Origin of the sequence: Gilliamella sp. B3022 (assembly GCF_028751545.1) — a bacterium.
Taxonomy (GTDB): Bacteria; Pseudomonadota; Gammaproteobacteria; order Enterobacterales; family Orbaceae; genus Gilliamella.
The window spans coordinates 1,441,786-1,557,128 of record NZ_CP071867.1; the positions used below are offsets into that span (position 1 = coordinate 1,441,786).

Here is a 115,343-nt window from a genome sequence, read left to right on the forward strand (position 1 = left end):
GATAAAATTTATAAGTAATATTTTTAAAACACAAAGGAGTTAATACAATGCAATTTTCTAACTTTCTTAAAGTAGCTGCAGTCGCTTTTCCATTAATGGCAGTTACTGCATGTTCATCAAACAATACCTCTACCAACGAAAGCGGAACTACAAGTATTTCTGCATCACAAAAAGTTTTAGAACAAGTTCGTAAATTACAACAAATGAATATTGTATATTTTGATTTTGATAAATACAACGTTAAACAAGAATATGCAACATTATTAGATACTCATGCAGTTTTCATGCGTGCAAATTCAGGTGTTAAAGTCGTAATCGAAGGTCATGCTGATGAACGCGGTACTCCAGAATATAATATTGCATTAGGTGAACGTCGCGCGAATGCAGTTAAATCATATCTACAAGGTAATGGTGTTTCCGGCGGACAAATGGACATCGTATCTTACGGTAAAGAAAAACCAGCTGTATTAGGGCATGACGAACAAGCTTATTCTAAAAATCGTCGTGCAGTCATAACATATTCTGGTTTCTAATTAGTTTATTTAACGGCTGTTTTATACAGCCGTTTTTTTTCAAGTTTACACCGAGTATAATAATATGCATAAAAAAGCACTGATATTGTTCTTATATCTTCTATTTAACAGTTATGGTTGTGTTGCAGGGAGTTCAGAGTTAGAAAGAACAATTCAAGCACAAGGACAATTACTAGTTGAAAGTCAACAGAAAATTAGTGAATTACAAGCAGATGTTGATACACTTCGTGGTCAATTAGAAGAAACTCAATACCAACTTAATCAGACTATAGAACGTCAAAAAATGATTCTTCAGCAACTGGCTGGTGGTTCAGGATTATCTTCTAATCCTAATTCATTAGGCGATGATATAACTTTACCTACTTCACCTAATAATGATCACCCCCCATCTGATTTATCAAATTGGACAAATTCTGGTAATGATAAAACTGATTATAACTTTATCGTACAATTTGTTAATGATGATAAACAAAATGCTGATTCTATAGTTGCCTTTCAAAAGTTTATAAAAAATTATCCTAAATCAACTTATTTGGCCAATGCTAATTATTGGTTAGGTCAACTTTATTATAAAGAAGGAAAGAAAGATGAAGCTTCATTTTATTATGCTACTGTTGTAAAAAATTATCCATCTTCTTCCAAAGCTGCAGATAGCCTTTATAAAGTAGGAATTATACTATTGGATAAAGATGATAAAAAAAATGCTAAAACTGTTTTTCAACAAGTTATAAGTAAATATTCTAAAGATAAAAAAATTGTTGACCTTGCGAAGCAAAAATTAGCATCACTCAAATAAAATGTATAAATAAACAGCTATTGAGAAAAAATACGAATAAAAGGGTTGCGCTGCTTAGTAATTATAAGTATTATAGCAACCCGAAATCGCTTGTAACGTTAGTTGTTAAGCACAGAGATTTTATTCAATATGGGTTGTTAGCTCAGTCGGTAGAGCAGCGGACTTTTAATCCGTTTGTCGAGCGTTCGAATCGCTCACGACCCACCACTTCCTCTATGTTTTCTTAAAACACTAAAACACTAAAACACTAAAACACTAAAACACTAAAACAGTTCTGACTTGATATACTTAAATTGATAAAAAAATTAACTTTAGTCAACTTTTTTAACGAATATTGGACAATATCTATTGTTGATTTTAAATAGGTTAAGTACAAAAATCGTTTAATTATCAAACTTAGATCCTACCATCTTTATTCATCTTTTCTTAATTCTAAAAAATTATTTTCAATAAAAATATTTATTATTACAAAGGTATTTCCTAATAAATTCATATTACCTATTTTTAATAATATTAAAGTATTTCAATAGGATATAATTGAAAATCTATTTTACAGAGCTGAAAAATAAATTAAGTTTTATGTGCAAATAATAATCATTATTGTTGTTTTAGTATTTCTCACATAATACAACAAATAATAGGAAAAATAATGAAATTAGTTAATCAAGTACTCTTACCTTGCTTATTAAGCTCTAGTGCTTTTATTGTTGACGCTCAAGAAAAAGTTAAAGATGATATTGAAACTATGAAAGTTGTCGCTAAGATTAAGGATAATAATGATCAGAGAATAAAAAAACCATCAATTGCAACTAAAACATTCTTTGATATAAAGGATATTCCTCAAACTATAAACTCATTTTCTCTTCAACAAGAGGAAATATATGGGCAAAATGATCTGAGTATCATAGTAAATAAATTACCTGAAGTAGATGCAACCTATGATATGCGAGATGAAGGTGTCAAAATAGGAGGTTTTTCCGTAAGGCTAATAAATTGAATTATCGAAATCGGTCATAGGATGGCCACTCTTTAAGTCCTCGAATCGGATGAATTTGGCAGCCAATAGAATCACAAAGTTTTTATGTATCTTATAGTAAAAGTTTTTCCCCATACGGAGGTCGAGGTTTAATCACTATTGCGACAGATTCCAAGGCTGTTTATGATGAAAAGCTGCAATATTCTCGTCAATATGAAGTTGGACTCAAAAGTGATTGGATTAATGATAGGCTCTCTTCTCAAATCGCATTTTATAACCTTGAGCTTTATAATATTCGTTATCAACCTGATGCAGTCAACGCTCCTTATAATTGGCAAATTAGAGGTAATGATAGAAGCTAAGGTATAGAATTAAGTGCAATCGGAAAATTGATTAATAATTGGTACATTAATAGTGGTATTGGCTATCAGCAAGCAAAAGTTCATAAAGATAAAAAACACCAGTTAACAAAGGCAAATATTTATCTAATACAGCTAAGCATAGTGGTTATTTGGGTATACGTTTCATACCTCATGAAAATTGGGTTACTGAGCTAGAAATGAACTATAAGGGTTCAATGTTTAATGATGATAACAATCAGATTAAACGGCCTGGTTATGCATCATGGAACGTTGCAATGGGTTATCAAACTCAATCTATTAATTTGACTTTAGCGATAACTAATTTATTAAATAAAGAGTATTGGCGTTCAAGTAGTATGCCCAGTACACCGCGAGCCTTCATACTCACTGCAAGTTATAAATTATGATACTTAATCAATGTTTTTAAGGTTGGAAAGTCGTAACTTCAACTATTTGTGTATTAAAAAAATTTAATGGCATATTAAGACAGTAAAGAGGGAATAGCATTCCCTCTTTTTTCATTATTTTTAAACCTTAGCAGCTAATTCAATAATTTTCATTGTTACTTCAAATGACTTTAAAAATGATGATAAAGGTAAAAACTCAAAACATGAATGAAAGTTATGTGCGCCAGTAAAATAGTTTGGCGTGGTCAGACCTCTTGCTGATAGCGCAGAACCGTCTGTTCCTCCACGCATTGCAATTGTATTTGCTTTAATATTCAATTGCTCAAATGATTGATAAATTAGATCAATTGAACGCTTGTCTTCTCCTAAATAATTAGCTATATTGCTATAAGTATCAGTTATTTGACAGTCAATTTTTGCTCTTGGATATTTACAACTCATAAAACTTATCACCTCTTGGATATAAGTTTTACGTGCTTCGTACTTAGCTAAATCAAAGTCTCGGATGCTTAGTTTTAATGTTGTTGTTCTTTGGTTACCAATAATATCGTTAAACCAGAAATAACCTTCTTTACCTTCAGTATGTTCAGGTGTTTCGAAACTATCAAAACAGTTAATAATATCGTTAGCAATACCAATAGGGTTAATTAAAACATTTTTAGCTGACATGGGATGGGCAGATACGCCTTCAATCTCAATAGTTGCAGATCCTGCATTAAATGTTTCATAAACAACTTCACCTAATTCACAACAGTCAATTGTGTAAGCAAAATCAGGTTTAAAACGATTTAAATCAAGTTTTTTCGCACCGTTTAAACCGACTTCTTCATCTGGTACAAAAGCAACATAAATATCGCCATAGGTACAATTTTGCTTTTGTAATTGATCTAACATCGTCATAATTACAGCAATTGCCGCTTTATTATCTGCACCAAGCACACTTGTACCATCAGTAACAATTAATTCTTCATTAATGTATTTATTCAATTCAGGATGCTCAGTGATTTTAAACCAAATATTTTTATCTTTATTCAACAAAATATCTTCACCAGTAAAGGTGACTCGCTGTGGGTTAATTTTATCTGATAAGGCAACATCAACTGTATCAAGGTGAGCAACGTAACCAATTTTAGGTGCTTTTAAATTATTGCCAGGTAACTTAGCAGTTACAATACTATGCTCATCAAGATGAACTTCTTGTAGATTGAGATCAATTAACTCTTGTTTGAGTAAATTGGCTAATTGTGTTTGCCCTGGCGTAGAAGGAACAAGTGCGCAACCAACCGCACTTTGACTTGGTACACTAACGTAACGTAAAAAACGTTCAACTAATTGTTCTGTAATATTCATATTATTGTAACTCTTTATCGATGACTAATTATTTACTGGTGGATAAACATAACCACTATCAAAGCCGATAGGCAGTCCTAGTAACCAAAATAGCAATAAATTAATTGTTAAGGCAATAAGTAAGCCTGCGGTATATGGGATCATCATTGAACTTAAAGTACCTACTCCAGTATTTTTACAATACTGCTGACAATAGGCAATAATTAAAGGATAGAAAGCAAACATTGGTGTACTAACATTTACTGCCGAACTAATACGATAGGCAGCTTGTGTTAATTCTGGTGAGATACCAACAGACATGAGCATAGGAACAAAAATTGGCGCTAAAATAGCCCATTTTGACGAAGCAGAAGTAATTAAAACATTTAACAGACTTGTTAAAATGATCACGCCAAAAATAGTGACGACCGATGGCAAATGTAAGGCTTTTAAAAATTCAGCCCCACCAATGGCAATCAATGTTCCAATTTGTGAATGTGAGAATATATATAAAAACTGCGCGCAAAAGAATGCAAAAACAATAAAAGAAATAAGGGATTTAGTAATCTTTTCCATTGATTGAACAATATCTCGTGATGATTTAAATGCGCCTGTGATTACTCCATGGATTAAACCAGGAACAGCAAAAAAAACAAATAATAAAGGTACGATGATTTGCATAATAGGTGCTTGATTACTGGTTAAACTACCATCAGATGCACGCAGTAAAGAATTTTCCGGTAACAATAATAATATTAACCCAATAGCAATAATCAAAAAAACACCAGAAGCTATTTTAAAAGCACGATTTTCTAAAGACGTAACAGTGGGTGAATTAGCTAACTTATTAAGTTCAAGATCGTTATTTAGTGGCATAGTTGCTTTTAAGCGAGGTTCAACAATTTTATCCGTTATAAACCAACAAGCAATTAATACAAAGAATGTACCACCAAAACTTAAAAAATAGTTACATAAAACATTAACTTGATAAGATGGATCGATAATTTGTGCCGCACTTTGGGTAAAACCTTGCATAATTGGATCGATGATTGATGGCGTATAACTTGAGCTAAAACCACCTGCTAATCCCGCAAATGAGGCAGCTATCCCTGCTAAAGGATGACGACCTGTTGCATAAAACATCATTGCCGAAACAGGCATTAAAATAACATAAGCAGAGTCAGCCGCAATATGACAAATCATACTGACAAAGATAACAGAGGGTGTAACTAATGTTTTTGGGGTTATAGCCAATAATTTTTTAAGTAATATATTAATATAGCCACTGCTTTCTGCAATCCCTATACCTAATGTGGCAACAATAGTAATGCCTAATGGTGGAAAATTTACAAAATTGGGTACCATTTTAGTAAAAAAATTTACTAAATGATCAGGTGCTAGCATATTAATGACTACTAGTTTTTCTTTAGTTACCGGATTTATAAAATCGAAGCTCAAAAATGAAAGTAATAATGAAGCAACAAAACAGATAATCAAAGCAAAGAAAAAAAGTGTAGTGACGTCGGGGATTTTGTTTCCAATTCGTTCTATAGTGTTTAAAAAGCCACCGGTTCTTATCGGTGACGAGTTTATAGTTTGATTCATAAAAAAAGTATATATGTTGTTCGGACCGACAATTTAGCACATATCAATATGGTAGGTAAACCAAGTATCAGTTAAGTTTTATACTATTTTTTTATCTAATTTAAACACTTCCATCATTACTATAACTTGTTATTTTTAAAATATCTTTGAAATGCATCTTGATCCATGTTTTTTAATATAGCCTTATTAATGCTCTTTTTTCAAATTAACCATTTACCGTTACTGTTACTGTTACTGTTACTGTTACTGTTACTGTTATTAACAATGTAATTGCATAACAATTTTTAGTAATAGATTGAATCATAAAAAAATATAAATATTCAAAATGATTAAACGTAACGCATAAGGAAATATTATAATACAAACAGTGGGAGTATTATCGTTTTCGATATTGATTTAATTAAATATATCTAACAGCACAATCCACAAAAAATTCTTCATGCATATCTAGCTCAAGAAGAGGAGCTTAAAAATTATAAACGTGGTGAAGATTATGTTAATTTTGCACTTGATCGGAATACTATGAAACAGGTAGCGACCTAAATGACGCTTTTCCAATTAATGAATTCTGTATGAATGTGATCAAAATTGACAACTATTTATAACGTATATTACATAAACAAATGTCGGGTAAAAAAGAGTTAATGGATGGGATTTGCTATGCAGTTTATACTGTATCAGACCCTTGATCCGTATTACTTAAAGAGATGGCACTTGAACTAACAGAAGAAAACGACGAGAAAAAAGAATAGAACTTCTTAACTCGGCTTGAAAAACGGGAAATTAATGCTGTTGTTAATCGAAAGAATGCTAGAACTAGAAAACTAGTATGTGTTAATGTTGATTTTTATTCTGGCTTTGTTTATGACATGATTGGTGTACCTAAAGAAGTTTATACATCATTATTTGTGATGTCTCGAATCGCTAAATGGTGTGCGCATCAAATTAAAAAAGTAAATTTTGATGATCGACGTATAATTCGACTTGCCTATAAAAATATTGGTGAACTTATGCACTTTATTTCATTAAAAGATTGTTAAAGTCGTCATCCGTCACGTTGAGACTGACGGTGTGCACAAAAGCTTCTTTTATTAAAAAAAGCATGGTGATTTAAACCAATAGTTTGTAGACTATCACTTATTGTCGGTTTTTGACTCTGTATTATATAAATGAATCTTTTAAAATCTTTAGCTACAGTGAGTTCCATGACTATGGTATCTCGAGTATTAGGTTTCATACGTGATGCCATCATTGCTCGCTTTTTTGGTGCCGGTATGGCTACCGATGCCTTTTTTGTTGCCTTTAAACTACCAAATTTATTGCGGCGTATTTTTGCTGAGGGCGCATTTTCACAAGCTTTTGTGCCGATTTTAGCAGAATATAAGAATCAACAAGGGATTGAGGCAACAAGGACTTTTGTAGCTTATGTTGCTGGTTTATTAACTTTAGTATTAGCCATTATTACCTTAATTGGTGTTATTTGTGCACCTTTTATTATTATGTTAACAGCACCTGGGTTCATGCAAGAGTCTACTGAAAAATTTGAACTTGCTACAACCATGTTACGTATTACCTTCCCATATATTTTTTTCATTTCGCTCGCTTCATTGGTTGGAGCAATATTAAATACTTGGAATCGTTTTTCAGTCCCAGCGTTTGTACCTACCTTACTCAATATTAGCATGATTATGTTTACGCTGTTTCTAACACCTTACTTTAATCCACCAGTATTAGCACTAGCGGTATCGGTTGGTATAGGGGGAATTTTACAATTACTTTATCAACTCCCTTATTTAAAAAAAATTGGTATGTTGGTATTACCAAAAATTAGCTTTAAAGATAGTGGTGTTTGGCGAGTATTAAAACAGATGGCTCCTGCTATTTTAGGGGTATCTGTTGGGCAAATTTCGTTAATTATTAATACGATTTTTGCTTCGTTTCTTATTTCTGGTTCGGTATCGTGGATGTATTATGCCGACCGACTTATGGAGTTTCCTGCTGGAGTGCTAGGGGTTGCCCTTGGTACCATTTTATTACCTTCGTTATCTAGAAGCTTTTCTAAAGGTGATTATAAACAATATTCAGAATTGTTAGATTGGGGATTGCGGCTCTGTTTTCTTTTAGCGTTACCAAGTACTGTCGCTTTAGGTGTCATATCACGCCCACTTATATCAACCTTATTCGAATACGGACAATTTACCTTACATGATGCATTAATGACTCAGAGAGCATTGGTTGCTTACTCTATTGGTTTACTTGGCATGATTTTAATTAAAGTATTAGCACCTGCTTTTTATTCACGGCAAGATATTAAAACTCCCGTCAAAATTGCGATTATTACCTTAATTTTAACGCAACTGATGAACCTTGTTTTTATTGGTCCATTACAGCATGCTGGACTTTCGCTCTCAATTGGTCTTGCAGCTTGTTTTAATGCGGCGTTATTATTCTGGCAATTACAAAAAAAACAACTCTATCAACCACAGCCAGGATGGTATAAATTTTTATCTAAAGTCATTATTGCTGTTATTTTAATGTCCGTTGTTTTATGGTTTGGTGCACAACTATCACCCGATTGGTCAACCGGATCAATGTTAATGCGTATTGGGCGACTATTGATATTAGTTATTTCTGGTATTGTTGTTTATTTTACATCATTGATCGCAATGGGATTTAAGATAAAACATTTTATTAAACGTATTGATTTATAATAGCTAGTAGAGTTAATAAAATTTTGTCAAAAAGTTTCAGGTTAACATAACGTTTCAGTAAAAAATGCAGTTAAATTGGCTAAATTCTATTATAAATATCTAATAGAATTTAGCCAATTATGATGGACCGATATAATCATCGGTCCAGAGACTTACGGAATTAATCTACTAAACTTTTTTTAAAATTGGTATATTACAAAATTCAATTAAGTATATAGGTTTAAATAATTTTTATTATCCTTACAAGAATGAACGATAAGGCAGTTCTGGTTCATCGGTAAAGATATCTCTGAATCCTCGATAATGTTGATAATGCATTTTATGTTGATCTGTAGGATACGTATATTTCCCTCCAACTTGCCAGAAAAATGGTTTAAATTGATATTCAAGACGATCTTTTTTCATTTCCCAAAGAACTTCAATTTCACGAGGATCACTTTGGAAATTTGACCAAATATCATGATGGAATGGAATTACCACTTTAGTATTAAGAGACTCAGCCGCACGCAAAATGTCTGATGAAGTCATTTTATCGGTAACACCACGAGGGTTTTCGCCATAAGAAAGTAATGCCACATCAATTTTATAATTATTACCATGTTTAGCATAATAGTTAGAGTAATGTGAATCTCCTGAATGGTAAAGTGATCCTCCTGATGTTTCAAATAAATAATTAACTGCACGATCGTTCATACCGTCTAAAATCGATTTGTCGGTAGAAGATACCCCTTTTGGTAAAGTAACGAGGGACGTTCTGTCAAAAGAATCTAGCACACGAATTGTAATATCACCTACTTCAATTGTTTCACCAACTTTAGCAACGATACAACGATCCTCAGGTACCCCCCAACTTTTCCATAACTCAACGCAAGCTTTTGGACCAATAAATTTCACTTTTGAAGAGCAGTTTTGAATTACAGCCGCAGCAACATTAACATCAATATGATCGGCATGATCATGGGTTGCCATTACTGCATCAATTTCTTTAATTGCAAATGGATCTAACACAAATGGGCTGGTTCTTAAATTAGGTTGCAATTCACGAACGCCACCCATACGCATCATTTGATGCTGTTTGTTCATTAATGGGTTAGCATGTGTTTTTTTTCCTGTACCACACCAAAAATCGACAGAGATATTAGTATTACCTGCTGATTTTAACCAAATTCCGGTACAAGCTAGCCACCACATGGTGAAAGTATTTGGTTTCACAACGGTGTTTTCGATCTCTTCATTTAACCATGTTCCCCATTCAGGAAAAGTGCTTAAAATCCAATAATCTCGGGTAATTTCATTTACTTTACTCATTCTATGTTCCTTTTTTATTTAATAGTTAAACTAATATCACTTCAACTCCTTGCTTTTTGATGCATTCAATTACCTCCTTATTTGCTTGCACCCCTGTAATCAAAATATCAATTTTATTTATTGGGCAAAAAAGCATGCCGGAGTTAGCTTTGGTATCGATCTTTGAGCTATCAACCACTACAACTAATTTTTCTGCTTTTTCTAATATCTGTTGTTCAGCAACAGCGCTTAAAATTTCGCTTTTATAAAGTCCTGTTGATGTTAATGTTTTTCCGCTTGTAAACATCCATTTTGCGGCATAAGAATCGGTAATACTTGCAATAGGATTAAGTATGATATTTTGTGTTTTATTATATAACCCACCCATAATAATTACGTTTTCATGGTCATGTTCAATCAAATAACATGCTAAAGGAAAATAATTAGTGATGATGGATACATTTTTTCCACAAAGTTCTCGTCCCAATAAAAATGCTGTTGAGCCACAATTAATGACTATATTTTCATCACAGACGCATAACTTAGCCGCACGAATCGCAATCCGAGCCTTTTCGTGATAGTGATCAGTATTGTTATTATCTATTGGAGCCCATATGGGTTTTTGTTCTTCAAGACGAATAATGCCGTTACGTACTTTTTTGACACGACCATCCTGATCTAATTTAGTGATATCTCTTCTAGCGGTAGCGGGTGATATACAAAAATGGCTGATTAATTCGGTCACTTTTAATTCACCTTTTTCGTTAACCAATGCGACGATTTCATTATGTCGCGTTAATTCATTCATTAAAATTCCTCATTTAAATTGAGCATTTTTGATTATTTTGATAATAATTTTCATTATTAAAATTGTCAATTATCTTATTGTTTTTATTCGTCATGTTTTATTTAATATATTGATAATTATAGGTATATGTTGAAGCTGTTGCAGTTTTTTTTCATTATTGTGTGAAGTCGATCACAGATATGATTTTGGATTCCATAGAAAAGTGATCTCCATCAAAATAATCACAAATAATCATTGTGTGATTTATTTTGATTATAGAATATAACATGCGTTAATCAAGTAATCTTAATTTGTTTAACAAAGTATAGGGTTAATTTAGCTCAAAGATTCACACCACAGTGAATAACTATATAAAAAGGGCATTAGGATAAGTTTTATTACTGCTTTGAAAGCACGATATAAACTTCAAATTTTAAAAGAGCCCATAACCAATGAGAGGGGCATATGGAAGTAATCTATAACATATTTTATATTTTTTATAGTCAAGTCATGACCAAGGCACCTTTGTTACTCGGCTTGGTAACAATGTTAGGTTATTGTCTTTTACGCAAAGATATCACCACAATTTTGAAAGGAACAATCAAGACCATTGTTGGTTTTATGTTGTTACAAGTTGGTTCTAATGTACTGGTTTCAACATTTAAGCCGGTGATTGCCAAATTGGCGGAGTATCATGGTATTAAGGGATCTATCATTGATACTTACGCTTCAATGGTTGCTGTTGAAAATGGTATGGGTGATCACTACTCATGGGTCGGTTATGCTGTCTTACTCGCATTGGCTATTAATATCCTTTTGGTCATTTTTCGTCGTATCACGGGAATTCGCACCATCATGCTAACAGGGCATATCATGTTCCAACAAGTAGGATTAATTACCCTGTTTTATTTTCTATTTGGTTATGGTATGTGGGAAACAATAATTTATTCTGCCATTATTACCGCATTATATTGGGGAATTTTTTCGAATATGATGTTTAAACCTACAGAAGCCGTTACTGGAGGTGCAGGTTTTTCGATTGGTCATCAACAACAATTAGGTTCTTGGATTGCAGTTAAATTAGCACCTAAATTAGGCAATAAAAATGACTCAGTTGATAATCTGAAATTACCTAACTGGTTACATATTTTTCATGATAGCATCGCCGCAACAGCAATAGTGATGACGTTCTTTTTTGGCATTATTCTTCTTTCATTTGGTTTAGACAATTTGCAAACCATGGCAGGTTCAACTCATTGGACAATCTACATTCTAGAAACGGGTCTCAAGTTCGCTGTCGCTATACAAATCATAGTAGGTGGGGTCAGAATGTTTGTAGCTGAATTGTCGGAAGCGTTTAAAGGTATTTCTGAAAAATTAATTCCTAATGCGGTATTAGCCATTGATTGTGCTGCCATTTATGCTTTTTCACCGAATGCTATGGTATTTGGCTTTATTTGGGGGGCATTAGGGCAGTTTTTAGCAATTGGTTTGTTACTTATATTTAAATCCCCCATTATGATTATTCCTGGTTTTATACCAATGTTCTTCTCTAATGCAACTATTGGGGTATTTGCTAATCACTTTGGTGGTTGGAAAGCCATTATGAAAATTTGTTTTGTAATGGGAATGATTGAGGTATTTGGTTCAGCTTGGGTAATTCATCTCTTTGCAAAAAATGGCACTCCAATTGACTCTTGGATGGGGATGGCTGATTGGGCGATATTATTCCCACCTATTTTACAGGGTTTATCTTTCTCTCACTTATTTATTTATCTAATTATCGCTCTGGCTTTAGTGTATATGTTCTTTACCGCTAAACAATTACGCCAAGATGAAGCAAATACAAAAATGGAACCAGAACAAAATAATATTCATCAAGATATTAATGAAAATGTTGTTGAAAAAATGGATGAAGTGGCAATAAGCGAAGGTCGAGCAGTACGAATCCTTGCTGTATGTGGTAGCGGCCAAGGATCTTCAATGATGATGAAAATGAAAATAGCTAATTATTTAGATAAAAAAGGCATTGCCAATGTCATGGATTCTTGCGCGGTGACAGATTACAAGTCACGGTTACCTAATGTAGACATTATTGTGGCATCGAAACATTTAATTAACGAAATTGAAGTTAATGAAGGGCAACATGCTTTGGGGGTCCAAAACATGTTAAATCCGCATACATTTGGTGAAGAACTTATTGAACTTATTAGAAAAGTGCTTGCTCAATAATGAATTGATTAAATAAGGAGTACAACAATGGCATTGAAAGAATCATTAATTGAAAATAACTCTATTTTACTAAAAGCGGATGCATCAACTTGGCAAGAGGCGATCAAATTAGGCACCGATATGCTCGTTGCTTCCAAAGCGATCAACCCTTCTTATTATAATGCAATTATTAGCTGCGTAAAAAAAATGGGACCTTACATTATTATTGCACCAAATTTTGCTATGCCTCATGCCAGACCGGAAGATGGGGTAAATCGAACTGCTTTTGCTTTAGTAACATTAAATACGCCAGTCTACTTTGAAGGTGAAGATCAACCTGTTGATGTATTAGTTACCCTAGCGGGAAGCACCTCAGATGAGCATATGCAAGGTTTAATGGAAGTCACTCAAATACTAGATGATGAAGACAGTCCAACAGGTATCGATCTGGATAAATTGAGAGCATGTAACAGCAAAGAAGATGTTTATGCTGTTATTGATAACGCTTTATTGGGAGACTAATTTTATGTATCAAACATTAAAAGAAAGAGTATTGCAGGCTAACTTAACCTTGCCTAAATACCATTTAGTTACTTTTACTTGGGGGAATGTTTCAGAGATCGACCGAGCCAAAGATGTTATTGCTATTAAACCATCAGGCGTCGATTACAACAACATGAAAATTGATGATATTGTTGTGGTGTCATTAACAGGTGAAATTGTTGAAGGTAAATTAAATCCGTCTAGTGATACCGCAACCCATATAGAACTTTATAAAGCTTTTGAAAATATTGGCGGTATTGTTCATACACACTCTCGCTATGCAACTGTATGGGCTCAAGCAGAATTAGATGTTCCAGCTTTGGGTACAACACATGCTGACTATTTTTATGGTGATGTGCCTTGTACTCGTCGTTTAACTGATAGTGAAATCAGTACCGATTACGAAAAAAACACCGGTCTAGTTATTATTGAAGAATTTAAACGAAGAGACATTGATCCTATGGCGATGCCAGCAGCTGTTATTTCTGGACACGCTCCATTTTGTTGGGGAAAAAATGCATCTGATGCCGTACATAATGCCGTGGTGCTTGAAGAGGTAGCCATGATGGCACTATCAACAAGGCAACTTAATAAAACAATCAAAATTCAACAAACTTTATCGGATAAACACTATTTTCGTAAGCATGGATCACATGCTTACTATGGTCAAAAATAGTATTTATAAGAGGACGAATAAAATGACTAAACCAAAATTACAAATTGCATTAGATCAAACAGAATTACAAACAGCTTTAGCGGTAGCCAAGAACGTAGCTGGATTTGTAGATATTATTGAAGTTGGAACCATCCTTGCATTCGGATCAGGTATTAATGGTGTGAAAATCTTAAGGGAAAAGTATCCCAATCATATTCTAGTTTGTGATTTGAAAACCACTGATGGAGGTGCCATTTTAGCAAAAATGGCGTTTTCAGCGGGCGCCGACTGGTTAACAGTTTCAGCTGCTGCTCATATTGCAACAATTGAAGCTTGTAAAAAAGTGGCTGATGAGTTTGGCCGTGAAATTCAAATCGAACTTTATGGACATTGGACTTTCGATGATGCAAAAGCATGGAGAAAATTGGGGATCAAACAGGCAATTTATCATCGTTCTCGTGATGCTGAATTAGCGGGTATTGGTTGGGGTAAAGAAGATTTAACTAAAATGCGACAGCTTTCTGATCTAGATTTAGAACTATCAATAACTGGCGGCATTGTACCTGAAGATATTCATCTATTTGCAGGTATTAAAACTAAAGCTTTTATCGCTGGACGAGCTTTAGCCAACGAAAATGGTCAAAAAACTGCTCAAGACTTAAGAGAGCAGATTGCTAAGTTTTGGTAAGTAGTGACCTAACAGTCACGAAATGGACCGTTAAGTTTTACCTTAATAATATCGGATCTAAATTATGTCAAATAATACAATGAATATAACCAGACAAACTCCATGTATGGGTATTTATGAAAAAGCACTACCGAATACACTTTCTTGGCAGCAAAAAATGTTAGAGGCAAAATCTTTACATTTCGATTTTATAGAACTTTCTATTGATGAATCCGATGAGCGTCAATCTAGGCTTGATTGGTCCGATGAGGAAATCTATGCATTGCGTCATCTTTGTGAAGATAATGGTGTTTTTTTTCATTCAATATGTCTTAGTGCACATCGTAAATATCCATTTGGTTCTGATGATAAAACGATCAGAGAGAAAGCTAAAAGTATAATGTGTAAGGCAATTACTCTTGCTTATAAACTTGGTGTTAGAGTTATCCAACTTGCTGGATATGATGTTTATTATGAGCAAGCTAACTTACAAACACATCAACGCTTTGTTGCAGGTATGCAATGGTGCGCAAAACAGGCAGAAAAAGCTGGTGTGATGTTAGCTGTTGAAATTATGGATACTAGCTATCTAAATTCACTTAGTAAGTTTGAAATTTTAAAAGCTGAGATAAATTCACCTTATTTTATGGCCTATCCTGATGTGGGAAATATATCCGGTTGGAATTATGATGTTAGCACTGAATTATTATTAAGCCGTAATCATATTGTGCAAATTCATTTAAAAGATACCTATAAAGTAAAACCCAATTATCCAGGTCAATTTAGAGATTTGGTGATCGGTGAAGGTGAGGTCGATTTTTCTGCGGTTTTTAGCACACTTAAATCTATTGATTATTGTGCGCCATTAGTGATTGAAATGTGGGCGAAAGATAATCAGTGGAAACAAAATATTCTTACAGCACAACAACATTTAAAATCGATTGCTGGTCAATCCGATTTTCCACTCTTTAACGTATAGATTGAAGACATAAAAAATACATTTCTATTTTACAATTTGCTTCATCATTCTTTAAGTGATGAAGCATTAATCCTATTTTATATAATAATTCACCGAAAATCAGCACTTCTTATTAAGGTTATTGACTCAAAAATATAAAGTTTTATAATAATTATCAATAATATAAGATCTAATGATTGTTGTCGATTAAAAAGCTTTTGGTATTAGCATGAGCATATTTTAAACACAATATGGCTTTATAATGACACGATAAAACATTGTTGTTGACCTTAATTTTTTTGTTGTTATCAAAATTTTTAAAAAAGAGAATTTACTGATCTTGAGTATCAAAATGGAAAAATTAGCTTTTTTTAAGCTACCTTTTATTTTTATTGCACTATTTTTTTTCTGTAGTGCTTTTAGTTTCAATATTAGATTTGGTATTACCTTTATATCGACCTTTCATGATTATGAGTTTTTATGGGGTATATTATATAAACTTGCACCATATCAATTACTACGTACAATTCCAGAGTGTTTGTTATTATTTGGTATTTCAACTATCAGTTTGCATCGAGTCAATGTTCATCAAGTGACTTCTAAAAATATTACTCTGTTAATGTTTAATGTCATTATTGTTTGTATGATAGGCTATTTAATTAATGCCATAGCCGAAGCTATTTTTGATAATATTTTGATAAATATGATTAATATGGCTTCATGGTTATTTATTTTAGTTTTATGCATTATCCCCTATAGCCTATGTTACCTATTTTCTGGATTATTTACCTATTATTATATCAAAGTATTAAATCATCATTTTGACAAAGGTAAACAGATTTTCGAACTGACTATAATTAATAGTACTAAAATTCATTTTACTTTGTTTTTAGTATTTTTCTTTTTTATTTTAATTGCTTTTCCTTCTTTTATTTTAGATGTCTTAGTACATAACAGTTACTATTTTATTTCAGTTTGGGAACATATTTTTTTGCCAATTTGTTGTTATTTATTTAGCTTATTAGTTGTCATTTTGGTTAGTAAAAATATGTTCACACAAATGTTTGTTGTGTTACAAACCGATAGAATAATCAAGTGCGCAATTTCCTTAAACCTTATTATCTTTATTTTAAATTTTGTTTTATGGAAAGTTGCAAATTGGTTAATTTATTATGTGTCATTACAAAATACAAACCTAACATCCATAGTAATCATATTGTTGGGTGCGATATCATTCACTTTATCGTGCTTATTTATTCGAAAATTAACGAAGTATTACTTTCATCCATCATTTAAATATCAGATTAATTTATAGTATGGGCTGTATCATTTGTTGTTTTAAGAATGTATATATTTCTTGTTGCGATTTTAATGTTCTAATGTTTTGTAACATCTCTGATGCTTCTACATAATGGTACTTTAAATAAGTAAGCCACTGTTTAATACGGGCAGAATGATAAAGCGGTTTAACATCATCGATGGATGAATTTGCATAACGGATTAAAATTTCCAATACTTGTGACCAACTTAATGCTGGTTGTTGGTTGCGGATCATATTGGCTAGATTGGGGATAGCTAAAATTCCACGACCCAACATAATGTCATGGGTTTGACTTTGAGCAATGCATTTTTGCGCATCTTCAATAGAAAAAATTTCACCATTGGCAATTACAGGAATTGTTAGGTTTTGTTTGATTTTTGCTATTGTTTGCCAATCAATTTTATCCGCTTTATATCCATCCTCTTTAGTTCTACCATGAATGGAAATCTCATTAGCTCCAGCACTTTCAATTGCATTGGCTATTTCATCGCAATGTGATTTATTAGACCAACCTAAGCGAATTTTAACTGATAATATGTCCGAGGGGTTTATGGCTTGTCGAACTTGACTAACGATATTAAAAATTTGTTCAGGATATTGTAATAAATAAGCCCCTCCTTGACTGCCCACGACGGTTTTAGCCGGACAACCAAAATTAATATCAATGCCAAATGAACCCAGTTCAATTGCTTTTACTGCATTTTCTGCCATCCACTGTGGTGAATGGCCAAGAATTTGTACTCGAATAGGGGTACCAGATGCAGTTTTGCCACCATTATGGAGTTCAGGACAAAGGCGATAAAAGGTGCGGTTGGATAATTGATGATGAGTGACTCGTACAAATTCTGTTACACAATAATCAAATTGATTGATCTCAGTTAAAATTTGTCTCACTTGATAATCAAGTACCCCTTCCATTGGAGCTAAAATAATACGGTTATTTTGTTTCATTTTTCTGATTGGTCAGTTCTGTGATTACCGCAAACAGGACAATTTTCCTGCTTAGATAACGTAAATTGATTAAATTGCATATTCATTGTATCAACCATCAATAATCGACCCGATAATGGATGACCATAATGAGTCAGGACTTTTATTGCTTCTATGGCTTGCATTGATCCAAACATACCAACTAAAGGTGCCATTACACCCGTTTCAACACAAGTTAGCTGTTCATTCCCAAATAGACGACTTAAACAGTGATAACATGGTTCATTAGGTTGATAAGTAAATACACTTAACAAACCTTCCATTCGTATTGCTGCGCCTGAAACTAATGGTTTTTTTTCTTGAAAACAACAGCGATTAATCTGTTCACGGGTAACTAAATTATCCGTACAATCAATAATAATATTATGCTGCTTAATGAGTGAAATGAGATCGCGGTCATCAAGCTGTTGATTAACGGTGTTAATTTGTATATTAGGATTTATATTGACTAAAGCGTACTTAGCCACATCAACTTTGTTTTGATTAATTGATTTATAGGTATATAAAATTTGTCGATTTAAATTTGAAGCGGATATGGTATCAAAATCATTTAAAGTTAACTTACCAATACCTGAGGCAGCTAAATACAAAGAAGTTGAACAACCTAATCCTCCTAATCCAATAATTAATACTGAACTATTTTTTAAAATTTGCTGCTTCTCAATGTCAAAACCATGCAAAGTTATTTGTCTGTCATAACGAAATAATTCTTGATCGGTAAGTGTTAACATATGATGTGATTATTGTTGTTAATAATAAAGTAAGTAGTATAACAAAAAACTTGGCACAAGATTGAGCCAAGTTTTAAACTTTATTTGTCAAAACCAGATAGGAATTTTAAATACTCCTCTTTTGTCATAAGTGGTTTGTAGTTTGTTATGAGTGTTTGAGCGGGTTTGGCATCATCGTAAAGTAAGTCGATAATCGTACAAGCCATCATTTGTGCAGGTCGTATATAAGCCATCTGTTCATCATATACAGTATAATCTTTACCATGTAAAATTCCTCTAACCGAACCAATCCAAGGGTGACTTACTGGCATAATATGCGATAGATCGCCAGTATCTGTACTTCCAGTCATATGCGGTGCGATTGAAACGTTTTCTTCACCAATTAAATTTTCAGCGTTTTGCTTCAATAGATTATTAAGTGTTGGGTTATTATGTAATGGTAAATAACCTGGTAAATCTTTAATTTCGCAAGTTGCACCAACTGCCATAGCTCCAGCTTTCAATGCTTGATTTATTCTTTCATTGGCATCAATCATAGCAGGGACATTGCCTGCTCGTACGTAGCTTTCCATTCTAACATCGCTTGGTACAACATTCACTAAATCACCGCCTTGGGTAATGATTGGATGGAATCGAATGTAATCTTTTTCTTGAAATGTTTCACGAATTGCGTGAACACCCATCATTCCCATCATTGCAGCATTTAAAGCATTCACTCCTGCATGTGGGGCTGCTGCGGCATGGGCTGCTTCACCTTTATATTTAATTAACTTGCCGATAAAACCATTGCTTGTCGTTGAGATTTCAATAAAACCATCTTGGCGTTCATTCGGTATGCTCGTTAAGTGTATCTGTAATGCCATATCTATATCATCAAAATCACCACGTGAAATCAATTCTGGTTTACCGCCAATGTATTTGATTTTCCCCTCTTCAATCAATCGATTTCGATAGGTAATTTCAACATATTCTTCTGCTGGGACTGCAAATGGTACTACATCACCAGCTAAAAATTGCATAGCCCCTGAGTCTATTAGCCCCATAGTGACAGCCATCATATTAGCGATTTGTGCATTATGACCACAACAGTGAGCTGCTCCAGACGTTTCATCCGCAGCAGGGTGGTCGGCACAAATAATTGCATCAAGTTCTCCAATAATTGCGATACTATATTGGCTTCCTTTACCACCTTTAAGACGACCTTTAACACCAGTGAGTGCTAATTTATTTTTAAAAGGTACACCTAATTTTTCAAAAGCGTCTTCTACTTTTTTAGCGGTTTTGTATTCTTTATAACCAAGCTCTGGTTCAGACCAAATCGCTTCAGCAATCGACTTGATGTCTGCTTTGCGATTTGCAATTGCATCACAAACTTTTTTCTTTAGTTCTTCTTTTGTCATAAATAAAATCCTTATCCAAATTAGATCACGCCTTCCCAATGCAAAGTGATTTGAGCGATTAAGGCTGCAAAAATAAATGTACCAGAAAACACAGCTAAAGATACGGGAATAATTCGCCAAGAAATATTTTTAAATAACGCAAGATCTTTACCTATAGCGAGTCCAGCATAAGCTAGTACTGGCGTACAGATAGCAAGTAATGAAACGTGATCTGTCATTGCAACAACTTTTTCATGATATGGAAATATTGGTGAAGAAACCGTAGCTGCAACAACCGATACCCATAAAATTATTGGAAATTTTTTTAATCCGGGTAACTTACTTAGTAAAAATCCTAAAATAGAAATGACAACTAAAATAGACAATGCTTCAAGTGATAGCATAAAATCAATTTTATATCCCACAGTATTGCCAGCTGCCATAATAATCGCCACTAAAATAAGTACAAAAATTGTTTCTAAAATCTTCATTATCGGATCCTTATTTATTGTGTCGAATACGGTCTAAAGTGTTATACATGAATGAAGCGAAAGGCAAAGAAAAGAGTGTATAAATATAAATACCAACAATACCAGACATTAAATTTGCTGTGGTTGCATAAGCATTAATGTTTTCTGATAAATCTGGATATAGATCACTTATCGGAGCAAGTGATGCAGCCATCATGCTTCCACTACCTACGCCCGCTCCCATGGCTAAAGCATAAGGATGAAGAATATCCAAGTGAGCTATTAGGCTGGCAAGAATACTCATCCAAATTGCACCATAAAGTGTGCCGCATACATACATAGACATTACACCGCGACCCTCGGGAGAGTCTAAACCATATTTATCTGCTACAATGGCTATATTCGGCTCACGAGCAACGGAATAGGTCGCCCCAACAGCTTCTCTTTTCATACCTAATAGCATTGCTAACGGTAACCCAAGTAAAATTGTTCCGGCAAAATGTCCTAATTCCTGAAAAATAAGAGCTAATTTTGCATCCTCTAAAATCATATCAATTTTCGGACCTACCGCTACACCAAGTTTTGCAATGAGTAACATTAATGTAACCATCATAACGATACTTGCATTGTGCATATTTTTATGGGTTAATATATTTAGCTTTGGTAGGCTAATTATTCCGCCAAAGATCATTGCATATAATATTGGATAAACGGCGATAATCCATATTGATTGTTTACCGATTAGTTCGCAACTAATGACTACTAACAGTGCAATTATATGCAATTTATAGTCTCGTAAAACTTCCATTCCTACTCCTCTTTTATATTGTTATCTGTTTTTATATTAATGTTGCTCCTAAGGCATTTTGAAAGTGTTTCAAAGCCCATTGATGACCAATAGGATCAAAGCTTGCGACAGCATTTTGATGTATAACTATTTTATACCCTAAGTTATAGGCATCTACGGCTGTATGTAAAATGCAAATATCCGTACAAACACCAATTAGATGGATTTCGGTGATATGTCTTTCTCGCAAACGTAAATCAAGATCTGTACCACAAAATGCTGAATAGTGACGTTTATTGATCCAATAAATATTGGTTGAATTTTGATGTCTTTGATAAAGTTGGTGCAAACGACCGAATAATTGTTGTCCAACCGTTCCAATCATATTATGAGGTGGAAAAAGTGCATTTTCAGGATGGTATTCATCGGTCGGGTCATGGGCATCAATTGCAAAAACGATTAATTGATTATTTTTAATAAATGAATCCGTTATGTTTAACAATTCTGATTCAATTTGTTGACCAGCAGAGCCTGTAGTTAATGCGCCATCATCGGCAATGAAATCATTTGTGTAGTCAATTGAAATTAAAGCTTTCATATCAAATTAATAATATTTAAATAATACTTAAGCTTATTAATAATTATTTGATATTACAAGTTAATAAATTAAACATTTTTTAATGTATAACAACATAAGTCGCGTTTAAATTTATTATCTTATTGAATTTAAATAATATTAATAAAATACGTATAAAGTAAAATTATTATGATAAATTAAGTATAAATAAAATAAATAGTGATTATTTTAAAACAGAGTCTTTATACCCTGATAAATTGCTCTATAATAATTATTATTTTAGACAATTGTACACAGGATATATTTAATGAGAACAATTTATTGCGGACAATTAAACGCAAATTATGTTAATCAAGAAGTTACACTATGTGGATGGGTTAATAAACGTCGTGACTTAGGCGGTATGATTTTTATTGATATGCGTGATCGTGAAGGAATTGTACAAGTTTTTTTTGATCCTGATTATCCACAAGCATATCAATTAGCTGGTGAGTTACGCAATGAATTTTGTATTCAAATTAAAGGAAAGGTCAGAGCGAGACCTCAAGGTCAAATTAATAAAGATATGGCAACTGGCGAGGTTGAAATTTTAGCAACCGAACTTACTATTTTTAATCGTAGTGATGTATTACCTCTGGATTTTAACCAAAATAACAGTGAGGAACAGCGTTTAAAATATCGATATATAGATTTACGCCGACCTGAAATGAGCACCATCTTTAAAACCCGTGCACAAATTACCGCCTTTGTTCGTTCATTTATGAATGAGAATGGTTTTTTAGATATTGAAACACCCATGTTAACCAAGGCTACGCCAGAAGGTGCTCGCGACTATTTGGTACCGAGCCGAATTCACAAAGGTGAATTTTATGCATTACCACAATCACCACAATTATTTAAGCAATTGCTTATGATGTCTGGGTTTGACCGTTATTATCAAATTGTTAAATGTTTTCGTGATGAAGATTTACGAGCCGATCGTCAACCAGAATTTACACAGATAGATGTTGAAACTTCGTTTATGACAGCCGAACAAGTACGTGAAATTATGGAAAAAATGATACGCGAACTTTGGTTGCATGTTAAAAATGTTGATTTAGGCAAATTCCCGATTATGACTTTTGACGAAGCAATGCGTCGTTATGGTAGTGATAAACCAGATTTACGTAATCCACTTGAAATCATTGATGTGGCCGATTTGATTAAAGATATCGATTTTAAAGTATTTTCAACACCAGCAAATGATCCTAAAGGAAGAGTGGCTTTATTATGTGTTCCAAATGGCGCCCAATTAACACGTAAGCAGTTAGACGAATATACGCAGTTTATTTCTGTTTATGGTGCCAAAGGTATGGCTTGGATTAAAGTTAATGAACGCAGTAAAGGTTTAGAAGGCGTACAAAGTCCGGTCTCTAAATTCTTTAGTGAATCGCAAATGGAAGCGTTACTAAACCGTGCCAATGCGAAAGATGGTGATATTTTGTTATTTGGTGCTGATAGTTATAAAGTTGTTAGTGATGCTTTAGGTGCATTACGTTTGAAAGTTGGTAAAGATTTAGATCTCACTGATGAAAATAAATGGGCGGTACTTTGGGTCATTGATTTCCCTATGTTTGAAGAAACAGATGAAGGTTTAAGCGCTATGCATCATCCGTTCACATCACCAAAAGATTACACACCTGAAGAGTTAATTAATAATCCTCAAAATGCTGTAGCGAATGCTTATGATATGGTAATTAATGGCTATGAAGTTGGTGGAGGATCGGTACGTATTCACCGAAGTGAAATGCAACAAGCTGTGTTTTCAATATTAGGAATTGATGAACAAGATCAACGTGAAAAATTTGGTTTTTTACTTGATGCGCTAAAATATGGTACACCGCCACATGCAGGTTTAGCGTTTGGATTAGATAGATTGAGTATGTTACTTACTGGAACAGATAATATTCGCGATGTGATTGCATTTCCTAAAACGACCGCTGCAACGTGTTTACTTACTGATGCACCAAGTCCTGCAAATTCTGCTGCATTGGTTGAGCTTGGCATTGAAGTATCTAAGAAATAAAGATATTTTGATGCGAGAATATAAAAAACCTGAGTCGGTTCTGGTGGTGATTTACTGCCAGACAACCAAACGTTGTCTTATGTTACAACGCAAAGATGATCCATTATTTTGGCAATCAGTTACAGGTAGCATGGAAACAAATGAATTGCCAAGACAAACAGCAATTCGTGAAGTTTTAGAAGAAACAGGCATTGATATTATTAAGGATGATCTTAAACTAATTGATGCTAACCATACAGTTGAATTTGAGATTTTTCCACAGTTTAGACATAGATATTCGCCAGAAGTTAAGATAAATAAAGAACATTGGTTTTATTTGCCTCTTGCTAACGAAGTAATTCCTGTTCTTACCGAGCACTTAGCTTATCAATGGCTGGCTATGAGTGATGCTGCTAACCTAACTGTATCGTCTAATAATAGTCAGGCTATTAGTAAAATTAACAACTTTCTTAAATCGAGTTAAGAGGTAATAAATGAAATTAAGCCAGTATACTATTGTATTATTTTGTTTATTTTTTTCAATAACCAGCAGTTATGCCGAAATTAATATTGAAAAATGTCAAACAAATGAAAGTGATTATATTATTTTTGATGAATATGATTCTCATATTGCTGAGAAAATAATCGATTATAAATTACATAATCAACCCGAAAAGCGCGAAAGTAGTATTATTAAGATATTTGCGAATGAAAATAGTGATGATAGAAATTATTGGTTAGCTTCTTTCCAATTTGATGATCAGAGCCAACAATATCTATATTATCAAGTTGAACCTGATAATTTTACTGAAATTGATAAAAACCAATTTGAAGTTTTATTACCTAAAATTGTAGAGTGTAATCAAAATAAACAAACACCGATTTACAGTGAAAATTTTGATGAAGACTAATGATGGTTAAAGAGATAACCATCTTATGGATTAATAGGTACCTTTGAATACGATTTACAAAAGGTTAACAAGTAATAGAGAGTGATGATAAATGAACTTTTCTGATTTTCGTGGATTTTTAGATTATCTTGAACAGCAAGGTGAATTAAAAAGAATTACTTATCCTGTTAATCCTTATCTTGAAATGACAGAAATTGCCGATCGGGTACTACGTAATGAAGGACCTGCCTTATTGTTTGAAAATCCGATTGGCTATGATATGCCAGTCTTGTGTAATTTATTCGGTACTGCTAAACGCGTGGCTATGGGCATGGGGTGCGAAGACACTTCAGCTTTACGTGAAATTGGTGAATTGTTAGCGTTTTTACGCGAACCTGATCCACCTAGAGGTATTCGTCAGTTTTTTAATGTTTTACCTAAATATAAACAAGTTTTAAATATGCCAGTTAAACAACGATCGTCAGCACCATGTCAAGAAGTGGTTTTTGAAAATGATGAGATTGATTTAACCCATTTACCCATTATGCATTGTTGGCCTGAAGATGTAGCGCCTCTGTTGTCTTGGGGATTGACTATCACTAAAGGTCCTTATAAAGATCGGCAAAATATTGGTATTTATCGCTTACAGATCTTAGGTAAAAATAAATTAATTATGCGCTGGTTATCTCATCGTGGCGGTGCATTGGATTTTGCCGAATGGCAACAAGCACACCCTAATGAAAAATTTCCGATTAGTATTGCAATTGGTGCTGATCCTGCAACCATTTTAGCTGCGGTTACACCCGTACCCGATACTTTACCTGAATATGCTTTTGCAGGGTTATTAAGGGGTAAACGAACAGAAGTTGTTAAATCATTATCCAATGATTTAGATGTGCCTACATCGGCTGAAATTATTCTTGAAGGTTACATCGATCCCAATGAGTTAGCACAAGAAGGTCCTTATGGTGATCATACAGGTTATTATAATGAAATTGAACAATTTCCTGTCTTTACCGTAACTCACCTTACACGTCGTAAAGATGCTATTTATCATTCAACTTATACTGGGCGACCACCTGATGAGCCTGCGGTCATGGGACTTGCATTAAATGAAGTGTTCATTCCAATTTTGCAAAAACAATTTCCTGAAATTGTCGATTTTTATTTGCCACCAGAAGGATGCTCATATCGTATTGCTATTGTCACTATAAAAAAGCAATATCCTGGGCATGCTAAGCGTGTCATGATGGGTGTATGGTCCTATTTACGTCAATTTATGTACACTAAATTTGTGATTGTTTGTGATGACGATATTAATGCTCGAGATTGGAAAGATGTCATGTGGGCCATTTCAACACGTATGGACCCGCATCGTGATACGACATTTATCGACAATACCCCGATTGATTATTTAGATTTTGCTTCACCTATTTCCGGATTAGGTTCTAAAATGGGGTTAGATGCAACCAATAAATGGATAGGCGAAACCAGTCGAGAATGGGGAAAAATAATAAAAAAAGATCCCAAAATTATTGCCCATATTGATGAAATTTGGGACAAGCTTGGAATATCTTGAATTAAAGATTGTGAGTAAAAAATAATTAAAGTTAAAATTATGTACGGTAAATAAATGAACCAAAAAATAAAAACTATTTTTTTTTTAGATGGTTATGTATAATTATCGACCATGTTATGGTAATAAAAAAATTATGAAAAAATTTCAAATCTTATTAGTACTAGTTTTATCCATCTCTTATGGTGCTTTGGCGCATGAAACTAAAGTGCAATCAGATACGGATCTACAAGTTGCCGAACCTGGAGCATTGATTCCTTCTTTGCGTGTATCTGCTGAAAACGGTAATGCTGAGGCACAATATTCTTTAGGTACTATTTATAAACAAGGATTAGGTGTTGAAATTAGCGATATCAGAGCATTATTCTGGTATAAAAAATCGGCAGAGCAAGGTTTGGCGAAAGCACAAAATAATTTGGCGTATATGTACCAAAATGGTTTGGGAACAGTTGCTGATCCATATGAAGCGTTCAAATATTACAAACTTGCCGCAGATCAAGATTATGCATTGGCCAAATATAATTTAGCGTTAATGTATAAAAATGGTGAAGGTGTGGACAAAAATGTGTCAAATGCGGTTAAATATTTTGTTGAAGCTGGTAAACAAGGTGTTTTAGATGCTTATTTAAATTTAGGCATTATGTATTTTTTTGGTGATGGCGTTAAACAAGATCGTATGATTGCTGCTGATTGGTTTAGTAAAGCTGCGACAGAAAGTAATCCAGAAGCACAATATTATTTGGGATTAATGTCAGAGCATGGTGATGGATTAACCAAAGATTATGTCGCTGCTATCTATTTTTATACTCAAGCTGCTACACATGGTCATGTGCTTGCTATGTATAATTTAGGTATCATGTATGCAACTGGCACAGGCACAAAACCCGATAATGTGCAGGCTGCGAATTGGTTTACTAAAGCTGCGGAAGCTGGCAATGCTGATGCTCAATATAATATTGGCGTTATGTATGACGTAGGTGGCGGTGTGTCAAAAGATACTGAAAAGGCCATTGAATGGTATATGAAAGCGGCTGAACAAGGTAGTGTTGATGCACAATATAATCTCGCTATTAAGTATTTAGAAGGCGAAGGGGTGGAAAAAAATATTAATAAAGCAATATATTGGTTTACTAAAGCTAGTGAACAAGGTGACCAAGATGCTAAAGCGTATTTAGATGAATTATTAGAAAAATAAAAAGAGCTGGTGCTCTTTTTATTTTTTCCTGTTTTTACTATCCTGAGTTACGCATTCCCGCAGCAATACCCGAGATAGTGATCATTAATCCTTGTTCAACATTACTATTTTCATCCTCATTATTACGATTGCGCGAACGACTTAATAATTCGGCTTGTAATAAATTTAGTGGCTCAATGTAGGTATTACGTAATGCAACAGATTCCGCGATCCATGGTAGATCAGCCATCAAACTGATATCATCGGTGATAGTTAATACCGTATTAATATCTTGAGTCAATAAGTTTCTTAACTCTTCTCCCAGTGGCCATAAGGCTGGCTTGACAAGTCTTTGCTCATAATATTCATGGATATTTGGTGCAGCTTTAGCATACACCATTTCGAGCATACCTAAACGAGCATTAAAGAAAGGCCAGTTATGATACATGTCTTTAAGTAGATTTTTGTTACCTTCTTCGATAACCTGTTTTAGCGCTGTTCCTGCACCAAGCCAGGAAGGAACCATCAAACGGTTTTGTGTCCAAGCAAAAATCCATGGAATGGCTCTTAAACTTTCAATACCGCCTCCTGTTCGTCTTTTTTGTGGACGTGAGCCGAGTGGTAATCTACCTAATTCAGTTTCTGGTGTTACTGCTCTAAAATAATCGACAAATTCAGATCGTTCACGAATGTAACTACGATAACAACGACAAGAGATATCAGACATTTTATCCATAATATCTCGCCAATCCTGTTTAGGTTCGGGTGGTGGTAATAAATTTGCTTGCAAAATGGCTGAAGCATATAGCATCAAACTACTAAGTGCTACTTCGGGTAAACCGAGTTTAAAACGAATCATTTCACCTTGTTCAGTGACACGAAGTCCTCCTTTCAATGATCCTGGTGGTTGTGATAGTAATGCGGCATGTGCGGGTGCCCCCCCTCGACCAATTGATCCACCACGACCATGAAATAACACCAAATTAATATTATATTTGTCAAATAATTTAACTAACTCTTCTTGTGAACGATATTGTGCCCATGATGCAGCAAGCGTTCCAGCATCTTTAGCTGAATCAGAATAGCCAATCATAACCATCTGCTTGCCATTGATTTTTTCACGATACCAAGGAATATCTAAAAGCTTTTGCATAACAGATTTTGCATTATTTAAATCTTCTAAGGTCTCAAACAAAGGCGCAACAGGAATATTTTTTTGACAGTCAACAATTTTTAAAAGTAAGTAAACGGCTAGGACATCAGAAGGTGCTTTTGCCATCGAAATGACATAAGACGCAATCGATTCTTCACCGGCTTTTTTAATAACGTGACAGGTATCTAAGACTTCTTGAACCATTTCATTTGGTCGCCAATGATAAGGTAACAGTGGACGATTAGATTGCAGTTCAGTTAACAAAAAGGCTTGTTTTTCTTCTTCCGACCACTTGGCATAACTTCCCAAGTTAAGTTCTTGTGTTAATGCATCGAGCGTTTCAGTATGTACTGAGCTATCTTGACGAATATCTAATCTTAGAAGTTGTAGACCAAAACTTCTTATACGTCGTAAAGTATCGAGTAATGGACCGTGTGCAATAGTTGACATGCCATTTTCAATTAAAGATTTATAGCACGTATAGAGTGGTGTCCATAATTGTTCGTTTTTAATCAAAATATCCGCAGGAGGTAACGCTTGTTCGTTATTTAATAATGATGCTATATAACTATGAGTTTTTACCAAACGTGTACGCAGTTGTTTCATTACAGCTCGATAAGGTTCAGTTGCAGATCTATTATTTTCATCCAATAGATCAATAACAGATTGACTGCATTCAGTCATGGATAATTCACGAACCAAAATTTGAATATCCGCTAAAAAAAATTCAATTGATTTTAATCTAGCTTGCAACATAACTTTTTCAGTCACTTTTGCTGTTACATTCGGGTTGCCATCGCGATCCCCTCCCATCCATGAAGTAAATTTAATTGGTACATGCTCAACAGATAATTGTTCATTAAATGCATCAACAAGCTGATCATTAAATTCACGCAAGAAAAGTGGTACACCTTCCCAAAGACTATCTTCAATAACGGAAAATCCCCATTTAGCTTCATCAAGTGGCGTTGGTCTATTTTTACGTATCTCATCGGTATACCAAGCTTGACAAACTAATTGTTTCAAACGACGCATAATTCGTTCTATTTCATAATCCGCTAAGTCGTTGTGATCCAGTTGCGATAAACAGCTATTAATCGCAGTATAAGTATTTATCATGGTACGACGATTGATTTCTGTTGGGTGGGCAGTTAATACTAGTTCGATAGAAAGATTATTAATGGCTTGATTAATCGTCTGATATGAGAAGTTAAGATTTTTCAGGGTGGTAAACAGTTCTGTCATTTTTTTAGGGCTGCTTGATGCTTCACCATGTGGCGATATTCCATAATATTCTGCTGCGGTATTAACTAAATTCAAGAACTGGTTAAATGCACGAGCCACATGTAATAAATCTTCATCATTAAGATTTTCGATGAGTTTAAGTAACTTATTATGAGCTTGTTTATTACCTTGTTGAGCGGTTTTTGATAATTGTCTGATTTGTTCAACTAAGTCAAATGCATCATTACCTGCTGCCCGTTTTATTGCATCACCTAGTAAAGTACCTAGCATATTGACGTTGCTTCGCATAGAGGAATATTCACTGTTCATTATCTTCTCGTTTTTATCTTTATTAAGTCAAAACAAACTTTAATCTGCCTAATGAGCATGACAATTTAAAGGTGTTGGAATAAATGTTAGTTAATGTGATATAACTTATATACTTTATAACAATACTAGATTGAATTTAAATTATAAAATTTTATAATTTTTATTTTTTTTATGATTTTAATTATATTTGTCTTACTTTACTGTTGTATAAAAATAAAATTTCCTATTATTTTTTAACCAAATTGCTTTTTTTTATGTTTGTTTTCTGTTAACACAATGTCAGTAAACTGTATCTTAATATAATTTGGGTATATACTAACGGAACTATAAATGCATATTGGATTATTATTTAATGCTTATTGTTTTCTATATTGCGTCGATTATTGCGGTGTTTGCCAGTATAAAAGCAATTAGTTGCTTACGTGTTGATAAAGCTATTTTATACTTTATTGTTTCACTTTTTTCTTCGGCCTTAATATTTATTTTGCTTGATGCATATTTTTCTGTTGTTCTATACATTTTATTATTTATTGGCGGTACAGTGATTTTGTTTCTATCTGTTGCGGTTATATTGCGAATTCGTATAGATAATGTAGAAAATAGAAAACGAGGTATCAGTCCTAAAATTTGGTTAGGGCCTTTAGTCTTAGCATTTATTTTACTTGTTGTTCTTATTTATGGTGTCGTTAGTACAGACTATTCTCAAATCAAAGAGTCGCATGAATTGATGCACGAAATGTCGGTATATGCTTATATTTTGATATCTGAACTTGCTGGTTTTTTATTATTAGGTGCAATTGTGATCGCTTATCATTTTATGCATCGACTTTTGTCGGAGAAGTAATATGATTTCTCTTATGTATAGTCTTATTCTTGCCTCAATTTTATTTGTGATAGGTTTATTAGGCGTAATGATTCGTCGTAATCTTTATTTTTTGTTATTAAGCCTTATGGTTATGAATAATGGTGCTATCGTTGCATTAGTTTCTGCAAGTAGCTATTGGCAACAATCGGAAGGACAACTTCTTGCTATTTTGGCGGTGGTTACTGTATTAGCTCAAGCTTGTGTAGGACTTGCTTTGCTAATGAAACTAATATATCGCCGTAAAATCTTTAATATTGATTCACTGAGTGAAATGAAAGGATGAATTTACTTTACTTAACTATTATTATTCCTTTGCTGTCTTTTTTATTGCTAGTTTGTCTAGGTAGACATCTCCGACCGATTAATGTCATGATTATCGGTTTTAGTACAATGCTAATCACAGATCTTATTACTATGTTTACCTGTATTGATTATATAAAAAACACAGTACCGGATATGTTATTAGTGTATACCAGACCATTATGGAATTGGTTTTCGGTTGGGGATTTTATCGTACCTCTATCTTTAACCTTAGACGGTTTATCATTGATATTTTTAGTTATAATTGCCTTTTTGGGATTATTAATTTATTTCTTTGCGGCAAGCTATCTAACATCAAAAAAAGATATTTATACTTTTTATGCCTATAGCAATTTATTAATCGCAAGTATATTAACTATTATATTGGTTGATAATTTATTAGTTATGTTAATTGGTTGGGAAGGGGTGAGTATAAGTACTTACTTACTTATTGGTATTTATTATAAACAATTGCGCAATGGTTATGCTGCCGTTAGAGCTTTTGTGATTATGCATTTAACGGATATCTTTTTAATTGTTGGTGTATTTTTACTTTATCAAACCTTAGGTACTTTAAATATTCGTGAGATTTTAACACAAGCCCATGATAATTTAGCGATTGATTCCGATATCATCTTTTGGATCACATTGATGCTATTTTTAGGTGCTATTAGTAAGTCTGCTCTTTTTCCAATGCAATCGTGGTTTGTCGAAACAACACTAGCACCAATGCCTGCTGTAGCTTTAATGCAATCATCTACTGTTATATTAGCAGGAGTATACTTGATTTTAAGATTAAGTAACTTGTTTATTATGTCTAGTGATACGTTAGCGATCATGACAATATTTTCATCGCTGACGGTCTTATTTGCAAGCTCCATCGCCTTAGTACAAAGTGATGTTAAACGAATTGCAACTTATATTAATTTAGCTCAAATCAGTTATTTATTTTATGCTTTTGCAACCCAAAGTTGGGGTTTATCTATTAATTGCTTAATTAATTATGTTGTAACCAGTACTTTATTAATTTTAGCATCGGCAATATTACTCAAAAAATGTCAAGGTGAGAGAGATATTAATAAACTTGGAGGACTTTTAAAATCATTCCCCATTTTATATGCCATATTTTTGATTATTATGTTATCGTTAAGTGCAATTCCTTGGATTTCAGCTTCATTTTATATTAAAGGTGATATTATTTGGGGATTAATGATAAAAGATCATTTAATAGCAGGAACGATTGGTTTATTAGGCATTTTGTTATCTAGTTTAAGTATATGGCGCTTAATTTTCATGGTTTTTTACCATAAACCAAAAATTGCTGAATTCGCTAAAACAAAATGGATTAGTTATTGTCCAATTTTTATCTTACTGATGTTTACAACGGCCATTTTTATCTATTTTCCAATACCGGTTCAAGATATTTTTCCAATTGCCAAGCTTGATACTGATAGTCAGTTATCTTTTCAACTGTTGTTAGCTGCGGTAACTGTCTTAAGCTTTGTTATTGCTTATATTCTATATGCACATCCAAATAGTGAAGTGCGAGAGGTACTTGATACGCCAATGGTGAAATTCATCGTAAGATTATGTAGTTGCGATTGGCGATTTGATTATTTTCTAAATGTCATTTTTGTAAAACCTTATGTGTCTTTAGCGAATATGCTTAAAAAAGATCCTTTGGCGATTTGGGATAATTGGATTATGTTGGGCATAAAAAAAATAAACTCATATATTGTCAGCTTAGAAAATGGGCATATTCGATGGTATATGGTATCTATTGTTATAGGTAGCATTATTATATTAATGTTACTGGTTTTTATTTAATAAAGGTGTAATCATTCATGTTGTTATGGCTTGTTTTTTTACCTGTTATAGGTGGATTTATTAGTTGGTTATGCCATGTATTTTTATTGCGAATTGTGAGATCCTCTCGAATGGTTTCGCGATGGTATCAATTACCGATGATTATTGCTTTCATAACTATTTTTATAACTTTATTGTTATCATTAAGTTTATGGCATGAGGGGATAACTGTTTTACAGCAAGGCAATAATTGGAAAGAAGAAGTTAATATTGAATGGATTCCTTTGCTGAATATTCACTTCCATTTAGTTTTAGATGGCTTATCATTAGTTTTAATTACCTCAACTCTATTTATTGTATTACTGACGATTGGTTATTCAAGCAAAGAAAACCCGAATAATTTCGGTTTATTTTATTTATGCATTTTATTTATGACATCTGCCATTATGATGCTATTTGTAATAACCGATCTATTTTTAATGTTCTTTTTTTGGGAAGCAGTGGCAATACCAATCTATTTTTTAATTTCTTTATGGGGAAGGCGAGACTCAAATTCTCAATTAAGATTTAACGGGGCGAGTAAATTTTTAATTTATACACAAATTAGTAGTCTATTGATGTTAATTTCAGTTGTCTCGTTGGCATTAATTAACTGGACTTTATCGGGTTATTGGACATTTGATTACCAAGAACTAACCAAAACACCAATTTCAAGTTACACTGAGTTTATGTTGATGTTAGGTTTTTTAGCTGCCTTTATTATTCGCGTTCCGTTTGTACCCTTTCATAGCTGGTTTATAGATGCTCACATTGAGTCATCAACTACTGGCTCAATGATGATAAGTGGATTATTACTCACAACCGCGACATTCGGCTTGTTACGTATAGTTATTCCACTTTTTCCTAATGCTTCTGTTATGATTATGCCGTTAATTATGATAATGGCATTACTTACAGTGATCTACTCGGCATTACTAACATTTATTCAAACCGACATCAAAAAATTAATAGCTTATGTACATATCGCCTTAATGGGATTTGTAACTGCAATTATCTATAGTGGTTCTGTTATTGCTTATCAAGGTATTGTAATACAAATGATTGCTATCAATTTAGTTATCGTTGGTATGTTTATAATTAGTGGCTTGTTAGTTGAATGTTATTCAACACGCAACATCAATCAATTCACTGGTCTTAAACAACAAGTACGCTATATCTCTTCTTTCACCTTATTTTTTATGTTAGCAATTTTAGGTATTCCAGGCACAGCTAATTTTGTCGGAAATTATATGATGTTACTTGGTAGTTATTCGTCTTTTTCATCTTATACAATTTTGCTCGTTGTTGGTCTATTACTATTGTCTGTTTCTTTTATTATTCGAATGCAACCTATATTTTATGGTGTTGTTGAAAAAGGTTGTGTAACAAAACATCAACTTGGTAAACGAGATATTTCACTACTAGCTAGTGTATTTATTGTACTTATTTTTATTGGCTTATATCCACAAATAGTTTTAGATATGTCTTATTCGGTGGTGAATCAAACACAGCAATATATAACTGCGGAACGAGTAGGAGAGTAATAACTTATGATAGCATTATCGCCTATATTTGTAATAAGCTTTACTATCATTGTTTTGCTTATCTTATTATTTTTTATAAAAATAAACTCTAAAGTGTGCGCTATTATAACCGTATGCGGTTTAGGGTGTGCGTTAACTTGTGCTGTCATTATTGGATACAATATTTCATCTAGTACCCAAATGATTACTAATATTAGTAATGATAATATGCAAATATCGGACAATTCTGATGTATCAATTCAAGATGCTGCATCCTCAAGTGAGCAAACTATTGCCGTAGATGCTGTACCGACTGAAGTGGGTGCAGCATCTAATGATAATAATGTTAATACGCAAGCTGATACCAAAAAAGAAAATAATACTGAAGTAAGTACTAGCATTAATCACAAAACAAATATTAATACTGAAACTCACACTAATATCGAAACTAGTACTAATTCTGTGACATATACTAATAACGAAGAGAGTACTCCTGTTGGAAGTAATGTCAATACTGATCCTACAACGGCAGCAGATAACAATAAAGGTAGCAACAATTTACAAGCTGATGCTTCTGTGCCGCAATGGAAAGCGAGCCATATTACAGCACTTTTTACCTGTGATAATTATGGATTGCTCTACACTGGCTTAATTTTAATTATTGCCATTACCGTATCTAGTTTGGCTTATCGTTGGTTTGTACAAGAGCAGTTACCTCATGGTCTTTTTTACGTCATTTTATTATTTATGACTTTAGGCGGTATAACACTTGTGTATGCTAGTCATTTAATTTCGTTCTTTATTGGTATCGAATTGCTTTCAATACCTTTTGTCGGATTAATAGGCTATCAATATATCCAAACCCACTCCTTAGAAGCCGCGGTTAAATATATGATTTTATCAGCTGTGGCGAGTGCGTTTTTATTAATGGGAATTGCTTTTTATTATGCTACAACAGGCGAGCTGACTTTCAGTGGTTTGAGTTATCAACTATCAACGATGTCTTATCCAAGTAATTTATTACTCATGGGGGTTTGCTTAATACTCGTTGGTGTAGGCTTTAAACTATCATTGGTTCCATTTCAACTTTGGTTACCTGATGTTTATCAAGGCGCACCAACAGTTGTGGCTTTGCTTTTATCAACAGTTGGTAAAGTTGCACTATTCTGTGCTATTGCAAGGTTGTTTTTATTGGCACCGATTGTTAATAATGAAACCATCCGTATGATTTTGGTGATCATGGCCTTTTTGTCTATTTTATGGGGTAATTTAATCGCATTAATGCAAAGTAGTTTAAAACGGTTGCTTGCATACTCCTCCATTGCACATTTCGGGTATTTATTAATTGCTTTAATTTCCGTGCAATATCAAGTGCTTGCTTTAGAAACCATCGGCGTCTATCTAATCGGTTATATTTTAGCAAACATTTGCATTTTAGGTGTGATTAGTCTGGAATCTCATTCAAATGAACTGCAAGATCATGAAAATGAAGTCGATCTTTCAGGATTATTTTGGCGTAGACCAATTTTAGCCTTAACAATGGGAATAGGATTATTATCATTAGCGGGCGTACCGCTTACAGCCGGTTTTGTAGGTCGTTTTTTACTGGTATTATTAGGTGTTACTGCGGAATTGTGGTGGTTAATAGCCGCTGTAGTAATAGGTAGTGCGTTGGGACTTTATTTTTATGCGCGTTTAATAATTAATCTTTATATCAGACCAACTTATCGTGATGATCAATTAATAAACAATCCAGTAATTAAATTAAAATGGCAGGATATAAAAATAAGTGAGCTTATCATAGCATTATCTGCACTATTAATTTTGATTTGCGGCATTTATCCAAAATGGTTATTTAACTTGGTAAGCATGGCGCAATACTTAACAACCTAATAAAAACGCTTCCGCTTTCATTATTTTGTTGGCGGAATAATTGTAGCTTATCTAATATAGATCGTTATTTTTTATACTCAAACGTATAGTTAACCTGAAACTTCTTAACAAGAAATAGTTAATAACAGAATTGTTTCTTGTGTTATAATTCTGACCTTTAATATTTTATTTGAATCAAGAGGACCTGTATGGACTTTTTAATCTCTAATGCTTATGCTGCTGATGGTGCTGCAGTTGAAAATAATCCTTATTTCTTACCTATTATGTTAGTTGTATTTGGTTTGTTTTTCTATTTTATGATTATGCGCCCACAACAAAAACGCGCTAAAGCTCATCGTGACTTAATGTCTGCGATTTCTAAAGGTGATGAAGTATTAACCAATGGTGGGCTTATTGGTCGAGTAGCAAAAGTTAACGAAAATGGTTATATTGCGTTAGAATTAAATGATTCAACTCAAGTTGTGATCAAACGTGACTTCATCACATCTGTTTTACCAAAAGGGACAATGAAATCACTATAATAGTGTATTTCCTATTATAGTTCATTGTGTTAATTACCTAATCCCACAAGAGAATACGTCGTGTTAAATCGCTATCCTTTGTGGAAGTACATTATGTTGGTCGTCGTGATTTGCGTCGGCCTTCTCTATGCGCTTCCAAATATTTATGGTGAAGATCCTGCTATACAGATTTCTGGTTCAAATACTTCTGAAATTGATATTACCACACAAGATAAAATCAGAAAAATTTTGGCAGATAACCACATTGAAACCAAGTCATTTATTTTTGAAAATAAATCCGTCTTAATCCGTGTTGGTGATAATGATTCTCAGCTAAAAGCTAAAGAACTGATTTCTAAAGAGTTAGGTGACGCTTATATTGTTGCTTTAAATTTGGCTCCAGCAACACCAAAATGGCTTACTGTATTAGGCGCAGAGCCGATGAAGCTTGGTTTAGACTTGCGAGGTGGTGTTCATTTTTTAATGGAAGTTGATATGACCACTGCATTAAGTAAACTCATTGAACAATCTATTGAAAATTTAAAATTTGAGTTTAATAGTAGCAAATTAAAATATAAATCAATTAATAAAGATGGTAACCAACAAATTGTTATACAATTTGATAGTACCGAAGATCGTAATAAAGCCATTACTAAAATCAATGCTATCCCAGATTTTAAACTTATCTCTCAAAATGAAAACACTATTACCTTAAGCATTAGTGAGCAACGATTACAACAAGCTAAAAATGATGCTGTACAACAAAATACGACTATTTTACGTAATCGTGTAAATCAATTAGGTGTAGCTGAACCAATTGTTCAACGCCAAGGTTCAGATCGAATTGTCGTTGAATTACCAGGTATTCAAGATACAGCCTTAGCTAAACGAATTTTAGGCGCCACTGCTACACTTGAATTTAGACAAGTAAATGAAGATAACACCGCTAATTTACCCGCTATGTTGGCAGGTGAAATACGTGTACCTTACGGTTCTGAAATCAAATATATGGAAAATGGACGCCCTGTTTTACTCTATAAACGCATCGTTTTAACAGGAGATCATATTACTGATTCTACGTTTAGAGTTAATGAATATGGTCAACCAGAGGTTTCCATTACGCTTGATAATTCAGGCGGTAAAGCAATGTTAAACTTCACTCAAAAAAATATTCATAAAGCAATGGCTACGTTATTTGTTGAATATAAAGATACAGGCAAACGTGATGAAAATGATAAACCGATTCTTGAAAAACAAGAACGTGTTATTAATGTTGCAACAATTCAGGGTATTTTTAGTGAACGATTCCAAGTAACGGGTATAAGCAGCATTGATCAAGCTAAAAACTTATCACTACTCTTAAGAGCAGGGGCATTGATTGCACCAATTCAGATAATTGAAGAACGTACAGTTGGACCATCAATGGGACAAGAGAACATTACACAAGGTTTAGAATCTTGCGTATGGGGATTATTAGTTTCTGTAATCTTTATGTTGGTCATGTATCGTTTGTTTGGTGTATTTGCAAGCCTTGCACTAGTTGCTAATCTCATTCTAATTGTTGGAATAATGTCCTTATTACCTGGAGCCACATTAAGTATGCCAGGTATTGCTGGAATAGTATTAACAGTCGGTATGGCGGTTGATGCAAATGTTCTAATTAATGAGCGAATAAAAGAAGAACTCAGCAATGGTCGTGGCGTACAACATGCAATTAATGAAGGATATGCAGGAGCCTGGAGCAGTATATTTGATGCTAACATAACTACATTAATTACTGCGGTTATCCTTTATGCTGTTGGTACAGGATCAATCAAAGGTTTTGCTATAACATTAGGTATAGGTATCATAACATCAATGTTTACATCGATTGTAGGTACTCGTGCATTAGCCAATCTTATTTATGGTGGTCGCCGTGTTACTAAGTTATCAATTTAGAGGTTTATTGTGATTGTTAATAAAAATGAAAATCATGATGTAAGAGAATTGAATCATGGCCGCAGAGTGCTCGACTTTTTAAAATTTGGCTTTGTAGCTTTTGTTATCTCAATGTTATTGGTGGTAGCATCATTTGTTATTATTTTTGTAAAAGGTTTTAACCTTGGGCAAGATTTTACAGGTGGTACTACTGTTGAAATAACTGTGAACAAAGACGTTAATCTTGATGATCTACGTAATAGTTTACGTCATGCTGGTTATCACGAACCGGTTGTTCAATACTATGGTAGTAGTAAAGATATTATCATTCGATTACCTTCAGCTAAGCAAGAAGATGGCAGTGCATCATCAGTAATTGATAATGCATTAGGTGCAAAAATTTCTAATTTAGTTCATAAAGAAATTGATGCAGATGCACAAATTAAACGAATTGAATTTGTCGGACCAACGGTTGGTGCAGAACTGGCCCAAGATGGTATATTGGCAATTTGTGCAGCATTAGTTTGTATACTAATTTATATTGCATTTCGTTTCGAATGGCGATTTGGTACTGGAGCGGTAGTTGCATTAGCGCATGATGTAGTTATTACCGCTGGGTATCTATCACTGTTTGAACGTGAATTAGATCTAACTATTATTGCTGCAATGTTGTCAATTATTGGTTACTCACTTAATGATACTATTGTGGTATTTGATAGAATTCGTGAAAACTTCAGAAAAATACGCCGGGCATCTCCTTATGATGTTATCAACATCTCGTTAACGCAAACACTACATCGAACCTTAATGACATCAGGAACAACGCTTGCCGTGGTTGTTATCCTATATATTTTTGGAGGTTCTATGTTGAAAGGTTTCTCAGAAACATTAGGCGTTGGTATTGTACTTGGTACAATTTCATCGATTTATGTGGCTGCATATATGTCCCTTAAACTAGGCGTTAAGCGCGAGCACTTTATGCCTCCAAAAATAGAAGCAGAAGGCGCTGATCAACCTTCAATATTACCATAAACTAATATTCTGCCACATTGATTGTGGCAGAAATCACTTGATTAATTATCAGACAAATAAAATCAAATAGATTGACACTTAATCTCTAGTTGCATATCATTAGCCCCAGTTTATCCCTTTCTATTGGGGGCCATAGCTCAGCTGGGAGAGCGCAACGCTGGCAGCGTTGAGGTCAGGGGTTCGATCCCCCTTGGCTCCACCAATTCACTATTTTGTAAGAGTCTTTTAACAAATGGACATGCAAGTATATATTTCCAAGTATAAAACCATCTTACACAAACTTTATGCTGAACTCTCTCATAATCTCAAAATTTTAATGTAAATAGTTCAATAAATTATTTTTATCTTTATGAGTTTTTGGACACACTAAAGGCTATATAATTATTGTGATTACATGGTTTTTAAACAATTATTCATCATAAAAATAGGCGTTTAAGCAAGTAAATGGATACCTATTTAATATCATAAAAGGCAGCTAACCGCTTAGCACGCTCCTGAAATATCTAACGAACGGTAACGAATAAAAGATTGTGCAAAATTAATGACGATTGTTCGCTTCCACAAAAAAATGGAAGCCATTAACGGTAATAGACGATAAATATATAGTTACACATCTGCTATTTAAAAAAATAATTAATAACCGATATTATATAAAGTAAATTAAATTATCGTTACAGCATATAATAATCATAGATATCATGAAATATTATTTATTAATGACCACAAGGCAGTGGCAAGAATTACAAAACCAAAAAGAAGAGTATTCAAGTTTTCGCCCTAATCCTTTAATCACTAACAGTCTTATACAATATAGTAAGCTAAAACCTGTTCGCTATGATTATAGTAGTAAAATGGATGAAATTATCCATTATTGCGTTAAACATCAAGACGAGTGTAAGAACTTATACCCACCCCTTGAAGAGCTGGGTTTATATTATGGGACTAATACCTGTAATAAAGACGATAAAAGACTCTCTGCAGCACTAAAAGAAGCAATAGAATCACAACGCGCTATTTTATTTGAAATGCCTATTGAACATCATTCAGGTATGTTACAACCCGAACATAACACATCAAATCGTAACCGAACACCTCGTAAATTAACCCCTGATGAAGTAAAAATGTACGAGCTGAAGACAAAATATAATAATCAAGATAATTATATTGAATTGATGGTTGATCATTTAGCGAATCACCCATTTACGATATTTGATAATGCCAGCCAGAAGATGCTTAAGCAAGGGACTTTAGACAGCAGTGGTTACGCCTATGTTAGCTTGCCGGTAAACGCCAAATATGTGGATATCGTCTTTGATAAGCAGCAAAAAGCTCGTCCATGGTATTACGATGTACCATTACAATTATTAGGCGGGATTCGTGATGCGGCGCAATCTGTGGCGGATTTAGCATGGATTCATCCCTAATTAAACAAGCTATGGAATATGGTGTTGACGACGAAATAAAAAAACCGATTCAATTGACCAATGTTCCTGAGACCGAAACCACATCTGGCGCACTTGCCCATGGTGTAAGCCAATTTCTTATCGGTTTTATCCCTGCATCTAAAGCAATCAAGTTTATCAAACCTATATCGAAAATGGGTAAGCTAGGTCAAAGCATAATAGCGGGCGGTGTCACGGATTTTAAGGTTTTTGCTCCTCACGAAGAACGGCTATCCAATCTCGTTCAATCATTTAAAGAACTACAAAATCCTGTTACTGAGTATTTACAAGCTGATCCCGATGATAGCGTTGCTGAAGGACGTTTTAAAAATGCTTTAGAAGGATTATTGATAGGTGCGCTTGCTGAACCCTTTGCCCATTCATTACGAGCATTAAAATACGCAAGAATCAAATGGCTGGTGTCAGACGTTAAAACGAAAGCTCACTATAAGCTTGAAATTGTAACTCTTGAAACCGAATCAGGCAGTAAAGGTAATTGGAATAAAGATCTTAATAATCCTCAGTCTAATACAATATATATTGTAGATGGTAATAAAACATATCATACTGATCACTTAGGTAGAATCAAAAAGGTGAAGCGACTCTTAAGCTTGATGCATTAGACAGAAATACTTATCAACAATTGAAAGCAGGTAAACAAGGCATTGAAGGTGACGAAGGCGGTCATTTAATTGCTACCCTACTAAATGGAGCTGGCGAAAAGATTAACCTGCTACCAATGAATGCCAACCTTAATCGTGGTGTATGGAAACAAATGGAAAATAAATGGGTAAAAGCCTTAGAAGAAGGAAAAACGGTTAAAGTTAAAATTGAGCCTATTTATAATAGTAGTGGTATAAGACCATATAAATTTGAAGTGTCTTATTATATTGATGGAAAAGACACCATATATAAAGATTTTTATAATCGTCCACACGGAGGAAATTAATGAATAATGATATTTATAATAAAATTGGTGGAATTTTGATTACTAGTGCGCCAGACGATAGTAAAAAAATAATTGCAAGAATAGAGATAACTGGAACAAACGACGTTGGTACTTATACTTTTAATTATATAAATTCGTTAGGTAATATAAAAAACTATAGACCAGTATCGCGAGCTAGAGATGATCTTTTTGATGCAATACTAGAACTAAAAAAATATATGTTAGAAAACAATTTAACCAACGGAAAACCTATATGGGCTGGTTGTATTGTTACTGTTGATCTTGAAAGTTCAAAAATTAATATTGAATTTAAGTACGAACCATTTATTGAAGAGTAATCTTATTATTAAAGATAGGTAATAAACATTTATAATCAAATGATTAGGCATATTATTAGGTGTATGGTACATAATGTACCTAAACAATATATCTATAATTATTATAGTATGGAAAATTCTACTTTTAACTGGTACACAAATAAAAAATCCAAATCAAGAGATAGAGACTGTTTTTTATTTGGCAGTGACGGCATGTATCTCTTAGTTTAATCGAATAATTATAATAAATTCAACGTGTTATATTTGCATGTTTGTAGAGCAAAAAAGAGAAGGCATTAATTAGCTTCAGTAGTTATCCTGAGCTTTCATTACTGCCAGCGCGAAAAAAACTTCTAATGAATTAATACGATCTAAAATAGTTCTTACATTAAATTACTATACTGTAATGTATCTAACTGTATATTAGAGTATTATTTTCGTCTAATCTGATTTCCCAAATATTGTGGGCGTTTTATAGCAAGAATTAAACAAACGAATTCATAAACGCTGTGAAGGTATAATTAAAATCTCCCCTAACGAAATAAAAATAGATAAAATCGAACAATTTCTGACTGTTTTTAGTTGAATATAATTCAAAATTAAAAATTATGATTAATAGTTTTATATAAAACAACATAATGCTAGGATAGTCATTGATTGATTTTTAACAGGCTAAATATTATGCAATATAATCCTAAGTTAACCGCCAAACAATGTACTAATATGGACGAGATTCGTTCAGAGATAGATCAGATTGATCACACTGTTATTAAACTATTTGCAGCTCGCTTTGAATATGTAAAAGCTGCTAGTAAATTTAAAAAAAGTGCCAGTGACGTGCAAGCCAAATCCCGTTTTGACACTATGCTTGAGCAACGAAAACTTTGGGCCAATGAGTTAGGACTAAATGGCGATATTATTAAAGAGTTATATGCTAATTTGATTCGTTATTTTATTAATGAAGAATTAAATCAATATAAAAATAAAGCAAAATAAGGATAGTCTGTCTATGGCTTATACCAGTAAACAACAGTTATTGAATGAAATAAACAAAACCGCTAAATTGTTTATTGAAGAATTTGATACGTTAACAGAATCTCTAAAAGATCAGTTAATTCATGGTGTCGATCGTACTCCTGTGCAAATGATTGCTTATCAGTTAGGATGGTTGGATCTTGTTAAGTCTTGGGATGATGATGAACTTGCTGGACAAACCCCAACATTACCAGCAGAAGGCTACAAATGGAATCAGTTAGGCACATTATATCAACACTTTTATAAGATTTATCAGGATTATTCATTACAAGAACTAATTACATTATTTAACGAGAAACTTGTTATCTGGAATAATTGGATTGAATCTTTGGACGATGATACATTATTTATTAAAGACAAACGTAATTGGACTAAACCTTTCCCTGAATCTTGGACCGTAGCGCGCTTTCTTCATATCAATTCTGTGGCACCGTTTAAATCGTTTCGAACCAAAATCAGAAAGTGGAAAAAGTTAAGCGAACTAGTTTAAATGTAACTTAATATCAATGTAATCAAATAGGAATGATATGGCTTTTTCAGAAAAAGAGCGCCAACAATTGTTACAACTAAAATTTGTGGGTAGCAAAATTATTGACAGACTCGAACAAATGGAACTTGATTCTTTTGATAAATTACGCCATGCCACTTTAGATGAAATACTAAGCAAAGGCGCATTATTAACAGGCTCAACTTGTTGGAAAAATAGCCATCAAGCCAAAACAGCCATCAATAATATTTTGGATTTAGTTAAATAATGACAGTTGCGCATAATAGATCATTGTTTTTTTTAAATTTTAATTTATAGTCATTTTGGTCATCAGTAATAAATAATTACCCCTGATTTTATTAAGTAATTAATAGTGGAATGAAAAAAAGTTTGAGGTTAACTATACGTTTAAGTAAAAAATTATTGATTGGTTTAAACCATTATTTCTAATCCACAGCAGTAGTATTCAAATTATTTAATTAAAGAGTCATATTGAGTAAATTTACTGACATTATCAGAAATGATCGTTTTTAACATTTTATTGAACATAGGTAAAACAGTTATTAATATCAATAACTAAAGCATTTTAAATAGTTGTCATCATTAAAACATTTAAACAAACTGAAACAAGTCAATCCTCATCTAATATTGTTTACCAACCCGATGATAAAGAAGCAGGAGATGATTTTAACAAAACAATGCCTTTATACTCATAGCAATATTCTGGAGCTCAATATCAAGCTCAATTAGCCAAACAGGCAATAAAACAGCAGGTTAGGTCAACTTACTTATTTGAATCGCATGCGTTTTAATTTATTATCCTACAATCACTAAACTTCGAGTTAGTAAACACGAACTTTATTGTTAACTCTATGTATTAGTTGCTATTTTATTTATAATTGGTTTACTTATGCATTTCATTTGCCAACGTATCTAATTTAGATATAATCTTCATATTTTGATAAACTAAATATGGATAAAAGATAAAATATTAATTTTATACAAAAAGTTATTATTAACGGATTACTATTTTAAAGTTTGGTTCTATTTGGTTTCAGTCAACTATAAATGTTATTTTTATATAAAGTTATGATAAAATTTTTATAAAAAGAGTATTTGTTAAATAATTAAATTGTTGTAAAGTAGGCAATCTTTTAGTAGTCAAAGGATTAAGGATTTTTATGAAAACATGGCAGCGTGTTTTAGCTTGGTTTTTGGGTGGTTGCTTGATTGTTGGTGCGTTTTGGTTTTTTACTCAATCTTCATTAATTGGCAGCGACAATCAGATGGAAAAAGAAAAACAAATACTCATTTCTGAGTTTAATGCAAATAAAGATAATATTCTTTTACAAATTAATCAGTTAATCACTGAAGAAAAATATGATGAAGCGATTTCTTTAGCGAGTAAATATCAGGTTACAGAAGACGAAGCATTATTGAAATTGAAAGATCAAGCTCAAACTGAGTTAACAAAAGTCAATACTCAAAAACAAATTGCAGATTTGTCGAATGAGCTTAATGCTACTCCTGAATCTGAAATACAGAAGAAATTTGATTTATATAGTAAATTATTAGAACTTGTTCCTGATAATTTGGAATATAAAACTCAACAAGCTGAGTTACAAACCATATTAGAAAGACAGCATCTAATTCGTTCTCAATTTACTGGTGAGAATGGTGCTCATCGTAAACTTGAAAAATTCATAAAATTTAAAATGAAAGATGTTAGCACTTATAAACATCTTGAAACGAAATACATCGAAAATAACGATGATACTTTCACAATTATCACCACATTTAACGGTAAAAAGGGTGATAGCGGTAAGATTACTAAAAATGTTGTCACAGCGATTGTTGATATAAATGGCAATCCAATACGTATTGTAAGTTGGAAATAAAAGGAGCGATAGCTCCTTTTTTAAGGATATTTTATATTGGTCACCACTGCATCTATACTGTTTTCTTTCTTCACCTTTCTTTTAATTAATTCTGTTTTAAAATATTTCATCTATGATTTAAATCAGTTTATTTTCTTAATGGTTTACAATTTATTGTTACAATTAGTTGGCATAAAAACCTAATAATTTTGAGTAAAATAGTGAATCTTTCTCTTTTTCGAGTAGAACGATGATTGCTTGTGGTCTATGCAATTTTTTTCTAATCTTTTCTAACTTTACTGGATCAAGCTGTGGTATGCTATTTTTTATTCTTTGCCATTTTGATAGGCTGATGGTCACACGGCTTTGTTCCCATGCATATTCACGATTAATACTATAAGGAATTATTTTTTCCTCTTCATTATAAGCTAAATATAGATCGATATTATCTTTAGATAATCGGGTTGATAATTCGATGCTATTATCCCAATAGCTATTAATATCTCGTTTATAACCATTGTTGAAATTTAATAGGCTTTGCTTGGCTATAGCGGATTGACTCAGCGAATTTCCTTTTTCTTTATAGTAAGCTTCTAATAACCCTGAAGGAAGCTCGATATCTTCAGCATAAACAGAATCAATCAATAAACGTGCATCTTGTGGCATTTTAATAGACTTTTGCTGAATAAGGATTTTTTGAGTTAACCATAAATAAGCATGATTAGGGTATACATAACTGGTATTGTGAAAGGCAGGATTGGTGAGCCAATTTCCTTTGGGATCATCTTGCCAAGGTGGTGCAAACACCGTAAGCACTGGAGGATCGCGTTCATCCTCGGCTTGCGCATGCTTATTATAAGGTTTGATATTACCATGTTTATCTCGCACATGCCGTTGTAAACGTCCTGCACGTTGTATTAAGAGATCAATAGGCGCGATGTCACTGATCATTTCGTCAAAATCAAGATCTAAAGATTGTTCTATTACTTGGGTTGCAATGATCACTTTTGCTTGGCGAATTTCATTATTTGAGATTTTTCCTGCCCATGTTAAGGCTTTTTCTTCAATTTCCAATCGATCACAAAAAGCAAACCGACTATGAAAAAGTAAAATATGATCGGTGTCTATATTCAAGGTGAGTTGTAATTGTTGATATAAGTCAATTGCATCTGCTACACTATTTTTTATCCAACAAATAATCTTACCTTTTTCTATTGCTTGTTGAATTTGATTTATCCCTGCTTGAACATCGGTAATCCAGTCTATTTTAACTTCACGTTTCACGTCTTCTCTGGTATCTATTGGTTGTACAGTTAAGCCATGATAATTAAGTTGAGTTATAAGTGGAAACGGTAATGGCTGTTTTAAAGATAAGTCTTGTTGGCTATTAGTTAATCCTCTATAAAATGCATTGAGTAACTTTTCACGTAAAAAGTCCGGTAATGTGGCAGTTAAAATAATGGCGCAACCACCTTGTAAAGCGTGATAATGAAGTAATGCCTCTAATAGTTTTACCATATAGCTGTCATAAGCATGAACCTCGTCTAATATAAGTAACTTATGCCGCAAACCTAATAAACGTAATGACTGATGTTTAAATGGCATAATAGCCATTAAAGCCTGATCTAATGTACCTACGCCAACTTCTGCCAATAAGGCTTTTTTGCGTGTATCGACAAACCATTCTTTACATTCAGCGCTGATAAATTGTTCTTCTTTAGGATATTTTTGTTGAATGATGCCATCTTTCGTTAAAATTGATTGCGTAAAATTTGGATTCATATAGCTAGCACCATGTGCTAACACTAATGATGGGTGACTGCCTACTTGGTATAATTGCTCGTAGACATTTGCTGTGCGTTGATAAATAGCATTAGCTGTTGCCATAGTTGGTAGACCGATATATATTCCTTTTGCCTTTTGATCTGACATTAATCTACTTGCTAATATCATTGATGCTTCGGTTTTTCCCGATCCAGTAACATCTTCCATAATAAATAATTCAGGGCCTTTTTTAGATAATTGACAGGTTAATGCATGCGCTTGCAATGGCGTTGGTTTTTCAATAAAAGGAAATAAACTTTTCACATTTTTAAAAGGAGCAACAGGAGATGATTTGGGTAAAGTTGTTATGGCCTTTTCAGCTTGAATGATTGCATGATTTTGCCAATATTCAGTTAATGGCATCACTTGCCAAATGAATGAAAATAATTGTTCATTTGATCCTAAACAATCGCTGATAACGGCTAAAGCAGCAATCAACCAACTTATTTGTTTCAGTTTTTCTTGATGAGCTTTATTGAAAAAAAATTTTGGATAAGGTTGTAATTTGTTATCTTGAGTAAAAAGTTGGTTAATTGTTTGAATATAATCAGATGCGCTTTTTTTATCTTTCTGATTAAATGATAAATTACCTTTAATATTTAGTTCAGGTGGCTTCCCATGGTGCCCAGTCATAATTAACAACCAAATATCATATAAGTTCTCAATTTTTCGATTATATTTCTCCAATTGTATTTCTGGATTAAATAATAAGGATTCTCGCCATAACCAATAACCAAGCGAGTCATGTTTAGAAAAATACCTTTTTGAGGGATCAGCAGAAACCAGTTGTGGGTTATTGTGCTTAAATAGTTTTTGAAATCCATTAGCAAATTTACCAATATCATGCCAAGCTAAAAAATAAGCAAACCAAAGGGCAGCTTGTTCTTTATCTTTTGAGGAAAAACCTATTTGTTCAAATAATTCAAAAGAATTTAAATAATTATGTTTGACGATATGATAACCGCATGCTGCTACATCCAAATTATGATACACAAGCAAATGATAGGTATGATTATCGTTATTTTGTCGACATTTTCCCCAATATTGATAAAAAGATTCTGCCATCATAATCATTGTCCTTTTTTAATTGTCGATAGATTAATTTATCCTTCTTTATTGGATACCTGAGCTATAAGACATAAATAAAAAACCAATAATTTTATATAATTAATTTTATTATATACTCTATTGTTACATTAAATAGGTATTATGCAAGTAAATCGATTTTCGTCGTTATTTGTTTTGTTAAGTTATTTACTAAACGCTTTCTCTTCTAAAGCTTAAAAAGCTTATAATTTACTCTATTAATACTATAATCGGTTGAATGTAAAAATACAGAGAATAATTTTAAATGTGAACTCAAACGTTATATTTACCTGAAATTTATTTACATAAAGGTTAGTTTTATAAAAGAGTAAGTGAATTAAATCCTATATTTATCGACTCATAAAGACAGTATTAATAAATGTAATATCTGTTTTAATGTTAACTCTAGTATTTATTTTTGAGTTTATTAATTAGGTTTTGCTCATTTAGTTGAAGTTTGGCAAAATAGATGAACTATTATAGGTGGGAAAATGTTTTGAATCATGATGACAATAATTTCAATGGTACTCACCAATATTTATACCAGTGATTAAACAGGAATGACATTAGGATGATTAACCAATTCAAACAAAAAATGAATACACTACTTATCACAAGCTGTATAAGTGGGTTAACTATTTGTTCTATGACGGTTAATGCTCAAGAAAATCCGCCAGCACAATCGCCAACTTCAATAGAGGTGAAAGCTGATACTGTTTTGCCAAGCCAAACAATAATAAATGATGAGGCTACTCTCGTAGGACCTGTTCAAATTACTGAAAAAATCTATCATAAAACTATTTTTTCTTTGTTAGGTAAGCCTAAATATCCTGATGAATTTGATCATCTTGATTATGCAAATCCAAAAGCACCCAAAGGCGGAACGATTAAACTCGCCGAATTAGGTACTTTTGATAATTTCAATCGTTATGCTAGTCGAGGCGCACCCGAAAAAAATTCTGGATCATTATATGATACCCTTTTTACGAATTTAGCGGATGATATTACAAGTTTTTATCCGCTAATTGCGACATCCGTTACTTATTCTGATAATTATCGTTGGGCTGAAGTTACCATTAATCCTAATGCCCGTTTTCAAGATGGAAAACCGATCACTGCACATGATGTTGAATTTACTTTTCATAAATTTATGACAGAAGGCGTTCCACAATATCGTTTATATAATCAAAATATTACTGTTAAAGCACTCGATGACTACCATGTGCGTATCGATTTACCTGAATCAAATAGGGAAAAATTATTATCCTTTGTTGGCAATATGCCTGTTATACCACAACATTTTTGGCAAAATCACAATTTTTCTGAGCCAATTACTACCCCACCAGTTGGTAGTGGTCCTTATTTTATCAGCGATTATAAAATGGGACATTATGTGGTTTATCAACGCAATCCTAACTACTGGGCAAGCAATTTACCTATTAATAAAGGGATGAATAATTTTGATGAAAAACGCATTGAATACTATATGGATAGTAGTATTTCGTTAGAAGCATTTAAAGCAGGTGAATATGATCTCCGTGGTGAGGGGCAGCCCAAAAATTGGTTTACTCAATATCAAGGCCAATATTTTGATTCAAATGATATTATCAAACAAGAAAAACCAATTCAAACTGCTGTAGATACCAAGTGGTTAGCTTTTAATCTGAAAAAAGATTTGTTTAATGATGTCAAAGTTCGTGAAGCGATCACTTTAGCATTTGATTTTCAATGGTTAAATCATGCCTTTTATTACGATAGCTACAAAAGACCTTACAGTTTTTTTGAAAATACTATTTATGCTGCGATAGGTACTCCAAGTGATCAAGAATTAAAATGGCTTAATCAGTATAAAGATATTATCCCTGAACAGTCGTTCGATAATGCTTTTTATATCTCTAAAAGTGATGGTTTTGGATTTAATCGTGATAATTTATTAAAAGCGACAGATCTACTTAAACAAGCAGGATGGATAATTAAAGGAGGTAAATTAGTTAATGCCAAAACCAATCAACCTTTTGAATTTGAACTAGTTACATATCTCGGAGATGATGTTAAATATGCGACACCTTTTCAGAAAAACTTAGCTCGTTTAGGTATCACCATGAAAATAGTGTCACTTGATTATGCTCAGTTTACACGTCGTTTGCGTGAGCGTGATTATGATATGATGCCACGTAATTATGGCGCTAAAAATTATCCCTCATCAGACTTAATGATCCTTTGGGGAAGTGAATATCTTAATTCATCATGGAATGCTTCAGGATTACATAACCAAGCAATTGACGGAATTATCGCTGAAATTACTCGAAACTTAGAGAATGAATCAGAACTGATTCCTCTTGGGCGCGCACTTGATCGCATCTTAACTCATGAATATCCCATGATTCCAATGTGGTATAACAGCAATACTTATTATGCATATTGGAACAAATTTGGACAGCCAGCTGTTCATCCCGCTTACGCTATTGGTATCGATAGTTGGTGGTATGATGCAGATAAAGCAAATAGCTTGACTAAAAATCGGAAACATTAATATGCTTAATTATCTTGCTCGACGATTATTACTCATTATTCCCACGCTGTTTGTAATTTTAACGATTAACTTTTTTATCGTCCAAGTCGCACCAGGTGGTCCGGTTGATCAAGCATTAGCCATGATTGAAAATGGTCCGGAGGCAGTACAAGCAATTTTGCCGGGAATCGATAATAATGCAGTAAAATTGCAACAATATAAAAATGAGTCAAATTATCGAGGATCGCGTGGTCTTGATCCACAAATTGTTGTTATGATCGAAAAACAGTACGGTTTTGATAAACCAATAGTGGAACGTTATTTTGAAACATTAAAAAAATATGTCATGTTTGATTTTGGTGATAGCTTTTTTAAAAGTGAATCGGTAATTGGTTTAATTACTAAAAGTTTGCCTGTTTCGATTTCATTAGGGCTCTGGAGTACCCTAATTATTTATCTTATTTCAATTCCTTTAGGGATCCGTAAGGCGGTTAAAGATGGATCAATGTTTGATTTCTGGTCAAGTACATTAATCACTATTGGTTATGCAATACCCGCTTTTTTATTGGCGGTATTACTCATTGTGCTGTTTGCAGGTGGCAGTTATTGGGATATTTTCCCATTGCGTGGATTAATTTCCAATCATTTTGAACAGCTTGATTTTTGGGGTAAGGTAAAAGATTACGCATGGCATATTTGTTTACCGACTATTGCTATGGTGATCAGTGGATTTGCTTCTCTCACTATGCTAACCAAAAATTCTTTTCTAGATGAAATCCGTAAACAATATGTAATTACTGCGAGAGCCAAAGGTTTAACTGAAAAGCAGATCCTTTATAATCATGTGTTTCGTAATGCGACTTTACTAATTGTATCGGGCTTTCCGGCTGCTTTTGTTGGCATCTTATTTACCGGCTCGTTACTTATTGAAATAATATTTTCACTCAATGGTCTTGGTCTATTGGGTTATGAAGCGATTATTCAACGAGATTACCCTGTTATTTTTGGTTCGCTGTATATTTTTACATTAGTTGGACTGATTACTAAGTTATTATCTGATTTGTCCTATATGGTGATCGATCCACGCATTGACTTTGAGGCACGCAATTAATGACCTGCAATTACTCTATTAATCAGCAACGTTGGCAACGGTTTAAACATAATCGGCGTGGATATTTTTCACTTTGGTTGTTTTTGATCTTTTTTGTGATTAGCCTCTTTGCCGATTTTATTGCAAACGATAAGCCGATTGTTATTAAATATCAGGATAGTTTTTATTATCCTATTTTTCATTTCTATCCTGAAAGTAAATTCGGTGGACAATTTGATACGCAAACTAACTTTTTAGATCCGGTTGTGCAGCATAAAATAGAAGCTGATGGTTGGATGGTTTGGCCACCATTTCGGTATAGTTATAATACGTTAATTTATGATACACCAAGTACCTTTCCTACATCACCCTCTAACACACATTGGTTAGGTACCACTGATGCTGGGTTTGATGTGTTGGCAAATATATTATATGGTTTTCGTATTTCGATGTTTTTTGCCATTTTATTAACACTATTTACCACAATTATTTCCGTTATCATCGGCGCGATTCAAGGTTATTACGGTGGTAAAGTCGATTTGATTGGGCAACGTTTTATCGAAATTTGGTGTGGATTACCAGAGCTTTTTGTGATTATTTTATTGGCGAGTATTTTACCTCTTGATTTTTGGTGGTTACTAGGGATAACAGTGTTATTTGGTTGGATGGCTTTATCAGGTATTGTGCGTACTGAATTTTTGCGTACTCGTAATTTTGATTATATCCGCGCAGCCAAAGCAATGGGGGTTGCTGACAGCAAAATTATGTTTCGTCATATTTTACCTAATGCATTGGTTGCAACATTAACTTTTTTACCTTTTATTTTATGTGGTTCAATTACTACATTAACTTCTTTAGATTTTTTAGGTTTTGGTTTACCGATTGATTCACCTTCTCTTGGTCGTTTGTTGCTACAAGGTAAAAATAATTTGCAAGCGCCTTGGCTTGGTATTAGCTCTTTTTTAATTATTGCAACTTTGCTATCTTTGCTAATTTTTATTGGTGAAGCAATCAGAGATGCTTTTGATCCAAACAAGGGAGTGTATCAATGAGTACTACTTTATTATCTGTTGAGGATCTAAGTATTGCTTTCAAACGTGATACACAATCACAATTGCGTGTTGTAAGCAATGTGAGTTTTAATATTAATGAACAAGAAACACTTGCATTGGTTGGTGAATCAGGTTCAGGTAAAAGTGTGACTGCATTATCTATTTTACGTTTATTACGTAAAGAGCAGGTAAGTTATCCAACGGGTGATATTTTGTTTGAGGGGCAATCTTTGCTTCATGCTCCCGATAAAGAGCTTCGTAAAATTCGTGGCAATCAAATTAGTATGATTTTTCAAGAGCCTATGGTGTCGCTTAATCCATTACATACAGTTGAAAGACAACTTTATGAAGTACTATCATTGCATCGCGGTATGCGTCTTAATGCTGCTCGTAGCGAAATTTTGCAATATCTTGATCGTGTTGGAATTAAAGAACCTAAAAGTAAATTATCTGCTTTTCCTCATCAGCTATCTGGTGGAGAACGACAGCGGGTTATGATTGCCATGGCAATTCTAACCCATCCTAAATTATTGATTGCTGATGAACCAACTACCGCTTTAGATGTATCCGTACAAGCACAGATTATTCAATTGCTTAAAGAGCTTAAAAATGAATTGAATATGAGTATGTTATTTATCTCGCATAATCTTGGTATGGTCAAAAAGTTAGCTGATAAAGTGGCCGTTATGCAAAAAGGTAGAATTGTAGAATATAACAGTAAGCAACGTATTTTTTTATGTTCTGAACACGAATATACTCAAACATTACTAAATTCAGAACCAAGTGGTGATCCAGTTCTTTTACCTCAAACTCCAGGAATATTGCTTAGCGTTAACCATCTTAATGTGGATGTAATAACTAAAAAAAGGCTTTTTAGTCATGAACAAAAAAGAATTGTTGATAATGTTGGTTTGACAGTACATCAAGGTGAAACTGTTGGTCTTGTCGGGGAATCGGGCTCAGGAAAAAGCACTACAGCATTGGCTATTTTAAGATTGATTAAATCTCAAGGTGAAATCTTATTTGATAGCTACCCCATACAAAATTTAACAGGCAGAAAGCTATTACCATTTAGAAGTCGAATTCAAGTCGTTTTTCAAGATCCGTTTTCGTCACTCAATCCTCGTTTTAACGTTGAGCAAATTATTATCGAGGGTTTAATTACTCATAAAAAACTGAGTCAAGGTGAACGTAAAAAAGCGGTAATTGGTATTATGCAAGAGGTCGGTCTCGATCCTGATTTACGTTTTCGTTATCCAACCGAATTGTCTGGAGGGCAACGTCAACGTATTGCTATCGCTCGAGTACTAATTTTACAACCAGAATTATTGATATTAGATGAACCAACTTCATCTTTAGATCACACCACTCAAAAGCAAATTATTGATTTACTGAAATATTTACAAAAAAAGCATCAGCTCAGTTATCTCTTTATTAGTCATGATTTAGCGTTAATTTATTCAATATGTCATCAAGTAATTGTTATGAAGGATGCTCAAATTGTCGAGCAAGGTTCACGAGATAAGATTTTTTATTCTTGCGAACATGAATATACCAAAGCATTACTGTCATTTTTAGATAAACCCCCTCGTAGAGGAAGTAAAACCTTAATTCATGCCGATAAAGCTGAAAAAGTAGATAAGAGTGATCCAAAAAATGATCGTTCACGTAATCAAAAACAAGAAAAAAAAGTCGATTGGGAAAATGCTTTATTAATGCGCAAAAAATAGCTGTATATAAAGTAATAGTTGAAGTTAGGTTACTATTACCAATGGATAAATATTTATCACTTTTTAATAGGTTAGTCATGCAAAAACAAATATTACCGTGTTCAATAACACTCTGTCTGTTGTTACTTTCACCAACTGTAATGGCTTTAAGTTGTGGTGATGATTCCACTCAAAATAGGGTTCAAGCCAATAATTATATTTTTCAAATTTTGGATTTTATTGATTTACCAGCCCATGGTATTAAACAAGAAGTTAGAACATCAACAACAAGAATGAATAATCATAATGAGTTAACGGCTAAGCATACACTCAATTATGATCAAAATGGATTAATTACTCAAAGCCAATATGTTTTATTCACGGATGAGAATAAACGTGTTTATTCAGAATATTTGCAAAAAACAACCGTTGGTTGGGAAAATTTTATTGAAGATTTGGACGATAAAACAAGCAGTATCATTCAATTTAAAACCGACAGTCAAGGTAAAATAGTTGAGTCGCAACAAGCGAAAGAGGCTTTAGACTTTATCTTCATTGAAACGGATAGTTATGAATATGATATTAATAATTGTCTGATCAGCAAACAGGTGCAGTGGAAGCTTAAAGGAGTGGATGAACAAGGTAAATTTACCGGTGTTGATCAAAATGGTGCATCATCTTATACATTTAATTATCAAAAACAGCAATTAGCTAATGTGTCATATCAGTTTAGTAACAATACCCAAAATGAAAGTAACTTTTTATATCAATACGATAATAATCATCGCTTAACAGCAATACAATCAACTTATTTATCGGCAAGTAAAAATTCAGTGAACTCCACTACTCAATTTTTAACCTTTAATGACAAAAATAATTGGCTTACTGCAACAAAAATAAGAGAAGATCAAAAAAATAAACAAACGAATATTGTTAGAGAAATGACGTATTACTAATTTTTAACATTAATCAGCGTTATCCAACCGGATAACGCTTTTTGGCTATGAATCATATCTAAATATCTTATTATTTACATTCGAACAAACAAAATATAAATGGCATGGATAGTCCAGGCAAGAGCTAGAGCAACGGTAAGTATCTTTTCCCGTTTTGGGTAGATTTTATGATGGTGTAAAATCACAATAATCTTGTGTAATGCGCACCAAATTGGCAATGAAATCATGAAAAATAAAAATAATTTACCCGTTTCGGTATTTGTTACTTTAAGTATGTAAGAACGAGTTGTTGCATCGCTAAAAGGAATAATGAACGCAATTATTATTATGATGACGGGTAAAAAGACAGCAGTCCATGTACCGCCTAAAATAAATAATCCTTTCTCAAGTTTTCCTTTTTTGTGTGTAGTTTGAATTTCTTGATTTTTCATTGTATAAATACCGTTTATTTTGAAACAAATAACACTAAGTAAATTGAAATAGCGATTGTAACCAACCATAAGCCGGCAGTGAATAAATAATCCTGTGCTGTTTTATTCGATCTTGTTGAAAAAATAACTTTAGGTATTAAATTAAACCAACTTATTGAATGAAAAATAGCAATCAATAATACAATGCAATTTAGTACAACTACAAAAGGGCTACGTAAAAAAAAGATAAAACGATAAAACTCATCTTGTCCCATACTATTGGTATACATGCAAATTACGCCATACATTAATACTAAACTGCCCCAAAGCATCGCAAAGGGAATTAATTTATGCATAATAGCAATTATTAAAGGGTGCTTTATCTTAAATTGAACTACATCAATATGATTAACGTTTTCTTGTTTATCGTTGCTGGGATAGCTATTGTGTTGTTTTGGATTCATAAATCTCTCAATATCACCTTTAAACTCATTTAATGAAGAATACTTATCATGGTTAACTTTAACTTCCCAATTATAAAGGCAAACCTGATTTATGTCGCTAATTTTTGGCTGTAATAATATAAGCTTTAGCTTAACCTTAACCTATCCCTAGTATTATGAGCATCATCAATGATATGTAGTCAATAATGTAAAAAACGGTTACTCTATAGTTTATAAAAAAATTAAATAGAGATCGCATTCTATCAATTATTTAATGGAAAAAATTATAAAATTCTGTTTAGATGAATCGTCTTTGATTAAAAAATCCACGATAGTGGAGTAAAACCAATTATAGAGTTTATTTTTTCTCTTTATTTTGTTATCGAGATCAAATCATTGTGCAACATGATAATGAATTACATAAATAGCTAATAAACTCTTTCCATATTAAAGTTTGGCACTATTAAATAAAGCAAACAATTGACAAAAAAGAATTTCAGTCTTATCTTTTTAATTTTAGGTTAGAAAATAAGTTCAAAAATGATTATATAGTTTAATTCAAAGCCGATAATCGGAATAAGGTTAACATGCTGATTATAGATGAAATTAAGGAGTATAATTTGTCTTCTTTATCTTTATTAGACGAAAAATGGATTCCAGTTATTCATTTCGATGGTCATATTAGTAAAATTAATCCTTGCCAAATTTCTGATGAAACAATTTTCGATCTCGCCTATTTTCGACCTGATTTTCAAGGTGCTGGTTATCAATTTCTTATTGGTTTATTGCAAACGACTTTCTCGCCATATGATCATGAAGAGTGGTTTGAATATTGGGATAATGGTATTTTGCAATCAGAACTTAATAAAGCTTTTTCGCAAGTTCAAACAGCAATGCAATTTGGTGCAACTAAGCCAGCTTTTATGCAAGATTTTAATAAATTAAACACTAACTATTTGCCTATATCAGGTTTATTAGTAGAAGGTCCTGGTGAAAATGCATTAAAAAAGAATACAGATCACTTTATTAAGCGTGATTTCGTCAAAGCGATATGCCCACACTGTGCTGCAATAGCGTTATTTACTTTACAGACTAATGCTCCATCAGGAGGTCAAGGACATCGAGTCAGTTTACGAGGTGGAGGACCAATAACAACTTTGTTAATGCCAGAATTGAATCAAGCGGCACCATTATGGAAAAAGTTGTGGTTAAATGTGATGCCACTCAGTGATGACGAAAAACCTACACATTATGATGAAACTGTCTTTCCGTGGTTAAACAAAACAATAACTAGTGAACCGCCAAAAAATTTAAGTGTATTTCCTGAGCAAGCAAACTATTGTCAAGCCTTTTGGGGAATGCCACGCCGAATTGAACTTGATTTTAATCATGTTAAACAAGGTGAATGTGATTTGTGCGGTGAAACGTCGACACAATTAATAACTCATTATCAAACTAAGAATTACGGAATTCAATATCAAAACTGGCGTCATCCTTTAACACCATATCGAGTTGATATTAAAACAGGAGCGCTTTTAGCGATTAAAGGTCAACCGGGTGGATTAATTTACCGTGATTGGTTAGGTATGGTAACCAATTACGAAAACGTTGTAGCTGCTAAAATTATCTTTGTCAACGATGAACGAAGATTAAAAGGTAAGGATAAATGCAGATTGTGGTGCTTTGGATATGATTTTGACAACATGAAAGCGCGTTGTTGGTATGAACACACATTCCCTGTTATCCCTGCGTTAAATGAGCCGGATAATGATTTAGAAAATCTTATTTCATTAGCATTAGAATTGAGTAAAGAAACTTTACTAATTCTACGTAAGGCTATGGAAACTATTAATAAACAATCCAATGTTGTTAATCATGCTTTCTGGAAAGATACTGAACCGTATTTCTATCAATTAGTTAATCAACTTATCGTTCAAAAAAATAATCCAAACGGGCGATTAGATTTGTTAGCTGATTGGGCTAATACTTTATTAAATTATATTACACAAACCTATGATAAAACTGCATTTGCTTATTCAGATGAACAATCAGTTTTATCCCAAAAAATAACAGCAAGGGAGAAATTATTGACAGATTTCAATAAACTTAAGCGTTTTAAAAAAATATAAAATACTAATTATAATTATATGTAAGGGATGAAAAAAAGTATGTCAAACAATTTAATTAAAAGGACAATCATATTAAATGAAAGCCATAAAAGATGCATTGATGAATGGTTTTCAGTGTTACAACAAAGATCAAGTCGTTTTAATGGAGCTTCTTATAATGGGCGTCAGTTAAAAGCTGAACTCCGGCGTACATCATTACCTTATGGGGTAATATTACAAACCGGTTATTTTATTTTAGCTGATGCGTTATTTAGTGAGGAGCAGGGATTAAGATCAACATCTATCCATCAAGAAGCACTAGCAATATTTGTTGCTGTTGCTGCTTTTGTAAGTGAAAGTAATGACAAAAAATCATTTGCTGAACAATTAGGTGAAAAAACAAGGGGAGGGCAACATAATACTTTATCTCCTCTACGTTTTGAACAATTGCAAGCCAGTAGCACACCTGAAGAATTTTGCCGACGATTAATTCGTGCCGTCAAATCTCGTGGAGATAATGGTATCAATCTTTTTTCACTTGCTGATGGTATCTTTTTATGGGTACAAGAGTGGCATGATCGTTTGCAGAATTTGTCACCTGATATTAATCCTTTTCGACGCCTATCTGTTCGTTGGGCAATGGAGTACTATTCGACTAAAAAATCATCTAAGGAATAACGATTATGACAACATTTATTCAATTACATCTATTAACTGCTTATGCGCCTTCTAATTTAAATCGTGATGATTTAGGCCGCCCTAAAACTGCCAAAATGGGTAATAGTGATCGTTTACGTATTTCTTCGCAAAGTTTAAAAAGAGCATGGCGTACCTCGGATTGTTTCAATCAATCATTAAGTAACAATATGGGTATTCGATCTCGTCGGTTTGCAAGAGATTGGGTTTACGAAGTAATGAAAAATAAAGGTGTTGACGATATAATTGCTAAAAATAGTGCCATTAAAATTGCTGGGCAATTTGGTAAACTTAAAAACGAAAAGTCACCAAAAGATCCATTGACAAATTTTGAAATTGAACAGTTAGTGCATATTAGTTGTAATGAACAACAAGCTATTAAACGATTAGTGGAATTACTCATTACTGAACGACGCGAGCCAACAGATGCAGAAGTAAAATTATTACGTAAAGAAAATAGTAGTATTGATATTGCACTATTTGGTCGAATGTTAGCTGATAGTCCTGCATATAACGTTGAAGCTGCTTGTCAGGTATCTCATGCCTTAGGTGTTAGCAGTGTTATTATTGAGGACGATTTTTTTACTGCCGTTGATGATTTAAATAATAAAGAGCAAGATGCAGGTTCTGCACATTTGGGTGAGCGGGGCTTTGCTTCTGCATTATTTTATATTTATGTGTGTATCAGCCGAGACTTATTGCTGGAAAACTTAAATGGCGATGAAACATTAGTTGATACTACATTAAAAGCATTAATTGAATGTGCTGCTAAAGTTGCTCCAACCGGTATGCAAAATAGTTTTGCATCGCGAGCATATACTTCCTATTTATTGATAGAAAAAGGTAAGCAGCAACCCCGCTCTTTAGCAGTAGCTTATTTTAATCCAATACGTAGCGAGGATATGGTAAACGATGCTATTACACGCTTAGAGTTACAACTCAATAAATTTGATCAAGTTTATGGTTCTTGCGCTGATAGTCGTTATAAGCTTAATAGTGAAACAGGTGAAGGAAATTTAACGGCTGCTTTAGATTTTGTTATGCAAAAATAAGGGATAATAGATATGATAAAACATCTTATTTTTCAGATTTATGCACCATTAACATCATGGGGGCAACCTGCTGTAGGTGAAGTTCGCCATAGTAATGAGATTCCTTCACGTTCAGCTTTATTGGGGTTGATTGCTGCAGCATTAGGCATTCGGCGCACAGATGAGCAACTTAATACGTTTAATCAGCATTACCATTTTGCTATCCGTCCATTTAAAGCTAAGAGCAGTTGGTTTAGTGATTTTCAGACAGTACAAGCGCCAAGAGTAAATAAAAAAGAAACGTTTTATACTCGATTTGATGAGATTCGTCGAAATCCACGTGAACTTGAAACCTTACTTTCACAACGAGAATATTATAATGATATTTATTATCAAATTATTATAACTCAAACCCAAGAAGCACCTTATACTCTTGAGCAAATCAAACAAGCGTTATTACAGCCTGTTTTTCCATTATATATAGGAAGAAAAAACTCACCACTGGCGTTACCATTGGCACCTACTATTTTTGAAGGAACGTTAAGTGATGCCTTTATTTTTGCAGATAGATATTATCAGCAATATCATCAATCTGATTCTGCTATTAGCAATATATTAAAAAGTAATGCTGATGAATATTATTGGGAGCATGCGGAGGTTTATGACAATTTGGAAGTAACTAAAATTCAGCTTCGTCAAGATCAACCGATTAACCGTACTCGTTGGCAGTTTAAGCCACGACTGCAATATTCGGGATTTTTAAAAAGGAGCAAATAGATGTATTTTTCTCGAATTACCTTAAAATTAAATCGGCTTCCTTATGTCATGCAAAAGAAAATACAATATGCTGGTTTATATGCAATTCATCAATGGTTATGGCAGCTTTTTCCCAATCAAGATAAACGCACATTTTTATTTCGTGAGGAGCAAACTAATAAGGTTAGCCAGTATTATATATTATCAGAAGTTGCTCCTATAACAGATCATGAATTATTCTTTGTTGAAACCAAACGTTATTTCCCACAATTAAGTCTAGGGATGAAGTTAGCCTTTTCATTGCGCGTCAATCCAGTTGTTTTTAAAAAAGGCAAACGATCTGATGTAATGATGAACGTAAAATATCTCGCAAAAAAACAAGATTTATCTGAATTAGATCTAAAAAATCGCCAAAATGAAGCTGCTTTAAATTGGTTGATTAAACAGAGTGAAAATCGAGGATTTTCTCTATTTCAAAATAATGAAAAACAGGTTCGCTGCGATGTTATCGGAACAAAACAACATCAACTCCATAAACGAACAGGTATGAACCCAATCACTTTTACTAGTGTTGATTTTGAGGGAATTTTAACGGTTACCGATCCTCAACTTTTTTTAGAAACTCTTTATCAAGGTATTGGTAAAAGTAAAGGGTTTGGTTGTGGATTATTTTTAATTAAACGTTATCAATAGTTATTATTATATGAAATAGATTCCATTAAATTTAATTTCTTTAAAAAACCATTAATGATATTCTTTAATATGAATAGATTGATATTTAATGGGGTTGTATGTATCAATATAAATCAAGTTAGGATCTTTTTCTGTGATTTGATTGTTTGTACTATGTTAAAGCTATACACAAAAATAACACACATGGGTGTAAAATGAATTTTAATCTCTGATTTTTTATTTGTTTTGGGCGGTGAAATCACCGTTTGGATGTGCTTTCTAAAATAACTTGAGCCGAAGGATTGAACAATTTGTTTTATAGAGTTAAATTAGAATTTCATTATGATTTATATTCAAAAATTGTAAAAATTAGTGTGAATTTCGCTATGGTAGTATTGAGCTTCTTCACGCTCTAATGACATTTTACCTTTTGAGATTGTATAACCTTAATTTCTCGTCTATATTGGATTTAGTGTCACTAGTAATGAGTATGTCTGTCGTTATTTCAGAATATATATTATCTAGATTAGGGCTGTTCAGCCATTTAGGTTATTTAAAATTAGAACTGATGTTTACTTTGGCGATCTATCAAGATCTATTAGATTACTGTTGTTGGTAACAAATCACTGTTTTTATACAATGAGATAAAGTTGTTCCTACAGGAATAACGCATCCTGAATAAGGATTCGACCTCCAAACTGATGGTGTTATTAGAATAATTCAGATTGATTTAGTTGGACTAAATTTAGTCTCTTTTTTACTTATTTAAAATCAATATGTTCATGTCATTTAAAGAAATTTGTAGAATTTTGGTTTGCTAATAAACTAAAACCAAACCAAAGAATTATCTATTTAGCCTGTTCCCTGTATAAACAGGGATAAACCGTTTGCAGTTATTTGTTTTTTTAAAGTATTCTGTGTTCCCTGTAAACACAGGGATAACCTTCGAAATTGAAATCAAGAGAGTCCCCGTTGTCGGTTTCAGGTGATAACAGTATACACTTTGAAAGTCTTAATAAAGTTCAACTTTATCTCCTGACTAATATAGATCCTTATTTGTATTTATCTTTTAATGAATATCAATAAGCGAATTATATTTATCAAAAAGCCGAAATAGTTACAAAATTTATTTCAAAACATGAAAATTGAAGGGAATAGTTAGTGGCTAAACTAAACTAAAATAATAATCAAAAATAGCGTACAATAGCTCGATATTAAACATATGATCATCATAAATAGTTTAGGAATTTAGTATGACAGGCAAATTTATTGTCATTGAAGGTCTTGAAGGTGCGGGTAAAACGACTGCAATCAATACCGTTGCTCGTATTTTAACTCAATATCATATTTGCGATTTACAATTTACTCGTGAGCCTGGTGGTACACCAATTGCTGAAGCATTACGCAAGCTTATTAAAAATGGTTTAGATGATGAACCTTTGACCGATAAAGCGGAATTGCTAATGTTATATGCTGCTCGTATTCAATTGATTGATAATGTAATCAAGCCGTCACTGAATGCGGGGAAATGGGTTATTGGTGATAGGCATGATTTATCAACTCAAGCTTATCAAGGTGGTGGTCGTCAGTTAGATAAAATTTTTATTACCACATTGAAAGAGCAAGTTTTAGGTAACTTTAAACCTGATCTAACTTTATATTTAGATATTGAACCACAAATTGGCTTAATGCGAGCTAGGGCAAGAGGAGAACTTGATCGTATTGAACAGCAATCCCTCCCCTTTTTTGAGCGAATCCGTCAACGTTATTTAGAACTGGCAAATCAAGATGAAACCATTTTTATCGTTGATGCATCTAAATCAATCGATCAAGTAACAAGGCAAATTGAACTTATCTTAACAAAATGGTTAACAAAACAGGTTGCTAATGTATGATTTTAAATGATTATCCTTGGCTTATATCTCCTTATCAACAATTTGCTGAAGGAATTATACATAAAAGAACTCATCATGCGTTATTGATTAACTATGTGCAAGGAAGTGGTGAAGATGACTTCATTATGATGGTGGCCAATCGTTTATTGTGTTTGTCTGCACAGAATTTAGAACCCTGTTTAAATTGTCATAGTTGTAAGTTGTTTATGTCTCATCATCATCCAGATTTTTACATCATAACTCATGAACAAGGTAAGCAATCTATTGGTATTGATCAAATACGAAATATTACTACTAAAGTGTACGAAAAATCACAACAAGGCGGCAATAAAGTCATTTGGATTAAGCATGCAGCTTTAATGACGGAAGCCGCAGCTAATGCATTACTCAAAACATTAGAAGAGCCATCAGAAAATACCTATTTTATTTTAAGTGATGAGCATAATAGCCATCTATTACCAACAATTCATAGTCGTTGTTTTTCTTATTTTTTATCCGTTCCTAAATTGGAACAATCCATTGAATGGTTAAAAAAGAAACATAGTCAGCAAAGTAGCAATAATGAGCTTGCCTCTGCACTGTTATTGAGCGAAAATGCGCCACTAGCAGCACTTGCTTTATTAAAACCAGAAAAGTGGCAGCAAAGAAAAGCATTTTGTGACCATTTATTACGCGTTGTATCCCATAATGATTATTGGCAACTGGCAAAAACATTCGATAATGAAGAATTTATCGAATGTATCATTTGGTTTTGCGCTTTATTAAGCGATGCATTAAAAGCGAAACAAAAAGCTGGTCGTTTTATTGTTAATCGTGATCAGGTGCCATTAGTAAGATTATTAGCAACTAAAAGTAATGAAAAAATTTCTGCACTCTATGAATTATGGTTGCAGGCTAGACGTTTATTATTGTCTGTAACAGGCCTGAATAAAGAGTTAATTATTTATAATGTGTTAGCTCAGTCTGAGATGATTAGTGATTAAGACGTTAATATATTTTTGAAAGAACTTTTCAGGTTCGATATATGTTTTATAAAAAGGAATGCAGTGAGTTATTTATCTATTGAATTTGGATTAATCTTTATCGTTTTTTTTGCATTATATTGGCGGTATCGTTTTTTTCCTAGATTACAAAATAAATTACTTTTAGTCTCAAGCTATCTTATTGTGGCGAGTTTTAGCTTGCAGTTTGCACTCATTCTTTTTATTTATACCTGTGTAATTTATTTTTTCTCAATTAGGATTGCTGCATCAGATCAAAATGACAATAGGTGGTTAATATGGGCATTATGCCTATCAATAGCGAATTTGTCGCTGTTTAAATATTTTGACTTCTTCCGGTACGAATTGCAGGCTTTATTTAATTTCTTTCATTTACCGATAGCGCTACCGGTTGTAACAGTACTTATTCCTATTGGCATTTCATTTTATACTCTTCATTCAGTTAGCTATATCGTTTCAGTAAAAAAAAGTGAATTACCTGTAGCCAAATTTTGGGATTTTGCACTTTTTTTATCTTTTTTTCCGAGTGTAATTGCTGGTCCAGTTAATCGTGCTAAAGACTTTCTACCTCAAATAACCACTCGCCATCCTCGCAAGATTTTACATCCTTTTAGAGCATTTACTTTAATTATTTTATCTGTAATTAAAGTTTATTGTTTGGGTGGAATTATAAGTGAAAACTGGGTTACACCAATTTTTGCAAATCCTTTAGAATTTAGTGTTATTGATTTGTTAGTTGGGCTTTATGGTTATGCAATTCAAATTTATTTAAATTTTTCAGGCTATACTGATTTAGTTACCGGTATGGCTTTTTTATTAGGTTTCCGTTTACCAAATAATTTTAACTTTCCTTATTTAGCCTGTAATTTACGGGAATTTTGGAGTCGCTGGCATATTAGTTTATCGCATTGGATTCGTGATTATATTTACATTCCTCTTGGCGGCAATCGCAAAGGATTTATTCGTACACAAGTTAACGTGATGTTAGCTATGTTGTTATCGGGTTTATGGCATGGGGCTGGAATTAATTTTATTATTTGGGGAGCATGTCACGGAGTTGGTATCATGGTGCTTAATATTTGTGATCGTTATTTTGGCCGTGGCTGGATAACTGAGCGCTCACCTACATTAGCCAGGTTTCTAACTTGGCATTACGTGTGTTTTGCCTGGTTATTTTTTAATTGTGAAAGCTTACCTGATGCATTGGATTATTTAACTGCATTAACACACAACTTTTTAATTGAACCAAAATATACGGTAATTTTTTTAAATATCTGTGTAGTATTTTTTATTTATCCGATTTTAAAAAATATTCCAGATTGGTTTACTTTACTGATAAGTAAAATAAATCAACATTATTTACCTATCATTTTTATATCAGTATTGTGGTTGACTATATATATTGCACCTTCAGGTGTGCCAAACTTTATCTATGCTAACTTTTGATTATGATGATAACTTATTATGGACTATAAAAAATCGTTTTCGAAAAATAAGAAAAAAATCTATTTAAATCTGAAATGGCAATGCCCTAATGCATTGAATAAAGGCGTTTTCAAGCGTTCAAGAAAATTTGTCAAAAATAATGTTATTTCCGAAATTGTTAGAAGTAATTTATCCGCTCGGTATATTTGTTTGATTCTACTTTTGACAGCGCTTGTATTGATGTCAATTTATTACAAATCAATACTAATTTATTGGCAACAAACTTATCATTCACACCTATTGGATTCCAATACGCTTACTCAAGATACCTCCTCTGAAGAGTTCGAAAAAGAAACAGCTAAAGAAATTACCACATCTCAAGATGACTTAGTCTCTTCTAAAAAAATGATTTCTGATCAATCTGATGAATCTGATGAATCTACTAAGTCGGTAGAGACTATTGAAGAAACTCTATCAGAATCAAAAGAAAATAAACTTGAAACAAAAGAAGATATTCTAAAATTATTTATGGAGGAACAATCAATAGGAGATGAATTACCTAAATTAGAAATTATCGAGCCAGACAGTAAGTTAGAAAATAAACAAGAAACAATTAGCAATATTGTAGATAATGTTAATGAGAAAGTTCAACAACCATCTACAGAGGTTACAACAATTCAAACACAAGTTGCGCCGATAGCTCAAAATGACATACCAAAGGTTTTGTTTGAGGATGTATCATTAGTTGATCAGCCAACACCAATTGTATTGACTCAAAATGATAAAGTTTTTTTTGCTGGTGATTCTTTAATGCAAGGTGTTGCACCCTATGTTAAAAAAATGTTATTCAAACAATATAAAATTGAAAGTATTGATTTAAGCAAACGCAGCACTGGACTTAGTTATCCTAAAGCTTTCGATTGGCCAAAAGCGATTGATGATAAATTATCTGAAGATCCTTCAATTAAATTACTTGTCGTTTTTTTAGGTGCTAATGATCCGTGGGATTTTCCTGTCAAAGGCTATGCAACAAATGCAAGATTTAAGTCTAAACTATGGGAAAAACAGTACCGTTTACGTATTGTCAGTATTTTAGATCATGTACAAAAACATCGTGTACAAGTCCTTTGGCTTGCACCTCCTTGTATGCGTAAGCAAAAACTAAATGATGGTATGGTTTATCTTAATAAATTATATCAGTCAGAGCTTAAAAAAACTCAACAACATTTTCTAACAACCAATGAATTACTCGGTTGTTCATACGAAAAATTTAATAGTTTTATTGAAACGAATAAAGAGAAAATCAAAGTAAGGGTTGATGATGGTGTACACTTTACACCTTCAGGTCAAAAAATTCTGGCAAAGGCCATTATGGAAAAAATAATTTTCAAAAAATTAGAGGATATCCATAGTGAATAGGTTTTTAAAGTCTTTTCTGACTGTTATTTTTATGTCTTTTTCGTTTGGATATGGTGTGGCTGAAAGTAAAGCAACTACGGACGCTGGAGTCATTGATTTCGGAGACCCAAATGCTAAACAATTTGCTACTCGATTGAAATCATTGGTGACCAATAAAAGAGTTAATAATGTTGTTAATATAACTCAATTTGGTGATTCTCATACCGCTGCTGATTTTTTTACTGGCGAATTTAGGTCATTGATGCAGGAGAAATATGGTAATGCTGGTATCGGGTGGATAACACCAATTGCGGTAAAAGGTCAAAGCCATGCAGCTGTGACTTGGAAAAGTAAAAACTGGGATGTTTTAAGTAGTAGAACTTTGAGCAATAGAGATTTTCCTATGGGGGGATTTATCGCAAAACCTAACCAAAATTATGCGGTATTACAGATTTTACCTAAAACAGATTATAATACAGATTGGCGAGTTCAGTTAATTTTTAAACCTCTAAAAAATACGTCTAATTTATTTAGGCTTTATGATATTAACAATAATAGAATTAAATTTGATTATGCACCTAAAGCCAATATTTGGCAAAGTGTATCTGTTGTTGCTAAAATGCCAATAAAAATAACTGGACAAAGTACTGTTGAACTTGGAGGTATTTGGTTAACTCGTTATCAGCAACCCGGTGTTATTGTCTCAGCAATTGCCACAAATGGGGCAAGGCAGGCTATTTGGCAAAAATGGAGTCCAAGTTGGTTTAAAGAACTTTCTTTATCAAAAAGTGATTTAATTATACTTGAGTATGGAACCAATGAGAGTTTTGATGAAACCTTAGATCTTAACGCATACCGAAAAAATTTAATTAATAATATACGGCTCATTCGTAAATCATTACCCAATGCCGCTATTTTAATAATGACACCACCTGATACAATGGTTAATCAAAAAGATATACCTAAATCATTTTCGGCAATAATGAATATTCAAAAGCAAGTAGCTAAAACTGAAAAAACCTTATTTTGGGATTGGCAAAAAGCTATGGGAGGCAAATTTGTTATTAAAGAATGGCGTAAACGAGGTTTAGCTCGCCCAGATTTAGTTCATCAAACTTTGAAAGGTTATAAAGAAAGTGCGCGAATTTTTTATAATGATTTAAATGAATTTGTACAAAAGAGATAGATTAAATTTAAGATAAAAAAGGGATAAATGAGTTATGTCATCACCAATTATTGTTGCTATTGATTTTTCTGATGTTAAGTCAGCTTGGAATTTTATTGATCGGGTTGAGCCGAAAGATTGTCGTTTAAAAATTGGTAAGGAATTATTTACTCATGCTGGTCCTGAATTCATAAAACAGGTTATGAATAAAGGCTTCGAAATATTTTTAGATCTTAAATTTCATGATATTCCAAATACCGTGGCTAAGGCAGTATCAGCGGCGGCTGATTTAGGTGTTTGGATGACTAATGTTCATGCTAGCGGCGGTGCTCGTATGATGGAGGCGGCAAAAGATGTTCTCTATCCTTATGGTAAAGATGCACCACTTTTAATCGCTGTAACAGTATTAACAAGTATGGAAGCAGCAGATCTTAAAGATATTGGTATTAATGTTTCACCTTTAGAACAAGCGACCAAATTAGCGATGCTGGCTAAAAATTGTGGACTTGATGGTGTTGTTTGCTCAGCGAAAGAAGTACAAAGCTTTAGAACTAGACTTGGTAGTGATTTTAAATTGGTCACACCAGGTATTCGTCCTATAGGCTCAGGTCCTGATGATCAGCGTCGAATCATGACACCACAACGCGCTCAAGCGGCTGGTTCCGATTATTTAGTCATTGGCAGACCAATTACTAAAGCAGAAGATCCCGCTAAAACATTACAAGCTATTTTATCTACCCTTGATTTAAGTAAGAGTTAATTAAATTATGTCTGTTAACCCTCTTGTTTATTCGACCGATCAAGGGCGAATTAAACCAATTGAACAAAAATCATCTCATCCTAAAGGTGATGGTATCATACGTATTCAGCGCCAAACATCGGGTCGTAAAGGAAAGGGTGTGTGTGTTCTTTCTGGTTTTGATTTAGATAATGTTCAATTGTTTAAATTAGCTGGAGAACTAAAAAAACGTTGTGGATGTGGCGGTTCTGTTAAAGATAGAACAATTGAGATTCAGGGCGACAAACGAGATCTGTTAAAGTCATTGCTAGAAAATAAAGGCTTCAAAGTGAAATTAGCCGGCGGATAATTTCACTGATAAAACATAACTCCCATGGATCAAATTATGGGAGTTATATATTCAAACCTTAATTTGAACGATAAGTGCGCATTTTTTTACTGATATCGCGACGTTCTTTAGAAATTTCAGCATTTTTAATAATATAATCATCAACTCGATCATCATAATCGCTTTTCATATTCGCAATAATCGCTTGAAGTTCTTCATACGACATATTTGGTTTAATATATTCACTTAGATTTTCAAGTAAGAGTACACGTTTTTGGTTATCGCGAATTTTTTTCTCATTATCTGAAATTTCACGTTTTAATTTATTTAAACGACGTGATAGGCGAATGTATTCTAATACATCTTGAAATGATGGTGCACTTGTTTTTTCCTTGTCCATCTAAAACCCCTTGATTTTAAAAAATTGAAAAATAAACTTCAGCTAATTATATACTAATAATTTTTTAAGATCATATTAATTATATTTTTAAACACCATCAAATTTTGTTGGAAAATTTAATAATTAATCGCTTTTTTATGAATTGTTTATCGGCATTTTTCATTATTGTAGAAATTTGTAACTAATCTTATACTCAAACGTATGCATTTCCTCAAAGATTTTTACAAAAAAGAGAAAAATTAAAACAACTATTAAGAATTATTACAAAATATTATACAATAGCCTAATATTTCTAAAGAGTATCTATTGAGAGAATAATAATGAGCTGGATTGAGAAAATTCTAAGTAAAAATAATATATCGTCAGATCATAAAAAGGCGAACATTCCTGGTGGTGTTTGGACTAAATGCAGTAATTGTGAGCAAGTCATTTATCAAGCTGAACTGGATCGTAATTTGGAAGTTTGTCCAAAATGTGATCACCACATGCATATTGCGGCAAGGGTAAGATTATACCGATTTTTAGATGAGGGTTCGGATGTTGAGATCGGTGCAGAACTTGCACCAAAAGATATCTTGAAATTTAAAGATACTAAAAAATATAAGGATAGGTTAACCGCTGCTCAAAAAGAAACCCGTGAAAAAGAAGCTATGGTGGTTATGAAAGGGACACTGTTGGGTATTCCGGTTGTTGTCGCTTGTTTTGAATTTGCATTTATCGGAGGCTCAATGTCTTCAGTTGTTGGTGCATTATTCACACGTGCTGCTGAGCAAGCTATTGCCGATAAGTGTCCATTAATTTGTTTTTCAACTAGTGGTGGCGCTCGAATGCAAGAAGCTCTCTACTCATTGATGCAAATGGCAAAAACGAGTGCTATTTTGGCTAAAATGCAAGATGAAAGTTTGCCTTATATTTCAGTTATGACTGACCCTACAATGGGTGGTGTATCGGCAAGTTTAGCTATGCTTGGTGATATTAATATCGCTGAACCAAAAGCATTAATAGGTTTTGCTGGTCCTCGCGTTATTCAACAAACAGTTCGTGAAACCTTACCTGAAGGATTTCAACGTAGTGAGTTTCTGTTAGAGAAAGGCGCCCTTGATATGATTATTCATCGCAAAGATATGCGACCAAAAATTGCTGGTTTAATTGCAAAATTAATGAAACTTCCAGCTCCTTTTTATGATGTCACTAATAATGAAGCAATTTAACTAGTCATGCAAGTTAAAAAACCTAATGCCCAGTCTGATCTATCAGCATGGCTTTGTTATCTAGAACAACTCCATCCTTCGACGATCGAACTTGGTTTGAAGCGTGTCAAAACAGTTGCACAGCGTCTTAATTTATTGCAACCAGCACCATATATATTTACGGTCGCTGGTACTAATGGTAAAGGAACAACTTGTAAAACGCTTGAAATGATGCTACTTGCAGCCAATTTGCATGTAGGTGTTTATAGCTCTCCTCATTTATTACGTTATACAGAACGAGTGCGAATTGATAATCAAGAATCAACAGAGCAACAAACTATAGATGCATTTACACACATTGAAAATGCGCGTGGTGAAATCTCACTTACCTATTTTGAATATGCTACTCTTGCTGCTCTGTATCAATTCAAACAAGCTAAATTAGATGTGGTTATTTTAGAAGTTGGTTTAGGTGGCAGGCTTGATGCAACTAATATTGTCGATGCTGATGTTGCAATTGTGACAACAATAGGCATTGATCATGTTGATTATTTAGGCAGCACACGTGAAAGTATAGGTCGAGAGAAGGCTGGTATCTTTAAGTCTAAAAGTATTGCAATAGTGGGGGAACCCGATATTCCTATCTCAATTTTAGATACAGCTAAGTCAGTCAATTGTCCTATTCACTATATTAATTATGATTGGTCTTATGAGCAAAAGAATAAAGATAAATGGGATTTTTATTCTAGTCGACATCAATATCAATCTTTGCCAATTCCTAACGTCCCTTTAGCTAACGCTGCAACAGCAATTGCAGCTTTAAGTTATTCATCAATACAAATTGAGGAAAGACAGATAAGGGAAGGTTTATTGAATTCGAATCTTGTTGGACGATTTCAGATAATAAATACAGAACCACTTGTCATAATTGATGTCGCTCATAATCCCCATGCAGCTGACTATCTAACAAAACAATTAGCATTATTACATTCAGAAAAAAAACATTTAGGAAAAGTTAGATTTGTTATTGCTATGCTTAAAGATAAAGACATTAAAAGTACATTGTCAACATTGAAAGGAGATGTTTGGTATTGTGCTTCACTTTATGGCGAGCGCGGATGTCGAAGTGAAGTATTAAAACAATATTTAATAGAGGATAATAAGCTTAATGTGTCAACATTTGATAACGTTTTTGATGCTTATCAAATGGCTCTACAAGAGGCTAGAAAAGATGATATCATAGTAGTATGTGGTTCGTTTCATACTGTATCTAATGTTTTAGCTGAATTAGCGGATTAAGTATAATTGATCATGATGAAAAATCAAAAAAATTGTAGCAGTAATCAAAATAGAATAAGGAATCAACTTGTTGGTTTTGCAACATTATTATTAATTTTAGCTGTAATAGCCCCATGGATATTAACAGATAAATCGAATCAACGAACTTTAGCTACCCCAATTTTACAACCAGAAATAGTGAATCAACAAAATCAATTCATAAATTCATCTAATGAATCAAGTGATGAGTTTGATAATATCAATATCAGTAATATGCCTAATACTTCGTATATTTCAGGTGTAGATCAAAATTCAAACCCATTAACATTACATGATATTTCCGAAAATGATGATGAGTCGGACTCCAAAGTTTCAGAACAGGAACCCAAATCATTTATGATTCAACTCACCGCGCTAAAAAATAAACAAAAAATTGAAGAACTCGTTGCATTATTGAGATTAAATAATTATAACGTGAAGGTGATACCTAAAAATCCTGATCAGAATCAATTGATTAAATTACAGGTTGGTCCGTATGCAAAAAAAGAACAAGCAGAACAAATTATTACTAATTTAGATAATTTGACAAAATTGAAAGGTATTATAGTATCTAATTAAGAAAGATTTTTTATAACAAAGTTAAAATTAATTTATAATTTAATAAATTTAAATATAGTATTATTTATTCACAACGATTAGCAGTAATAAAAATATTTTCATAACATAAAATAGTGGATTATTATGATGAATTGGGTAGATATTACAATTATAGGTATTATTGCTTTTTCAGCTTTAGTGAGTATCGTTCGAGGTTTTATTCGGGAGGCTTTATCTCTTGTTAGTTGGATATTAGCTTTTTTTATTGCAGGTCATTTTTATACATATATAACTCAATACTTGACCTATTTCGATAACGATATTGTTCGTATCGCAGTAGCAATTACTATCCTTTTTCTTGCAACATTATTGGTATGCTCTGTCGTCTCTTATGTTATTGGTCAATTAGTTCAAAAAACAGGTTTATCAGGCACTGACCGAGTTTTAGGTATTTGCTTTGGAATATTACGAGGTATTTTAGTTGTTGCAGCATTACTCTTTTTTGTTGATACCTTTACACCATTGTCAAAATCATCTTATTGGATAGAGTCACAGCTTATTCCTCATTTTCATATTATTATTCGTTGGTTTTTTGATTATATCCAAAATTCATCTTCCTTTTTAGTTCAGTAAGCTTGAGGTAGTCATTATATGTGTGGTGTTGTAGGTATTGTAGGGAATAGTACGGTCAACCAATCAATTTATGATGCATTGACTGTTTTGCAACATCGGGGACAAGACGCTGCAGGTATTGTTACAATCGATGATCAAAATCGCTTTCGTATGCGTAAAGCTAATGGTTTAGTTAAAGATGTATTCCAAGAACATCATATGCAGCGTTTACAAGGTAATTTAGGAATTGGTCATATCCGTTATCCTACAGCCGGAAGCTTTAGTCCATCGGAAGCACAACCGTTTTACGTCAATTCACCTTATGGTATCGCTCTTGCTCATAATGGTAATTTAACTAATACCGATAAACTGCGTAATCAAGTTTTTGAATTAGCTAGGCGTCATATCAATACTAATTCTGATTCAGAAGTTTTACTTAACATTTTTGCTAGCGAACTAGATAAATTTCCAACTTACCCACTTAGCTCAGAAAATATTTTTACCGCAATTCATAATGTACATAAGATTATTAAAGGTGCTTATGCTTGTGTAGCAATGATTATTGGACATGGTTTAGTGGCTTTTCGTGATCCTTATGGAATCCGTCCGCTAGTAATCGGTAGGAGAATTCTAGAAAATCAAAAAATTGAATATATGGTTGCTTCAGAAAGCGTGGCATTAGATATCCTTGATTTTGAATTTATGCGTGATGTTAAACCTGGCGAAGCGATTTATATCACTCAAGATGGGCAATTTTATTCACAGCAATGTTCAGATAACCCACAATATTATCCATGTATTTTTGAATATGTTTATTTTGCAAGACCGGATTCATTGATGAATGGAGTATCTGTTTATCAATCTCGCATTTTAATGGGGCAAAAACTAGGGAAAAAAATAGCAAAAGAATGGAAGGATGTTGATATTGATGTTGTTATACCGATTCCAGAAACTTCGTGTGATGCAGCGCTTGAAATTGCAAGAATATTAAATAAACCTTATCGACAAGGATTTGTTAAAAATCGTTATGTTGGACGAACATTTATTATGCCAGGACAAGCTGCGCGTAAACTCTCCGTAAGAAGAAAACTCAATGCAAATCGTATTGAATTTGAGGGAAAAAATGTTCTTTTAGTTGATGATTCAATTGTACGAGGTACTACATCGGAAAAGATTCTTGAAATGGTTCGCTTATGTGGCGCAAAAAAAATTTATTTGGCTTCTGCCGCACCAGAAATAAGGTATCCTAATGTTTACGGTATTGATATGCCTGTTGCAAGCGAACTAATTGCTTATAATCGAACGGTTGATGAAATAGCTAAAGATATAGGTGCTGACAAACTTATTTTTCAAAATCTTTCTGATTTAATTGATTCAATTAAAATTCTAAATCCAAGTATAAAACATTTGGAGTGCTCTGTTTTTAATGGAAAATACATTACTGACGGCATTGATGATACCTATTTGTCTTCATTAAAAATAAATAGAAATAATAAGATAAAGTCAACATCATCCAAAGAATCGGAAAATCTAGAAATTTATAATGAAGAACAATAAAAAATCATCTAAAAAGTTAAAAGACAGATACATTACTGGATAATTTATCTGTCTTTCTTATCTAATCAATTTGTTAAACACTCTTAATCATAACAAAAAAGTCATTTAATATTAATTATTACAATGTTTATTAAATTGAACACTTAGTTTAATAAAATTATATAATCTTTATTTTACTTAACATTATGAAAAATAAAGAAGTTATTTTTATTTACAAAAAATAGTCAAAAAAAATGTAAATTTATTTTGATTAATGACAATTTTGTAATATCATTCACCTCGTATAAAGGTTTTAAAAAAAATTTTAAAATCCTTACATAATAAATATAGAAAGAAAACAAATTTAAAGCATCTTTTTATCAGAATAAATTGTTATTAAAATTTAATGGTAAATGGGCTTTATTTACAAATAAAAAAAAGAACTTGTTACTGTGTAGCAATGTGTCGGTGAAATATAAGGAATAATTAAGATGAGAAATAATCTTAATTTAAAAGTTATCTCTACACTAGTTATTATGGCTTTGGGCTGTCAAACGAGTTGGGCAGTCGATAATACTGTTTCTAAAACAGTAACAGCAGTCGATAGTAATAAAGTGATCGAGTTAAAAAATGGTACAAAGGTTCGTGAGATGGTGAATAACCAACAACGTAGCCTATATCAAATTGCACTTTTAAGCGGTGTCTCTATTTCAGAATTAAGAGAAATAAATGCTGGACGTTATGACAAAAAAGATTTGGTAGAAGTTGGAGAGCGTTTAGTACTCCCTGAGAATTCTCCGATATTGCCAGCAATGAAAAAATCGGATTCTGAAAATCAAGATAAGTATGCTAATTTACCTAAATTAGGTTCAGATGATAATTATGACACTAAAGCTGATAAAGATGCTTTAGCAAGTCAAGTTGCGTCAACCTTACAGACTTTAGCTACTCAAGATTGGAAACAAATCACTTCTTCTGAAAATGGCGGCATATCTGGTCATGTAAAAAATAAAGCAAAAGATTATGCCGAAAATTATGTACGTAATGGTGTAAGAAACCAAGTTATTGATCCACTAAAAGGTGCCGCACAAAATTTTTTGGGACAATTTGGTACTGCTCAATTACAGTTTGATGTAAGTGATACGGGATCATTTAACAATATCAATGCCAAATTGTTTAGTCCATGGTATGACACCGAAGATTTTTTGATCTTTACTCAATTATCATTTCAAGAATATGAGCATAATCGGCGTATCGGTAACTTCGGTATTGGACAACGCTGGGATGTAGCTGATAAAACATGGTTATTAGGATACAACGTATTTTTAGACCACGATTTTCAACGTTCACATAATCGTTTAGGGATTGGTGCTGAAGCTTGGACTGACTATATGAAGTTTGCCGTTAACTACTATCATCCATTATCTGATTGGAAAGATTCTAAAGATTTCGATGATTATTTAGAACGTGCAGCAAGAGGCTTTGATATTCGTTTTCAAGGATACTTACCACAATATCCACACTTAGGTGGTTCGTTGATGTATGAACAATACTATGGTGATAAAGTAGCATTATTTGGTAAAGATAATTTACAGAAGGATCCTAGAGCAGTAACTGCGAGTGTTGATTATACTCCTGTTCCACTATTTACGGTTAAAGCCGAACATAAACGTGGTCAAGATAGTAATAAAGCAACTAAAGCTGAATTGACTATGAATTACCGTATTGGAGTACCTCTCAAAGATCAAATGGATCCTGATATGGTTCAAGTCGCTCGTTCAGTTAAAGGTAGTCGTTATGATCTTGTTGATCGTAACAATTATATAGTTCTTGAATATAAAGAAAAGAAAATGAGTGTCGATTTGGGTCTTGAATCACTCCAGTTATTAGAAGGTGAGACTTATGGCGTTAGCATTGGAGTTCATAATGCTAAAGGTATACGTAACGTTTCATGGTCTGGTGATATGATGGAAATCGATGCCGGCGGTGGTTTCTTTTGTTTTGCAACAGGAACATGTAATTCATCAAATTGGTTAACACCTCGTGCCAATATTAACAATTGGAAAATTGTAGCACCTAGTTATGTTGATTCTGCCGGTCAACGTCGTCCTGTTAGTACTAAAGGTAAATATACTTTAGCGGTAACAGTAACTGATGAAAAAGGTAAATCTGCAACATCTAACTCAATTTCATTTGAAGTATTACCAAATCCAATTATGCGAAAAGTTGGGGTCTGGGTGATAGATGAAAATGGTAATAAGACTTCAATGGCTAAAAGAGCTGCAGATGGTAAAAGTTCAATTACTATTTTAGCAACATTATTTAAACCTAAAGGTGACATCAAAGCAATTACTTCTGAAAACGATATTGAAGGTTTTAGTGATGATGAACTAATGAACAGTATACCTAATAATTTTGCGTCAGTATTAAAGGGTTGGTCAGCTACAAGTAATGGTAAAAAAGTAACTTTAATTGACGGAACGTCGGGTAATGTTGATGTTTGCCCATCACAAGAACCTTGTGTAATTGTAAAAAGTTTTGAAAAAGTTAAGAAGGGTCAAAAAGTATCTTCTAATGCTGCAACGGCTGCTGATATTGAAGTTATAGGTGATAGTTACATTTTAGATGTAGCCTCTAATCTTGCTGGTGCTGTTGATTTTGCAATAACCATTGATAGATTTGGTACTTCTTTCAATAAAGCGACGATTGATTTCATAGGCGGTAAGACTAATACTATTAAAGTTTATCGGGCTGATGGTGTGTTAGTAGCAGAAAACAAAGGCGATTCACTAGAGTTTGATCCAACTGGTATTAAAGAATGGCAAGTAGATAGCGAATATTATGTGAAGGGCTATGGTGTTGATGGTCAAGAACTTCCGGATCCATTTGTTATTTGGTCGCTTGTTGGTTCTAATGAACAAGCCTGCCCTGGTAGTGCGGCAACTTCTGCGTTACCTAGTCATAAGGATAATCCTAATGGTCCATGGTTTAATGTTGCTATGGGAACTGGTGCTCACTACACCATAAGAAGTAAGAAAACATTTAGTTATGCAACAGTAGGTAAAGGTATTGATGTTGTTGCTGGAGCGCCTGCTCATTTGAATTTAGAACCGTCGGTTAGACCTTCACCATTAGCATGTGCAGGCGATCAAGGATTTAAATTGCAAGTAACAATTACAGGTAATTAACTAATCTGTGTGTAAAGTTATAGGAATATAAAGTTTTAGGCTAACGAATAATTTCGGTAGCCTATATTTGGGAACACCAACAAAAGTGTTGTATTAATGTAAATACAACATATTCAATTTAAAAATAAAAATAGGAAGTTAAACATGAAAAATTTAACAATCAAAAAAATTGCATTTGGCTTATTATTAGCAGGTTATGCATCAAGTAGCGCATTTGCAACATTACATGCAACAACTAACGAAGTAATACAAGGTAATGCACCAGTACTTTCTAAAATAAATGGTGATACTGTAGAGCATACTGTTACCGTAACATTCACTACTGATGCTGCTGGTACCACAAGTATTGGAAACAATGACAACGTTAAAGTTGGTGACTATTTGAAGATTTCATATAATGTATTGGATAAAGATGGTGATGCAGATAATGGAAATATCAAAGATACACTTACTGTATATGTAAGAGCTAAAAAAGATGATGGTTCATTTAATGATTGGAAAGCAATAGCAGCTAAAGATCTTAAAGGTCTTTCATTTACAGCTGCGGCAAATGTAAATGGTGTTCAATCAGGTTCTATTATATTTGAAATTGATGATCAATTCGCTGGCGCAGACCAAATTGGTTTTAAATTGCAAGAACGTACTGAATTTGGTTTACCTAACAGCAATAAATGGATAAGCGTATCTGACGTTTGGTCAAGTGCTAATCCAGTAGTTGGTGGTGAGGAGCCAGACTCTTTACCAGATACTTCAGTTGGTCCTGGTGAGCCAACAATAGGTAAAGGTCCAATTGTTAGTTCTACCTTTAAAGTTGGTATCTTTAAATATGATGCAACTGATAAACTAGATACCACAGTTAACTATGCTAAGGCTGGTGCAACTAATCCTAAATATGGCGATAAATTCGGTGCTGTAGTCTGGAATGATGCTGATAAAAACGATAACATTGATTCAGGTGAGTTAGTTAAAACTTCAGCATATACATATCAATGGAAACTTATAGGTGATTATCAATCAACTGCTGCGGTTGATGAAGTATTAGCATCAGACACTACAACCGCTGAAGGCGATACTATTTACTTAGGAAGTAAATCAGCAAATAATAACTCAATATATAACACAAACTACAAAGCAGGTGCTCAAGGTTATAAATTATTTGTTGAAACTAAACAATAAATATAAATTGATATTTTATAAGTAATAATAATTACTTTGAATGCTATTAAAACCACTCGTATGAGTGGTTTTTTATTATTAAAAAATATTTATAAGTTATTTAAATAGAATAAAACCACACATAACATTATATTGAATAATAGAAATTTTATTTTAGTCTTTAAGACAATTAATATAATTTTATAAGATGATTTATTTTCACTATTATTAGTTAAATAAAATTAAAAAATGAAATGATTCTTCTTATTTTTAAATGGATGCTTTAAAATAATAGTAATCCTAAATAATATTAATTTATCATGATTATTCCTTGGCAAAATCTTGACCCACAAACTTTAGATAACATAATTGAACACTTTGTGTTACGGGAAGGTACCGATTATGGTTTGCAAGAAAAATCCCTTCAAGAAAAGGTTACTCAAGTAAAATCTCAATTAATTGATGGAACAGTGGCAATCTTTTGGTCTGAATTACACCAAACAATTGATATTAAACTTGTCAAATAATGGCTAAAATCCTTATCGCTTAGTATATGATTTATTGTCCAACTTTGTTATAGTGTGTAGGTTGTAAATTTAATGGAGAGGAAGGAATGATGATTGGTAAACAGCAAACGGATACAACATTAGAATGGTTTTTATCTCATTGCCATATTCACAAGTATCCAGCTAAAAGTACCCTTATTCATCAAGGTGAAAAAGCAGAAACTCTCTATTATATTGTAAAAGGATCTGTTGCCGTATTGATTAAAGATGATGAAGGTAATGAAATGATATTATCCTATTTAAATCAAAATCAATTTTTAGGTGAATTAGGTCTTTTTGAAGAAGGAACAGAGCGAAGCGCTTGGGTTAAAGCCAAAACAAGTTGTGAAGTTGCTGAAATCTCATACAAGAAATTTAAGCAACTTGTTCAGGTCAATCCCGATATTTTAATGAAACTTGCCAGCCAAATGGCTAGTCGATTACAAGTGACATCCGAAAAGGTCAGTAATTTAGCTTTCCTTGATGTTGCTGGTCGTATTGCACAAACCTTATTAAATCTAGCCAAACAGCCTGATGCCATGACTCATCCTGATGGTATGCAAATTAAAATTACTCGTCAGGAAATAGGTCAGATTGTTGGATGTTCTCGTGAGACGGTAGGTCGAATTTTAAAAATGCTTGAAGATCAACATTTAATTTCAGCTCATGGTAAAACTATTGTTGTTTACGGAACACGCTAAGTGATTAAACAAATACTTGATAACAAGTTGATAAAATGATTTATATTATACGGTATATTTCATGATTCAAGAAAGATACATTCCTAAGCATATCGCGATCATTATGGATGGAAATGGTCGCTGGGCACAGCAACGAAAACAATTACGTGCAGTTGGACATAGAGCCGGTTTGAAAGCCGTACGTAAAATTGTTACCTATGCTTCAACTCTTGGCATAAAAGTTTTAACGTTGTATGCTTTTAGTAGTGAAAATTGGAAACGCCCACCGAATGAAGTTTCTGCTTTAGTTTCTTTATTTATTTATGCTTTGAATCGTGAAGTGAAAAGTTTACATAAAAATAATATTCGATTAAATATTATCGGTAATATTTCTCAATTTAATGATGATCTACAAAATAAGATTATCAATGCTGAACAATTAACGAAAAATAATTCGGGACTGGTTTTAAATATTGCTGCTAATTATGGTGGTCGTTGGGATATTTTAGAGTCAACTAAAAAAATGGTTAAACAAGTCTTAGATGGTAAAATAACTTTAGATGATATTACTGAGGAACGATTGGATTCGGAAATAAGTATGCATGAGTTTCCTGAAGTTGATTTAGTTATTCGTACCGGTGGAGAATATAGGATCAGTAATTTTTTATTGTGGCAGATCGCTTATTCTGAACTTTACTTTACTGATGTTTTATGGCCAGACTTCGATCAAACGTTATTTGACAAAGCCATTAATGTCTTTAATACCAGAGAGCGACGTTTTGGCGGTATACCTATAGAGGAGCATCCATGTTAATTCAACGATTACTTGCTGCAATCGTGCTAATTCCACTTGTAATTCTTCTGCTTTTTTTTGCACAACTATCGATATTCGCTTGTATTATGATTGCTGTTGGTGGTCTAGCTGCATGGGAGTGGTCCCAGTTTTTACATATTACTAATAAGCATTTAAAATTAATGTTTACTTTTTTTATCGTAGTTATAGTAGCTTTGTTATATTTTATGCCAATCTCTTTTGAGATTAAATCCAGACTGTATAATATTATATTATCACTTTCAATTATTTGGTGGTTAGTTGCATTATACTTAGTCATAAGTTATCCCAAAACCATACACTATTGGTCAAATGTTGCTGTAAAATTAATCTTTGCTTTTTTTACATTGGTTCCTTTCTTTCTTAGCATGATAGAGTTAAGATCGATTAATTATAATTCAAATTGTTATACAGGGGCAATCTTGCTGTTATATGTATTTGTGTTAGTATGGGCAACAGATACTGGAGCTTACTTTGCCGGTCGAATGTTTGGTAAACGAAAATTAGCACCAAAAGTTTCTCCGGGTAAAACTGTAGAAGGTTTTATTGGTGGTGTTAGTGTCGCACTTATAATTAGTTTAATTGTTTATTATTCTAATCTGTTCAATATAAAATTTAATGTTTTTTTTATCAGTTCTTTATTTGCTATTTTAGTCTCAGTATTAGGTGATTTAACTGAAAGTATGTTTAAACGCGAAGCAGGCATTAAAGATAGTGGTTATTTAATACCTGGGCATGGCGGTATTTTAGATAGAATTGACAGTTTAACAGCTGCAGTTCCAATTTTTACAGCGCTATCTTTATACTTATCATAGAGAGGTAATTTGTTTTGCTTTGGGCATTGCTGCTATTTATCATTACTATGAGTATTTTAGTCACTGTACATGAATTTGGGCATTTTTTTATTGCTCGTTTATGTGGGGTTTATGTTGAGCGCTTTTCAATTGGTTTTGGAAAAAAAATGTGGTCATATAAATTTTCAAGTGGAACTGAATTGGTAATTGCTATGATTCCACTTGGTGGTTATGTTAGAATGCTCAATGAAAAAGCACAACACACTTCAATTCATGATGAAAAATTTGCTTTTAATAGAAAAAAAACATGGCAAAAAATGGCAATCATATTTGCAGGACCTTTTGCAAATTTTGTTTTAGCTGCGATAATTTATTGGGTTATTTTTTTAAACGGAGTGATGGTTTATCCTGTAAAAGTAAAAGATACAATTGCCAATACTCCAGCTTCTAAATTGTATATTCCTTATGGAGCAGAGCTAAAAACTATTAATAATATTAATATCAATAGTTGGAACGATGTAAATTTAGCATTGATATCTGTATTAGGTAAAAATAGTGTATCTTTATCTTATATTGATACAGATAATAATGGTAATTTGATAGAAGTTATAAAGAACGTTGATATTAGTCATTGGAATTTCGATATTGAAAAAGAATCGTCCATTACGTCATTTGGTTTTCTTCCTAAAACATTGGAAATTTATCCAATTGTGAGTAAAATTGTACCAAAATCTGCTGCAGAAAAAGCGGGATTACAAGTTGGTGATGAAATAATCAGTTATAATGATCATCTTTATACAAATTGGAATGATTTTTCTTCTGAAATAAAAAAAGCAAATGCAATGGTATTAAAGGTTAAACGGGGTAATAATGAAATTTATCTTGATTTAATACCAAAAGTTCAGAAGAATGGAGAAGGTATTGCGGGTTTATATCCTTCCTCAGAAGTAGTAGTTAAGCAATATGGTTTTTTAGAAGGATTGGGTAAAAGTTTTGAACAAACAGTATTGACAACAAAACTAACTGTAGGTTCACTTTATCAATTAATGACAGGTGTTATTGGTCTTAAACATTTATCAGGGCCAATAACAATAGCAAAAAGCGCAGAGCAAACAGCAAGTTATGGTTTCACACCTTACTTATATTTTCTTGCATTTATTAGTATAAGTTTGGGAGTTATCAATCTTGTCCCATTACCAATATTAGATGGTGGGCAGCTTGTCTTTTTATTGCTTGAAAAGATAAAAGGGAAAGCCTTATCAGATCAAACCCAAGAAAGATTATTTCGCATAGGGTTTTTTTTATTAATAGTAATAATGGGAATTGCACTATTTAACGATTTTTTACGATTGTGATGGGATGAGGTTATAAACATTTACAATGAAAATAAATAAATTACTTATAGCATCTTTGCTGTTCAGTAGTACAGCAATATATAGTTCCAACGCATTTTGTGTTGATGATTTTATAGTAAAAGATATTAAATTCGAAGGGTTACAGAGAGTTACCCAAGGCGCTGCATTGCTTGAAATGCCAGTTCAAGTTGGTGATTATGTTAATGAAGCTGACTTAGGTCGTATTATCAAATCCCTTTATGCTAGTGGTAATTTTGATAATATCAGTGTTTCCCGAGATGGTAATAAATTGATTGTTCATGTTCAAGAGCGTCCAATTATTGCGAGTATTACTTTTTCTGGTAATAAATCAGTTAAAGATGATATGTTAAAAAAGAATTTAGATAGCTCTGGAATTCGGGAAGGCGAAGCATTAGATCGTACAATGCTTTCGGCTATTGAAAAAGGTTTAGAAGATTTTTATTACAGCGTGGGTAAATATAATGCAAAAGTTAAAGCTGTAGTTACCCCATTATCTCGTAATCGAGCTGATTTAAAATTGGTTATTGCTGAAGGTAAATCAGCACTAATTGATCAAATCAATATTGTAGGTGCTAAAGCATTTTCTTCAGAAGAACTCATCTCACGTTTTTCTTTACGTGATGAAGTTCCATGGTGGAACATGCTTGGTGACCGAAAATATCAAAAACAAAAATTAGCTAGTGATTTAGATGAATTACAAAGTTTCTATCTAAATCGTGGTTATGCTCGATTTAATATTGATTCCACACAAGTAAGTTTAACACCAGATAAAAAAGGTATTTACGTAACTATTAACATCCATGAGGGCGAGCAATACAAGTTATCAGGCATTGATTTCAAAGGAAAATTTGCTGGGCATAAAGATGTTATTGCCAAAATAGCTAATGAGCGTGTATCGGTTGGCGACTTATATAATGGTAAAAAAATAACAGATATTGAAGATAATGTTAAACGACTACTTGCTAATTTCGGTTATGCTTACCCTAAAGTCATTATTGAGCCAGAAATGGATGATTCCAAGCATACTGTAAAGCTAATTGTTATGGTTGATGTCGGACAACGTTACTATGTTCGTAATATTAAAATTGTTGGTAATACCGTAACAAGTGAAAGTGTTATCCGCCGTGAGCTTCGTCAAATGGAAGGTGCATGGTTAAGTAACGGGTTAGTTGAGTTAGGTAAAGAACGCTTAAGTCGATTAGGTTTTTTTGATACTGTTGAAGCGAATACTGAACGAGTACCAGGAATAGATGATCAAGTTGATATCATCTATAAAGTTGCAGAGCGTAATACAGGTAGTATTAAATTTGGTGTGGGTATTGGTTCTGATAGTGGAGTTAGTTTTAATGCAGGTATATCTCAAGATAACTGGTTAGGTACAGGTAACAGCGTATCGTTTGATATTAATACAACTGATACTGATAAAACAGCCTCTATTTCAATTGTTGATCCATATTTTACTGTAGATGGAGTAAGCTTAGGTGGTAGTGTTTACTATAATACTTATAAAGCAGATGACGATGATGAAGAGTCAGAATACTCAAGCAAAACATGGGGGGCATCAGCAAATTTAGGATTTCCGATTAGTGAAAATAATTTCGTTCGCTTTGGAACAGAATATGCCAATCATAAATTGTCTGACATGAAAGCTCAATATGGAATGTGGCGTTACTTTGACTCTATGGGTAAAAATATGAAGAATAGACGTTCTATTTCTTTCGATACTAATGATTTATTGCTAAATGCTTATTGGACATATAATTCATTAGATCGAGGATTTTTTCCAACTGATGGTTTAAAAGTGACAGCCAATGCAAAAATAACAGCGCCTGTATTCGATAATCGATTCTATAAACTAGTTACTGATGCTTCCTATTATTATCCATTTGATTCTGAACATCATTGGGTTTTCTTAACTCGAGGGAGATTGGGTTATGGTAATGGTTTTGGTGGTAAAGAATTGCCTTTCTATGAGAACTTCTATGCTGGCGGTTCAACTGTATTGCGTGGTTTTAAAGCCAATACTGTTGGCCCTAAAGCGGTTTACTTTAATAATGAAGATGGTTGTAGTGATTTAGATAATACAAGTAAATGTAAAAGATCAAAGGATGCGGTTGGCGGTAATGCCTTAGCATTTGCCAGTACAGAGTTAATTGTTCCTACTCCATTTGCTGGAGAAAAATATAAAGATAGCATTCGTACCTCAATATTTTTTGACGCAGGTACCGTATGGGATACTGAGTGGAATTTTAAGAACAATGATATTCCAGATTATAGTTCACCTTCTGATATAAGAATGTCAGCAGGATTAGCTATTCAATGGATGTCACCATTAGGTCCATTAGTCTTTTCTTATGCTCAACCTCTTAAGAAATATAATGGTGATTCAGCACAACAATTCCAATTTAATATCGGTTCGACATGGTAACTCCATGTCAAAATTAATAAATAGACATAGGTGAAGAAAGTGAAAAAAATTATATCTGTTCTTAGTATAAGTGCTGCATTACTGTTTACTGGTATGGCAAATGCAGAAGTTAAAATTGGTGTTATTGATGTAATGTCTGTTTTACAAAATATGCCACAGCGAGAAACAGTTGGACAAGCTTTAAATAAAGAATTTGAGGCAAGAGAGAAATCATTACGAGAAGAAGAACAGAAAGCCAGTGAAGCGGCAGCTCGTTTAAAAAAAGATGGTTTAACATTATCAACCTCTGAAAAAACAAAATTAAATAAAACAATTTCAGATTTTGAAAATAAAGCAAAAGCGTTCACAACAGATTACCGCAAACGTGAATCAGAAGAGATAGGTAAATTATTAACTAAAATCCAAGAAGCCGTTAAAAATATTGTTACAACAGAAAAATACGATATTATTTTAAAAGCAGAAGCTACATTATCAGCATCGGATGCGGTAGATATCACTAATAAAGTACTGGAAAAGGTTAAAAAATAATGTTTGCTTTCCGTTTAGAACAGTTGGCTAAACAACTTGATGCAAAGTTACATGGTGATGGTGATATAACTATCACAGGTATTGCATCCATGAAAAGTGCTGTATCTGGACAAATTACTTTTTTGTCCGATAAAAAATTGCAAAATAATTTATCAGAATGTAAAGCTTCTGCCGTAGTTATGACTGAAGACAGTCTTAAGTATTGGCAAGGTTCAGCATTAATTGTAAAAGACCCTTATTTTACTTATGCAAAATTAGCTCAATGCCTTGATACTACACCTGCGCCAGCTAAAGATATTGCTGTATCAGCCGTAATTGACTCATCTGCTCAGTTAGGTAGTAATATTTCAATTGGTGCCAATGCAGTTATCGAAAGTGGTGTTATATTAGATGATAATTGTATTATTGGTGCGGGTTGTTTTATTGGTAAAGATACAAAGATAGGTGCAAATACAAAATTATGGGCTAATGTTACTGTTTATCATAACTGTATTATCGGAGATAATTGCTTAGTTCAATCTGGCACGGTAATAGGAGCGGATGGATTTGGTTATGCTAATGATAAAGGAAAATGGATTAAAATTCCTCAATTAGGGCGCGTTGTCATTGGCAATAATGTAGAGATAGGTGCATCAACAACAATAGATAGGGGTGCGCTGGATGATACGGTTATAGGTAATGGAGTTATTATAGATAATCAGTGCCAAATTGCTCATAACGATATAATTGGTGATCATACCGCAGTTGCGGGAGGCGTTATTATGGCTGGTAGCTTAACTATTGGTCGTCACTGTCTAATTGGCGGAGCTAGTGTGATTAATGGGCATATGGAAATTTGTGATCAAGTTACTGTTACTGGTATGGGGATGGTGATGCGTCCTATCACTGAACCAGGTGTTTATTCATCAGGGATCCCACTACAAGAGAATAAAGTATGGCGAAAAACCGCTTCGTTAGTTTTACACATTGATGAAATGAATAAACGTCTGAAAGCGCTTGAGAAGAAACAATTAAATGTCTCGACGTAGACGAATACGGTCGGTATAATGTTTGCCTATTTTTATAAATTTGTTTGCTCAATTATCAATTTAAAATAATCATGGGCAAATATTATTCAATAATTTCGAGGTATACAGATGCAAGTTTCGGTGGAAACAACAAAAGGTTTAGGTAGACGTTTATCAATTACAATTCAATCAGAAGATATTAAAAAAGCAATTGATAAAGAGCTGGTTAACACTGCAAAAAAAGTACGAATTGATGGTTTTCGCAAAGGAAAAGTACCCTTAAAAATTGTTGAACAACGCTATGGTGCGTCCATTTTACAAGATGCATTGAGTGATTTGATGCAAAAAAATTTCATTGAAGCGATTGTTCAAGAAAAATTAAATCCAGCAGGGGCCCCAACTTATACTCCAAATGAATATAAGGATGGAGAGGATTACACATTTACAGTTGAATTTGAGGTTTATCCTGAAGTTAACATCAAAGATTTAGATAAGATTGAAGTTGAAAAGCCAGTAGCTGAGGTTGTTGATGCTGATGTTGAAACAATGATTGAAACATTACGTAAACAGCAAGGGACTTGGAAGGAAGTTGATCAGGAAGCTAAAGAACAAAATCGTGTCACTCTAGATTTTGTTGGTCAAGTTGATGGTAAGGAATTCGAAGGCGGTAAAGCTGATGATTTTGTATTAGTATTAGGTCAAGGTAGAATGATTCCAGGATTTGAGGATGCAATTTTGAATCATAAAGCTAATGACAAATTCGATATTAATGTAACATTCCCAGAAGATTATCATGCTGAAAATTTAAAAGGTAAGCCTGCCGTATTTTCTGCAACATTGAAAAAAGTTGAAGAACTTGAACTTCCAGAACTTACCGAAGAAGTCATCAAACGATTTGGTATCGCTGATGGTTCAGTTGAAAGCTTACGTGCTGAAGTCCAAAAAAATATGTTACGCGAACTCAACGCAACAATTCGTAATAAAATTAAAGCACAAGTTATTGACGGTTTAGTTAAGAATAATGAAATTGATGTTCCTAGCGCATTAGTTGAACGAGAAATTGATGTACTACGTCAACAAGCAGTATCTCGATTTGGTGGAAACACGAAACAATCAATGGAACTTCCTAAAGAATTATTTGAAGCTGAAGCTAAACGTCGCGTATCAGTTGGTTTATTGTTTAGCGAAATCATCGAAAGTAATAAGATTAAAGCAGATGATGAAAAGGTTAAGTCTTTAATTAATGAAATAGCCTCTGCTTACGAGGATCCTAAAGAAGTTTTCGAATTTTACAGCAAAGATAAGAAAGCAATGGATAACATTCGGTCTGTAGCAATTGAAGATCAAGTAGTTGATTTATTATTAGCTAGTGCTAAAGTAACTGATAAAAACTATTCATTTTCTGAATTAATGAATCAGCAAATGGCTTAATATCTATATACTGCTTCATTCAATAAAAAAGATTACTTTTAAGCCCAAATAAGAATTATCTGTTTGGGCTATTTTGTTTAATAGGAGATAAAAATGCCTTTAGAACCATATATGGGTGTGATTCCAATGGTTGTTGAGCAAAGCTCTCGAGGAGAAAGAGCTTACGATATATATTCACGTTTATTAAAAGAGCGAGTTATCTTTTTAACAGGACAAGTTGAAGATAATATGGCTAACTTAATTATCGCTCAAATGTTATTTTTAGAAGCGGAAAATCCTGAAAAAGATATTCATTTATATATAAATTCGCCAGGAGGTGTTGTTACAGCTGGAATGGCTATTTATGATACGATGCAATTTATAAAACCAGATGTTAGTACAATTTGTTTGGGACAAGCGTGTTCAATGGGATCATTGCTTCTAACTGCAGGAACAAAAGGGAAACGATATTGCTTACCTAATGCTAGAGTAATGATTCACCAACCATTAGGCGGTTTTCAAGGACAAGCTTCAGATATTCAAATACATGCACAAGAAATTTTACAAGTAAAAAGTCGTTTAAATAATATTTTGTCTATGCATACTGGTCAAGATATTAGTGTAATTGAAAAAGATACAGATCGTGATAACTTTATGTCTGCCGAAAAAGCAGTTGAATATGGTTTAGTGGACGCCATATATAGTAAACGTTCATAATAAATTAGCTAGGTGGTAAAAGTGAATAATGAAAGCTCAGAAAAATTACTCTATTGTACTTTTTGTGGTAAAAGTGAACATGAAGTTCGCAAACTAATTGCAGGACCATCATCTATTTATATTTGTAATGAGTGTATTGGGTTATGCAATGATATTTTAAAAGAAGAGACAAAAAATTTTCTCTCACATGAAGAATTTAATAGTAAACCATTACCAACTCCTCATGAAATTCGAAACCATCTTGATGAATATGTTATTGGTCAAGAAAAAGCAAAAAAAGTATTATCTGTAGCTGTTTATAATCATTATAAACGTTTACGTAATTATATAAGTCATAATGATGTCGAATTAGGTAAAAGTAATATCTTATTAATTGGTCCAACTGGTAGTGGTAAAACATTATTAGCTGAAACTTTAGCTCGCTTTTTGGATGTTCCTTTTGCGATGGCAGATGCTACAACATTAACTGAGGCTGGGTATGTTGGTGAAGATGTTGAAAATATCATCCAAAAATTATTGCAAAGTTGTGATTATGATATTGAAAAAGCACAACGTGGCATAATCTACATTGATGAAATAGATAAGATTTCAAGAAAATCGGATAATCCTTCAATCACTAGAGATGTATCAGGTGAAGGAGTTCAGCAAGCATTATTAAAAATTATTGAAGGTACTATTGCTTCTGTGCCTCCGAAGGGTGGGCGTAAACATCCTCAGCAAGAATTTTTACAAGTAGATACCTCAAAAATTCTTTTTATCTGTGGTGGGGCTTTTAGTGGCTTAGATAAAGTCATTGGAAATCGCGTGTCTGTTAATACTGGCATTGGCTTTGGTGCTGATGTCAAAAGTAGTAAAAATAAGGCAACAGAGACTGAGTTACTAGCTCAAGTTGAATCTGAAGATCTAGTAAAATTTGGTTTAATTCCTGAATTTATTGGCCGATTACCAGTTATCGGGACATTATCAGAATTAGACAAAAATGCTTTAATTAGCATTTTAACTGAACCTAAAAATGCTTTGACCAAGCAGTTTGAAGAGTTATTTAGGTTAGATGGAGTTGAGTTAGAGTTTACTAAAGAGGCATTAAATGCTATTGCAATAAAAGCGTTGCAACGCAAAACCGGAGCTCGTGGTTTACGTTCTATTGTTGAAAATATTTTATTAGATATAATGTATGATTTACCATCAATAAAAAATATTAAAAAAGTTATTGTTGAACAAGAAACAGTAGAGAAATCTCAAGCCCCAGCTTTAATTTACCGTGAAGATGTTGAGTTGTCAGCTTAACTATGAATATGCTTGTTATCGTTAATATGTTAACAAGCATGATCTTATTTATATTATGTCTAATTACATGTAGATATTGTCAAAATGTTTAAGGAATAGTATATATTTGAATCATAAGAATAGGCTTGAATATCTAAAATCAATCCCAATATCATCATAATGGGTTTGTACTATTAGAGAGAAAAAAATGAAAACAAAACAAACTAAACAAATGATTATGCCTATTTTACCATTACGTGATGTTGTGGTGTTTCCACATATGGTAATTCCTCTCTTTGTTGGTCGAAATAAATCAATACGGTGTCTTGAGAGTGCAATGGACATGGATAAACAAGTTTTTCTTGTTACTCAAAAAAATCCTTCACAAGATGATCCCGATATTGAAGATTTATATGAAACTGGGACTGTTGCCAATATTTTACAATTGCTTCAACTTCCAGATGGAACAGTGAAAGTTTTAGTTGAAGGCGTTGAACGAGCTAAAATTGTTGATATTTTAGAACAAAAAGAAGACGACTTTTTTATTGCCAATATCGAAACATTGCATGAAAAAAATAAGAATGATGATTTAAATGAAGCTCTAATGCGAGTTGTACTTTCTAACTTTGATGATTATGCAAAACTGAATAAAAAGGTAACTCAAGAAGTAGTTGATTCAATTCGTTTAATTAAAGAGCCTTCACAATTGGCTGATTCTATTGCGGCTACATTATTTTTGAAAGTAGAACAAAAACAAGAATTACTGGTTACAGCTAATTTGGAAAAGCGTTTTGAGTTACTTATTTCATTGATGGAATCTGAGATAGATTTATTACAAGTTGAGAAAAATATTCGTCAGCGTGTTAAGCAACAGATGGAAAAAGCGCAGAAGGAATATTATCTTAATGAGCAAATAAAAGCAATTCATAAAGAATTGGGTGATATTGATAATAAAACCGACGAATATGAAGAGTTAAAAAATAAAATTACTCAAGCTAAAATGCCAAAAGAGGCGACAGAAAAAGCTTTGGCTGAACTCAATAAACTCAAAATGATGCCTGCAATGTCTGCTGAAGCAACTGTAGTCAGAGGATATATTGATTGGATGCTACAAATTCCATGGCATAAGCATAGCAAAGTTAAAAAAGATATTGAGGGCGCTCAAAAAATTCTAGATAAAGATCATTATGGTTTAGAAAGAGTTAAAGATCGTATCTTAGAATATCTAGCTGTTCAAGGTCGAATTAATAAAGTTAAAGGGCCTATATTATGTCTAGTTGGACCTCCTGGTGTAGGTAAAACGTCTCTTGGTCAATCGATAGCTAAAGCAACGGGGCGTAAATATGTTCGAATGGCATTAGGTGGAGTTCGTGATGAAGCAGAAATTCGCGGTCATAGAAGAACTTATATAGGTTCCATGCCGGGTAAATTGATTCAACGTATGGTAAAAGTTGGCGTCAAAAACCCATTATTTTTATTGGATGAAATTGATAAGATGGCATCTGATATGAGAGGTGATCCTGCTTCTGCATTGTTAGAAGTACTTGATCCAGAACAAAACAGTGCTTTCAGTGATCACTATCTGGAAGTTGACTATGATTTATCTGATGTAATGTTTGTTGCAACTGCTAATTCTATGAATATTCCTGCTCCTTTATTAGATCGAATGGAAGTTATTCGTCTTTCTGGTTATACGGAAGATGAAAAATTAAACATTGCTAAACAGCACCTTATTTCTAAACAAATAGAAAATAATGGGTTAAAACCGAAAGAAATCTGTATAGATGATTCGGCTATTATTGGAATTATTCGTTACTATACCCGTGAAGCGGGAGTGCGTAGCTTAGAAAGGGAAATAGCAAAAATTTGCCGTAAAGTTGTAAAACAATTAGCCTTAAACAGCAAGTTGAAAAAAGTGACGGTAACTCAGGATAATTTAAAAGATTTCCTAGGGGTACAACGATTTGATTATGGTAAAACCGATAATGAAAATCGGATTGGGCAAGTTATTGGTCTTGCTTGGACTGAAGTAGGTGGTGATTTACTAACAATTGAATCAGTTAGTGTTCCGGGTAAAGGTAAATTAACTTATACAGGCTCATTGGGTGATGTGATGCAAGAGTCTATTCAAACTGCATTGACGGTAGTTCGTTCTCGTGCTGAAAAGTTAGGTATTAACAGTGATTTTTACGAAAAACGTGATATTCATGTACATGTTCCCGATGGTGCTACACCGAAAGACGGTCCAAGTGCTGGTATTGCTATGTGTACATCATTAATATCAACTTTAACAGGCAATCCTGTTCGTTCAGATGTTGCTATGACTGGAGAAATTACTTTAAGAGGAGAAGTATTACCTATTGGTGGTCTTAAAGAAAAATTACTTGCGGCACATAGAGGTGGAATTAAAACTGTCGTTATACCGATGGATAATGTAAAAGATCTAGAAGAAATTCCAGATAATGTTAAAGCTGAAATTGAGATTTGCCCAGTAAAATGGATTGATGAAGTAATCACAATAGCATTACAAAATAATCCATTTGGTATAGAATTGGAAGAAGAGAAAATTAATTTAAAACAGTCAACTAAAAAGGCAACAAAACAAATTAAATCTAAAATTCCGGTTCAGACACAATTAAATTAATTATATTTAATTTTAAAAAGATCAACTTAATGTTGATCTTTTTTTATCTCTTAACGTTCCGATAATAGCCAATTTAGGTAAATATGCTATACTTGCCGAATTAATCTTTAGATATATGGAGAATCGCAAGAAATGATGGATACAATCCGCACAGCTGCAAACCATATTGTAGTTAAAATTATTTTTACAATAATTATTTTATCATTTATATTCACAGGGATAGGTTTTTTGGGGTTTGGTGGCGGTAATAATGCACGAGATGCTCAACAATACATCGCAAAAGTTGATGGAGAAGGGATAAATCGAGCACAATTTGAAGCTCAAGTAAGAGAAGTTACATCAGGTTCAGCTGGTGATCCCGCTTTTATTAAACAACTTCGTCGCAATGTATTATATTCACAAATTACGAATTTTTTATCTTATAAATTTTCTGAACAATTAAACGCAAATATTAGTAATGAAAGAGTCAAAGAATTCATCAAGCAACAACATGTGTTTTTTGAAAATGGTAAATTTAGTAATAAAAAATATTTAGAACTCCTTTCAGCAAACGGATTTACACCTGATAGTTATGGTGCAAGCTTAAAAACTTCTTTGCAACAACAACAAGTGATTAATGCTTTAGTCAGCTCCAGTTTTGTATTACCAGTGGATTCTGAGTTAGCTAAATTACAAGATCAAACAAGGACAGTTTATGCAACAACTTTAAGCCCTAAAGTGGTTAATATGGATGATGTTAAAATCACTGTTGAAGATGAAAAAAAATATTATGAAGAACATAAGAGCGAGTTTTATCGGAAAGAAAGGGTTAAGTTTAATTATATTTTGAATAAGAAATATAACTATGTAGATAAAATTCGTATTAGTGATGAAGAAGTACAACAACAATTTAAAAAAAATAAAAAAGATTATTCCTTCCCTGAAAAACAAGCTTACAGTGTAATTTATGTCACTGATAAAGAACAGGCTGATGATATTATTAAGGATCTATCTTCTGGTGGTAGTTTTGATAATATTGTTAAAACGGTTAATCAGAGCCCTAGTACCTCTCCGTATGGAAAAAATGGTTCATTAGGATGGTTTACTATGGATGATTCTTTACCTCAAGCATTTAAAGACGCTAATTTGAAAAAAGTTGGACAAACTTCTAAGCCGATAAAAGTTGACGATGGTTATATTATTGTCAAATTAGATGATGTACAAAAGTCTAAAGTTATGGATTTTGATTATGCAAAACATGTGATTACTTCAAAACTAGAAGATGATAAATTAAATGCCATGTTTGATTCTGTAGAAAAGAAAATTCAGGCTGCGATAAATAAAAATCCTAATTCATTAGAAGCTATTGCAAAAGATTCAGATTTACAAATAGTTAATTCAGATTGGTCTTATTATAATGATATCGCTACCATCTTACGATACCCAGAAGTTAGAGATGTTGCATTTGGTGATCAAATGATTGTTGATGGTCAAGCAACAGGTAACGTTTCTGAAATGATAACTGTTGGTCAAGGCATTAATATGATTGATTTTGTAATTCAAATTGTTGATTATCGAAAGGAAGGCATAGCACCTTTTGAAGAGGTCAAAGATGAAATTAATACAAAACTATATCAAAATATTGCTAATGAGCGTTTCAAATCGACTGTCAATAATATATTAACGCAATTAAATGAAACAGGTAGTTCATCAAATGTTAATTTTTCTCAAAGTGTTAAACTTTCTAGAGACTCAAAAGCACTGAATAAGAAAATCGTTAATATGGTTTTTGATTTAGTACCATCAGTTACATCTAAAAGAGTTTTCGGTGTTCAATATTTAGATGATAAAAGTGCTACAATTGTGGTATTAACCGATGTAAAAACGCCTAATGAACAAAAAGATGTGTCCTCGGAATTATTGCCATTATATATCAACAATATATATTATTATCTTACTGACGATATTCGTTCTAAAGCTAAGATTGAAATTATGCCTGATGCAAATTTGTGATCCAAATCATAAATTAATGCAAAATTTAGCAAAAATGAAAAGTCACTTCGGTGACTTTTCTCATTTATGAAATTAGTAAACGTTTAATATTTGATTAAATGAGATAGTTAAAAAGCATATTAATTGCATAACTATATTTAAGAGGTTAATCAAATGAAACTATTTTCAATTTTATGTATTTTATTATCAAGTATCAGTTTTTCCGGTTTAAGTATTGCGGATAATCCACCTAATGAAGTAACTAAAAAAGAACAGCAACAAATTATACAAGTTAATATTAATACAGCTACTGCAGAAGAGTTAACTAAAGTCTTGACGGGTATAGGTATAAGTAAAGCCAAAAAAATTGTTGAATATCGTGAAAAATTAGGACCATTTGTTTCTATAGAACAATTAAAAGAAGTTTCAGGTATTGGTCAAGCAACACTGGACAAAAATGTAGGCAAAATAGCTTTATAATTTTATTTTAAGCCGCCGATTTTTAATATCGGTCGGCGATTACAATATCTTAATTATTGATAGGATCAATATCAATACTCCATCTTACTTTTGATGTCTCATTCCACTTTTCTATATCAATAACAAGTTTGTCTAAAATTAAGTGCAATAGTTGCCTATTTGTATGTTGTAGTAAAAGTTGCCAACGGTAATATCCTGCTTTTTTAGGCTGATTTGCTGGAATAGGACCAAGTTGCCATAAAGTATTATCACCATACTCTTTCAATTTCTCGTGAATAAGTTGTAAAAAGTTTTGTGCATGATGATTATTGCGATCAGCTGCACGTATTAATGCTTGATAACTGAATGGTGGTAATAGCGTTTGTTGACGCTCTTTTAAGGTCTGTTTGGCAAACTCTTGATATCCCTTGTTTAATAAGACATTTAGTAATGGATGATCTGGATGATAGGTTTGTAATATTACTTCTCCTGTTTTTGTTTCACGTCCAGCTCGTCCTGATACTTGAGTGTAGATCTGAGCAAATTGTTCTGTGGCTCGAAAATCACTCGAAAATAATGCACCGTCGACATCTATAACACCCACTAATGTTACATCAGGAAAATGATGTCCTTTCGCTAAAATTTGTGTACCCACTAAAATATGTGCACCACCTTGTTGGATGCTTTGCAAATAACCATCTAATGCTCCTTTTTTAGTTACAGTATCACGATCAATACGACTTATTTTAGTATTAGGAAAAAGGAGTTCAAGTTGTTTTTCTAATTGTTCAGTTCCAAAACCTACTGGTACTAAGTGAGTTGAACCACATTTTGGACATTGTTTGGGAATTGCCCTTGGTGTATCGCAGTAATGACAGTTAAGTTTCTGTTGTTGATGGTGAAAAGTATATGGACGATCACAACGGGGACATTCTGCAATCCAACCACAATCATGACAAATTAATAAAGGTGAATAACCACGCCGATTTAAAAATAACATGACTTGATTATTATTTTGTAGATGTATTTTTATTTGATCAATTAAAGGCTGTGATAAGCCAGCTATAAGTGTTAAACCTCGAATATCTAAAATAGATTGCTTTACTGGCTTAGCTTGACCTGCACGTTTTGTTAATTGCAATAATTGATATCTACGATTTTTAACATTATTTAAAGTTTCTAATGAAGGTGTTGCTGAACCTAATAAAACAGGGATATTTTTAAGTTTAGCACGAATAATTGCTAAATCACGAGCATTATAACGCCATCCTTCTTGTTGTTTGTAAGAACTATCATGCTCTTCGTCAATAATAATCATGCCTAAATTTTTAAACGGTGTGAAAAGTGATGAACGGGTACCAACAACAACTGCATTTTCTCCATTTTTGCTTCTTAACCAAACAGCCAGTCTCTGCTGATTAGTTAATCCTGAATGTAAAATATCTATTGGTACATTAAATCGTTCTTTAAAACGTTTGATTGTTTGTGGTGTAAGGCTAATTTCAGGAACTAATACTAATGCTTGTTCACCTTTAGCTAATACATTAGATATTATATTGAGATAAACTTCAGTTTTTCCTGAACCAGTAACGCCTTCTAATAGAAATACAGCAAAATTATAACGTTGTTTATTTACTGTATCTATAGCATAAAATTGTTCTTGATTTAATTTAATCAAGTTTGGATTGGTAGAGAAATTTGTTTGCCATCTTATAGTATCTGGTTGGCAATTTACGCGAGTTATAAGTTGTTTTTTTTCTAATTCCTTATAGATGGCGGTACTTGGATTAATAAAATCAACAGCATTACTTCTAAATGATGATAATAATAATTTTTGTTTTGGTGTTCGTGATAATGATGTCAGATCGATATTTTTCCCTAATTCAGTTAATTGCCAATCTTTGATTTCATCTTTATTCGCTTTACGTCCTTGTCTTAATAAAACGGGCATTGCATGAAATAAAACTTCACCAATTGGATAATGATAATAATTTGCCGCCCAGTTTAATAACTGCCAGATATCTGAAGTAAAAATAGGCTCACTATCAATAATAGTAGTTATATTTTTTAAATTTTTAACATTAATATCGGTTTGTTGGTCTATACTAACAATAATACCTATGGCATTGCGGAAACCAAATGGAACTTTCACCCGCATTCCAATTTTAGCTGGCTTAGTTAAGTGATAATCATAAAGTTGGTAAAGTGGTACTGGTAAGGCTACATGAGCAATAAGCATTGAGAATCACAATTATAATTAACAGAAAGTAATATTGTACGCAGTTTTTATTTAACTCGCATAAACATATCAAATTTATTGATGATTAGATAGGTTAAAATAAATTTATTTTTATTTGTTTTTATAATAATTAATTTAATCATATGGGTAGCTACTTGTAAAATTTTTCTATCTTGGCTATATTCTAACAAGTGAATAAATATTTAAGGAATTAAAGATGCCTGAGTCATTTTCGCACATTAATCATCGTGGTGATGCTCATATGGTTGATGTTTCAAGCAAACAGCTCACAATGCGGCAAGCAAGCGCAGAATCACTAGTCTTAATGAATATCAATACACTTGATATGATTATAGAAGGTAAGCATCATAAAGGTGATGTTTTTGCGACAGCAAGAATTGCAGGCATCCAAGCTGCAAAAAAAACTTGGGATATTATTCCTCTTTGCCATCCGCTCTTACTAAGTAAAATTGAAATTGATATCGAAGCTGATCGAATAAAAAGTTGTATTCGCATTCAAGCTAGTTGTCGATTAAATGGGCAAACAGGTGTTGAAATGGAGGCTATGGTTGCTGCATCAGTTGCGGCTTTAACTATCTATGATATGTGTAAGGCTGTGCAAAAGGATATGGTGATTACACAAGTAAAATTATTGACTAAAAGTGGTGGTAAGTCAGGAGAGTTTATTGCCAAGGAAATAAATGAATAAAATTATTTTTTTTGCTCAAATTAGAGAGTTAGTGGAAGTTGATAGCATCTTTTTAGATGCTAATCAAGTTTCTATTTTTGAATTGCTCGAACAACTTAGTAAACGTGGCGATAGGTGGGCTTTAGCATTTAAAGAGAGAGTTATTTTATGTGCAGTGAACCAAACGTTGGTGGATACTGATTATATTATTCAGACTAATGATGAAATTGCCTTTTTTCCTCCTGTAACGGGCGGTTAAAATTATGGATATTATTAGAGTAAATGAAGAGTCAATTGATACTAATCAGTTAATTAATTGGCTTTCAGAATTACCCCAAGATGGTGCTATTGTTACTTTTATGGGTAAAGTTCGTTGTTTTGAAAAACGAACATTAAGCCTTTATCTTGAACATTATGCATTAATGACTGAGAAAGTATTAGCTAATATAATTGCTAATGCTCGAAAAAAATGGCAATTAAGTCGAGTAGTGGTGGTTCACAGAGTTGGGGAAATTAATGCTAATGAGCAGATAGTATTTGTTGGAGTAAGTAGTGCTCATCGTGCGGATTCATTTTCGGCTGCTGAATTTATAATGGATTTTTTAAAAAATGAGGCACCATTTTGGAAGAAAGAACGAATCATTGATGGAGAACACTGGGTTGAAGCAAAAAAAACTGACATAGACGCATTGAAAAAATGGAATTAATCCTTATTTAATATATAATACATAAGATTATGTAACATTTTAGGAGAGGTAAAGAATGGCAAGTTTTTCGCCTAATGGTTTAATTAACGAACAAGCTGGTAGTCGTGTACAAACGTATATGAGCCATGTATATGGCTGGATGACAGTAGGTTTATTACTAACAGCTTTAGTTGCTTGGTTTGCATCAAGTAATATGGCATTGGTGCAGTTATTATATAAAGGTATGTGGTTGTTGTTAATTGCGGAACTGGCATTAGTTTTCGTTATTTCTGGCATGATCAATAGACTTTCTGGTGCTGCTGCAACCACATTATTTATGCTTTATTCGGTTTTAAATGGTTGTACTTTTTCAATCTATTTTTTGGTTTATACTTCATCATCAATAGCAAGTGTATTCTTTATTACTGCAGGCATGTTCGCAGCTTTGGCTTTTTATGGCTATACTACTAAGCGAGATTTGTCTGGTTTCGGCCGTTTCTTATTTATGGGTGTAATTGGATTAATCATTGCGTCATTAGTGAATATGTTTATGCATAGTCAACCGTTAATGTGGGCTATTACCTATATTGGTGTGTTTGTTTTTGCAGGATTAACTGCGTATGATACTCAAAAATTGAAAGAGTTAGGTGATGGTTTACCTCAAGATGATCAGAATTTATTTAGACGTTATGTTATTTTAGGTGCATTACAACTTTATCTTGATTTTATCAATTTATTTATTATGTTACTAAGAATTTTTGCCGATCGTCGATAACTTTTTTGAATCTAGAAAAAGGGCTCAAATAGAGCCCTTTTTTGTTAATATTTTATTAGTATTTATCTAGATAATGCTAACTTGTAAAAAAGTTTCAGGAAAGCACTACGTTTCAGTATAAAATGCTGTAAGATTCTTAAAAAAAGCGAATGAATTACCTAATAGTGAATACTATGAAAAAATTATATTGTTGTGTTTTAATAAATATCTTCATTTCATCTCTTATTGCAATACGTTTCTTTCTTGTTCCCGATATATCGTTTTCTTGGCTTGGTAGCACATTTTCAGTGTTTGCAGTACTTGGGCATTTTTTTTCATTATATATATTGTTCTTTTTAATCTGTATACCAACACTATGGTTAAGAAAATATTTATGCCATGCTATTCTTGCTATTTTGTTTAGTCTTATTCAGATAACATTATATGTTGATACAATTGTCTTTCAACAATATCGATTCCACATTAATGAATCAGTTTTATCAATGGTATTGTCGGGTCAAATTGTTGATTTTTCGATAGCAACTTATCTGCTAATGCTGGTACTTATTGTCGTTTCATTTTGTGCTGAATATCTTATTATCTATATTATTGATTTCAAAATATCAAAACCACACAGTAAAACGAATGCAATTTTATTTTCTACGCTGTTGTTGATTGTTTCTTTATTTATTAGCCAATTCGGACATATGGTTGCTTTTTATTATGCTTATTCCCCAATAATGGTGGTGAAAGAATATATTCCGCTCTATCGTCCATTGACTTCAAAAAAAATCATGAATTTTTTTGATAAGCAAGGAGAGCGAAAAGTTGTTTATGATAAGGATTATATCAACGCAACTATAGATTATCCTAAAAATCCATTAGTCATTAACCCAGAAAATAAAAAACTTAAAAACATAATGTTTATTGTTTTAGATTCATGGCGATACGATACTTTCAGTAATGAAATTTCTCCAAATACCTTCCAGTTTGTTAAGAACAACGATGGCGTTGTCTTTAATAATCATTATTCTACAGGTAATGCAACGCGCACGGGTATTTTTGGACTTTTTTACGGTATTCCAGGTACCTATTGGGATTCATTTTTACGTGGTAGTATTCCGTCTTTATTTATTACAACTTTACAGAAAGAAAATTATAATATTGGTATTTTTACATCAGCTAAAGTTACTGCACCTGAATTTGACCGAACTGCGTTTGTTACCATTGAAAATTTAAGAATCAGTAGTAAAGATGGCTCTGCATCTAAACGGGATAAACAAATCACTGACGATTGGTTATCATGGTATAAATCGCGAGATACCTCAAGGCCAACGTTTTCTTTTTTATTTTATGATGCACCACATGCTTATGATTTTCCTGATGATTTTCCAGTTAGGTTTAAACCCATTGGCGATCTTAATTATATGACATTAAATAATGATACAGATCCTTTGCCAATTTTTAATCGTTATAAACAAAGCGTTTATTATGATGATTATTTATTACAAAGTATTTATGATGAACTTATTAAATCAGACTCATTAAATGATACATTGTTAATTATCACTGGTGATCATAGTCAAGAAATGAATGATAATAAACTCGGTTTTTGGGGGCATAATGGTAATTATACCGATGCTCAAACTAAAGTACCTTTTATTATTATTGGTGCGACAGAATTAGGCAATTTGATAAATAACAGTAATAAATTAACTAACCATGAAGATGTTGTTCCATCCCTGATGAAGCATTATTTATATGTTGAAAATGATATAAAGGATTACTCTACTGGATATGATTTATTTAAACCTATAACTGATCGTAATTGGTTATTAATGTCCAACTACAGTTCTTATGCAGTTAGAACATCTGATAATATTTACTTTGTTAATAGAATTGGTATTAGTCGTTATATGGATCTGCACAATCATGAGCTTAATGAAGTACCAAATTACCAATATATTCAAGAAGCAATGAAAAATATGAGTTATTTTTTCAATCGAGAAAAAAATGATTAAAATATTAGAACTTTATCATCTAGTACCATTGAAGAATTCCATCCGCCAGTTCATGGCGGATAGTAATATGATTTAACGAACATCAGCACAATTTAAACAATAAATATAACGATTTTGAGTGTCGTTAAAATTATTCCATAAAGATATATGTTGTTGTAGCTGTTTTGCTTCAGGGAGATGTTCAAAGAATATCTCAGCTGTTGAGTGAGGTAATATAGCTATCATATCTGAATATAATGCATTAAACCAGTTTACTTCAGGTTTTGGCCAATCAATTCTATAATCAGTTAAATCTGCTAATGTTGCTGCTATTTCAACAGCATCATCGAAATCACCTAACTTATCAACGAGTCCTATATTGTTTGCCTCTGATCCTAACCATACTTGACCTTGTCCAATTTTATCCACTTGTTTTGTAGTCATTTTTCGCGCTTTTGCTACCAGTGAAATGAATTTTTGATAGCCATTGTTGATGTTCATTTGAATTAATTGACTTGTTTCTTCAGGCAAGTTTTTAGTTAAATTATTGCCTGCTAATGGTGATGTGCTTACTCCATCACTATAAACACCAACATGAGATAAAGAATTTTCAAATGTTGGAATAATACCAAATATACCTATAGAGCCTGTAATGGTGTTCGGACTAGCAACAATATAATCAGATTCAGTTGAGATCCAGTACCCACCTGATGCAGCCATTCCTCCCATAGAAACAACGACTGGAATTTTATAACTACGTAAAGCTTCTAATTCACTGCGAATTGCTTCAGATGCATCAACACTTCCCCCAGGGCTATTTACTCGTAACACTACGGCTTGCACATTATGCTTATCTAGATTTTGACGAATTTCTTTAAGTTGCTGAACAATATCTTGGCTTCCTGCTACAGCACGACTATTTTCACTATTATTGATAGTACCATTAACAAATACAACAGCGATAAGTGGAGTGTTGCTCTTATTATTATCACTTATTAATTGTTCTTCTTCTGATTTGAGTAGATAATCGTAAATGCTAATTTCATGTTGATCAATGAATTCTAATTCATATTGATGATTTGAAGTAATGATATCAACTAAACCATTAGATAAAGCATATTGAGCCATATTGCCATTTACAGATTTCAATTCTGATAGCATTTTTTCAGGTGTGGGTACTAATTGGGTATTGGCTTTTTTTCGTTGTGTTGAGATATCATTAAGATAATTATCCCACATAAGAGTTAACCAACGAGTTGTATTATTTCTTGCTTCTTCTGACATATTATCGCGAACAAATGGTTCAATGGCAGATTTATACGTTCCTACTCTGAAAACATGCGTATTAACTTTTAAATTATCAAGTAGAGTTTTATAGTACAAATTGTTAGCAGATAATCCATATACATTGACTGAACCAAGAGGTGTTAGATAGATTTTATTGGCATAACTCGCTAAATAATATTGGCTTTGATTATAAGTTGTACCAAAAGCATAAATTGGTTTTTTTGCTTCTTTGAATTTTGTTAAATATTTACCCACATATTGTAAAGAGCTCAAATCAGCACCAACAAAATTATCTAACTTCAAAACCATGCTTTTAATATTTGGATCGATGGTTGCTTGAGCAATTTTTTGAGTTAATACGAATAAGCTATTTTCGCGCGATGTATTGATTTTCTTGCCATATATTTTATTTTGTAAGGCATAGATTTCATCACTGTAATTCGTGTTATCGACAATCACACCTTCAAGATCTAAAACTAATGAACCATATTGAGGTACTGTATTTTGTTTTTTGGCTTCTTTTATTAAGCCAATACCTCCGAAGATAATCAGAATAATAACTAAGAATATCAAATTAAGAAACATTTCTCGTATTACATTAATCACTTTCCAAATAGATTTTATGACAGATAATGCAGACATAATTATTAGTCCTTGTTAACAATAACTTTAATTTTTTGTTTCATTATTACGTTTTTTGAAATATTTTTTATCTTCAAATCGTAAACATGTTAGTTTTCCACCCCAACAACATCCGGTATCAAGTGCATAAATATTTTCGGGTGTTCCTTTACCATTTAACGCAGCCCAATGTCCAAAAGCAATATTGTATTCTGGGGGTATTTTACTTGGCAATAAAAACCAAGGTTTAAGTTTTACTGGTGCTTGTTCAGGTGATTTTTTAAAATAAAAATCTAATCGACCATCTTCATAACAAAAACGCATACGTGTTAACGCATTGGCAATATAACGTAGGCGATCTAATCCTTGTAATTCTGATGACCATTCATCAGGAAAGTTACCATACATATTATCTAAAAATAAGGGATATGAATCACTAGATAACATGACACTCAGATCCTGAGCGCACTTTTTTAGTAATTCAAGATCCCATTGTGGTGAAATACCTGCATGGGTCATGATTAATTTTAATGAATCATCAATCTGAACCAATGGCTGTTTACGTAGCCAGTTCATAAGCTCATCATAGTCGGGAGCATTGATGACTTCATCTAAATTATCTTTCTTTTAGTAAGTGTAACACCAGCATATACCGATAATAAATGCAAATCATGATTTCCCAATACCATGCGAATTTTTTGACTATGTTGCTTAACAAATCGTAAAACATCTAGTGATTTAGGGCCACGGGCAACAAGATCCCCTGTTAACCATAAAGTATCTGAAGAGGCAAATTTTGCTTTTTCGAGTAATCGCATAAATTCATCATAACAGCCATGAATATCACCAATGAGTAAATTTGCCATAAAGCTATTTCCATGCATTTGCAAGCTGGCAATATTGTTGAACAGTTATATTTTCAGCACGTAAATTTGGATCAATATTTAGTTCTACTAATTGTTCAACTGTAAACATATTACCTAAACTGTTACGAATTGTTTTTCGGCGTTGATTAAATGCTTCGGTTGTAATACGAGAAAGTATTTTGACATCATTGACTTGATGAAGTTTTTCTTTGTAAGGGATCAATTTTACAACCGCAGAGTCAACTTTTGGTGCTGGTTTAAATGATGTTGGGGGTACTTCCAATACTGGAATAATTTGGCAATAATATTGTGCCATGACACTTAATCTACCATAATCTTTACTATTAGGTGCCGCAACAAGTCGAGTTACGACTTCTTTTTGTAACATAAAATGCATATCAACAATGATATTGGCATATTCAAATAAATGGAACATTAACGGTGTAGAAATGTTATAGGGTAAATTACCAAATACTCTTAATGGTTTACCTAATTGTTGGTTTAACTCATTAAAGTTAAAGGTTAAAGCATCTTGTTCGATAACAGTCAATTTATTCTTTAACAAAGGGTTATCAATCAATCTACTGGCTAAATCTCTATCAATTTCTATAACCGTTAAATGATCAACGTATTTACTGACTGGAACTGTTAATGCAGCTAGCCCAGGACCAATTTCTACTAGAGCTTGATCTGTTTTAGGTTGTATGGCTGCAACAATACTTTCAATAATATAGTCATCATGTAAAAAATTTTGTCCGAATCGTTTACGGGCAAAATGCCCTTGATGAACACGATTATTCATGCTTATTTTCACCTGTAATGTTAATGTAGGCATCGCCTTTTAATTCTTGGATCCACACTTGAGCTTCCTCGCTAAATTTACGATTGAATATTAATCGGTAAGCCCGATCTTGTTTAATTGCATTGGTTCCATCAGTTTGTTTAGTCTCGATTAGTTGAATCAAATGCCAACCGAAGGATGATTTAACTGGCTGGCTGATCTCACCTTTTTTCAAATGAACTAAAGCATTTCTAAATCCACTGTCATAGACCTCTGGACGATTCCAACCTAAATTCCCTCCATTTTCGGCTGATCCAGGATCCTCTGAATTAGCTTTTGCAGCTGCTTCAAAACTCATTGTACCATTGATTATTGATTTACGAATATCATTCAATTTTTGTCTAGCTATTTGGTCTGTCACCAATACATTCGTTTTAATTAAAATATGGCGAGCATTCATTTCTTCAATTGTATATTTTTTTGGGGCTTCTTTGCGGGTATCATCTACCTTTAAAATGTGTAAACCAACACCAGAACGAATTGGGCCAATAATACTGCCTTTCTGTGCTCTAACAAGTCGTTCTTCAAAGATAGTTGGTAGCTCGTTAAGTTTATTCCAACCCATATTGCCACCTTTTAAAGCCAGATCATCGTTTGAGTATGTCGTTGCTAATTTTGCAAAATTTTCACCTTTTTGTGCCCGATTTATAATATCATTTGCTCTGTTAGTTGCATTATCAATCTGTTGTTTAGACGCTTTTTCTGGTACAGATATAAGAATATGGCTAATTTTGACATCTATATTGTTAGCTGGCTGTTCAGAAAGATTTTTAGTCAAAGTTTCAACTTCTTTTTCTGAAATTTTAATTCTAGGCCTAACCTCATTCATTCTGGTTTGTTCGATCAACATATCATTATGAATACGTTCCCGATAACTGCTATAACTAATACCCATTATCGAAAGTTTACTTCTGAGTTCATCAATCGTCATACCGTTTTGCTCTGCAATTCTAGCAATAGCGTTGGTGACTTCATCATCATTGATTGTAATTTTTGCTTTAGCTGCTTTTTGCAAAATTAAATTTTCAATAATTAAGCGATCCAGAATTTGCTCTCTTAATACATTATCATTAGGCAGATTACTCGCATCAGTACTGGCCTTTATTGTTTTTAACATGTCGTTAATATCACTTTCTAAAATGACATTATTATTAACTACTGCAGCTACTCGTTCGATAACCTTAGGTGCGGCAACTGTTGATAATGGAGTAAGTAGTCCTATGGTTAAACTTAAATTTAAAGTAATCAATAATTTTGATAGTTTCATATTTGCGTTACTCGTATTGTTTGTTACAGTATAAATATTACTGTATTAATTTAATTAGTTATATTAAATAAAATTAATATGTTCATTAAAATGTCGTTGTGTATGGAAGTTTTCCAAAGTTTAACATTTTTGCTTTCGCATCACGGTTACGCCCTAAACCTTGTAATTCAAAATTAACGGAGAGTTTATTTTCGTATTTACTGCTACGCGTAATTGAATCCCAATCTGTTAACTTTCGTCCATATTGTACAGTCATTCCCCAGCAACAATCACTATAATGTAACCCTATGGAGCTATCGGCCGTTTGGCCTAAGTTGACGTCATAATAGTATGAACCTACCGCATTGATTGTTTGTGACAACGGCCACGCTGTAACAAATCCAGCTTGTGAGATATCTTGTTTATAATTCTTATATAAAGAACTTAAATCAACCGTATTAATATAATTATGGTTAGCATAACGATAAGATAGTTGTAGTAGTTTTTCACTTGATGGACGATATTCAAATATTGCATTAGCTAAAGAGACAGTATCAATTCGAGTATCATATTGTATACCACTCCTGAAAATCATATTATCAGTGATCCGCCAAAAATTATCAGAAGCCCAAGTGATACTACCAGTATCTGAGTTTTCATCTAATCCAGTATTATGTTCGCTGGTTTTTGATTTAGTAAAATAAGTAATCTGTCCAATGGAAAAATTAAACTTTTCAACTTTATTATTATCGTAAAAACGAGTTGTTACCCCTGTGGCTATATTATTAGCAGAAGCAATTCGATCCAATCCACTGTATGGTTGATCTCTAAATAAACCCACATAATCAAATTGTAATAAGGTGGAATCATAAGTTCCTATATTAGACTGATTTCGGTATGGAATATATATATATTTTACTCGAGGTTCTAATGTCTGGGTATAGCCATCAATGAAATTGAAGTCACGCTCAAATATAATTTTACCATCAATACTAAATTTTGGTATAAAACGGTTTACATTTTTATCTAACTGTCTATATCTATCAATGTGTCTTTTAATATTATCTTGACTATAATGTGTTGCCATTATACCGGCTGAAGTTGTTAATATTGTCCAAGAATTAGTTAAAGTATAATTAATTGATGGTTCAATATGAGTGCGCCATGCTTTAGGATTATTCTTTCCGGAGCTTATAAAATGAGATACTTGAGAAAACGTTTTAAATTTAATTGGTCCAAAATCATAATTATAATAATTAATATTTAATTGTGGTTGAGTTTGATACAATGAATCTTTCACACCATCTTGAAAGGCTTGAAAGTGTCTATAGCCCAAAGTAATGTCCCAATTTGGATCATTATAGCCTAATTTATAAAACTGAGTTAGATATCCTGCTGTTTGAGATGTATATTTAGAATCTAAATCTGCTAAATATTGATTATCACTTACACGTGTCGAATCAACAGTAAAACGCCAATTGTAATTAATTAATTCGTCGTTTTTCCAATAGAATAACCAGCGATGACGATTGTCATCATAGTTATTACCATTTAATAATCTATCTCTATCTTCATTATATTTAGCATCATGTTGTAGCCAATCAAATGCGAGTGTACCCAAACCAAGCTCATTCAGATACCGGAATTCGGTTTGTAATTGAAGGCCGCGACGCTGTAATAGCCTCGGGATGAATGTGGCATCATAATTAGGTGCAATATTCCAATAAATAGGTAAAGTAAAATCAATACCACTGACGCTGTCATAACTTATATTAGGCATTAATAAACCTGACCGACGCTTATTACCTGTTGGTAATTGTAAGTAAGGTGAATACAATACAGGTACTTTACCAATACGAAATATCGCATTCCATACTTCAAGTAATTGCTCTTCATTATCGTGAATAATCGTTGAACCCTTAATACTCCAAGTACCGTCATCGACAGGACATGAGGTAAAACTGCCGTTTTTCAAAATAACCAATCGATTTTTCTCAAGTTTCATCTCATCAGCATCACCGCGACCAAGTCGATTAACAAGATGATACTCACCAGGGCTGATTTGGGTATCATTATTATTAAGATTCATTGATGCATTATTACCTTTTATTTTAATCAAATTATCTTGATAATTAATGTTTCCTTGTAAGATTGCTAAACGGTTTTTTTGATTAGTTGAGTCAATTGTGACTTTATTTGCTTGTACTGTGCGGTTCCCTTGTTCTATTGAAACATCACCTTGATAAATGACAGTATTTGGATAAATCGCTTCAAATTGGTTTGCTTCGGCATTAACAGGCAATGTGTTAATATCACCTTTAACTAAAGGGCGATCATATTTTGGAACACTGGCAAAACATTGTGGATTATTACTTTCAGCTTTAGGTAAACCTATAGCATAGCAGCTATTAGACAATGAAAGGGTAACGGTAATTGCAATAAATGACGGCGTTAATTTTTTCATCAATAATTAAAGGTAGTTATGATTATTATATGCTAAGCATTATAACGGTTATTTATAAAAGTGCGAACGAAAAATTAATGTTTGGTTCTGCGCTTATTTGTTTTACTGATTTGTTTAACCATTGCAATTCTTTTGTCGACAGAAGTATGCTGAAATTCATCCCACCATTTAGCTAGAGTTAAAAGTTCACCTTTTTCGATGGATGCCCGCATTTCTAATAAATCATATGCTGCACGGAATTTAGGATGTTCCAAAATTGCAAATGCACGTTTTCCTTCACGTTTTTTCATTCGTAATTGTAAACGCCAGATATCTCCCATTATTGTTGTTAATCTCTTAGGTATTGCAATCATTCGGCATTGTTCACTTAGTATATCATTAATAGCCATTGAAAATGCATCATGAAATAACAAACCACTTTCAACACAAGTTAATTGTGTCTGTTCAATAATTGGATACCAAAAAAAAGCAGCAAATAAAAATGCAGGATTAACACGTAGCTTATTAGCTATTCGGTAATCAGTATTTTTTAAAACTTGCTCAATCATTTTTTCTAAATAGCTATTATTATTTTGAGTAAATAGTTGTTCAATGATCGGAAATAATTGCTCAAAAAGATGATATTTTTTTAATAATAAATAAGTGTTATATCCATTGCCTGATTGTAATAATTTTAGTGATTCATCAAAAAGTCTTGCTGACGGTATATTTTTTAACAAAGGTGCAAGATGTTTGATTGGTTCAGCTGTTGTAGGTTCAATTTGCATATCAAGTTTAGCGGCAAAACGAATCGTTCGTAACATTCTAACCGGATCTTCACGATAGCGAACTTTTGGATCACCAATCAAGCGAATAATTCCATTTTGTAAGTCTTTTAAGCCACCACAGTAATCACGTAACGTAAAATCTTTTATACTATAATAAAAAGCGTTCATCGTGAAATCACGACGAACAGCATCTTGTTCAATTGTTCCATATACATTATCGCGTAGCAGCATTCCCGATTGGGAACGTTTGGCAATATTGTTTTGTTCATCTTGGTTGCTATGCTCACCGCGGAAGGTTGCTACTTCAATAATCTCTTTACCAAACATAATGTGCGCCAGACGGAATCTTTTGCCAACTAAACGGCAATTGCGAAACGTTTTTTGTACTTGTTCTGGTGTTGCGTTGGTTGCAATATCGAAATCTTTAGGTGTCTTACCTAGTAAAAGATCTCGAATACATCCACCAACTAAATAAGCTTCATATCCTTGTTTATTTAATCTATAAAGAACTTTTAACGCATTTTCACTAATATCTTTACGTGAAATATTGTGTTCATTGCGAGATATCAAAACATATCGAGATTCTTTCTGTTTTTCGATGTGAAACATTTTACGGTAAAAGCGAGAGACTTGTTTAAAAATAGTGCACCTCTAAAAGTATATTTACTCAAGTGATATAGCGCGCGATTATATCTCAATTGCTTATAACTTTCCATTTTTCTTCATTTATCAACTTTAACTATAGTAAAATTAAATACTTTAGGATTTTAGTTTAATATTCTATTTAATTTTTAAACATAATTATCAATAATAGCACTTTATATAGTACAATTAGCGATATTGGTCTAGAAAACAACATTATCTATTTACATGTATTTTATGTGTAATTTTACTATCTAATTATAATTAACTAACCTATATTCAAAAATTTTTAATATATTATAGAAAATAGCTCATATAAACAACATGATAAATATTTAAGTTATCTTTCAATCTGTTAATTTTTTAAACAGGATTAGCCAATAAAAATTGTTTGAGTATATACCATTAACTGATAAATTATTTTGGGGACATTATGAATATTCGTGATTTGGAATATTTTGTTTCGTTAGCTGAGTTTCGTCATTTTCGTAAAGCTGCTGATGCTTGCAATGTGAGTCAACCAACTTTAAGTGGACAAATCAGAAAATTGGAAGATGAACTAGGCGTGATGTTATTAGAACGTACTAGTCGCAAAGTATTATTTACTCAAACAGGTATGATGCTTGTTGAGCAAGCTAAAGAGATATTACGCAATATTCAAATCCTTAAAGAGATGGCTAGTCGCCAAGGGGAAGAGATGTCAGGTCCGATGCATATTGGTTTAATACCAACTATTGCTCCTTATTTATTACCACATGTAATAACTGTACTACATGAATCTTTTCCTCAATTAGAGCTTTATTTACATGAAGCACAAACTGCTAATATTGTCGCTCAACTTGAAAGTGGTAAATTAGATTGCGCAATAATTGCACAAGTAAAAGAAACGGCGCAATTTATTGAACTTCCATTATTTAATGAGCCAATGTTTTTAGCTGTTCCAGCAAACGATGAGTTAGCAAATAAACAAACAGTTAAACTTTCTAATTTAAAAGGTCAAAAATTCTTAATGTTGGAAGATGGGCACTGTTTACGTGAACATGCTATGGGATATTGTTTTCAAGTAGGTATTGATGAAGATAAACAATTTAAAGCAACAAGCTTAGAAACCTTGCGTAGTATGATTTCTGCGGGTCGAGGAATAACTTTATTTCCTGAGCTAGCTGCTCCAAATGAGCGAATGAGAGATAATATTTGCTATATTCCTTGTACCGATCCGATTCCAGTACGTAGTATTGCTTTGATTTATAGACCTGGTTCACCTTTGCGTTCACGTTATGAAACAATTGCAAAAACGATTCGCGAACATATGCCAAAAGTATTTGCAGAAAAAGAACGTTTGTTAAAATCAATAAATATAAAATGAAAAACATTAAAACAAGTGGCGTACGTGCACAGCAGAAAGAGAGAACTCGTCGATCATTAATTGATGCGGCGTTTAATCAACTAAATGCCGAGCAGGGTTTTGCCAGTTTGAGCTTGCGTGAAGTTGCTCGAGAAGCTGGTATTGCTGCAACATCGTTTTATCGACATTTTCGTGATATGGATGAATTGGGTTTAGCTATGGTTGATGAAAGTGGTTTAACCCTTCGCCAATTGTTGCGCCAAGCGCGAAAACGTATTGAAAAAGGTGGTAGCGTGTTGCGTACTTCTGTAACAACGTTTATTGAATTTATTGATAAAAATCCTAAAGTTTTTTTACTATTACTTCGTGAAAAGGCAGGGACATCATCGGCATTTCGATCAGCCATTGCACGTGAAATTCAACATTTTATTGAAGAATTAGTTGATTATTTGGATAATGCTAACAAAATGCCTCATCATTATAACGAAGCTCAAGCTGAAGCAATGGTAACTATTGCTTTTAATGCGGGAGCGGAAGCGATTGATTTTGATACCATTCAACGTCAAAGATTAATCGAAGATCTTATTTTCCAGCTTCGAATGGTTTCACGAGGTGCTTATTATCTTTATCACAAAGAATTAATAAAGCAAGGAAAAAGATAATTACAATTTTTTATACTAAAATGTATGGTTAACCTAAAGCTTTTTAACAAGAATTAACTTACTAGATTGTTTATTTATTACTTGACTAAATAAAGTAAACTATTAATTAACCAGTTGTAATATTTATATTGTTATCAATTAAGTATAGCTGTTAAAGTTCAAAATAGTCACATTTTTCAGTAGGTATGCATTGAATGACTCAATACTACTTGGGCTTAATTTTTATTTAATTTTCACTTTTATCAATTATACATATTCAGATATAGGATTTAAGTGAATCTATTACAGTAAAGAAAGTAGCCCATCTTTGAGCATAGCAACATGGTATTGACCAAAGAATCAATAAGATAGTTTAATGGTTGTGATAATGCCATTTTTTAAGGTTCTATTTAATGCAACACCTGTTTCAGATTACTGTAAACATCCCCTAATTTTTTTTCGCATGGTTATGGTGGCAGTTGGCAAAATTTAAGTTGGCTTGCCTATGAACTGGCCAAAAAGGAAGTATTTTGTTGCCACACCAAATCATCCAGGTACAAAATTCTTTAATAATGATATTCAACAATCCTTTAAATTATGGCTACGCCAACAAGATTTAAGTAAAACAATTGATTCTTTAGAAGAAGACGAGACTTTAGCAAACAATATTGATATTGGATAATATATCAGCGATTAAGCATTCCCTTGGCGGCTGAAGGGTAATCGCACTTACTGGAGCAAAATTTGATACTGAGCTTTTTAAGCAAAACTGTACAATTCATGCCCATTTGAAAGCTTGCCAATTAGTGACTGAACTTGGCCTTGATAATTCTAAATTAAATAAAATTTTATTCGATCCAAGAATAAAATCATTTATCTCTTTGGATGCGGG

Annotated in this window: 100 protein-coding genes, 2 tRNA genes and 2 pseudogenes; 82 read left to right on the plus strand and 22 right to left on the minus strand. The window is 33.0% G+C overall.

Annotated features, from left to right (window positions below; translation table 11 throughout):
- Positions 1 to 47: 47 nt before the first annotated feature.
- The 6 genes from pal to J4T76_RS06530 all read left to right on the plus strand — a co-directional run bounded on the left by pal (position 48) and on the right by J4T76_RS06530 (position 3,074).
- Positions 48 to 533 (plus strand): peptidoglycan-associated lipoprotein Pal, encoded by a 486-nt coding sequence (gene pal, locus J4T76_RS06510; RefSeq protein WP_267340123.1) that lies wholly within the window; start codon positions 48 to 50, stop codon positions 531 to 533.
- Between the two features lie 64 nt (positions 534 to 597).
- On the plus strand, positions 598 to 1,329 hold the full coding sequence (gene ybgF / locus J4T76_RS06515; RefSeq protein ID WP_267345441.1) for a tol-pal system protein YbgF: 732 nt from the start codon (positions 598 to 600) through the stop codon (positions 1,327 to 1,329).
- A gap of 131 nt (positions 1,330 to 1,460) precedes the next feature.
- Positions 1,461 to 1,536, plus strand: a tRNA-Lys gene (locus tag J4T76_RS06520).
- A 442-nt stretch (positions 1,537 to 1,978) separates the two neighbouring features.
- Positions 1,979 to 2,326: a hypothetical protein gene (locus J4T76_RS06525; RefSeq protein WP_267345439.1), complete on the plus strand. Its 348-nt coding sequence runs from the start codon at positions 1,979 to 1,981 to the stop codon at positions 2,324 to 2,326.
- Between the two features lie 65 nt (positions 2,327 to 2,391).
- Positions 2,392 to 2,667: a hypothetical protein gene (locus J4T76_RS11870; protein ID WP_416380339.1), complete on the plus strand. Its 276-nt coding sequence runs from the start codon at positions 2,392 to 2,394 to the stop codon at positions 2,665 to 2,667.
- A 149-nt stretch (positions 2,668 to 2,816) separates the two neighbouring features.
- Positions 2,817 to 3,074 (plus strand): hypothetical protein, encoded by a 258-nt coding sequence (locus tag J4T76_RS06530; RefSeq protein ID WP_443135216.1) that lies wholly within the window; start codon positions 2,817 to 2,819, stop codon positions 3,072 to 3,074.
- Between the two features lie 120 nt (positions 3,075 to 3,194).
- Here the strand turns inward: J4T76_RS06530 and pepT are convergent, their stop codons facing one another.
- Positions 3,195 to 4,424 carry a peptidase T gene (pepT, locus tag J4T76_RS06535; protein ID WP_267340107.1) on the minus strand — a complete coding sequence of 410 codons (1,230 nt, stop codon included), beginning with the start codon at positions 4,422 to 4,424 and terminating at the stop codon, positions 3,195 to 3,197.
- A gap of 24 nt (positions 4,425 to 4,448) precedes the next feature.
- Complete coding sequence (locus tag J4T76_RS06540; protein WP_267340106.1) at positions 4,449 to 6,008, minus strand: AbgT family transporter; 1,560 nt, start codon at positions 6,006 to 6,008, stop codon at positions 4,449 to 4,451.
- Positions 6,009 to 6,790: 782 nt separating this feature from the next.
- Here J4T76_RS06540 and J4T76_RS06545 point away from each other — a divergent pair.
- Together J4T76_RS06545 and murJ are read left to right on the plus strand one after the other, a co-directional pair.
- Positions 6,791 to 7,048: a citrate/2-methylcitrate synthase gene (locus J4T76_RS06545; RefSeq protein WP_267340151.1), complete on the plus strand. Its 258-nt coding sequence runs from the start codon at positions 6,791 to 6,793 to the stop codon at positions 7,046 to 7,048.
- Positions 7,049 to 7,177: 129 nt separating this feature from the next.
- On the plus strand, positions 7,178 to 8,719 hold the full coding sequence (murJ, locus tag J4T76_RS06550) for a murein biosynthesis integral membrane protein MurJ (protein ID WP_267340104.1): 1,542 nt from the start codon (positions 7,178 to 7,180) through the stop codon (positions 8,717 to 8,719).
- Between the two features lie 240 nt (positions 8,720 to 8,959).
- Here murJ and ulaG read toward each other — a convergent pair whose 3' ends face one another.
- A complete protein-coding gene (gene ulaG, locus J4T76_RS06555; protein ID WP_267340102.1) occupies positions 8,960 to 10,027 on the minus strand; it encodes an L-ascorbate 6-phosphate lactonase in 1,068 nt (355 codons plus the stop codon).
- A 25-nt stretch (positions 10,028 to 10,052) separates the two neighbouring features.
- Positions 10,053 to 10,814, minus strand: a complete 762-nt coding sequence (ulaR, locus tag J4T76_RS06560; RefSeq protein ID WP_267340100.1) for an HTH-type transcriptional regulator UlaR — start codon at positions 10,812 to 10,814, stop codon at positions 10,053 to 10,055.
- A 489-nt stretch (positions 10,815 to 11,303) separates the two neighbouring features.
- Between ulaR and J4T76_RS06565 the strand changes: the two genes are divergently transcribed.
- From J4T76_RS06565 to J4T76_RS06590, 6 genes are all read left to right on the plus strand, one after another.
- A complete protein-coding gene (locus J4T76_RS06565; RefSeq protein ID WP_416380774.1) occupies positions 11,304 to 13,025 on the plus strand; it encodes a PTS ascorbate-specific subunit IIBC in 1,722 nt (573 codons plus the stop codon).
- Between the two features lie 27 nt (positions 13,026 to 13,052).
- Complete coding sequence (locus J4T76_RS06570) at positions 13,053 to 13,526, plus strand: PTS sugar transporter subunit IIA (RefSeq protein ID WP_267340097.1); 474 nt, start codon at positions 13,053 to 13,055, stop codon at positions 13,524 to 13,526.
- Positions 13,527 to 13,530: 4 nt separating this feature from the next.
- Positions 13,531 to 14,223: an L-ribulose-5-phosphate 4-epimerase gene (locus J4T76_RS06575; RefSeq protein WP_267340095.1), complete on the plus strand. Its 693-nt coding sequence runs from the start codon at positions 13,531 to 13,533 to the stop codon at positions 14,221 to 14,223.
- Positions 14,224 to 14,245: 22 nt separating this feature from the next.
- A complete protein-coding gene (locus J4T76_RS06580; RefSeq protein WP_267340094.1) occupies positions 14,246 to 14,890 on the plus strand; it encodes a 3-keto-L-gulonate-6-phosphate decarboxylase UlaD in 645 nt (214 codons plus the stop codon).
- A 79-nt stretch (positions 14,891 to 14,969) separates the two neighbouring features.
- Positions 14,970 to 15,848, plus strand: coding sequence for an L-ribulose-5-phosphate 3-epimerase (locus tag J4T76_RS06585; protein WP_416380341.1), 879 nt, complete (start codon positions 14,970 to 14,972; stop codon positions 15,846 to 15,848).
- Between the two features lie 331 nt (positions 15,849 to 16,179).
- Positions 16,180 to 17,142: a hypothetical protein gene (locus J4T76_RS06590; RefSeq protein ID WP_267340092.1), complete on the plus strand. Its 963-nt coding sequence runs from the start codon at positions 16,180 to 16,182 to the stop codon at positions 17,140 to 17,142.
- Here the strand turns inward: J4T76_RS06590 and J4T76_RS06595 are convergent.
- The 6 genes from J4T76_RS06595 to J4T76_RS06620 all read right to left on the minus strand — a co-directional run bounded on the left by J4T76_RS06595 (position 17,137) and on the right by J4T76_RS06620 (position 22,103).
- Entirely contained in the window at positions 17,137 to 18,099 is a 963-nt protein-coding gene (locus tag J4T76_RS06595; protein WP_267340090.1) for a tRNA-dihydrouridine synthase, read from the minus strand. The two genes, J4T76_RS06590 and J4T76_RS06595, sit on opposite strands and share 6 nt — an antisense overlap.
- Entirely contained in the window at positions 18,096 to 18,869 is a 774-nt protein-coding gene (locus J4T76_RS06600; RefSeq protein WP_267340089.1) for a molybdopterin-synthase adenylyltransferase MoeB, read from the minus strand. The genes J4T76_RS06595 and J4T76_RS06600 overlap by 4 nt, the downstream gene beginning before the upstream one ends.
- A gap of 80 nt (positions 18,870 to 18,949) precedes the next feature.
- Complete coding sequence (locus J4T76_RS06605; protein ID WP_267340088.1) at positions 18,950 to 20,269, minus strand: amidohydrolase; 1,320 nt, start codon at positions 20,267 to 20,269, stop codon at positions 18,950 to 18,952.
- A gap of 20 nt (positions 20,270 to 20,289) precedes the next feature.
- A complete protein-coding gene (locus J4T76_RS06610; protein WP_267340086.1) occupies positions 20,290 to 20,739 on the minus strand; it encodes a hypothetical protein in 450 nt (149 codons plus the stop codon).
- 10 nt (positions 20,740 to 20,749) lie between these two features.
- Positions 20,750 to 21,526, minus strand: coding sequence for a DUF3100 domain-containing protein (locus tag J4T76_RS06615; protein ID WP_267340085.1), 777 nt, complete (start codon positions 21,524 to 21,526; stop codon positions 20,750 to 20,752).
- Between the two features lie 31 nt (positions 21,527 to 21,557).
- Positions 21,558 to 22,103, minus strand: coding sequence for a cysteine hydrolase family protein (locus J4T76_RS06620; protein ID WP_267340084.1), 546 nt, complete (start codon positions 22,101 to 22,103; stop codon positions 21,558 to 21,560).
- A 286-nt stretch (positions 22,104 to 22,389) separates the two neighbouring features.
- On the opposite strand from J4T76_RS06620, the gene aspS reads away from it, so the two are divergent.
- The 5 genes from aspS (at position 22,390) to J4T76_RS06645 (ending at position 27,787) form a co-directional block, all read left to right on the plus strand.
- Positions 22,390 to 24,147, plus strand: coding sequence for an aspartate--tRNA ligase (gene aspS / locus J4T76_RS06625; RefSeq protein WP_267345434.1), 1,758 nt, complete (start codon positions 22,390 to 22,392; stop codon positions 24,145 to 24,147).
- A gap of 10 nt (positions 24,148 to 24,157) precedes the next feature.
- On the plus strand, positions 24,158 to 24,610 hold the full coding sequence (gene nudB, locus J4T76_RS06630) for a dihydroneopterin triphosphate diphosphatase (RefSeq protein WP_267340081.1): 453 nt from the start codon (positions 24,158 to 24,160) through the stop codon (positions 24,608 to 24,610).
- A gap of 10 nt (positions 24,611 to 24,620) precedes the next feature.
- The gene (locus J4T76_RS06635; RefSeq protein WP_267355524.1) at positions 24,621 to 25,037 is read left to right on the plus strand and encodes a hypothetical protein; all 417 of its coding nucleotides are present in this window, start codon (positions 24,621 to 24,623) and stop codon (positions 25,035 to 25,037) included.
- Positions 25,038 to 25,128: 91 nt separating this feature from the next.
- Positions 25,129 to 26,595, plus strand: coding sequence for a 4-hydroxy-3-polyprenylbenzoate decarboxylase (gene ubiD / locus J4T76_RS06640; protein ID WP_267340078.1), 1,467 nt, complete (start codon positions 25,129 to 25,131; stop codon positions 26,593 to 26,595).
- A gap of 133 nt (positions 26,596 to 26,728) precedes the next feature.
- Positions 26,729 to 27,787, plus strand: coding sequence for an SEL1-like repeat protein (locus tag J4T76_RS06645; protein ID WP_267340076.1), 1,059 nt, complete (start codon positions 26,729 to 26,731; stop codon positions 27,785 to 27,787).
- Between the two features lie 37 nt (positions 27,788 to 27,824).
- Here J4T76_RS06645 and ppc read toward each other — a convergent pair whose 3' ends face one another.
- The gene (gene ppc, locus J4T76_RS06650; protein WP_267340075.1) at positions 27,825 to 30,473 is read right to left on the minus strand and encodes a phosphoenolpyruvate carboxylase; all 2,649 of its coding nucleotides are present in this window, start codon (positions 30,471 to 30,473) and stop codon (positions 27,825 to 27,827) included.
- 352 nt (positions 30,474 to 30,825) lie between these two features.
- Here ppc and J4T76_RS06655 point away from each other — a divergent pair, with 352 nt between their 5' ends.
- The 17 genes from J4T76_RS06655 to J4T76_RS06735 all read left to right on the plus strand — a co-directional run bounded on the left by J4T76_RS06655 (position 30,826) and on the right by J4T76_RS06735 (position 46,476).
- Positions 30,826 to 31,317 (plus strand): NADH-quinone oxidoreductase subunit J family protein, encoded by a 492-nt coding sequence (locus tag J4T76_RS06655; RefSeq protein ID WP_267340074.1) that lies wholly within the window; start codon positions 30,826 to 30,828, stop codon positions 31,315 to 31,317.
- Position 31,318: 1 nt separating this feature from the next.
- Positions 31,319 to 31,621: an NADH-quinone oxidoreductase subunit NuoK gene (gene nuoK, locus J4T76_RS06660; RefSeq protein ID WP_267340072.1), complete on the plus strand. Its 303-nt coding sequence runs from the start codon at positions 31,319 to 31,321 to the stop codon at positions 31,619 to 31,621.
- Positions 31,618 to 33,465: an NADH-quinone oxidoreductase subunit 5 family protein gene (locus J4T76_RS06665; RefSeq protein WP_267345430.1), complete on the plus strand. Its 1,848-nt coding sequence runs from the start codon at positions 31,618 to 31,620 to the stop codon at positions 33,463 to 33,465. The genes nuoK and J4T76_RS06665 overlap by 4 nt, the downstream gene beginning before the upstream one ends.
- A 17-nt stretch (positions 33,466 to 33,482) precedes the next feature.
- The gene (locus tag J4T76_RS06670) at positions 33,483 to 35,027 is read left to right on the plus strand and encodes a complex I subunit 4 family protein (RefSeq protein ID WP_267340068.1); all 1,545 of its coding nucleotides are present in this window, start codon (positions 33,483 to 33,485) and stop codon (positions 35,025 to 35,027) included.
- A 6-nt stretch (positions 35,028 to 35,033) separates the two neighbouring features.
- Entirely contained in the window at positions 35,034 to 36,899 is a 1,866-nt protein-coding gene (gene nuoN, locus J4T76_RS06675) for an NADH-quinone oxidoreductase subunit N (protein WP_267345428.1), read from the plus strand.
- Between the two features lie 188 nt (positions 36,900 to 37,087).
- Complete coding sequence (yajC, locus tag J4T76_RS06680; protein ID WP_267340065.1) at positions 37,088 to 37,420, plus strand: preprotein translocase subunit YajC; 333 nt, start codon at positions 37,088 to 37,090, stop codon at positions 37,418 to 37,420.
- Between the two features lie 60 nt (positions 37,421 to 37,480).
- Positions 37,481 to 39,337 (plus strand): protein translocase subunit SecD, encoded by a 1,857-nt coding sequence (gene secD, locus J4T76_RS06685; RefSeq protein ID WP_267340064.1) that lies wholly within the window; start codon positions 37,481 to 37,483, stop codon positions 39,335 to 39,337.
- A 12-nt stretch (positions 39,338 to 39,349) separates the two neighbouring features.
- A complete protein-coding gene (gene secF / locus J4T76_RS06690; RefSeq protein WP_416380342.1) occupies positions 39,350 to 40,348 on the plus strand; it encodes a protein translocase subunit SecF in 999 nt (332 codons plus the stop codon).
- 126 nt (positions 40,349 to 40,474) lie between these two features.
- Positions 40,475 to 40,550: transfer RNA gene (locus J4T76_RS06695), tRNA-Ala, on the plus strand.
- A gap of 496 nt (positions 40,551 to 41,046) precedes the next feature.
- Complete coding sequence (locus tag J4T76_RS06700; protein ID WP_267355527.1) at positions 41,047 to 41,772, plus strand: hypothetical protein; 726 nt, start codon at positions 41,047 to 41,049, stop codon at positions 41,770 to 41,772.
- Complete coding sequence (locus tag J4T76_RS06705) at positions 41,757 to 42,413, plus strand: hypothetical protein (protein ID WP_267355529.1); 657 nt, start codon at positions 41,757 to 41,759, stop codon at positions 42,411 to 42,413. The genes J4T76_RS06700 and J4T76_RS06705 overlap by 16 nt, the downstream gene beginning before the upstream one ends.
- A gap of 20 nt (positions 42,414 to 42,433) precedes the next feature.
- Positions 42,434 to 42,739: a DNA/RNA non-specific endonuclease gene (locus J4T76_RS06710; protein ID WP_267340057.1), complete on the plus strand. Its 306-nt coding sequence runs from the start codon at positions 42,434 to 42,436 to the stop codon at positions 42,737 to 42,739.
- Positions 42,739 to 43,077, plus strand: a complete 339-nt coding sequence (locus J4T76_RS06715) for a hypothetical protein (RefSeq protein ID WP_267340056.1) — start codon at positions 42,739 to 42,741, stop codon at positions 43,075 to 43,077. The genes J4T76_RS06710 and J4T76_RS06715 overlap by 1 nt, the downstream gene beginning before the upstream one ends.
- Positions 43,078 to 43,737: 660 nt before the next feature.
- Positions 43,738 to 44,052 carry a chorismate mutase gene (locus tag J4T76_RS06720; RefSeq protein WP_267340054.1) on the plus strand — a complete coding sequence of 105 codons (315 nt, stop codon included), beginning with the start codon at positions 43,738 to 43,740 and terminating at the stop codon, positions 44,050 to 44,052.
- 13 nt (positions 44,053 to 44,065) lie between these two features.
- On the plus strand, positions 44,066 to 44,581 hold the full coding sequence (locus J4T76_RS06725) for a ClbS/DfsB family four-helix bundle protein (RefSeq protein WP_267340052.1): 516 nt from the start codon (positions 44,066 to 44,068) through the stop codon (positions 44,579 to 44,581).
- 37 nt (positions 44,582 to 44,618) lie between these two features.
- Positions 44,619 to 44,846 (plus strand): hypothetical protein, encoded by a 228-nt coding sequence (locus J4T76_RS06730; protein WP_267340050.1) that lies wholly within the window; start codon positions 44,619 to 44,621, stop codon positions 44,844 to 44,846.
- A gap of 913 nt (positions 44,847 to 45,759) precedes the next feature.
- Complete coding sequence (locus tag J4T76_RS06735; protein WP_267340048.1) at positions 45,760 to 46,476, plus strand: hypothetical protein; 717 nt, start codon at positions 45,760 to 45,762, stop codon at positions 46,474 to 46,476.
- A gap of 162 nt (positions 46,477 to 46,638) precedes the next feature.
- Here the strand turns inward: J4T76_RS06735 and cas3 are convergent, their stop codons facing one another.
- On the minus strand, positions 46,639 to 49,347 hold the full coding sequence (cas3, locus tag J4T76_RS06740; protein WP_267345425.1) for a CRISPR-associated helicase Cas3': 2,709 nt from the start codon (positions 49,345 to 49,347) through the stop codon (positions 46,639 to 46,641).
- A gap of 589 nt (positions 49,348 to 49,936) precedes the next feature.
- Between cas3 and J4T76_RS06745 the strand changes: the two genes are divergently transcribed.
- The 5 genes and pseudogenes from J4T76_RS06745 (at position 49,937) to J4T76_RS06765 (ending at position 56,684) form a co-directional block, all read left to right on the plus strand.
- The gene (locus tag J4T76_RS06745) at positions 49,937 to 51,898 is read left to right on the plus strand and encodes an extracellular solute-binding protein (RefSeq protein ID WP_267340045.1); all 1,962 of its coding nucleotides are present in this window, start codon (positions 49,937 to 49,939) and stop codon (positions 51,896 to 51,898) included.
- A gap of 1 nt (position 51,899) precedes the next feature.
- Positions 51,900 to 52,988, plus strand: a complete 1,089-nt coding sequence (locus J4T76_RS06750) for a microcin C ABC transporter permease YejB (protein WP_267340044.1) — start codon at positions 51,900 to 51,902, stop codon at positions 52,986 to 52,988.
- The gene (locus tag J4T76_RS06755; protein ID WP_267340043.1) at positions 52,988 to 54,019 is read left to right on the plus strand and encodes an ABC transporter permease; all 1,032 of its coding nucleotides are present in this window, start codon (positions 52,988 to 52,990) and stop codon (positions 54,017 to 54,019) included. The genes J4T76_RS06750 and J4T76_RS06755 overlap by 1 nt, the downstream gene beginning before the upstream one ends.
- Positions 54,016 to 55,590, plus strand: a pseudogene (yejF, locus tag J4T76_RS06760) (microcin C ABC transporter ATP-binding protein YejF); the annotation flags it as partial. The gene J4T76_RS06755 and the pseudogene yejF, both read left to right, overlap by 4 nt.
- 236 nt (positions 55,591 to 55,826) lie before the next feature.
- A complete protein-coding gene (locus tag J4T76_RS06765) occupies positions 55,827 to 56,684 on the plus strand; it encodes a hypothetical protein (RefSeq protein ID WP_267340039.1) in 858 nt (285 codons plus the stop codon).
- A 74-nt stretch (positions 56,685 to 56,758) separates the two neighbouring features.
- Here J4T76_RS06765 and frdD read toward each other — a convergent pair whose 3' ends face one another.
- Both frdD and J4T76_RS06775 read right to left on the minus strand, forming a co-directional pair.
- A complete protein-coding gene (frdD, locus tag J4T76_RS06770) occupies positions 56,759 to 57,115 on the minus strand; it encodes a fumarate reductase subunit FrdD (RefSeq protein ID WP_267340037.1) in 357 nt (118 codons plus the stop codon).
- 14 nt (positions 57,116 to 57,129) lie between these two features.
- A complete protein-coding gene (locus J4T76_RS06775) occupies positions 57,130 to 57,558 on the minus strand; it encodes a hypothetical protein (RefSeq protein WP_267340035.1) in 429 nt (142 codons plus the stop codon).
- A gap of 599 nt (positions 57,559 to 58,157) precedes the next feature.
- On the opposite strand from J4T76_RS06775, the gene casA reads away from it, so the two are divergent.
- From casA to yciH, 12 genes are all read left to right on the plus strand, one after another.
- The gene (gene casA / locus J4T76_RS06780; RefSeq protein WP_267340034.1) at positions 58,158 to 59,666 is read left to right on the plus strand and encodes a type I-E CRISPR-associated protein Cse1/CasA; all 1,509 of its coding nucleotides are present in this window, start codon (positions 58,158 to 58,160) and stop codon (positions 59,664 to 59,666) included.
- Between the two features lie 39 nt (positions 59,667 to 59,705).
- Positions 59,706 to 60,323, plus strand: a complete 618-nt coding sequence (casB, locus tag J4T76_RS06785; protein WP_267340032.1) for a type I-E CRISPR-associated protein Cse2/CasB — start codon at positions 59,706 to 59,708, stop codon at positions 60,321 to 60,323.
- A 5-nt stretch (positions 60,324 to 60,328) separates the two neighbouring features.
- Complete coding sequence (gene cas7e / locus J4T76_RS06790) at positions 60,329 to 61,393, plus strand: type I-E CRISPR-associated protein Cas7/Cse4/CasC (protein ID WP_267340031.1); 1,065 nt, start codon at positions 60,329 to 60,331, stop codon at positions 61,391 to 61,393.
- 12 nt (positions 61,394 to 61,405) lie between these two features.
- Positions 61,406 to 62,149, plus strand: a complete 744-nt coding sequence (gene cas5e / locus J4T76_RS06795; RefSeq protein WP_267340030.1) for a type I-E CRISPR-associated protein Cas5/CasD — start codon at positions 61,406 to 61,408, stop codon at positions 62,147 to 62,149.
- Positions 62,150 to 62,821 carry a type I-E CRISPR-associated protein Cas6/Cse3/CasE gene (cas6e, locus tag J4T76_RS06800; protein WP_267340029.1) on the plus strand — a complete coding sequence of 224 codons (672 nt, stop codon included), beginning with the start codon at positions 62,150 to 62,152 and terminating at the stop codon, positions 62,819 to 62,821.
- A gap of 1,232 nt (positions 62,822 to 64,053) precedes the next feature.
- A complete protein-coding gene (gene tmk / locus J4T76_RS06805; protein ID WP_267340028.1) occupies positions 64,054 to 64,695 on the plus strand; it encodes a dTMP kinase in 642 nt (213 codons plus the stop codon).
- Entirely contained in the window at positions 64,692 to 65,678 is a 987-nt protein-coding gene (holB, locus tag J4T76_RS06810; RefSeq protein WP_267345424.1) for a DNA polymerase III subunit delta', read from the plus strand. The genes tmk and holB overlap by 4 nt, the downstream gene beginning before the upstream one ends.
- 63 nt (positions 65,679 to 65,741) lie before the next feature.
- Positions 65,742 to 67,142, plus strand: a complete 1,401-nt coding sequence (locus J4T76_RS06815) for an MBOAT family O-acyltransferase (protein ID WP_267340025.1) — start codon at positions 65,742 to 65,744, stop codon at positions 67,140 to 67,142.
- Between the two features lie 18 nt (positions 67,143 to 67,160).
- Positions 67,161 to 68,540, plus strand: coding sequence for an SGNH/GDSL hydrolase family protein (locus tag J4T76_RS06820; protein ID WP_267355530.1), 1,380 nt, complete (start codon positions 67,161 to 67,163; stop codon positions 68,538 to 68,540).
- On the plus strand, positions 68,533 to 69,705 hold the full coding sequence (locus tag J4T76_RS06825) for a GDSL-type esterase/lipase family protein (protein ID WP_267355531.1): 1,173 nt from the start codon (positions 68,533 to 68,535) through the stop codon (positions 69,703 to 69,705). Before J4T76_RS06820 ends, J4T76_RS06825 begins: the two co-directional genes overlap by 8 nt.
- A 34-nt stretch (positions 69,706 to 69,739) precedes the next feature.
- Positions 69,740 to 70,444, plus strand: a complete 705-nt coding sequence (gene pyrF / locus J4T76_RS06830; protein ID WP_267340022.1) for an orotidine-5'-phosphate decarboxylase — start codon at positions 69,740 to 69,742, stop codon at positions 70,442 to 70,444.
- 7 nt (positions 70,445 to 70,451) lie between these two features.
- A complete protein-coding gene (gene yciH / locus J4T76_RS06835; RefSeq protein WP_267355533.1) occupies positions 70,452 to 70,772 on the plus strand; it encodes a stress response translation initiation inhibitor YciH in 321 nt (106 codons plus the stop codon).
- Between the two features lie 58 nt (positions 70,773 to 70,830).
- On the opposite strand, the gene tmaR is transcribed toward yciH, so the two are convergent.
- The gene (gene tmaR / locus J4T76_RS06840) at positions 70,831 to 71,151 is read right to left on the minus strand and encodes a PTS system regulator TmaR (protein ID WP_267340019.1); all 321 of its coding nucleotides are present in this window, start codon (positions 71,149 to 71,151) and stop codon (positions 70,831 to 70,833) included.
- A 320-nt stretch (positions 71,152 to 71,471) separates the two neighbouring features.
- Between tmaR and accD the strand changes: the two genes are divergently transcribed.
- The 21 genes from accD (at position 71,472) to J4T76_RS06945 (ending at position 97,385) form a co-directional block, all read left to right on the plus strand.
- The gene (accD, locus tag J4T76_RS06845; RefSeq protein WP_267355535.1) at positions 71,472 to 72,362 is read left to right on the plus strand and encodes an acetyl-CoA carboxylase, carboxyltransferase subunit beta; all 891 of its coding nucleotides are present in this window, start codon (positions 71,472 to 71,474) and stop codon (positions 72,360 to 72,362) included.
- Positions 72,363 to 72,368: 6 nt separating this feature from the next.
- Positions 72,369 to 73,640: a bifunctional tetrahydrofolate synthase/dihydrofolate synthase gene (gene folC, locus J4T76_RS06850; RefSeq protein WP_267355537.1), complete on the plus strand. Its 1,272-nt coding sequence runs from the start codon at positions 72,369 to 72,371 to the stop codon at positions 73,638 to 73,640.
- Positions 73,641 to 73,652: 12 nt separating this feature from the next.
- The gene (locus tag J4T76_RS06855) at positions 73,653 to 74,237 is read left to right on the plus strand and encodes an SPOR domain-containing protein (protein ID WP_267345420.1); all 585 of its coding nucleotides are present in this window, start codon (positions 73,653 to 73,655) and stop codon (positions 74,235 to 74,237) included.
- Between the two features lie 126 nt (positions 74,238 to 74,363).
- On the plus strand, positions 74,364 to 74,849 hold the full coding sequence (locus J4T76_RS06860) for a CvpA family protein (RefSeq protein ID WP_267354561.1): 486 nt from the start codon (positions 74,364 to 74,366) through the stop codon (positions 74,847 to 74,849).
- A gap of 18 nt (positions 74,850 to 74,867) precedes the next feature.
- The gene (gene purF, locus J4T76_RS06865; RefSeq protein ID WP_267345418.1) at positions 74,868 to 76,385 is read left to right on the plus strand and encodes an amidophosphoribosyltransferase; all 1,518 of its coding nucleotides are present in this window, start codon (positions 74,868 to 74,870) and stop codon (positions 76,383 to 76,385) included.
- Positions 76,386 to 76,855: 470 nt separating this feature from the next.
- Positions 76,856 to 79,552 carry an inverse autotransporter beta domain-containing protein gene (locus J4T76_RS06870; protein WP_267340013.1) on the plus strand — a complete coding sequence of 899 codons (2,697 nt, stop codon included), beginning with the start codon at positions 76,856 to 76,858 and terminating at the stop codon, positions 79,550 to 79,552.
- Positions 79,553 to 79,696: 144 nt separating this feature from the next.
- Complete coding sequence (locus J4T76_RS06875; protein ID WP_267340012.1) at positions 79,697 to 80,728, plus strand: hypothetical protein; 1,032 nt, start codon at positions 79,697 to 79,699, stop codon at positions 80,726 to 80,728.
- A 299-nt stretch (positions 80,729 to 81,027) separates the two neighbouring features.
- Positions 81,028 to 81,234, plus strand: coding sequence for a YheU family protein (locus J4T76_RS06880; protein ID WP_267340011.1), 207 nt, complete (start codon positions 81,028 to 81,030; stop codon positions 81,232 to 81,234).
- Positions 81,235 to 81,320: 86 nt separating this feature from the next.
- A complete protein-coding gene (crp, locus tag J4T76_RS06885; protein ID WP_025316411.1) occupies positions 81,321 to 81,953 on the plus strand; it encodes a cAMP-activated global transcriptional regulator CRP in 633 nt (210 codons plus the stop codon).
- A 61-nt stretch (positions 81,954 to 82,014) separates the two neighbouring features.
- Positions 82,015 to 82,746, plus strand: coding sequence for an isoprenyl transferase (locus J4T76_RS06890; protein WP_267340009.1), 732 nt, complete (start codon positions 82,015 to 82,017; stop codon positions 82,744 to 82,746).
- Positions 82,740 to 83,579 carry a phosphatidate cytidylyltransferase gene (locus J4T76_RS06895; RefSeq protein WP_267340008.1) on the plus strand — a complete coding sequence of 280 codons (840 nt, stop codon included), beginning with the start codon at positions 82,740 to 82,742 and terminating at the stop codon, positions 83,577 to 83,579. Before J4T76_RS06890 ends, J4T76_RS06895 begins: the two co-directional genes overlap by 7 nt.
- A 14-nt stretch (positions 83,580 to 83,593) precedes the next feature.
- Entirely contained in the window at positions 83,594 to 84,913 is a 1,320-nt protein-coding gene (gene rseP / locus J4T76_RS06900) for an RIP metalloprotease RseP (RefSeq protein ID WP_267340007.1), read from the plus strand.
- Positions 84,914 to 84,938: 25 nt separating this feature from the next.
- Positions 84,939 to 87,362 carry an outer membrane protein assembly factor BamA gene (bamA, locus tag J4T76_RS06905; protein WP_267340006.1) on the plus strand — a complete coding sequence of 808 codons (2,424 nt, stop codon included), beginning with the start codon at positions 84,939 to 84,941 and terminating at the stop codon, positions 87,360 to 87,362.
- A gap of 39 nt (positions 87,363 to 87,401) precedes the next feature.
- Entirely contained in the window at positions 87,402 to 87,890 is a 489-nt protein-coding gene (locus J4T76_RS06910) for an OmpH family outer membrane protein (protein WP_267340005.1), read from the plus strand.
- Positions 87,890 to 88,918, plus strand: a complete 1,029-nt coding sequence (gene lpxD / locus J4T76_RS06915) for a UDP-3-O-(3-hydroxymyristoyl)glucosamine N-acyltransferase (protein WP_267355539.1) — start codon at positions 87,890 to 87,892, stop codon at positions 88,916 to 88,918. Before J4T76_RS06910 ends, lpxD begins: the two co-directional genes overlap by 1 nt.
- Positions 88,919 to 89,026: 108 nt before the next feature.
- On the plus strand, positions 89,027 to 90,328 hold the full coding sequence (gene tig / locus J4T76_RS06920; protein WP_267340002.1) for a trigger factor: 1,302 nt from the start codon (positions 89,027 to 89,029) through the stop codon (positions 90,326 to 90,328).
- A gap of 93 nt (positions 90,329 to 90,421) precedes the next feature.
- Positions 90,422 to 91,024: an ATP-dependent Clp endopeptidase proteolytic subunit ClpP gene (clpP, locus tag J4T76_RS06925; protein WP_324123777.1), complete on the plus strand. Its 603-nt coding sequence runs from the start codon at positions 90,422 to 90,424 to the stop codon at positions 91,022 to 91,024.
- A gap of 12 nt (positions 91,025 to 91,036) precedes the next feature.
- A complete protein-coding gene (clpX, locus tag J4T76_RS06930; protein WP_267340001.1) occupies positions 91,037 to 92,311 on the plus strand; it encodes an ATP-dependent protease ATP-binding subunit ClpX in 1,275 nt (424 codons plus the stop codon).
- A gap of 187 nt (positions 92,312 to 92,498) precedes the next feature.
- Entirely contained in the window at positions 92,499 to 94,934 is a 2,436-nt protein-coding gene (lon, locus tag J4T76_RS06935) for an endopeptidase La (RefSeq protein ID WP_267345414.1), read from the plus strand.
- Between the two features lie 132 nt (positions 94,935 to 95,066).
- Complete coding sequence (locus J4T76_RS06940; RefSeq protein WP_267354565.1) at positions 95,067 to 96,926, plus strand: SurA N-terminal domain-containing protein; 1,860 nt, start codon at positions 95,067 to 95,069, stop codon at positions 96,924 to 96,926.
- Positions 96,927 to 97,079: 153 nt separating this feature from the next.
- A complete protein-coding gene (locus J4T76_RS06945) occupies positions 97,080 to 97,385 on the plus strand; it encodes a ComEA family DNA-binding protein (RefSeq protein WP_267339998.1) in 306 nt (101 codons plus the stop codon).
- A gap of 49 nt (positions 97,386 to 97,434) precedes the next feature.
- Here the strand turns inward: J4T76_RS06945 and priA are convergent, their stop codons facing one another.
- A complete protein-coding gene (priA, locus tag J4T76_RS06950; protein WP_267354567.1) occupies positions 97,435 to 99,603 on the minus strand; it encodes a primosomal protein N' in 2,169 nt (722 codons plus the stop codon).
- A 217-nt stretch (positions 99,604 to 99,820) separates the two neighbouring features.
- Here priA and moaC point away from each other — a divergent pair, with 217 nt between their 5' ends.
- From moaC to J4T76_RS06975, 5 genes are all read left to right on the plus strand, one after another.
- Positions 99,821 to 100,312, plus strand: coding sequence for a cyclic pyranopterin monophosphate synthase MoaC (moaC, locus tag J4T76_RS06955; RefSeq protein WP_267339996.1), 492 nt, complete (start codon positions 99,821 to 99,823; stop codon positions 100,310 to 100,312).
- A complete protein-coding gene (gene moaD, locus J4T76_RS06960) occupies positions 100,305 to 100,550 on the plus strand; it encodes a molybdopterin synthase sulfur carrier subunit (RefSeq protein WP_267339995.1) in 246 nt (81 codons plus the stop codon). Before moaC ends, moaD begins: the two co-directional genes overlap by 8 nt.
- Before the next feature lie 4 nt (positions 100,551 to 100,554).
- On the plus strand, positions 100,555 to 100,998 hold the full coding sequence (moaE, locus tag J4T76_RS06965) for a molybdopterin synthase catalytic subunit MoaE (protein WP_267339994.1): 444 nt from the start codon (positions 100,555 to 100,557) through the stop codon (positions 100,996 to 100,998).
- A 55-nt stretch (positions 100,999 to 101,053) separates the two neighbouring features.
- Positions 101,054 to 101,752, plus strand: a complete 699-nt coding sequence (locus J4T76_RS06970; RefSeq protein WP_267339993.1) for a Bax inhibitor-1/YccA family protein — start codon at positions 101,054 to 101,056, stop codon at positions 101,750 to 101,752.
- Positions 101,753 to 101,925: 173 nt separating this feature from the next.
- Positions 101,926 to 103,752 (plus strand): sulfatase-like hydrolase/transferase, encoded by a 1,827-nt coding sequence (locus tag J4T76_RS06975; protein WP_267345410.1) that lies wholly within the window; start codon positions 101,926 to 101,928, stop codon positions 103,750 to 103,752.
- 72 nt (positions 103,753 to 103,824) lie between these two features.
- Here the strand turns inward: J4T76_RS06975 and sppA are convergent, their stop codons facing one another.
- The 6 genes and pseudogenes from sppA to pcnB form a co-directional block, all read right to left on the minus strand.
- Positions 103,825 to 105,660 (minus strand): signal peptide peptidase SppA, encoded by a 1,836-nt coding sequence (gene sppA / locus J4T76_RS06980; protein WP_267355541.1) that lies wholly within the window; start codon positions 105,658 to 105,660, stop codon positions 103,825 to 103,827.
- A 27-nt stretch (positions 105,661 to 105,687) separates the two neighbouring features.
- Positions 105,688 to 106,505: pseudogene (gene apaH, locus J4T76_RS11875) on the minus strand (bis(5'-nucleosyl)-tetraphosphatase (symmetrical) ApaH).
- A gap of 4 nt (positions 106,506 to 106,509) precedes the next feature.
- Positions 106,510 to 107,307, minus strand: coding sequence for a 16S rRNA (adenine(1518)-N(6)/adenine(1519)-N(6))-dimethyltransferase RsmA (gene rsmA / locus J4T76_RS06995; protein WP_267339989.1), 798 nt, complete (start codon positions 107,305 to 107,307; stop codon positions 106,510 to 106,512).
- The gene (gene surA, locus J4T76_RS07000) at positions 107,300 to 108,613 is read right to left on the minus strand and encodes a peptidylprolyl isomerase SurA (RefSeq protein ID WP_267355543.1); all 1,314 of its coding nucleotides are present in this window, start codon (positions 108,611 to 108,613) and stop codon (positions 107,300 to 107,302) included. Before surA ends, rsmA begins: the two co-directional genes overlap by 8 nt.
- A gap of 85 nt (positions 108,614 to 108,698) precedes the next feature.
- Entirely contained in the window at positions 108,699 to 111,056 is a 2,358-nt protein-coding gene (gene lptD, locus J4T76_RS07005; protein WP_267339987.1) for an LPS assembly protein LptD, read from the minus strand.
- 74 nt (positions 111,057 to 111,130) lie between these two features.
- Complete coding sequence (pcnB, locus tag J4T76_RS07010) at positions 111,131 to 112,432, minus strand: polynucleotide adenylyltransferase PcnB (protein WP_443135217.1); 1,302 nt, start codon at positions 112,430 to 112,432, stop codon at positions 111,131 to 111,133.
- 466 nt (positions 112,433 to 112,898) lie between these two features.
- Between pcnB and oxyR the strand changes: the two genes are divergently transcribed.
- The 3 genes from oxyR (at position 112,899) to J4T76_RS07025 (ending at position 115,133) form a co-directional block, all read left to right on the plus strand.
- A complete protein-coding gene (gene oxyR / locus J4T76_RS07015; protein ID WP_267339986.1) occupies positions 112,899 to 113,831 on the plus strand; it encodes a DNA-binding transcriptional regulator OxyR in 933 nt (310 codons plus the stop codon).
- Positions 113,828 to 114,472: an HTH-type transcriptional repressor FabR gene (fabR, locus tag J4T76_RS07020; protein WP_267339985.1), complete on the plus strand. Its 645-nt coding sequence runs from the start codon at positions 113,828 to 113,830 to the stop codon at positions 114,470 to 114,472. The genes oxyR and fabR overlap by 4 nt, the downstream gene beginning before the upstream one ends.
- A gap of 484 nt (positions 114,473 to 114,956) precedes the next feature.
- A complete protein-coding gene (locus tag J4T76_RS07025; RefSeq protein WP_267339983.1) occupies positions 114,957 to 115,133 on the plus strand; it encodes a hypothetical protein in 177 nt (58 codons plus the stop codon).
- The last annotated feature ends 210 nt before the right edge of the window (positions 115,134 to 115,343 follow it).

Coding starts and splice junctions, on each gene's coding strand:
- pal (WP_267340123.1), top strand. CDS start 48: ATGCAATTTTCTAACTTTCTTAAAGTAGCTGCAGTCGCTTTTCCATTA.
- ybgF (WP_267345441.1), top strand. CDS start 598: ATGCATAAAAAAGCACTGATATTGTTCTTATATCTTCTATTTAACAGT.
- J4T76_RS06525 (WP_267345439.1), top strand. CDS start 1,979: ATGAAATTAGTTAATCAAGTACTCTTACCTTGCTTATTAAGCTCTAGT.
- pepT (WP_267340107.1), bottom strand. CDS start 4,424: ATGAATATTACAGAACAATTAGTTGAACGTTTTTTACGTTACGTTAGT.
- J4T76_RS06540 (WP_267340106.1), bottom strand. CDS start 6,008: ATGAATCAAACTATAAACTCGTCACCGATAAGAACCGGTGGCTTTTTA.
- murJ (WP_267340104.1), top strand. CDS start 7,178: ATGAATCTTTTAAAATCTTTAGCTACAGTGAGTTCCATGACTATGGTA.
- ulaG (WP_267340102.1), bottom strand. CDS start 10,027: ATGAGTAAAGTAAATGAAATTACCCGAGATTATTGGATTTTAAGCACT.
- ulaR (WP_267340100.1), bottom strand. CDS start 10,814: ATGAATGAATTAACGCGACATAATGAAATCGTCGCATTGGTTAACGAA.
- J4T76_RS06565 (WP_416380774.1), top strand. CDS start 11,304: ATGACCAAGGCACCTTTGTTACTCGGCTTGGTAACAATGTTAGGTTAT.
- J4T76_RS06570 (WP_267340097.1), top strand. CDS start 13,053: ATGGCATTGAAAGAATCATTAATTGAAAATAACTCTATTTTACTAAAA.
- J4T76_RS06575 (WP_267340095.1), top strand. CDS start 13,531: ATGTATCAAACATTAAAAGAAAGAGTATTGCAGGCTAACTTAACCTTG.
- J4T76_RS06580 (WP_267340094.1), top strand. CDS start 14,246: ATGACTAAACCAAAATTACAAATTGCATTAGATCAAACAGAATTACAA.
- J4T76_RS06585 (WP_416380341.1), top strand. CDS start 14,970: ATGAATATAACCAGACAAACTCCATGTATGGGTATTTATGAAAAAGCA.
- J4T76_RS06590 (WP_267340092.1), top strand. CDS start 16,180: ATGGAAAAATTAGCTTTTTTTAAGCTACCTTTTATTTTTATTGCACTA.
- J4T76_RS06595 (WP_267340090.1), bottom strand. CDS start 18,099: ATGAAACAAAATAACCGTATTATTTTAGCTCCAATGGAAGGGGTACTT.
- J4T76_RS06600 (WP_267340089.1), bottom strand. CDS start 18,869: ATGTTAACACTTACCGATCAAGAATTATTTCGTTATGACAGACAAATA.
- J4T76_RS06605 (WP_267340088.1), bottom strand. CDS start 20,269: ATGACAAAAGAAGAACTAAAGAAAAAAGTTTGTGATGCAATTGCAAAT.
- J4T76_RS06610 (WP_267340086.1), bottom strand. CDS start 20,739: ATGAAGATTTTAGAAACAATTTTTGTACTTATTTTAGTGGCGATTATT.
- J4T76_RS06615 (WP_267340085.1), bottom strand. CDS start 21,526: ATGGAAGTTTTACGAGACTATAAATTGCATATAATTGCACTGTTAGTA.
- J4T76_RS06620 (WP_267340084.1), bottom strand. CDS start 22,103: ATGAAAGCTTTAATTTCAATTGACTACACAAATGATTTCATTGCCGAT.
- aspS (WP_267345434.1), top strand. CDS start 22,390: ATGAGAACAATTTATTGCGGACAATTAAACGCAAATTATGTTAATCAA.
- nudB (WP_267340081.1), top strand. CDS start 24,158: ATGCGAGAATATAAAAAACCTGAGTCGGTTCTGGTGGTGATTTACTGC.
- J4T76_RS06635 (WP_267355524.1), top strand. CDS start 24,621: ATGAAATTAAGCCAGTATACTATTGTATTATTTTGTTTATTTTTTTCA.
- ubiD (WP_267340078.1), top strand. CDS start 25,129: ATGAACTTTTCTGATTTTCGTGGATTTTTAGATTATCTTGAACAGCAA.
- J4T76_RS06645 (WP_267340076.1), top strand. CDS start 26,729: ATGAAAAAATTTCAAATCTTATTAGTACTAGTTTTATCCATCTCTTAT.
- ppc (WP_267340075.1), bottom strand. CDS start 30,473: ATGAACAGTGAATATTCCTCTATGCGAAGCAACGTCAATATGCTAGGT.
- J4T76_RS06655 (WP_267340074.1), top strand. CDS start 30,826: ATGCTTATTGTTTTCTATATTGCGTCGATTATTGCGGTGTTTGCCAGT.
- nuoK (WP_267340072.1), top strand. CDS start 31,319: ATGATTTCTCTTATGTATAGTCTTATTCTTGCCTCAATTTTATTTGTG.
- J4T76_RS06665 (WP_267345430.1), top strand. CDS start 31,618: ATGAATTTACTTTACTTAACTATTATTATTCCTTTGCTGTCTTTTTTA.
- J4T76_RS06670 (WP_267340068.1), top strand. CDS start 33,483: ATGTTGTTATGGCTTGTTTTTTTACCTGTTATAGGTGGATTTATTAGT.
- nuoN (WP_267345428.1), top strand. CDS start 35,034: ATGATAGCATTATCGCCTATATTTGTAATAAGCTTTACTATCATTGTT.
- yajC (WP_267340065.1), top strand. CDS start 37,088: ATGGACTTTTTAATCTCTAATGCTTATGCTGCTGATGGTGCTGCAGTT.
- J4T76_RS06700 (WP_267355527.1), top strand. CDS start 41,047: ATGAAATATTATTTATTAATGACCACAAGGCAGTGGCAAGAATTACAA.
- J4T76_RS06705 (WP_267355529.1), top strand. CDS start 41,757: ATGGATTCATCCCTAATTAAACAAGCTATGGAATATGGTGTTGACGAC.
- J4T76_RS06715 (WP_267340056.1), top strand. CDS start 42,739: ATGAATAATGATATTTATAATAAAATTGGTGGAATTTTGATTACTAGT.
- J4T76_RS06720 (WP_267340054.1), top strand. CDS start 43,738: ATGCAATATAATCCTAAGTTAACCGCCAAACAATGTACTAATATGGAC.
- J4T76_RS06725 (WP_267340052.1), top strand. CDS start 44,066: ATGGCTTATACCAGTAAACAACAGTTATTGAATGAAATAAACAAAACC.
- J4T76_RS06730 (WP_267340050.1), top strand. CDS start 44,619: ATGGCTTTTTCAGAAAAAGAGCGCCAACAATTGTTACAACTAAAATTT.
- J4T76_RS06735 (WP_267340048.1), top strand. CDS start 45,760: ATGAAAACATGGCAGCGTGTTTTAGCTTGGTTTTTGGGTGGTTGCTTG.
- cas3 (WP_267345425.1), bottom strand. CDS start 49,347: ATGATGGCAGAATCTTTTTATCAATATTGGGGAAAATGTCGACAAAAT.
- J4T76_RS06745 (WP_267340045.1), top strand. CDS start 49,937: ATGATTAACCAATTCAAACAAAAAATGAATACACTACTTATCACAAGC.
- J4T76_RS06750 (WP_267340044.1), top strand. CDS start 51,900: ATGCTTAATTATCTTGCTCGACGATTATTACTCATTATTCCCACGCTG.
- J4T76_RS06755 (WP_267340043.1), top strand. CDS start 52,988: ATGACCTGCAATTACTCTATTAATCAGCAACGTTGGCAACGGTTTAAA.
- J4T76_RS06765 (WP_267340039.1), top strand. CDS start 55,827: ATGCAAAAACAAATATTACCGTGTTCAATAACACTCTGTCTGTTGTTA.
- frdD (WP_267340037.1), bottom strand. CDS start 57,115: ATGAAAAATCAAGAAATTCAAACTACACACAAAAAAGGAAAACTTGAG.
- J4T76_RS06775 (WP_267340035.1), bottom strand. CDS start 57,558: ATGAATCCAAAACAACACAATAGCTATCCCAGCAACGATAAACAAGAA.
- casB (WP_267340032.1), top strand. CDS start 59,706: ATGTCAAACAATTTAATTAAAAGGACAATCATATTAAATGAAAGCCAT.
- cas7e (WP_267340031.1), top strand. CDS start 60,329: ATGACAACATTTATTCAATTACATCTATTAACTGCTTATGCGCCTTCT.
- cas5e (WP_267340030.1), top strand. CDS start 61,406: ATGATAAAACATCTTATTTTTCAGATTTATGCACCATTAACATCATGG.
- cas6e (WP_267340029.1), top strand. CDS start 62,150: ATGTATTTTTCTCGAATTACCTTAAAATTAAATCGGCTTCCTTATGTC.
- tmk (WP_267340028.1), top strand. CDS start 64,054: ATGACAGGCAAATTTATTGTCATTGAAGGTCTTGAAGGTGCGGGTAAA.
- holB (WP_267345424.1), top strand. CDS start 64,692: ATGATTTTAAATGATTATCCTTGGCTTATATCTCCTTATCAACAATTT.
- J4T76_RS06820 (WP_267355530.1), top strand. CDS start 67,161: ATGGACTATAAAAAATCGTTTTCGAAAAATAAGAAAAAAATCTATTTA.
- pyrF (WP_267340022.1), top strand. CDS start 69,740: ATGTCATCACCAATTATTGTTGCTATTGATTTTTCTGATGTTAAGTCA.
- yciH (WP_267355533.1), top strand. CDS start 70,452: ATGTCTGTTAACCCTCTTGTTTATTCGACCGATCAAGGGCGAATTAAA.
- tmaR (WP_267340019.1), bottom strand. CDS start 71,151: ATGGACAAGGAAAAAACAAGTGCACCATCATTTCAAGATGTATTAGAA.
- accD (WP_267355535.1), top strand. CDS start 71,472: ATGAGCTGGATTGAGAAAATTCTAAGTAAAAATAATATATCGTCAGAT.
- folC (WP_267355537.1), top strand. CDS start 72,369: ATGCAAGTTAAAAAACCTAATGCCCAGTCTGATCTATCAGCATGGCTT.
- J4T76_RS06855 (WP_267345420.1), top strand. CDS start 73,653: ATGATGAAAAATCAAAAAAATTGTAGCAGTAATCAAAATAGAATAAGG.
- J4T76_RS06860 (WP_267354561.1), top strand. CDS start 74,364: ATGAATTGGGTAGATATTACAATTATAGGTATTATTGCTTTTTCAGCT.
- purF (WP_267345418.1), top strand. CDS start 74,868: ATGTGTGGTGTTGTAGGTATTGTAGGGAATAGTACGGTCAACCAATCA.
- J4T76_RS06870 (WP_267340013.1), top strand. CDS start 76,856: ATGAGAAATAATCTTAATTTAAAAGTTATCTCTACACTAGTTATTATG.
- J4T76_RS06875 (WP_267340012.1), top strand. CDS start 79,697: ATGAAAAATTTAACAATCAAAAAAATTGCATTTGGCTTATTATTAGCA.
- J4T76_RS06880 (WP_267340011.1), top strand. CDS start 81,028: ATGATTATTCCTTGGCAAAATCTTGACCCACAAACTTTAGATAACATA.
- crp (WP_025316411.1), top strand. CDS start 81,321: ATGATGATTGGTAAACAGCAAACGGATACAACATTAGAATGGTTTTTA.
- J4T76_RS06890 (WP_267340009.1), top strand. CDS start 82,015: ATGATTCAAGAAAGATACATTCCTAAGCATATCGCGATCATTATGGAT.
- J4T76_RS06895 (WP_267340008.1), top strand. CDS start 82,740: ATGTTAATTCAACGATTACTTGCTGCAATCGTGCTAATTCCACTTGTA.
- bamA (WP_267340006.1), top strand. CDS start 84,939: ATGAAAATAAATAAATTACTTATAGCATCTTTGCTGTTCAGTAGTACA.
- lpxD (WP_267355539.1), top strand. CDS start 87,890: ATGTTTGCTTTCCGTTTAGAACAGTTGGCTAAACAACTTGATGCAAAG.
- tig (WP_267340002.1), top strand. CDS start 89,027: ATGCAAGTTTCGGTGGAAACAACAAAAGGTTTAGGTAGACGTTTATCA.
- clpP (WP_324123777.1), top strand. CDS start 90,422: ATGCCTTTAGAACCATATATGGGTGTGATTCCAATGGTTGTTGAGCAA.
- lon (WP_267345414.1), top strand. CDS start 92,499: ATGAAAACAAAACAAACTAAACAAATGATTATGCCTATTTTACCATTA.
- J4T76_RS06940 (WP_267354565.1), top strand. CDS start 95,067: ATGATGGATACAATCCGCACAGCTGCAAACCATATTGTAGTTAAAATT.
- J4T76_RS06945 (WP_267339998.1), top strand. CDS start 97,080: ATGAAACTATTTTCAATTTTATGTATTTTATTATCAAGTATCAGTTTT.
- priA (WP_267354567.1), bottom strand. CDS start 99,603: ATGCTTATTGCTCATGTAGCCTTACCAGTACCACTTTACCAACTTTAT.
- moaC (WP_267339996.1), top strand. CDS start 99,821: ATGCCTGAGTCATTTTCGCACATTAATCATCGTGGTGATGCTCATATG.
- moaD (WP_267339995.1), top strand. CDS start 100,305: ATGAATAAAATTATTTTTTTTGCTCAAATTAGAGAGTTAGTGGAAGTT.
- moaE (WP_267339994.1), top strand. CDS start 100,555: ATGGATATTATTAGAGTAAATGAAGAGTCAATTGATACTAATCAGTTA.
- J4T76_RS06970 (WP_267339993.1), top strand. CDS start 101,054: ATGGCAAGTTTTTCGCCTAATGGTTTAATTAACGAACAAGCTGGTAGT.
- J4T76_RS06975 (WP_267345410.1), top strand. CDS start 101,926: ATGAAAAAATTATATTGTTGTGTTTTAATAAATATCTTCATTTCATCT.
- sppA (WP_267355541.1), bottom strand. CDS start 105,660: ATGTCTGCATTATCTGTCATAAAATCTATTTGGAAAGTGATTAATGTA.
- rsmA (WP_267339989.1), bottom strand. CDS start 107,307: ATGAATAATCGTGTTCATCAAGGGCATTTTGCCCGTAAACGATTCGGA.
- surA (WP_267355543.1), bottom strand. CDS start 108,613: ATGAAACTATCAAAATTATTGATTACTTTAAATTTAAGTTTAACCATA.
- lptD (WP_267339987.1), bottom strand. CDS start 111,056: ATGAAAAAATTAACGCCGTCATTTATTGCAATTACCGTTACCCTTTCA.
- pcnB (WP_443135217.1), bottom strand. CDS start 112,432: ATGTTTCACATCGAAAAACAGAAAGAATCTCGATATGTTTTGATATCT.
- oxyR (WP_267339986.1), top strand. CDS start 112,899: ATGAATATTCGTGATTTGGAATATTTTGTTTCGTTAGCTGAGTTTCGT.
- fabR (WP_267339985.1), top strand. CDS start 113,828: ATGAAAAACATTAAAACAAGTGGCGTACGTGCACAGCAGAAAGAGAGA.
- J4T76_RS07025 (WP_267339983.1), top strand. CDS start 114,957: ATGAACTGGCCAAAAAGGAAGTATTTTGTTGCCACACCAAATCATCCA.